The sequence below is a fragment of the Lampropedia cohaerens genome, from assembly GCF_001005215.1.
In the GTDB taxonomy this organism is placed as follows: domain Bacteria; phylum Pseudomonadota; class Gammaproteobacteria; order Burkholderiales; family Burkholderiaceae_C; genus Lampropedia; species Lampropedia cohaerens.
Genome location: NZ_LBNQ01000012.1, coordinates 1 through 115,078 on the forward strand (window position 1 = coordinate 1; position 115,078 = coordinate 115,078).

100 protein-coding genes and 2 pseudogenes (1 of these 102 cut by a window edge) are annotated in these 115,078 nt (G+C 62.7%); 41 read left to right on the forward strand and 61 right to left on the reverse strand.

All coding sequences use genetic code 11. The features are described from left to right. A pseudogene (locus AAV94_RS02415) lies at window positions 1–429 on the forward strand (IS5-like element ISPa35 family transposase); the annotation flags it as partial. A gap of 242 nt (window positions 430–671) precedes the next feature. Then, entirely contained in the window at window positions 672–1,118 is a 447-nt protein-coding gene (locus tag AAV94_RS02420) for an NUDIX hydrolase (protein ID WP_046740838.1), read from the forward strand. A gap of 196 nt (window positions 1,119–1,314) precedes the next feature. On the opposite strand, the gene AAV94_RS02425 is transcribed toward AAV94_RS02420, so the two are convergent. The 8 genes from AAV94_RS02425 to AAV94_RS02455 form a co-directional block, all read right to left on the reverse strand. Next, a complete protein-coding gene (locus AAV94_RS02425; protein WP_046740743.1) occupies window positions 1,315–2,691 on the reverse strand; it encodes a NarK family nitrate/nitrite MFS transporter in 1,377 nt (458 codons plus the stop codon). Continuing rightward, window positions 2,691–3,983: an MFS transporter gene (locus AAV94_RS02430; RefSeq protein ID WP_046740744.1), complete on the reverse strand. Its 1,293-nt coding sequence runs from the start codon at window positions 3,981–3,983 to the stop codon at window positions 2,691–2,693. Before AAV94_RS02430 ends, AAV94_RS02425 begins: the two co-directional genes overlap by 1 nt. Window positions 3,984–4,286: 303 nt before the next feature. Next, window positions 4,287–4,685, reverse strand: a complete 399-nt coding sequence (locus tag AAV94_RS14805; protein ID WP_156167927.1) for a hypothetical protein — start codon at window positions 4,683–4,685, stop codon at window positions 4,287–4,289. Between the two features lie 262 nt (window positions 4,686–4,947). Then, window positions 4,948–5,379: a CopD family copper resistance protein gene (locus tag AAV94_RS02435; RefSeq protein ID WP_046740745.1), complete on the reverse strand. Its 432-nt coding sequence runs from the start codon at window positions 5,377–5,379 to the stop codon at window positions 4,948–4,950. A 27-nt stretch (window positions 5,380–5,406) separates the two neighbouring features. Then, window positions 5,407–6,660 carry an NnrS family protein gene (locus tag AAV94_RS02440; RefSeq protein WP_046740746.1) on the reverse strand — a complete coding sequence of 418 codons (1,254 nt, stop codon included), beginning with the start codon at window positions 6,658–6,660 and terminating at the stop codon, window positions 5,407–5,409. Then, window positions 6,653–7,096: a group III truncated hemoglobin gene (locus AAV94_RS02445; protein ID WP_046740747.1), complete on the reverse strand. Its 444-nt coding sequence runs from the start codon at window positions 7,094–7,096 to the stop codon at window positions 6,653–6,655. Before AAV94_RS02445 ends, AAV94_RS02440 begins: the two co-directional genes overlap by 8 nt. Window positions 7,097–7,102: 6 nt before the next feature. Then, window positions 7,103–8,665 carry a flavodoxin domain-containing protein gene (locus AAV94_RS02450; protein ID WP_046740748.1) on the reverse strand — a complete coding sequence of 521 codons (1,563 nt, stop codon included), beginning with the start codon at window positions 8,663–8,665 and terminating at the stop codon, window positions 7,103–7,105. A gap of 53 nt (window positions 8,666–8,718) precedes the next feature. After that, window positions 8,719–9,144 carry a PAS domain-containing protein gene (locus AAV94_RS02455; RefSeq protein ID WP_046740749.1) on the reverse strand — a complete coding sequence of 142 codons (426 nt, stop codon included), beginning with the start codon at window positions 9,142–9,144 and terminating at the stop codon, window positions 8,719–8,721. Window positions 9,145–9,362: 218 nt separating this feature from the next. Between AAV94_RS02455 and AAV94_RS02460 the strand changes: the two genes are divergently transcribed. Together AAV94_RS02460 and AAV94_RS02465 are read left to right on the forward strand one after the other, a co-directional pair. Beyond that, window positions 9,363–9,827 carry an RrF2 family transcriptional regulator gene (locus AAV94_RS02460; RefSeq protein ID WP_046740750.1) on the forward strand — a complete coding sequence of 155 codons (465 nt, stop codon included), beginning with the start codon at window positions 9,363–9,365 and terminating at the stop codon, window positions 9,825–9,827. A gap of 130 nt (window positions 9,828–9,957) precedes the next feature. Then, window positions 9,958–11,226 (forward strand): MFS transporter, encoded by a 1,269-nt coding sequence (locus tag AAV94_RS02465; protein WP_084824691.1) that lies wholly within the window; start codon window positions 9,958–9,960, stop codon window positions 11,224–11,226. A gap of 49 nt (window positions 11,227–11,275) precedes the next feature. Here AAV94_RS02465 and AAV94_RS02470 read toward each other — a convergent pair whose 3' ends face one another. Next, on the reverse strand, window positions 11,276–11,599 hold the full coding sequence (locus AAV94_RS02470; RefSeq protein ID WP_156167930.1) for a hypothetical protein: 324 nt from the start codon (window positions 11,597–11,599) through the stop codon (window positions 11,276–11,278). A 228-nt stretch (window positions 11,600–11,827) separates the two neighbouring features. Next, a complete protein-coding gene (locus AAV94_RS02475) occupies window positions 11,828–13,165 on the reverse strand; it encodes a nucleoside recognition domain-containing protein (protein WP_046740753.1) in 1,338 nt (445 codons plus the stop codon). Window positions 13,166–13,310: 145 nt separating this feature from the next. On the opposite strand from AAV94_RS02475, the gene rlmD reads away from it, so the two are divergent. After that, the gene (rlmD, locus tag AAV94_RS02480; RefSeq protein ID WP_052754875.1) at window positions 13,311–14,852 is read left to right on the forward strand and encodes a 23S rRNA (uracil(1939)-C(5))-methyltransferase RlmD; all 1,542 of its coding nucleotides are present in this window, start codon (window positions 13,311–13,313) and stop codon (window positions 14,850–14,852) included. Window positions 14,853–14,884: 32 nt separating this feature from the next. Here rlmD and nrdR read toward each other — a convergent pair whose 3' ends face one another. From nrdR to AAV94_RS02495, 3 genes are all read right to left on the reverse strand, one after another. After that, window positions 14,885–15,355, reverse strand: coding sequence for a transcriptional regulator NrdR (gene nrdR, locus AAV94_RS02485; RefSeq protein ID WP_046740755.1), 471 nt, complete (start codon window positions 15,353–15,355; stop codon window positions 14,885–14,887). Between the two features lie 119 nt (window positions 15,356–15,474). Then, window positions 15,475–16,719, reverse strand: coding sequence for a serine hydroxymethyltransferase (glyA, locus tag AAV94_RS02490; RefSeq protein WP_046740756.1), 1,245 nt, complete (start codon window positions 16,717–16,719; stop codon window positions 15,475–15,477). Between the two features lie 320 nt (window positions 16,720–17,039). Then, window positions 17,040–17,891: a transglycosylase SLT domain-containing protein gene (locus AAV94_RS02495; protein WP_052754876.1), complete on the reverse strand. Its 852-nt coding sequence runs from the start codon at window positions 17,889–17,891 to the stop codon at window positions 17,040–17,042. Window positions 17,892–18,538: 647 nt separating this feature from the next. Here AAV94_RS02495 and xth point away from each other — a divergent pair. Continuing rightward, window positions 18,539–19,336, forward strand: a complete 798-nt coding sequence (gene xth, locus AAV94_RS02500; RefSeq protein WP_046740840.1) for an exodeoxyribonuclease III — start codon at window positions 18,539–18,541, stop codon at window positions 19,334–19,336. 54 nt (window positions 19,337–19,390) lie between these two features. On the opposite strand, the gene AAV94_RS02505 is transcribed toward xth, so the two are convergent. Together AAV94_RS02505 and ettA are read right to left on the reverse strand one after the other, a co-directional pair. Beyond that, on the reverse strand, window positions 19,391–21,364 hold the full coding sequence (locus AAV94_RS02505; protein ID WP_046740757.1) for a DUF1631 family protein: 1,974 nt from the start codon (window positions 21,362–21,364) through the stop codon (window positions 19,391–19,393). A 155-nt stretch (window positions 21,365–21,519) separates the two neighbouring features. Further along, window positions 21,520–23,181 (reverse strand): energy-dependent translational throttle protein EttA, encoded by a 1,662-nt coding sequence (gene ettA, locus AAV94_RS02510; RefSeq protein WP_046740758.1) that lies wholly within the window; start codon window positions 23,179–23,181, stop codon window positions 21,520–21,522. Window positions 23,182–23,555: 374 nt separating this feature from the next. Between ettA and AAV94_RS02515 the strand changes: the two genes are divergently transcribed. Continuing rightward, entirely contained in the window at window positions 23,556–25,409 is a 1,854-nt protein-coding gene (locus AAV94_RS02515) for a DEAD/DEAH box helicase (protein WP_046740841.1), read from the forward strand. A gap of 117 nt (window positions 25,410–25,526) precedes the next feature. Here AAV94_RS02515 and AAV94_RS02520 read toward each other — a convergent pair whose 3' ends face one another. Both AAV94_RS02520 and AAV94_RS02525 read right to left on the reverse strand, forming a co-directional pair. Then, window positions 25,527–26,207, reverse strand: coding sequence for a lytic transglycosylase domain-containing protein (locus AAV94_RS02520; protein ID WP_156167933.1), 681 nt, complete (start codon window positions 26,205–26,207; stop codon window positions 25,527–25,529). After that, on the reverse strand, window positions 26,191–27,948 hold the full coding sequence (locus AAV94_RS02525; RefSeq protein ID WP_046740760.1) for a proline--tRNA ligase: 1,758 nt from the start codon (window positions 27,946–27,948) through the stop codon (window positions 26,191–26,193). The genes AAV94_RS02520 and AAV94_RS02525 overlap by 17 nt, the downstream gene beginning before the upstream one ends. A gap of 126 nt (window positions 27,949–28,074) precedes the next feature. Here AAV94_RS02525 and AAV94_RS02530 point away from each other — a divergent pair, with 126 nt between their 5' ends. The 6 genes from AAV94_RS02530 to AAV94_RS02555 all read left to right on the forward strand — a co-directional run bounded on the left by AAV94_RS02530 (window position 28,075) and on the right by AAV94_RS02555 (window position 32,750). Then, window positions 28,075–28,767: an RNA pyrophosphohydrolase gene (locus AAV94_RS02530; RefSeq protein ID WP_046740761.1), complete on the forward strand. Its 693-nt coding sequence runs from the start codon at window positions 28,075–28,077 to the stop codon at window positions 28,765–28,767. Between the two features lie 40 nt (window positions 28,768–28,807). After that, a complete protein-coding gene (locus AAV94_RS02535) occupies window positions 28,808–29,638 on the forward strand; it encodes an ABC transporter permease (protein WP_046740762.1) in 831 nt (276 codons plus the stop codon). Between the two features lie 59 nt (window positions 29,639–29,697). Then, window positions 29,698–30,720, forward strand: a complete 1,023-nt coding sequence (locus tag AAV94_RS02540; protein ID WP_084824692.1) for an MlaD family protein — start codon at window positions 29,698–29,700, stop codon at window positions 30,718–30,720. Between the two features lie 2 nt (window positions 30,721–30,722). Next, window positions 30,723–31,508 (forward strand): hypothetical protein, encoded by a 786-nt coding sequence (locus tag AAV94_RS02545; protein ID WP_052754877.1) that lies wholly within the window; start codon window positions 30,723–30,725, stop codon window positions 31,506–31,508. Beyond that, the gene (dut, locus tag AAV94_RS02550; RefSeq protein ID WP_046740763.1) at window positions 31,498–31,947 is read left to right on the forward strand and encodes a dUTP diphosphatase; all 450 of its coding nucleotides are present in this window, start codon (window positions 31,498–31,500) and stop codon (window positions 31,945–31,947) included. The genes AAV94_RS02545 and dut overlap by 11 nt, the downstream gene beginning before the upstream one ends. A 308-nt stretch (window positions 31,948–32,255) precedes the next feature. Beyond that, window positions 32,256–32,750, forward strand: a complete 495-nt coding sequence (locus AAV94_RS02555; RefSeq protein ID WP_046740764.1) for an outer membrane lipoprotein — start codon at window positions 32,256–32,258, stop codon at window positions 32,748–32,750. Window positions 32,751–32,848: 98 nt separating this feature from the next. On the opposite strand, the gene AAV94_RS02560 is transcribed toward AAV94_RS02555, so the two are convergent. Then, entirely contained in the window at window positions 32,849–33,376 is a 528-nt protein-coding gene (locus tag AAV94_RS02560) for an FKBP-type peptidyl-prolyl cis-trans isomerase (RefSeq protein WP_046740765.1), read from the reverse strand. 58 nt (window positions 33,377–33,434) lie between these two features. On the opposite strand from AAV94_RS02560, the gene AAV94_RS02565 reads away from it, so the two are divergent. Next, window positions 33,435–34,616, forward strand: a complete 1,182-nt coding sequence (locus tag AAV94_RS02565; protein ID WP_046740844.1) for a cupin domain-containing protein — start codon at window positions 33,435–33,437, stop codon at window positions 34,614–34,616. A gap of 490 nt (window positions 34,617–35,106) precedes the next feature. Next, window positions 35,107–35,568: a hypothetical protein gene (locus AAV94_RS02570; RefSeq protein ID WP_046740766.1), complete on the forward strand. Its 462-nt coding sequence runs from the start codon at window positions 35,107–35,109 to the stop codon at window positions 35,566–35,568. Window positions 35,569–36,138: 570 nt separating this feature from the next. On the opposite strand, the gene AAV94_RS02575 is transcribed toward AAV94_RS02570, so the two are convergent. The 6 genes from AAV94_RS02575 to plsY all read right to left on the reverse strand — a co-directional run bounded on the left by AAV94_RS02575 (window position 36,139) and on the right by plsY (window position 41,401). Continuing rightward, window positions 36,139–37,020 (reverse strand): MBL fold metallo-hydrolase, encoded by an 882-nt coding sequence (locus tag AAV94_RS02575; protein ID WP_231731191.1) that lies wholly within the window; start codon window positions 37,018–37,020, stop codon window positions 36,139–36,141. A 13-nt stretch (window positions 37,021–37,033) separates the two neighbouring features. Next, on the reverse strand, window positions 37,034–38,155 hold the full coding sequence (bamC, locus tag AAV94_RS02580) for an outer membrane protein assembly factor BamC (RefSeq protein WP_046740767.1): 1,122 nt from the start codon (window positions 38,153–38,155) through the stop codon (window positions 37,034–37,036). Between the two features lie 55 nt (window positions 38,156–38,210). After that, window positions 38,211–39,110: a 4-hydroxy-tetrahydrodipicolinate synthase gene (gene dapA / locus AAV94_RS02585; RefSeq protein ID WP_046740768.1), complete on the reverse strand. Its 900-nt coding sequence runs from the start codon at window positions 39,108–39,110 to the stop codon at window positions 38,211–38,213. Window positions 39,111–39,210: 100 nt separating this feature from the next. Next, window positions 39,211–39,339, reverse strand: a complete 129-nt coding sequence (locus tag AAV94_RS15270) for a hypothetical protein (protein WP_269430757.1) — start codon at window positions 39,337–39,339, stop codon at window positions 39,211–39,213. Between the two features lie 92 nt (window positions 39,340–39,431). After that, window positions 39,432–40,673 carry an MFS transporter gene (locus AAV94_RS02590; RefSeq protein ID WP_046740769.1) on the reverse strand — a complete coding sequence of 414 codons (1,242 nt, stop codon included), beginning with the start codon at window positions 40,671–40,673 and terminating at the stop codon, window positions 39,432–39,434. 50 nt (window positions 40,674–40,723) lie between these two features. Next, window positions 40,724–41,401 (reverse strand): glycerol-3-phosphate 1-O-acyltransferase PlsY, encoded by a 678-nt coding sequence (gene plsY, locus AAV94_RS02595; protein WP_046740770.1) that lies wholly within the window; start codon window positions 41,399–41,401, stop codon window positions 40,724–40,726. 238 nt (window positions 41,402–41,639) lie between these two features. On the opposite strand from plsY, the gene glmU reads away from it, so the two are divergent. Then, window positions 41,640–43,085 (forward strand): bifunctional UDP-N-acetylglucosamine diphosphorylase/glucosamine-1-phosphate N-acetyltransferase GlmU, encoded by a 1,446-nt coding sequence (gene glmU / locus AAV94_RS02600; RefSeq protein ID WP_046740771.1) that lies wholly within the window; start codon window positions 41,640–41,642, stop codon window positions 43,083–43,085. Window positions 43,086–43,178: 93 nt separating this feature from the next. Here glmU and ppsA read toward each other — a convergent pair whose 3' ends face one another. Then, window positions 43,179–45,575 (reverse strand): phosphoenolpyruvate synthase, encoded by a 2,397-nt coding sequence (gene ppsA / locus AAV94_RS02605; RefSeq protein WP_046740772.1) that lies wholly within the window; start codon window positions 45,573–45,575, stop codon window positions 43,179–43,181. Window positions 45,576–45,947: 372 nt separating this feature from the next. On the opposite strand from ppsA, the gene ppsR reads away from it, so the two are divergent. Continuing rightward, window positions 45,948–46,775, forward strand: a complete 828-nt coding sequence (gene ppsR, locus AAV94_RS02610) for a posphoenolpyruvate synthetase regulatory kinase/phosphorylase PpsR (protein WP_046740773.1) — start codon at window positions 45,948–45,950, stop codon at window positions 46,773–46,775. Window positions 46,776–46,793: 18 nt separating this feature from the next. Here the strand turns inward: ppsR and AAV94_RS02615 are convergent, their stop codons facing one another. Continuing rightward, entirely contained in the window at window positions 46,794–47,789 is a 996-nt protein-coding gene (locus AAV94_RS02615; RefSeq protein WP_046740774.1) for an alpha/beta hydrolase, read from the reverse strand. Between the two features lie 129 nt (window positions 47,790–47,918). Here AAV94_RS02615 and AAV94_RS02620 point away from each other — a divergent pair, with 129 nt between their 5' ends. The 4 genes from AAV94_RS02620 (at window position 47,919) to queC (ending at window position 51,956) form a co-directional block, all read left to right on the forward strand. Then, window positions 47,919–49,085, forward strand: a complete 1,167-nt coding sequence (locus AAV94_RS02620; RefSeq protein ID WP_046740846.1) for an iron-containing alcohol dehydrogenase — start codon at window positions 47,919–47,921, stop codon at window positions 49,083–49,085. Between the two features lie 168 nt (window positions 49,086–49,253). Then, complete coding sequence (locus AAV94_RS02625) at window positions 49,254–50,450, forward strand: MFS transporter (protein WP_046740775.1); 1,197 nt, start codon at window positions 49,254–49,256, stop codon at window positions 50,448–50,450. Window positions 50,451–50,535: 85 nt separating this feature from the next. Then, the gene (locus AAV94_RS02630; RefSeq protein ID WP_046740776.1) at window positions 50,536–51,204 is read left to right on the forward strand and encodes a 7-cyano-7-deazaguanine/7-aminomethyl-7-deazaguanine transporter; all 669 of its coding nucleotides are present in this window, start codon (window positions 50,536–50,538) and stop codon (window positions 51,202–51,204) included. Then, window positions 51,201–51,956 (forward strand): 7-cyano-7-deazaguanine synthase QueC, encoded by a 756-nt coding sequence (gene queC / locus AAV94_RS02635; protein ID WP_046740777.1) that lies wholly within the window; start codon window positions 51,201–51,203, stop codon window positions 51,954–51,956. The genes AAV94_RS02630 and queC overlap by 4 nt, the downstream gene beginning before the upstream one ends. 210 nt (window positions 51,957–52,166) lie before the next feature. Here queC and clpA read toward each other — a convergent pair whose 3' ends face one another. The 3 genes from clpA to dnaQ all read right to left on the reverse strand — a co-directional run bounded on the left by clpA (window position 52,167) and on the right by dnaQ (window position 55,888). Further along, complete coding sequence (gene clpA / locus AAV94_RS02640) at window positions 52,167–54,512, reverse strand: ATP-dependent Clp protease ATP-binding subunit ClpA (RefSeq protein ID WP_046740778.1); 2,346 nt, start codon at window positions 54,510–54,512, stop codon at window positions 52,167–52,169. A 160-nt stretch (window positions 54,513–54,672) separates the two neighbouring features. Further along, complete coding sequence (gene clpS / locus AAV94_RS02645; RefSeq protein ID WP_084824695.1) at window positions 54,673–55,044, reverse strand: ATP-dependent Clp protease adapter ClpS; 372 nt, start codon at window positions 55,042–55,044, stop codon at window positions 54,673–54,675. 130 nt (window positions 55,045–55,174) lie between these two features. Next, window positions 55,175–55,888: a DNA polymerase III subunit epsilon gene (gene dnaQ, locus AAV94_RS02650; protein ID WP_046740780.1), complete on the reverse strand. Its 714-nt coding sequence runs from the start codon at window positions 55,886–55,888 to the stop codon at window positions 55,175–55,177. A gap of 192 nt (window positions 55,889–56,080) precedes the next feature. Here dnaQ and coaBC point away from each other — a divergent pair, with 192 nt between their 5' ends. After that, window positions 56,081–57,391: a bifunctional phosphopantothenoylcysteine decarboxylase/phosphopantothenate--cysteine ligase CoaBC gene (gene coaBC, locus AAV94_RS02655; protein ID WP_084824696.1), complete on the forward strand. Its 1,311-nt coding sequence runs from the start codon at window positions 56,081–56,083 to the stop codon at window positions 57,389–57,391. Between the two features lie 48 nt (window positions 57,392–57,439). Here coaBC and AAV94_RS02660 read toward each other — a convergent pair whose 3' ends face one another. After that, window positions 57,440–57,655, reverse strand: a complete 216-nt coding sequence (locus AAV94_RS02660) for an acyl carrier protein (RefSeq protein ID WP_156167936.1) — start codon at window positions 57,653–57,655, stop codon at window positions 57,440–57,442. 109 nt (window positions 57,656–57,764) lie between these two features. Next, a complete protein-coding gene (locus tag AAV94_RS02665; protein ID WP_197407993.1) occupies window positions 57,765–60,158 on the reverse strand; it encodes a TonB-dependent receptor domain-containing protein in 2,394 nt (797 codons plus the stop codon). 331 nt (window positions 60,159–60,489) lie between these two features. Here AAV94_RS02665 and AAV94_RS02670 point away from each other — a divergent pair, with 331 nt between their 5' ends. Together AAV94_RS02670 and AAV94_RS02675 are read left to right on the forward strand one after the other, a co-directional pair. After that, window positions 60,490–61,818, forward strand: a complete 1,329-nt coding sequence (locus tag AAV94_RS02670; RefSeq protein ID WP_046740848.1) for a putative DNA modification/repair radical SAM protein — start codon at window positions 60,490–60,492, stop codon at window positions 61,816–61,818. Between the two features lie 17 nt (window positions 61,819–61,835). Beyond that, window positions 61,836–62,693, forward strand: coding sequence for a TIGR03915 family putative DNA repair protein (locus AAV94_RS02675; RefSeq protein WP_046740783.1), 858 nt, complete (start codon window positions 61,836–61,838; stop codon window positions 62,691–62,693). A gap of 92 nt (window positions 62,694–62,785) precedes the next feature. Here the strand turns inward: AAV94_RS02675 and AAV94_RS02680 are convergent, their stop codons facing one another. The 15 genes from AAV94_RS02680 to hisB form a co-directional block, all read right to left on the reverse strand. Then, a complete protein-coding gene (locus AAV94_RS02680; RefSeq protein WP_046740784.1) occupies window positions 62,786–63,001 on the reverse strand; it encodes a TOBE domain-containing protein in 216 nt (71 codons plus the stop codon). 63 nt (window positions 63,002–63,064) lie between these two features. After that, window positions 63,065–64,033, reverse strand: a complete 969-nt coding sequence (locus tag AAV94_RS02685; protein ID WP_084824697.1) for an ATP-binding cassette domain-containing protein — start codon at window positions 64,031–64,033, stop codon at window positions 63,065–63,067. Between the two features lie 14 nt (window positions 64,034–64,047). Further along, window positions 64,048–64,923, reverse strand: coding sequence for an aliphatic sulfonate ABC transporter permease SsuC (gene ssuC, locus AAV94_RS02690; RefSeq protein ID WP_084824698.1), 876 nt, complete (start codon window positions 64,921–64,923; stop codon window positions 64,048–64,050). A 110-nt stretch (window positions 64,924–65,033) separates the two neighbouring features. Then, window positions 65,034–66,014, reverse strand: coding sequence for a sulfonate ABC transporter substrate-binding protein (locus tag AAV94_RS02695; RefSeq protein WP_046740785.1), 981 nt, complete (start codon window positions 66,012–66,014; stop codon window positions 65,034–65,036). Between the two features lie 907 nt (window positions 66,015–66,921). Next, entirely contained in the window at window positions 66,922–67,074 is a 153-nt protein-coding gene (ykgO, locus tag AAV94_RS02700) for a type B 50S ribosomal protein L36 (protein ID WP_046740786.1), read from the reverse strand. Window positions 67,075–67,105: 31 nt separating this feature from the next. Then, window positions 67,106–69,232: a TonB-dependent receptor domain-containing protein gene (locus tag AAV94_RS02705; protein WP_084824699.1), complete on the reverse strand. Its 2,127-nt coding sequence runs from the start codon at window positions 69,230–69,232 to the stop codon at window positions 67,106–67,108. An 80-nt stretch (window positions 69,233–69,312) separates the two neighbouring features. Further along, the gene (locus AAV94_RS02710; RefSeq protein WP_156167938.1) at window positions 69,313–70,629 is read right to left on the reverse strand and encodes a hypothetical protein; all 1,317 of its coding nucleotides are present in this window, start codon (window positions 70,627–70,629) and stop codon (window positions 69,313–69,315) included. A 387-nt stretch (window positions 70,630–71,016) separates the two neighbouring features. Further along, a complete protein-coding gene (locus AAV94_RS02715) occupies window positions 71,017–72,852 on the reverse strand; it encodes an ABC transporter ATP-binding protein (RefSeq protein WP_046740852.1) in 1,836 nt (611 codons plus the stop codon). A gap of 191 nt (window positions 72,853–73,043) precedes the next feature. Beyond that, entirely contained in the window at window positions 73,044–73,424 is a 381-nt protein-coding gene (locus tag AAV94_RS02720) for a phosphoribosyl-ATP diphosphatase (RefSeq protein WP_407927302.1), read from the reverse strand. Between the two features lie 2 nt (window positions 73,425–73,426). Beyond that, window positions 73,427–73,828, reverse strand: coding sequence for a phosphoribosyl-AMP cyclohydrolase (hisI, locus tag AAV94_RS02725; protein WP_046740789.1), 402 nt, complete (start codon window positions 73,826–73,828; stop codon window positions 73,427–73,429). Window positions 73,829–73,881: 53 nt separating this feature from the next. After that, entirely contained in the window at window positions 73,882–74,682 is an 801-nt protein-coding gene (gene hisF / locus AAV94_RS02730) for an imidazole glycerol phosphate synthase subunit HisF (RefSeq protein WP_046740790.1), read from the reverse strand. Between the two features lie 21 nt (window positions 74,683–74,703). Beyond that, the gene (locus tag AAV94_RS02735) at window positions 74,704–75,612 is read right to left on the reverse strand and encodes a D-hexose-6-phosphate mutarotase (RefSeq protein WP_084824700.1); all 909 of its coding nucleotides are present in this window, start codon (window positions 75,610–75,612) and stop codon (window positions 74,704–74,706) included. Continuing rightward, window positions 75,612–76,361, reverse strand: a complete 750-nt coding sequence (hisA, locus tag AAV94_RS02740; RefSeq protein ID WP_046740791.1) for a 1-(5-phosphoribosyl)-5-[(5-phosphoribosylamino)methylideneamino]imidazole-4-carboxamide isomerase — start codon at window positions 76,359–76,361, stop codon at window positions 75,612–75,614. The genes AAV94_RS02735 and hisA overlap by 1 nt, the downstream gene beginning before the upstream one ends. Before the next feature lie 24 nt (window positions 76,362–76,385). Next, window positions 76,386–77,048 (reverse strand): imidazole glycerol phosphate synthase subunit HisH, encoded by a 663-nt coding sequence (hisH, locus tag AAV94_RS02745; RefSeq protein WP_046740792.1) that lies wholly within the window; start codon window positions 77,046–77,048, stop codon window positions 76,386–76,388. Window positions 77,049–77,157: 109 nt separating this feature from the next. After that, window positions 77,158–77,790 (reverse strand): imidazoleglycerol-phosphate dehydratase HisB, encoded by a 633-nt coding sequence (gene hisB / locus AAV94_RS02750; RefSeq protein ID WP_046740854.1) that lies wholly within the window; start codon window positions 77,788–77,790, stop codon window positions 77,158–77,160. Between the two features lie 412 nt (window positions 77,791–78,202). On the opposite strand from hisB, the gene AAV94_RS02755 reads away from it, so the two are divergent. From AAV94_RS02755 to purU, 7 genes are all read left to right on the forward strand, one after another. Beyond that, complete coding sequence (locus AAV94_RS02755) at window positions 78,203–79,900, forward strand: hypothetical protein (protein WP_046740793.1); 1,698 nt, start codon at window positions 78,203–78,205, stop codon at window positions 79,898–79,900. Window positions 79,901–79,946: 46 nt separating this feature from the next. Next, entirely contained in the window at window positions 79,947–81,680 is a 1,734-nt protein-coding gene (locus AAV94_RS02760) for a hypothetical protein (protein WP_156167941.1), read from the forward strand. Between the two features lie 205 nt (window positions 81,681–81,885). Then, complete coding sequence (locus AAV94_RS02765) at window positions 81,886–83,118, forward strand: phospholipase A (RefSeq protein ID WP_052754879.1); 1,233 nt, start codon at window positions 81,886–81,888, stop codon at window positions 83,116–83,118. Window positions 83,119–83,249: 131 nt separating this feature from the next. Further along, entirely contained in the window at window positions 83,250–84,041 is a 792-nt protein-coding gene (locus tag AAV94_RS02770) for a DUF3108 domain-containing protein (protein WP_084824701.1), read from the forward strand. A 135-nt stretch (window positions 84,042–84,176) separates the two neighbouring features. Beyond that, a complete protein-coding gene (locus AAV94_RS02775) occupies window positions 84,177–84,464 on the forward strand; it encodes a BTH_I0359 family protein (protein ID WP_046740796.1) in 288 nt (95 codons plus the stop codon). 236 nt (window positions 84,465–84,700) lie between these two features. Continuing rightward, window positions 84,701–86,260, forward strand: a complete 1,560-nt coding sequence (locus AAV94_RS02780; RefSeq protein ID WP_046740797.1) for a phospholipase D family protein — start codon at window positions 84,701–84,703, stop codon at window positions 86,258–86,260. A gap of 41 nt (window positions 86,261–86,301) precedes the next feature. Then, on the forward strand, window positions 86,302–87,159 hold the full coding sequence (gene purU, locus AAV94_RS02785; RefSeq protein WP_046740798.1) for a formyltetrahydrofolate deformylase: 858 nt from the start codon (window positions 86,302–86,304) through the stop codon (window positions 87,157–87,159). A 30-nt stretch (window positions 87,160–87,189) separates the two neighbouring features. Here the strand turns inward: purU and AAV94_RS02790 are convergent, their stop codons facing one another. Continuing rightward, window positions 87,190–88,938 carry a GMC family oxidoreductase gene (locus AAV94_RS02790; protein ID WP_046740799.1) on the reverse strand — a complete coding sequence of 583 codons (1,749 nt, stop codon included), beginning with the start codon at window positions 88,936–88,938 and terminating at the stop codon, window positions 87,190–87,192. A 104-nt stretch (window positions 88,939–89,042) separates the two neighbouring features. Further along, window positions 89,043–90,557, reverse strand: a complete 1,515-nt coding sequence (locus AAV94_RS02795) for a CoA-acylating methylmalonate-semialdehyde dehydrogenase (protein WP_046740800.1) — start codon at window positions 90,555–90,557, stop codon at window positions 89,043–89,045. Between the two features lie 183 nt (window positions 90,558–90,740). Here AAV94_RS02795 and AAV94_RS02800 point away from each other — a divergent pair, with 183 nt between their 5' ends. After that, the gene (locus tag AAV94_RS02800; protein ID WP_084824702.1) at window positions 90,741–91,754 is read left to right on the forward strand and encodes a LysR family transcriptional regulator; all 1,014 of its coding nucleotides are present in this window, start codon (window positions 90,741–90,743) and stop codon (window positions 91,752–91,754) included. A 19-nt stretch (window positions 91,755–91,773) separates the two neighbouring features. Here AAV94_RS02800 and AAV94_RS02805 read toward each other — a convergent pair whose 3' ends face one another. The 4 genes from AAV94_RS02805 to AAV94_RS02820 all read right to left on the reverse strand — a co-directional run bounded on the left by AAV94_RS02805 (window position 91,774) and on the right by AAV94_RS02820 (window position 95,817). After that, entirely contained in the window at window positions 91,774–92,847 is a 1,074-nt protein-coding gene (locus tag AAV94_RS02805; protein WP_046740801.1) for a sulfate/molybdate ABC transporter ATP-binding protein, read from the reverse strand. Between the two features lie 54 nt (window positions 92,848–92,901). Further along, a complete protein-coding gene (cysW, locus tag AAV94_RS02810) occupies window positions 92,902–93,846 on the reverse strand; it encodes a sulfate ABC transporter permease subunit CysW (RefSeq protein ID WP_084824703.1) in 945 nt (314 codons plus the stop codon). Window positions 93,847–93,859: 13 nt separating this feature from the next. Beyond that, window positions 93,860–94,696, reverse strand: coding sequence for a sulfate ABC transporter permease subunit CysT (gene cysT, locus AAV94_RS02815; protein ID WP_046740802.1), 837 nt, complete (start codon window positions 94,694–94,696; stop codon window positions 93,860–93,862). Window positions 94,697–94,797: 101 nt separating this feature from the next. After that, window positions 94,798–95,817: a sulfate ABC transporter substrate-binding protein gene (locus AAV94_RS02820; protein ID WP_046740803.1), complete on the reverse strand. Its 1,020-nt coding sequence runs from the start codon at window positions 95,815–95,817 to the stop codon at window positions 94,798–94,800. 454 nt (window positions 95,818–96,271) lie between these two features. On the opposite strand from AAV94_RS02820, the gene AAV94_RS02825 reads away from it, so the two are divergent. Then, window positions 96,272–96,637, forward strand: a complete 366-nt coding sequence (locus AAV94_RS02825) for a c-type cytochrome (protein WP_046740804.1) — start codon at window positions 96,272–96,274, stop codon at window positions 96,635–96,637. Between the two features lie 254 nt (window positions 96,638–96,891). Here AAV94_RS02825 and AAV94_RS02830 read toward each other — a convergent pair. The 6 genes and pseudogenes from AAV94_RS02830 to AAV94_RS02855 form a co-directional block, all read right to left on the reverse strand. Next, window positions 96,892–97,115, reverse strand: a pseudogene (locus AAV94_RS02830) (CsbD family protein). A gap of 236 nt (window positions 97,116–97,351) precedes the next feature. Beyond that, on the reverse strand, window positions 97,352–98,071 hold the full coding sequence (gene serB, locus AAV94_RS02835) for a phosphoserine phosphatase SerB (RefSeq protein ID WP_046740805.1): 720 nt from the start codon (window positions 98,069–98,071) through the stop codon (window positions 97,352–97,354). A 115-nt stretch (window positions 98,072–98,186) separates the two neighbouring features. Then, window positions 98,187–99,608, reverse strand: coding sequence for an NAD(P)(+) transhydrogenase (Re/Si-specific) subunit beta (locus AAV94_RS02840; RefSeq protein ID WP_046740806.1), 1,422 nt, complete (start codon window positions 99,606–99,608; stop codon window positions 98,187–98,189). Further along, the gene (locus tag AAV94_RS02845; RefSeq protein WP_046740807.1) at window positions 99,605–99,934 is read right to left on the reverse strand and encodes an NAD(P) transhydrogenase subunit alpha; all 330 of its coding nucleotides are present in this window, start codon (window positions 99,932–99,934) and stop codon (window positions 99,605–99,607) included. The genes AAV94_RS02840 and AAV94_RS02845 overlap by 4 nt, the downstream gene beginning before the upstream one ends. Window positions 99,935–99,976: 42 nt before the next feature. Then, a complete protein-coding gene (panD, locus tag AAV94_RS02850; protein ID WP_046740808.1) occupies window positions 99,977–100,345 on the reverse strand; it encodes an aspartate 1-decarboxylase in 369 nt (122 codons plus the stop codon). Then, the gene (locus tag AAV94_RS02855; protein ID WP_046740809.1) at window positions 100,342–101,472 is read right to left on the reverse strand and encodes a Re/Si-specific NAD(P)(+) transhydrogenase subunit alpha; all 1,131 of its coding nucleotides are present in this window, start codon (window positions 101,470–101,472) and stop codon (window positions 100,342–100,344) included. Before AAV94_RS02855 ends, panD begins: the two co-directional genes overlap by 4 nt. A gap of 147 nt (window positions 101,473–101,619) precedes the next feature. Here AAV94_RS02855 and AAV94_RS02860 point away from each other — a divergent pair, with 147 nt between their 5' ends. The 6 genes from AAV94_RS02860 (at window position 101,620) to phbB (ending at window position 108,212) form a co-directional block, all read left to right on the forward strand. Beyond that, window positions 101,620–102,519 carry an NAD(P)-dependent oxidoreductase gene (locus AAV94_RS02860; protein WP_046740858.1) on the forward strand — a complete coding sequence of 300 codons (900 nt, stop codon included), beginning with the start codon at window positions 101,620–101,622 and terminating at the stop codon, window positions 102,517–102,519. Between the two features lie 32 nt (window positions 102,520–102,551). Beyond that, a complete protein-coding gene (locus AAV94_RS02865) occupies window positions 102,552–103,037 on the forward strand; it encodes a thermonuclease family protein (RefSeq protein WP_052754881.1) in 486 nt (161 codons plus the stop codon). 60 nt (window positions 103,038–103,097) lie between these two features. Beyond that, a complete protein-coding gene (gspF, locus tag AAV94_RS02870; protein ID WP_046740810.1) occupies window positions 103,098–104,315 on the forward strand; it encodes a type II secretion system inner membrane protein GspF in 1,218 nt (405 codons plus the stop codon). Window positions 104,316–104,332: 17 nt separating this feature from the next. Continuing rightward, window positions 104,333–105,235 carry a polyphenol oxidase family protein gene (locus AAV94_RS02875; RefSeq protein ID WP_046740811.1) on the forward strand — a complete coding sequence of 301 codons (903 nt, stop codon included), beginning with the start codon at window positions 104,333–104,335 and terminating at the stop codon, window positions 105,233–105,235. 343 nt (window positions 105,236–105,578) lie between these two features. After that, window positions 105,579–107,372 carry a PHA/PHB synthase family protein gene (locus AAV94_RS02880; RefSeq protein WP_084824710.1) on the forward strand — a complete coding sequence of 598 codons (1,794 nt, stop codon included), beginning with the start codon at window positions 105,579–105,581 and terminating at the stop codon, window positions 107,370–107,372. 102 nt (window positions 107,373–107,474) lie between these two features. Next, window positions 107,475–108,212 (forward strand): acetoacetyl-CoA reductase, encoded by a 738-nt coding sequence (phbB, locus tag AAV94_RS02885; protein ID WP_046740812.1) that lies wholly within the window; start codon window positions 107,475–107,477, stop codon window positions 108,210–108,212. 116 nt (window positions 108,213–108,328) lie between these two features. Here the strand turns inward: phbB and adhP are convergent, their stop codons facing one another. Together adhP and exaC are read right to left on the reverse strand one after the other, a co-directional pair. Then, window positions 108,329–109,357 (reverse strand): alcohol dehydrogenase AdhP, encoded by a 1,029-nt coding sequence (gene adhP, locus AAV94_RS02890; protein WP_046740813.1) that lies wholly within the window; start codon window positions 109,355–109,357, stop codon window positions 108,329–108,331. 98 nt (window positions 109,358–109,455) lie between these two features. After that, window positions 109,456–110,985 (reverse strand): acetaldehyde dehydrogenase ExaC, encoded by a 1,530-nt coding sequence (gene exaC, locus AAV94_RS02895; protein WP_046740861.1) that lies wholly within the window; start codon window positions 110,983–110,985, stop codon window positions 109,456–109,458. Between the two features lie 522 nt (window positions 110,986–111,507). On the opposite strand from exaC, the gene AAV94_RS02900 reads away from it, so the two are divergent. Continuing rightward, complete coding sequence (locus AAV94_RS02900) at window positions 111,508–113,541, forward strand: sigma-54-dependent Fis family transcriptional regulator (protein ID WP_046740814.1); 2,034 nt, start codon at window positions 111,508–111,510, stop codon at window positions 113,539–113,541. An 84-nt stretch (window positions 113,542–113,625) separates the two neighbouring features. After that, the gene (gene hemC / locus AAV94_RS02905; protein ID WP_046740815.1) at window positions 113,626–114,561 is read left to right on the forward strand and encodes a hydroxymethylbilane synthase; all 936 of its coding nucleotides are present in this window, start codon (window positions 113,626–113,628) and stop codon (window positions 114,559–114,561) included. 21 nt (window positions 114,562–114,582) lie between these two features. On the opposite strand, the gene AAV94_RS02910 is transcribed toward hemC, so the two are convergent. After that, a protein-coding gene (locus tag AAV94_RS02910; RefSeq protein ID WP_046740816.1) for a pseudouridine synthase crosses the window boundary here: on the reverse strand, window positions 114,583–115,078 show its 3' portion. Its footprint extends 401 nt past the window's final position; only the last 496 of its 897 coding nucleotides appear in the window; its start codon lies beyond the right edge, outside the window; the stop codon is at window positions 114,583–114,585.

Below are 115,078 nucleotides of genomic sequence, written 5' to 3' on the forward strand. Positions count from 1 at the left end.
CGCATCGGCGACGCGCCGATGCTGCCTGAGCTGCTGACGCAGATCCCGGCGACTGAAGCCGTGGCGACGGTGAGCGGCGATGGTGCCTATGACACCAAGGCCTGTCATGCCGCGATTGCGGCACGCGGAGCCGCCGCCGTGATCCCGACCCGCAAGAATGCGCAGACCTGGAAAGGCAGCAGCGCGGGCGTCGAGGCTCGCAACGAAACCTTGCGATCAACCCGGCACCTGGGCCGGACGATCTGGAAGAAATGGAGTGGTTACCACCGGCGCAGCCTGGTGGAAACCAAGATGGGTTGCTTCAAGTTGCTGGGCGAGCGGGTCATGGCCCGAGATTTCGACCGCCAGGTGACGGAGCTTCAGGTGCGCGCGGCGATCCTGAACCAGTTCACGCGCTTGGGCACGCCACACACGATACGTGTGTCCTGAGCAGACTGGGGAAAGGGGTAGCTGCGCTCAGTGGGGCAATTGCGCAACAGCGCCAGTCGCAGAACTGTTTCCACGTCAAAGATCACAGACATCCAATCAAAAGCGGAGATTATCAACATTTCAGGATATATTTTTAATCAAATCCCGTTTCTTCGCAAAGCGCACGACAACAAGCACCCCATCAGCCAATTTTCAAAACACAAAAAAAACACTGCAAGTATCAAGAACCCTCGAGAATGATCATGCACAGCCAAATTAGAAAATCTTCCAGACTAATTATTATTGACAACAAAAATCGGCTGCTTCTTTTCAGATACCGCGATGAACACGAGGGTCCGTTTTGGGCCACAGTGGGAGGAGAGTTGAAGCACGGAGAAAGCTATCTGGACGCCGCGCAGCGGGAGCTATGGGAGGAAACAGGGCTCGTGCAAAAGATCGGCCCTCTTCTGAAGGAAAGAACGGCCATTTATGCAGTAGCTCGCTCTACCCCGGCTCAATGGGAGGAGAAATATTTTCTTGTCAAATGTGAATCCACCCCTGAAATCACAAAAGAACAATGGACAGATGAAGAAAAAACCACCATCCAAGATTGGAAATGGTGGTCATTGAGTGATATGCGCAGCACAGCGCCTGAAGCGTTCAAGCCAGAATGGCTTCCTGAACTATTGGAATCAATTGCAACCAGTTAATGCCACTCTTATAAATTTTTGCACGAAGAGCTTCCCCCATGAGGGGAAAATGGCGAATAACAACGCTCGGCTGAATGATCATTCGGGTGCCAGCGCGCAGCTGCATCACTCTCTTCCAGGGGACAGATAATCAGGAGCGACACACGCTGTAATGGCAGCGGAATGCAAGCGAGCGCATTCCGCCATTCTCAGCTCCTTAGCACGGCACGGGTGCATTGCGGCGCGCATAGTACCACCAAGTCACCAGCACGCACGAGAGGTAGAACACGATAAAGCCGTACAGTGCCGCCTGCACCCCCCCTGTTAACTCAATAGATGTGCCAAAACTGCGCGGAATGAAGAACCCGCCATAGGCACCGATGGCACCGGTAAAACCCAACACAGCGGCTGATTCACGACTGGCTTCAACAACCGCCTGTTTTTGGGCTGCATCGCCTCTCCCAAAGGCCGCACGGGTACGCTCGGTCAGAAATATCACCGGAATCATGCGGAAGGTGGAACCGTTACCTATGCCTGTCAGTGCGAACATGGCAATAAATACGGCGAGAAATCCCATGAAGTTGCCGTCACGGCCTTCACGAGGAAGAAACACGAGCAACGCTAGCACCGCTAGCACCATGCCTATGAAGGTCCAGAGGGTGACACGGGCACCACCAAGCTTATCGGAGACAATCCCGCCAAACGGACGCGTCAATGAACCCACCAACGGCCCCAGAAAAGCATAGGTCAGCGGATTGACGTTCGGAAACAACGCCATGGTCAGCATCGCAAAACCTGCCGAGAAGCCTATGAAAGATCCAAATGTGCCAACGTAGAGCCAACACATCAGCCAGTTGTGCTTGCGCTTGAAGATCACGGCCTGATCTGCAAAGGATGCCTTGGCGTCTGCAATGTCGTTCATGCCAAACCATGCGAGCACCGTCAGCACAACAATCGGAATCACCCAAACGAAGCCAGCGTTCTGCAGCCAGATAGGCGGTGCGCCTTCGGCCTGGTAAGGTGCCCCACCCCAGCTGCCGAACAAGGCAACACCAATCACCAGCGGCACCACGAACTGCGTCAGAGACACCCCAAGGTTGCCAATGCCGGCATTCAATCCGGTAGCCAGACCTTTTTCCGCTTTCGGAAAGAAGAAGCTGATGTTGGCCATACTGGAGCTGAAATTGCCACCGCCAAGTCCGCACAACAGTGCCAAAATCAGCAACGTCGGATAGCCGGTTTGTGGATCGCCAAGTGCAAAACCCATTCCGACCGCCGGAATCAGGAGCAAGGCCGTGGAGATGGCTGTCCAGCGCCGCCCACCGAATACCGGCACCAGAAAGGAATAGAACACACGTAGCGTGGCGCCGGAGAGCGCAGGCAGTGCCGTCAGCCAGAACATTTGGTCCTTGGACAGATTAAAGCCAGCCTTGTTGAGATTGACAACAACGACGCTCCAGAGCATCCAGATGGCAAATGAGAGCATCAGAGCCGGAATGGAAATCAGCAGGTTGCGCCACGCGATGCTGCGCCCTGTTTGCTGCCAGAACTGGGAGTTTTCCGGCTCCCAGCGGGTAAGAACAAAGGGGGTCATTAATAGTCCTTGTGAGAAAGTACGACTGGAGCGTCGCCGGCGCGCGCGGCGACCCTGGAGGGGGATTGGAAGCTGAAGTGCATGAAGATCAGCGATATGCACACCGTTCCATAGAGCAACATGAAGCAGCTCGAGCGCACACCGGTCAGATCCAGCAGCGCACCAAAGAGAATCGGCAAAAAGAAGCCTCCCAACCCGCCAGCGAGCCCCACGATGCCGGAGACGGCACCGATGTTGTCCGGAAAGTCGTCGGCAATGAACTTAAAGACTGAGGCCTTGCCCACTGCCATTGCAATGCCAACAACAAACAGCAGTGCTGTGAACATCCATGCGTTCAGACCAATATGAAACTGCCAGGGACCACTGACGGTTTGCACGGTCAGCGCCGTCTGCGGATAGCTCAGGATGAAAAAGCACACCCAGCACACCCACATCACCCACCAGGTCGTCTGGTAAGCACCATAGCGGTCGGAAATCCATCCACCTACGGCTCGCAATACGCCGCCCGGCAGCGAAAAGCAGGCTGCCAACAGCGCCGCCAGCTCCATGCTGAAACCATATTCGCCGATGAAGTACTTGGTTATCCATAGCGCCAGCGCGACGTAACCGCCAAATACCACGGAGTAATACTGGCAATAGCGCAGCACACGCGGATCCTTGAGCAGTGCCATCTGTTCGCCGAAACTGACATGGGCGGACACCAGATGGCGTGGATCACTGGCAGAGAACAACCAGAACACGATGGCGGTAACCAGCAGCGCAACCGCATACACCTTGGGCACGATCACCCACGCACCGCCTGCCGCAGTGATCAACGTCGGGGCGATGAACTTGGTCAGCGCTGAGCCGGAGTTGCCAGCACCGAAAATCCCCATGGCCAGCCCCTGGCGTTCCTTCGGAAACCAGCGTGCCACATACGGCGTGCCGACCGAGAAGGAGCCGCCCACTAGACCAAGGCACAGACCGAGCACCAGGAAATGCCAGTACGCAGTGGCGTAGGCAAGCAACCAAACCGGCACGACTGACAGCAGCAACACCAGGAAAAACACGATGCGTCCGCCGTAACGGTCCGTCCAGATTCCCAGCGGCACACGCACCAGCGAGCCGGAAAGCACCGGCATCGCCGCGAGCAGGCCGAACTGCGTCTCGGAAAGACCCAGTTGGTTCTTGATCGGAATGCCAAGCACGGCAAACACCATCCAAACCGCAAAGCAAACGGTAAATGCAAAAGTGCTGGAAATCAGCACCGCCGTAGCTGAGTGCCGAATGGCACGGACTTCTTGTTGAGCCATGAAACGCTTTCACGAACTGTCGTAGAGAACGTTCGTGAGCGTAGACCTGCCGCCTGACCCTGCCAATTGCCCGTCAGACCAACCGAACACAGGCAAAGTGACTAGACACAGCGACCGAGTCGTGGCAAGGTATATGACACCGCGAGCCGAAACACGCGCTGCATTTCCTGCTATCGGTGCCCGCTACCGGATGCCGGATCCCTGCCACACGCGATGCGCTTCAATCGCAACCAAAGGGTTAGCCGCCACCACGTTGCATCGGCCAGGCAGTCATCAGACGCCAACTCTCCCGCGAAGAATGCGCTATGCGTTGAAAAACTCGCAATGGCCGCAGCATTTCAGCAGGCTGACTTGACCTGACTCCAGCGTTTTTTCTGCTAGCGGCATGGCAGCAGTTACCTCATACAGAGGCCTGCGCACTGACTGCATGGGATGAATCGGCGAAGCCAGTTCGCCGCGGGCAGTATTCCAGACGCATCGGGCACCATATAAAACATGCGATGCGTTGCCATTGCGTTTGAAAAGGCAGCTGCGCCGTCCTGGTGCGCCGCGCAAAAAGGACAGTGGATGGCGCACAAATTGGCGGACTTGTGACACCGCGTTAGCCCCTACGCAAGCTACATTGACGAGGCAGCGCATCACACTGGCGCCTGACCACACCACCCAGTCCAGCAAAAGGCGCCATGAGGCGGATTCACGCATAAGAATACCCCGCCTGTGCATCGTACAGTCTAGAACCCACAAACCAGATAGTCCCTCACGCCAACGCTCGTCTGAGCTACCTTGGGTGTTTTGGTGGATTCTCGGCGTGTTTTGCCACCAGGCACAATTTGCTGCCGTGCAGCCCGAATTCTGACTCGCGAATCGCCGCAGGAAAAGAACCAAAGCGACGCCAAACACAGTTGGCAACCCCATGCCATCGCACTAACGTCGCCAGCCCTGCGTGCAGGCGCGATTACCACCCTCAGTAAATCATCGCCTTGGCGAGGACAACAATCATCAGCACATGCGCAAACACGCTGTAATGAATACGTCGAGAGCGTGAGCCAGTCATGACTCCGCGCCGACGCCATACCATGGCGGTGACGAAGTGGGCGAATACGCTCAACGCCAGCGCGATCTTGAGCGTGAGTAAGATGCCGAAGCTGCTCTGCCACGGCTGGGCCAGCACTGCGCGATGCTGCCACGCCATGCCAAGACCAGCGCTGTAGAGCACGAGCAACGCCCAGGGCATGATGCGCACGGCGCGATTGCCCAGCGCCCTCTCAACCTGCAGCATGGCTACCCTGGGCACATGACGGCGGATACCTTCCAGCATCACGACCTCGAAGAACACGGTGCCTGCAAACACGATGGCCCCCAGGAGATGCAGCAGTAGCAGTAATCCGTAGTGCATGGTGGATTTCGGTCGTGTCCGCGCGCCTCAGCCCGCTCGCCTAGCCGGTTGTATCGAAACCGGCACCGCCTGCCCCGCGGGACGGTCAATGCGCGGGCGAATCAACATTGGAGCAAAGCGCCACAGATACAGCCCGAACGCGAGTACCCATACGCCTGCCGACGCATGCAGCAAACCAACCTGCCACGGCCCGGACAACGTGACCAGCCATAGCGCCAGCAACCGGCAAGCCCCTGCCAACAACACAAGCAGATAGATCGCAACCATCAAACGGTCAGTGCGCAATGGCCGCCCCAAGTGACCAAGCGCAGTGCGTGTGACCATGCCGATAATCAGCACCGAAAAACCGGCCATGCCAATCACGTGCGCCGGCCAGGCCGCCCAGAAGACCCATTCCATCCGCTGCGCCGCGGCCAGCAAAAGGCCTGTGCCTAATCCAGCATAGCCAAGATACAGAATCCACAACAAGGGTACGGAAGCAACACGCCACGGCTTCCACGCCAGCGTCTGCCACAGTGCGAGGGCGCCGGTAACAGACAGCGCCAGTGCTGCAAGATGCTGCCACTGCATCAGCAGCGCAATGACTGCCACGAAGCCGGAGACCAACTGGACGCGTCCCGTGCTGACATGCATGGGAATCTTCAGGCCCGCAATGGCGCGGCTGGCAAAGAACGGAATCACGCGACGGGACACCAGCACCGCCACCAGTGCCATACACAGCATGCCGATATGCAACCAATGCATCAGCAGCAAATAGTCTCCCCTCCAGCTGGCCCACAAATAGGCTGCATCGGTCACTGCAAGCGCCACCAGTAGCGGAGCCACACCGTAGTTGCGCACGCTACGTGATATGTGGATGACGCGTGCCAAGGCCACAGCTGCGCTCAGGAAAAATAACAGTTCACTAGCAGCGCCAATTGCAAACGCAAGCGTTCCCGGCAACAAAAACCCCAGCCTGGCCATCAGCCAAAGCAGCACCAGTGCGGCCAACGACCTGCCTTGCATAGGGTTGCTGCCAGTCCATGTTGCAGCGGCAGTCAGCAGGAAGCCGACCGCAATCGTTGCAATAAACCCCCACAGCATTTCATGCGCGTGCCAGATCACACCAGCCATGGTGGCAACTAGCCATTGCGGCGCAAAAACCCAGATACCCACAGATAAAGCTGCCCAACCGCAGCCCAGCAAGTACAAAGGACGAAAACCCAGTTCCAGAAAAGCCCGCCACTGCGGCGGCGCTGGCCGCCGCAGTGGCGGCTCGGCGATCTGTAGCAACTCACTCACTTGACACGCCCTCCGCGGTCACCCGCAACGGACTGGCGATGCCGCTGGGGTTGCGATGCATCTGCCAACCCATCCACAAGCTTTGCGCAATGCGCTCTGCCATGGCCACGGCTTGACGTGCCATCCTCTGATTAGGTTGCGCGTTGGCAGTGTCGGCAAACAGTGCTAGCCAGCGCCGGAACAAATCAGCACTCAAATCGGGCAGCGCCGCATGCTTGGGCATAGGGGCACCGCTGAAACGCCCGGTGCGCAGCAGCATGCTTGACCAGAAGTCGCACAGCAACGCCAGGTGGCGGTCCCAATCATCAATGTGTGCATCAAAAATAGGACCCAGCACCTCATCAGCCCGCACACGGGCATAAAAGCCGTGCACGAGCGCCGCGATCTCATCTTCCGTGCACAAAAAAGCAGGCTCAGAGTGATATGTTGTTTCCATGTGCTTTCAGTACAGTTCCAGATGCACACGGCCCTGCTGCTGCAGAGTTTGCCAAGGCCTTTCCTCTGGCTGCTGCGCCTGCGTGCTGGCTCTGCCCAGGACCTTATCGATCGCCCCCGCTACGGCATCCTGAAGATGACGCTTGTTGCCGCAAATATAAAGATGTGCACCTTCCTGTAGCAAACCACGCAGATGATCTGCGTGCTCAGCAATGGCGTGTTGCACATAGTACTTCTCTTCACAGTCACGCGAGAATGCCGTAATCAATCGGCCCAGCACGCCTTCATCCTGAAGCATATGCAGCTCTTGCTTGAACAGGAAATCCCGGTCAGCCGACTTCTCGCCAAAGATCAGACAAGTCTTGCGCTGCTGGCCACTGGCCTGCATCTCGCGCAACAACCCCATCAGCGGCGCAATGCCGGTGCCAGTGCCGATCAGAATCAGCGGCACGCTGGTATCTTTGACAAGATGGAACCCAGGATTGGAGCGGCAGTACACCTGTACTGGCCCTTGATGCTGCAGAAGCCAGTTCGTGGCCATACCACGCCGCCTGCGTCCGCCTCGCGCATAGGCGACTTCACGAATGCACAGATCGATGTGACCGGCCTGCCCATGTGAAGCAATGGAGTACGCACGCGGCAAGGCCGGCGACAACAGCGCTTGCAGCGCCTCCGGCGTCACACACTCAGGCTGGCAGAAGTCCTGCAGTACGTCCAGCAAATCTGCCCCCCAGAGGTAATCGTCCAGCAGCTTCTTCTGGCTGATCTTGAGCATGGCCTTGAGTGGTTCGCTACCGCTCAGGCGCGCCAATTCCCGCAGCACAGGCTTGCTGAGCTGCCGCAGTTCCTTGTGGCGCAGTGGCTCCAGTTGCGGCGAATCCTCCGGCAGCTGCCACCAGTTGGCCAGCCTCGCCAATACAGCCGGCTCGTTTTCCGGCAGCACATACAGCGCGTCGCCCGCGCGCCAAACCATTCCGCTGTCCCTGCAGTCGAGACGCACGTGAAATGCGCCCGGCTCGCTGCTGTTGAGCCTCTTACGCTCCAAAATCGGTGCGGCAAACGCGTTATCCGCTCCATAAGCTTTCACACGCAGCATCAACTCCTGTCCCGCCTGCGCATCGCCCTGCAGCACGCGGTCAAGTACCGTTAGCCATTGCTGAAAAAACTCTGGGTAGCACGCATCAGCGTCAACTCGGTTAATCAATGGACTTGCCTGACGCTGCTGCAGCAGTTCGTCAAGCTGACGGGTGAAGCCGCAAAATTGCGGATAGCCGGTATCGCCGAGCCCGAAGATCGCATACCGCAGCCCCGCCAGCGAATCGGTCTGGCATATCTGCGCAAGGAAGCGCTCGGCATTGCCAGGCGGCTCGCCGTCGCCGAATGAGCTGGAGATGATCACCAAAGGCTGCTGTCCCTGCAAAGCCTCGGTGGAAACGTCATTGAGCGGGAGCACTCGTGGTGCAAATGGCACCAAAGCCGGCTCGCTCGCTAGGCGCTGTGCCAGCGCCCGGGCGTTACCGGATTCGGAGCCATAGCCGATCAGAATACGATGTCGGACGCTGGTATCCATGACACTATCCGTAGTCGTTGCAAACAAGTCTGTAGCGAAGCGCCCCGCCCCGCTCACTTGTCGTAATACGCGTCGTACTGCTCCTTGGCGAACTCGACCGCGTCGAAGTTATCCATCAAATCGTTAACGACACGGCGGATGCTGATGTAGGAGTCAATTTGGCCATTGGCGTCATACAGCGGCTGCACCGTGGTATCCACGACATACAGCACGCCGCCCTTGCCCAGGTTCGGCACGATCCCCGTCCAGATCTTGCCCGCCTTGATGGTGTCCCACATGTCCTTGTAGACCGCCTTGGGCACTGCGGGGTGACGCACGATGCTGTGAGGCTGGCCCAGCAGCTCCTCACGGCTAAAACCCGTGAGCTTGCAGAACAGATCGTTGGCGTAGGTGATGACACCCTGCAGGTCGGTCGTCGAGATCACGGCCACGTTCTCCAGTGCGGCCAACAGGCGGTCTTTGTCGAGGGTGTTGCTCATAGCATTTCCTTTACTGCGTAGGGTTGAGACAGATCGCTATCCGGTGCGGCCCACCGCCGCTGCCAACGATCACAAGGTTGCAATGCAGCATCCTTAAGATGTATTTTATATGAATCTTTTTGATATTTCAGTATTTACTGAAAATTAATTCACTGTCAAGTGGCCGGACTTCTGCGATCATTGATGATCAGCTGTGCCGGACGCTGCAGCCCGCCCCGATGAAACTTACGCTCAAGACCGACTTCGCCTTTCGCACCCTGCTGTATCTGGGCCGGCAACAGACACTGGTGTCCATTGCGGAGGTGGCCAGCTACCATGGCATTTCCAGGAATCACCTTGTCAAGGTCGTGCATGAACTGGGGCAGCACGGCTTCATCGAAACCGTCCGTGGCAAACATGGCGGCATTCGGCTGGCCGAGAAAGCGTGGCACAGCACGGCCGGAGACGTCGTTCGGGCAATGGAGGAAGATCTTGCACTGGTCGTCTGTTTCGAGCCGCTGCGCCCGCAAGCGCCCGCCACCACACACGCTACGGGCACATGCCGTTATGCAGACCAATGCGGCTTGCAGCACACGCTGGCACAGGCGCTTGATGCCTTCATGCGGGAACTTGATCGCACACCCCTGGCTCGCTTGTTACGGCCCGTGCATCAGGCAGGCGAGCATCGCATTACCGGTCCCTGACAGTCCGTTCACGATCATGTACCTGCCGCGTGTTCGGCAGGCCAGTCGGAGCACCACCACGCGAAAGTGTTCTGGGCAGCGGATGCCAGCGCTATAATTGAGAATTATTCTCAAGAATAACCTCCAATTCATGTCCTCTGATGCCCTTGCCACGCGTGCAGCACCCTGTCGGGACGCGACGCCGACACGCTGGTCGGTGATTGCCCTTTGCACCGTCATCATGCTGGTCGAAGGCTTTGATTTACTGATCTATAGCAATGCCATCCCCTCTTTGCTGACTGACGCGACGCTGGGCATCGACCGCGCCCAGGCCGGCAGCATCGGCAGCATGATTTTTCTTGGCATGCTGGTCGGTGGCGTACTGGCTGGACGCATCACGCAGTCGCTTGGCCTGTCCCGTGCCATCGGCCTGGGCTTTGCCTTCTTCACGGTCGCGACGGCGCTGATTGCCTGGGCTGGCGCGGGGTGGCACATCGGCGCTCTGCGCCTGCTCGCTGGGCTGGGCCTTGGGGTGGTTCTGCCAGCCGGTCTTTCATTCGCGCGCAAACACAGCAGCCACCGCCATGGCGCGCTGGCCATCAGCATCGTCATGGCAGGCATTCCACTGGGCGGCATGCTGGCGGCAGTGGTCTCGCACCAGATCATTCCACACTGGGGCTGGCGACCGCTGTTCATTGCAGCAGGGCTGCTTGGCACAGGGGTACTGGTGGTCATGGCGCCACTGGTAGGCCGTATCGAGCGTGAGGTACCTTCGTCTGGCCCAGCAACCGTGGTTGCGGGCGATTGGCGGCGCATTCTGCGCGGGCCTGCCGCTGCTGTACTGGCACTGGGCGCCGCGGCAACTCTGGCGGATCTGCTGACGTGGTACGGCGTGGCGGTATGGCTGACGCAGTTGATGCGCGAGTTCGACGTGCCCTTCAGCGGCGCAATGCAGATGATGTTCACGCTCAACATTGGCGCCATCGCGGGCTCACTGTGCACCGCCGGCATTGCAATGCGACTGGGCACCCGGCCAATCGCCATTGCCGCCAGCGCGCTGGCCGCGGCCTGTCTCCTGGCCGTCGCATCACGCCAGCTATCCGGCGCCGCGCTGTTTGCCGCCATCGCCGTGCTGGGCATGAGTGCCATCAGCGCACAGAATCTCGTCAATGCGCTGGTGGCCGATGCCTTTCCCGTACATTACCGCGCCGCAGCCATCGGCATCACGCTGGGGCTAGGGCGGCTGGGGGCCGTGATCGCGCCTGCGCTGGGTGGCTTCATTCTGGCAGCTGGTCTGGGCCCACAGGCTGTGCTGCAGGCATTTGCAGCATCCGCCATCATTGGCGCGCTGGTACTACTGGCCTTTACGCCTGCGCTTTCGCAACGCACGCAGCAAATGCTGGCGCAGCATCAGGCCTAGCGCTCCGCCCGCACCGTCAACAGCGCGCAATGGTGCTTTTGCACCAAGCTCAGCAGACTTCAAAATCAAAATTCAGGAACACCGCATCAGGCATACATTCAGCGGCAGCGAATTCCGCTTCACGTGTTGCGGCCAGGTACGCCTTGGCATCTGCCTCATCGGCCGGTGAGCGGGAGGCACCGTCATAGAGCGCCACGGCACATCTTTCCCACGCCCTGAAATGTCGCGCAATGGCGGCATCATCGCCAAGCCGGGTGCGCAGTGTCTCGATATAGGTACGGCGTGCAGCATCCAACTCTCCTGGCCGGATGCCATCGCCCGTGATGGTCAGTCTGTAAGGCATGCTTTTCCTCAGCGCAGAGACCGCCAGCATCAAGCGATGGCCCTGATCCGGGACGCTCGGACTGGCACGCCGAGCATAGCCGGTGGGGGCTGATCGCGAAGACTGCGACAATTGCAGGCTTATCGGCAACATTGGGGGGTTCCCCTCCGCGCCCTGCAAATCGTCAACAGCGCCATCGACATCCAACGCCCGTTGGCCAGATGACAAGCAGTTGCGAGGAGCCTGATCCTCGCCGCTGGGGCTGTGCCCCCGGCGTCCCTACGTCGCAAAAAGATAGCGGCAAATGGCTACCGATGCGATGACGGCCACCACATCCGCGATCAGGGCGGCAATCAGCGTATGGCGGATGCGCCGCACCTGTACTGCACCGAAGTAGACGGCCAGCACGTAGAAAGTCGTCTCGGAAGAGCCCATGATGGTCGAAACGAGGTAGCCGACATAACTGTCCGGTCCGATCGCCGGGTCGGTAAGGATTGCCGACATCACCCCGTAGGCTCCCGACCCGGACAGGGGGCGCAGCAGTGCCATCGGCAAAGCCTCTGCCGGCAGACCCAGCGGCGCGGTAAACATCGCGAGTGCTCCGACGATCACATCCAGCGCCCCGCTGCTGCGCAGCATGCCCACCGCCACCAGAATTGCCACCAGATACGGCAGGATGCGCAGGGCCACGTCGAACCCATCCTTGGCGCCTTCCACAAACGCTTCATACACCCGCACCCCGCGCCACCATCCAAAAAGCAGAAATCCGGCCATCATCAGCGGCACGATCCACGGCGAAATTGTCCGCCCCCACCAGATGGTGGCGGGAACGGCCAGCACCAGACATGCCAGTGCGGTCACGCTCACCCACAGCGGGTACGCTTCGCCGCCCTCGCCTGCTTCTGCGTTCGGCGAAGCTGCTCCATCTGGCGCCATGAATGGCTCCACCCACGGCCGCGGCAGCGCCAGTTCCTGCGCGGTCGACTGCCCCACTGGAAAGTAGCGCTGCAGCAGCAAGACGGCTGCGACAGCGGCTACCGTGGAAGTAATGGTGGCAAACAGTGTCGTGGGCAGGATGCCAGCCGGATCCATCGACCCTGCAGAAGCGCGAATGGCAATCACCTTGGCTGGCAGCAGCGTAATGCCCGAGGTATTGATGGCCAGAAACATCGCCATGGCGTTGGTGGCAGTGCCCGGCCGCGGATTCAGCGCATCCAGCGCCTGCATGGCCCGGATGCCAAACGGTGTAGCGGCATTGCCCAACCCCAGGGCGTTGGCAGACATATTCAGGATCATCGCGCCCATGGCTGGATGGTTGGCCGGCACCTGAGGAAACAGCCGCACCATCAACGGGCGAATCAGCTTGGCGATGATCACCAGCATGCCCCCCTGCTCCGCCACCTTCATCAGGCCCAGAAACAGCGCCATCACGCCAACCAGGCCTATGGCCAGTTCCACGGCACCCGTTGCTGAAGCGACCATGCCAGCGGAAAGCTGTTCCATCGGACTGGCCAGCGCTGCATCCGCCTGGCCCGCTGGTGGCCCTTGCCAGAGCAACTGACGCCAGCCTGCGGCGGCAAGCGCAATGAGAACGATGGCAAGAAAAACGGCATTCATGGAGCTTCAGGTGTTTAGCGGTGTGCGTGCATTCGCGCAATGTACGCCAACCTGATGCGTCGCACTTCAAAGCTGTCCGGCTTCTCCCCAACGAACACGCCCCACTACAATGACGCCCCCAATCCCGTCTGCCCCACGAAGCGCCATGCCAGAAAATGCCCTGACCGACTCCCAGCCTGCCGCTGAACGGCCGGCTGATCTTGCCAGTTACCCTGCCAACGCGCTGCTGATCGATGCGCTCGACATGGAGGCGCAAGGCGTGGCGCACCGCAGCGACGGCAAGGTCGTCTTCGTCGAAGGGGCGCTGGCGGGCGAAGTCGTTACGGCCACAACCACACGGCGCAAGAACAACTGGGAAAAGGCCACGCTGGATGCGGTACTGCACGAGTCGTCCCAGCGTGTGCAGCCGCATTGCCCGCACTTTGGCCTGCATCAGGGTGCATGCGGAGGCTGCAAAATGCAGCACCTCAATCCCATGGCACAGCTGGCTGTCAAACAGCGCGTGCTGGAGGATAACCTGTGGCATCTCGGCAAGGTGCGCGCCGAGCGCATCCTGCGGCCCATTCAGGGGCCGGACTGGGGCTACCGCTGGCGCGCCAGGCTGTCAGTGCGTTACGTGGCCAAGAAAGGCGTGGTGCTGGTGGGCTTTCATGAGCGCAAGAGCCGCTACATCGCCGACATGCAAGTCTGCCCCATCCTGCCTGAGCGGGTGAGCGACTTGCTCCTGCCGCTGCGTGCGCTGATCGCCAGCCTGCAGGCGCGCGAGAGCTGCCCGCAAATCGAGGTCGCCTGCGGTGACGCAGTGACCGCATTGGTACTGCGCCATCTGCAGCCGCTGAGCGATGCTGACATCGCGCAGCTGCGGACATTCGCGCGGGAGCACCCGCATGTGCAATGGTGGCTGCAGCCCAAGGGGCCCGACACCGTGCACCCGCTTGATGCGCCGCAGCCGGAGCGCGCGCTCAGCTACAACATGCCTGAATTCGGCCTGCGCATGCCGTTCAAACCCACGGACTTCACGCAGGTCAATCCCTACATCAACCGTGTGTTGGTGGCGCGGGCGCTGCGTTTATTGCAGGTGCAGTCGCACGAGCGCGTCATCGACTGGTTCTGCGGATTGGGCAATTTCAGTCTGCCGCTCGCCACATGCGCCCGCGAGGTGCTGGGCATCGAGGGCAGCGATGCGCTGGTCGAGCGCGCCACCGACAACTGGCGCGCCAACAGCCTCGCGCGCACGCAGCGCGGCGAGCCGCCCCTGGCTCCAACACGCTTTGTTGCACGCAACCTGTTCGAGATGACGCCAGCGCTGCTGCAAGCCGATGGTCAGGCCGACAAGTGGCTGGTCGATCCGCCTCGCGAAGGTGCCTTTGCGCTGAGCAAGGCACTGGCTGACATCCACCAGGCCCGCCTGGCCGCTGGCAAGCCTGCTGCTGCAGTTGGCAACGATACAGCAACCGACTCCGCTGAAGACGAACGCGTGCCCGCATTTGCGGATAACACGAGCTGGCAGCCGCCAACGCGTATCGTCTACGTCAGCTGTAACCCGGCCACACTGGCGCGCGATGCTGGCCTGCTGGTGCACCAGGCGGGCTATCGCTGCACGGCAGCGGGCGTGGTGAACATGTTTCCCCATACCGCGCACGTCGAAAGCATTGCCGTCTTCGAGCGTTGCGTTACCAGTCAATGAGAATCTGCGCGGACTAACGCGGACTGGTGCGGTCAGCCTCGCCCGTTGCCGTCCTTGCCGGCGGCCTGTTCGATCAGGCGCTTGAAGGCATCGAGATCGCCAACGCTGCGATAGACACTGCCATAACGGATGAAGGCGACCTGATCGAGCTGGCGTAGCTCGCGCATCACCGCTTCTCCAATGCGGCGCGACTCCACTTCGCGGGCTCCCGAGGCACGCAAATCGATGGCGATACGTGCCAGCGCATCATCCACGTCCTGCGTCTTGACCGGGCGCTTGCGCAACGCCACAGTAATGGATTCGCGCAACTTGCGCGCATCAAACTCGACCCGCCTGCCGTCACTTTTGACCACCATCGGCATCGCCAGCTCGGCACGCTCATAGGTCGTGAAGCGTCGCCCGCACCCCCCACACCGGCGCCTGCGCCGGATCGAAGTGTCATCGTCGGACAGGCGCGTCTCCACAACCTGGGAGGTTTCATGGCCGCAGAAGGGACATTTCATGGCAAAAAAATGCGCGTGCGCTGCAAATGGACGAAAAAACCGCGCCAACTGGCGCGGTCTTCACTGCGAATGCCACGGCATCATCAGACGTACGATGCATGCATGGCATAGCACGAAAATCAGCCGTAAACCGGGAAGGCGCTGGTGAGCTCATGCACCTTCTCGCGGATCTTGGCAAGATGGCCAGCGTCGTTGGGGTTGTCCAGCACATCGGCCACCAGATTGGCTGTACGGAATGCCTCTTCCTCCTTGAAGCCACGCGAGGTGATGGCGGGAGTACCGATACGAATCCCGCTCGTGACCATAGGCTTTTCCGGATCGTTCGGAATGGCATTCTTGTTGACCGTGATATTGGCCTCGCCCAGTGCGCGTTCGGCGTCCTTGCCGGTGATGTTCTTGGCGCGCAGGTCCACCAGCGCCAGGTGGCTCTGCGTGCGGCCGCTGACGATGCGCAGATCGCGCTCGGCCAGCACGTTCGCCATGATGTTGGCGTTGGTCAATACCTGCTGCTGGTACACCTTGAACGATGGCTGCAGGGCTTCCTGGAATGCCACCGCCTTGGCCGCGATGACATGCATTAGCGGGCCGCCCTGCAGCCCCGGGAACACGGCGCTGTTGATGGCCTTCTCATACTCTTTCTTGCACAGGATGATCCCGCCGCGCGGGCCGCGCAGGCTTTTGTGCGTGGTGGAGGTCACCACGTCCGCATGGGGCACCGGGTTGGGGTACAGGCCTGCGGCCACCAGCCCAGCGTAGTGCGCCATGTCGACCATGAAGATTGCATCCACTGCGCGCGCCACCTTGGCGAACCGTTCGAAGTCAATGCGCAGGCTATACGCCGACGCGCCGGCAATGATGAGCTTGGGCTTGTGCTCAAGCGCGAGGCGCTCCATCTCGTCATAGTCGATCTCCTCTTCCGCATTGAGGCCATAGGAGACGACGTTGAACCACTTGCCGCTCATGTTCAGCGGCATACCATGCGTGAGGTGACCGCCTTCGGCCAGGCTCAGGCCCATGATGGTGTCGCCCGGCTGCAAAAAGGCCAGGAACACCGCCTGGTTGGCCGATGCCCCGCAGTGCGGCTGCACGTTGGCCGCCTCGGCGCCAAACAGCTTCTTCACGCGGTTGATGGCCAGCTCCTCGACGATGTCGACGAACTCGCAGCCACCGTAGTAGCGCTTGCCAGGATAGCCCTCCGCATACTTGTTGGTCAGCTGCGTACCTTGCGCCCACATCACTGCCGGAGACGCGTAGTTTTCGCTGGCAATCAGCTCGATGTGGTCTTCCTGCCGCTGGTTTTCCTTCTCAATGGCTGCAAACAGCTCGGGGTCGACCTGGTCAACCAGCAAATCACGTTGAAACATGGTGTGAACTATCCTTGACAACAACAAAGGCTGCCATCGCGATGGCAGCCGCTTTTTGCATCACGCAGGCCCTGCCGGGGTGTCATCCCCAAGCTGCCTCTCTGACGCGATGCCGACCGAATGCACCTGCTGCACGCTCAGCCAAGCAGGACATTTTAACGAAGATAGGAGATGGCAGCCTCATTGGGCCGCTTGTGCTTGAGCATGTCGCGGCCACTGTGCGCAAAAGCACCCAATGATTTGTCTATACAACACGCTCTCCGACGAGGGCGAGACTAGGACATCCGTACACCGCAAGGGCCAACGCTGGCAGTGGGAATTCAGTGCACGTTGCGCGGGATAGCAGCCGCAGCCTGCAACTCCCCTTCCTGGGTCACGAGGCGCGCCACCGCGTTGGCGCCGTCCTGCGTCGCGCGCAGGCGCTCGCGCGCCGCATGTGCGACCAGAAACTCATCGGGCAGGACGTCCTTGGCGTTCTCGGCCGCCCGCTGGATGCGAGCATACTCAGCCAGCACCTTCTTGGCATAGCCGCCGTCGCTGGGCAGATTAGCCGCACCGACGTAGCACACCAAGCCGCGCTGGACGTCGCCAAAGCGCTCAATGCAGTCTTCCAGAATCAGGCTGCCAACCTGCATGTTGGTGGTCGGATCCAACGCCGCCAACGGCCCGCCGAAATGCGAGAACTTGTCGGCATGTACCCGCGTCATAACTTGCATCAGGCCTTGCGCCCCCACAGGGCTTTGCGCATAAGGATTAAAGCGCGACTCAATGGCCGCCACCGCAAGAATCAGCTTGGGGTCGAGCCCACGCTGCGCCCCCACGTCATAGGCCTGGGCAACCAGCGCACCCATGGGCTCTGCGGCAACTCGGTATTTGCGCCCAAGCCAGTAGGCCACCGCGGCCTGTTCAATGGGCAGGTCCAACAGATCGACCGCGCTGACGCGGTCGACCGCCTGCGGATCCACCTCCATCTCCAGCGCAGCAATCTTGCGTGAGTGCAACTGCTCATACAGCCACTGCTCGGCAGCGCTCACCATCCCCGGATAGGTCACTGCCACCATGGCAAACCCCACCACTACCACACCAATCATGACCAGCAACTGTGTGGCGGTGCGATGCACGCCAGCAGTCACAACCCGGACCACCTGACCGGCATACTTCATCAGGGACATATTCAGGACTCTCCAACATATGGCCTCACCAACTAGCCACAGGTCTATTCATGACGGGAAGCGATGTATCCCGAGCGGGCATACGCCACCCTCGAAAAGGCAACAACGTTGGTGAATGCAGCGCGCGTCGCCTTGACAGGGGTCAAACCGCGGCACGACGGACCGGCCTCCAGCAGGAGCACCGGTAATTCAATACAGGATCGACCGTGCCCATCCAATGAGACACGGACAGATGCGCCGACAGACATCTGCGATGGCGCTACGACCCGGAATCGCTGCAACTGAGCTTCCCGACATCGACCTGCATACAACAGCAGGGCCGGATACACCAGCCCTCGGATGGACGCAATTCTGGCCCCCCGCCGTCTGACGTCAACAGCGTGTGTGCGCAGAAATGTAATAAAAAGTACGAATGGCTTCCACATCAGCGAGTTTTAATTTTTCGTAACCCAAGCCACTCCAACGACTTCCATCACGTTCTTGCGTGATTTTCACGGTGTTACATTTTGGGAGGCGACATCATGTGCGTGGATGAAAACCCACAACGGCCCGAGCGTGCCGGAGCGGTGTAAACCCCTTTTCCGTCGTGTCCGCTGGCTATACTGCAGGCCACCACATCATCGATTGACCGTCCTTGCCCCATGCCATTGACCCTTGCCAGCTGGAATGTGAACTCACTCAACGTCCGTCTACAGCAGGTGCAGCGATGGCTGGAAGAGGTGCCGGTAGATGTGCTGGGCATGCAGGAGCTGAAGTTGGTCGACGAGCGCTTTCCGCACGAGGCATTCCGCAGCCTGAACTATTACTGTGCCAGCCATGGCCAGGCGACCTACAACGGCGTGGCCATTGCCGCCAAAATGCCGCTTGAGGAGGTCGTGCGCAACATTCCGGGCTTTGACGATCCGCAGGCGCGCGTCATTGCCGCGACCATTCCGACTGCGTTGGGGCCGGTGCGCGTGGTCAACGCCTATTTCGTCAACGGCCAGGCGCCGGGCAGCGACAAGTTTGCCTACAAGCTGCAGTGGCTTGCACAGCTGCAAAGCTACGTGGCAGCGCAATTGCGGCAGTATCCGCAGCTGGTATTGATGGGCGATTTCAACATCACCGCCAGTGATGCCGACTCCTGGGATCCGGAAGGGCTGCGCGGCACGATCCATCACACACCCGAGGAACGCGCCGCCTTCCAGGCGCTGCTCGAACTGGGCCTGACCGATGCATTTCGTGCTTTCGAGCAGCCGCCCAAGACCTTCTCATGGTGGGACTACCGCATGTTGGGTTTTCAGAAAAACCGTGGCCTGCGTATCGACTACGTACTCATCAGCGAGGCATTGCGCCCGCACCTGCGCCGCGCCTGGATTGATCGTGCGCCGCGCAAGTGGCAAAAGCCCAGTGACCATGCGCCGGTCCTGGTCGAGCTTGCGCTGCCCGCAGACCCGGCGGACTGAAAGTCCTGCATGGCGTGTTGATGATCTTGTGGTGCGCATTGTGACGCCATCGCGTCATTCGACGCATTTCAGTTGCGCGTTGTTAACGAGCTGCTGCACGCGCCGAAGCGTCAACGTCTGGTTCTGACCATCGCTGGATGTGAACATGAACATGGATTTGTCCGGGCTGGCCCAGGACAGCTGGGTTCGCTGCGGCATGTCGGCGCCACCCAGCAGGTACCAGCGCCCGACCTCCAGCTTCGGCAAGGCATCGCCTGTGTATCGCTGCACCCCACCCTGCCGGCCTTCCGGCACCGTCACATCGACCGTGAGATGCGGCACTTGCAGCGGTGCCGGCTGATGCCCTGCGTCCAACGAGGATGCAGCCTGTACACCGTCAGTGCCGCCGCGCCCATCGGCCATTGCCTGCTGCAGCGCCTGGCGGTGCAATTCCTTGAGTTTGCTCACCGCAGACTCTACCTTCCCACGCGGGATGCCTGCCTCCGCCAGTCCCTTTGCAATCACGCCATGCATCGCCTTGATGGCTCGCAACCGCTGCGCATCCTGCCCGAGGCTGCCAGCCTGCACGCTGAGCAGCAACAACGGTACGAGCTGCAGATAGCCCTGTGGATCCTCCGCAATCAGCGCATCCACCGAGTTAAAGGCGTGTTCCGTGGCATGCGCATGCCGCAGCAGCGACCTCGCGACCACCCTTGCCCAGGGGCCCGCCACAAACGTCTGCACCCGCGGATGGGCAGCCGCATAGGCAGGTTCCGCATGAATATGCGCCGTGACGGCCGCCAGCAGGTCTGCCGGCGCGATCGTGTCACGCGCCCTGACTGGGGAGGGTGAAAACGACGCATACGCGGTACGCAGCAGGGTCAGCCCCTGCTCGAAAGGTCGCACATCCGCTGCGTCGCCACCTGCCACATCGCGCACCACCTGCCTGATTCCCGCTATCAAGGCCTGGGCCTGTGGCGCAGGCAGGGTCTGGGCCCGCGTCGCACAGTCAACCAGTGCCGCGAGAAACTGACGAGCAGGATGCGCCGCCTGCCGCAGGAATGCCGGATCACTTTGCACCAGCTGACGCAATGCTGGCTGCATCAGGGCCAACACTTCTTTGAGCGGCGAGGCCTTTTCGACGACCTTGGCTGTCCGCACCAGCAGCGTCTGCAGACTGATGGTTTCCGTCGCAGGCGGCAGGGCTAGCGCCCGAGCCGCGGCAGGTGCGCCGGCATGTTGCGCAACATCGGCACCAGGTTCGGCAATGCGATAGCCCGGCGCATCGGCTCCCAACGCCACCAACAATGCATCACGGGTGAGAATCTGCTCGGCCTGTACGCCCGCCTCGGCGCCCAGCAATGCCATATGGCCGAATCCGGTGGTCAATCCACCAAAGCCGGTCTGACGCTTGGGGACAGCAGCAACGCCCGCCTCCGACAATTGCTGCACGATGAATCCATAGCTGCGCACCAGCGCCGGGGCCAATGCCGCCGCAAACGTCTTGAGAAACAACACATTGACGACCTCTGCCACACCGGTCGCCGACTGGTACACGAGCTGCTGCGCAGCCAGCAAATAGTTATCAGGCCGCAGGGGATTGCGGCTGCGCCTGCTGTACGCATACCCGCGCGCTCCGCTGATCAGGCCATCAAGCTGCGCCAGCGGCCTTTCCACCGCGGCCTCCAGCGTACGGCATGCATGCATGATTTCCGACTTGGCCTGGATCGACAGCTCCTCACTATAGCCAAAATCGCCAAGTCCGGAAGCCAGTCCGTCATCCTGCGTGCAGGGATCAAAAGCCACCATCTCCGCAAAGGCCTCAAGCAAATAGGCGGGGTAGCGACGCACCCAGTCATCATGGTGCTGGTCAAGCATCCGCAGCGCCTGCTGCGCGGGTGTCGCCTCGGCTGCGACTGCCACATCCTGGCGCTGCGCCAGTCGCACGCCGGTATCGCGCAGGGCGCGACGCGCCAGCGCACCACCTTCGCGCAGCGCCGCCACCACCGCCTGCTGGAAGTGCTGCCAATTGCTGTCCGCATCATCCATCCCTGCTCCTCCTGCGCCAGACGTGCTCGGGCATGCCTGACGAACACGACGCGCGTCACAGCAAAGCGTTGCACGTCGCCTGCTTTGGCGCTCTCTCTCTCGCCTCGGCAGAATGACTTGATGCCCGCCCGGCCAGTGTGCTGGCCGTGGACAGGTTACTTCAAGGCCTTGAAACGCATACGTTTCGGCTGCGCCGCCTCCTCTCCCAGGCGCTTGCGCTTGTCGGCCTCATATTCTTGATAGTTGCCGTCAAAGAACACCCACTGGCTGTCGCCTTCCGCCGCCAGAATGTGGGTGGCGATGCGGTCCAGGAACCAACGGTCATGGCTGATCACCAGCACCGTGCCGGCGTATTCCAGCAAGGCATCTTCCAGCGCTCGAAGCGTCTCGACGTCCAGATCGTTGGACGGCTCATCGAGCAGCAGCACATTACCCCCCTGGAGCAAGGTCTTGGCCAAGTGTAACCGCCCACGCTCACCGCCCGAGAGGTTGCCCACCTTCTTCTGCTGGTCGGAGCCGTTGAAGTTGAACCGTCCCGCGTAGGCGCGGCTGGCCATCTGGAACTTGCCGACAGTGATGATGTCCAGTCCGCCGGAAATGTCCTCCCAGACGGTCTTGTCGTTGTCCAGCGTGTCACGGCTCTGGTCGACATAGGCGAGCTTGACGGTCGAGCCGATAACGACCTCGCCGGAATCGGGCTGTTCCCGGCCTGCGATCAGCTTGAACAGCGTCGACTTGCCCGCACCGTTGGGCCCGATGATGCCGACAATCGCTCCGGCCGGGACATTGAAGCTCAGGTTGTCGATCAGCAGGCGGTCGTTGAACGACTTGCTGACGTTCTTGAATTCGATCACCTGCGTGCCCAGCCGCTCGGCCACGGGAATGAAGATCTCCTGCGTCTCGTTGCGGCGCTGGTATTCGTAGTCGGACAGCTCCTCAAAGCGCGCGATGCGGGCCTTGCTCTTGGCCTGGCGCCCCTTGGCATTCTGGCGCACCCAGTCCAGCTCCTTCTTCAGGGCCTTGGCGCGAGCTTCCTCGCCCTTTTGCTCGGCCTCCAGCCGCGCCTGTTTCTGCAACAGCCATTCACTGTAGTTCCCCTTGTAGGGAATGCCATGCCCACGATCGAGCTCCAGAATCCACTCGGCGGCATTGTCCAGAAAGTAGCGGTCGTGGGTGATGGCCACCACCGTGCCGGGGTAGCGCTGCAGGAACTGCTCCAGCCAGTCAACGCTCTCGGCATCCAAGTGGTTGGTCGGCTCATCCAGCAGCAGCATGTCCGGCTTGGACAGCAGCAGCCGGCACAGCGCCACGCGCCGCTTCTCTCCGCCAGAGAGGTTGCCGATCTTCGCATCCCAGGGCGGCAGGCGCAGCGCGTCAGCGGCAATTTCCAGCTGATGCTCGGAATCGGTGCCGGCTGTGGCAATGATGGCCTCCAGCCGCGCCTGCTCGGCCGCGAGCGCATCGAAGTCTGCATCGGGTTCGGCGTAGGCGGCATACACCTTGTCCAGCGCCTCGCGCGCAGCGAACACCTCCCCCATCGCCTCCTCGACACTCTCGCGCACCGTGTGCTCCGGGTTGAGCTCTGGCTCCTGAGGCAGGTAACCGATCTTGAGGCCTGGCATGGCAATGGCCTCACCCTCGATTTCCTTGTCGATACCCGCCATGATCTTGAGCAGGCTGGACTTGCCGGAACCGTTAAGACCCAGCACGCCAATCTTGGCGCCGGGGAAAAAGCTCAGCGAGATATCCTTGAGAATCTGCCGCTTGGGAGGAACCGTCTTACTGACGCGGTTCATCGAATACACATACTGAGCCATTGATTACCCTAGACCTCTCGATTAAAAAAATAGTGGGCAAGCGCCTTCTTCGCGCAGTTCCCGTTCGACAACAAGGACATGTTCGCAGCCAGCTGCCGCTGCAACACGAGAAAGCGTTCCTGCCGCTGCCGCCGTGAAAAACGTCACCGCAACGCCACAGGAAGAAAGATTACGCACGCGCGGGCAAACTTATGCGAAAATGCACTCAGTTTCGGTTTTCAGTCAACCGGAATCTGAGATTTCGTAGCGTTGCAACCGGCGTCAGCGCCGCACAATTCTAATCAACAACGCTTACCGCCCGGCACTGAACGGCCATTGCAACCGCCGTGGGCAGAAACTTTGAAATCGGCACCACCCGGTGCGCACATACCATCGTGACATTTGAATCCCTGAACCTGTCGGCCGACATCGTGGCGGCCGTCACAGAGCTGGGCTACACACAGCCCACCCCCATCCAGCAACAGTCCATTCCCTTTATCCTGCAAGGGCATGACCTGCTGGCTGGCGCGCAGACCGGAACCGGCAAGACCGCCGCGTTTGCGCTGCCCCTGCTGCAGCGCCTGAGCGAGCAGCACGCCGAGGGGCCTCGCCACATCCGCGCACTGATTCTCACGCCTACGCGTGAGCTGGCCGCGCAGATCGACGAGAACATCCGCGCCTACGCAAAGAACATCTCCGTGCAGTCCACCGTCATCTTTGGCGGTGTCGGCATGAACCCGCAGATCAACCGCATCGCCAAGGGCGTGGACATTCTGGTGGCCACGCCGGGACGCCTGTTGGACCTGCATGGACAGGGCCACGTGGACCTGAGCCATGTGGAGTACCTGGTGCTCGACGAAGCCGACCGCATGCTCGACATGGGCTTTATCCATGACGTGCGCAAGGTGCTGGCCGTGCTGCCCGAGGAAAAGCAGTCACTGCTGTTTTCCGCAACCTTCAGCGACGAGATCAAGCAGCTGGCCAACGGCCTGCTGAAAAATCCCCAGCACATCCAGGTCACACCGCCCAATACCACCGTCCAGCGCATCAGCCAGGTGATCTGCCCGGTTGGCCGCCAGCAGAAGAAGGCGGCATTGCTGCACATCATCACCTCACGCAACTGGAACCAGGTGCTGGTGTTCACCCGCACCAAGTTCGGTGCCAACCATGTTGCCGAGTTCCTCAACAAGAACGGCGTATCGGCGATGGCGCTGCATGGCAACAAGAGCCAATCGGCACGCACCCAGGCGCTGTCGCGCTTCAAGTCCGGCGATCTGCGCGTGCTGGTGGCCACCGACATCGCCGCACGTGGCATCGACATCGACGAGCTGCCACATGTCGTCAACTATGAAATCCCCAATGTCCCGGAGGACTACGTGCACCGCATTGGCCGCACGGGTCGAGCCGGCAACGAGGGCCATGCCGTGAACCTCGTCTGCCTGGACGAGGAAGGCTTCATGATGGAGATCGAACGCTTCACCAAGCAGGAAATCCCGGTGGAGCTCATGCCCGAGTTCGGCCCCGCCGAGGGCGAGGTCGCCGAGCCCATCGCCATGGGTCGCCAGACCTTGTGGGGCGGCGCAGGCAAGCCGCCCAGCCGTGAAGTCATGGCGGCGGCGGCCAAGGCGGCACGCCGGGAGATGATGGAGCGCGTCAACGCCAAGAAGGGCCCCAAGCCCGGCCATCGTGGACGCCCTGCTGCCGAACAAACGGATGATGGCGAGAGCGAGACTGACCAGCGCCCCATGGACGCCTCGGCGGAAGGCCATGCGGACGCCGGCAAGCCGTTCAAGCGTCGCAACCGGTTCCGCGCTGGCCGCGGCGCACGCCCGCCCCGTGCGGACAATCCGGCGCAGACCGATGGACCGCAGGCGCGTGATGGCCAGCGCGCCAAGCCGCAAGGTGCACGCAGCGGTGGTACTGGCAAGCCGCAGAATCGTCAGGCAGGCGGGCGCGGCAAACATGGCGGCAGCGGTGATGGCGAGGCCTCCCGCAGCCGGGATCCGATCTTACGCGCCGACGCACATCTTGTGACGCAGACCGGCATTTCGCTGGCGCCTGCAGTCCGTGGCGATGGTGGTCGCCAGCCCGACCCGATGCGCACCTCGGTCGACAGCATGGCACAGCGCAAGCGCAACAGCTATAGCGGCAATCGCTCGGGCGGTGGCAACCGCGGCGGCAAGGGCGCAGGCATTTCCCCGCTGCAGCATAGTGGCCTGGCATTAAGCGGTGGCCGCCGCAGGCCCTGACCACATTCCGCTGAACATGTCCATGCTTGCTGCATTGGACAGACGTTGCGCGCAGCCAGGACCGCAGAGGCCGAGATGGCGCCGCAGCAGCGGCGCTGCGCCTAGCGGCAGGCCATTTCAGGCCGTCGCGTCGCTTGCCACTTCGGCTTCAGGCGGTCCAGGGTCTTCATACACCCAATGCCGCCGCGCAGCGAAAACCGCGTTCGGATAGGTTGCCCGGCCACGGCTGCCGTTATAGCGGCCCAGCGCCATGAAAAGATCCCCCTTTTCGATGTCCAGGTAGTGGCGCAGGATGACGTTGCCATAGCGCAGGTTGGTCTGCATGTGGAACAGCTTGGCCGGATCGCCATCGCCGATGACGCGCGTCCAAAATGGCATGACCTGCATGTAGCCACGCGCGCCCGCTGAAGAGATCGCGTGCCGCCTGAAACCGCTTTCAACCTGAATCAACCCCAACACCAGTGCCGTATCCAGACCGGCACGGCGGCTCTCGTACCAGACGGTTTGCAGAAACTCACGCCGCTCCTGCAGGTTGGGAATGCGCCGTGCCAGCTTGTGACTGGTAGCCATCAGCCAACGCAGATAGGCCATGCGCGAGGCGGTATCCGTAAAGACCGGTTCTGGAGGCTGCGCATTGGCAATGGCCGATTGCAGCGCCAGCCGCACGGCGTCGGCCAGCGGCTCCTCCAGCTGCTGGGCATGTGCCGCCGTACCGAGTCCGGCAGCGCCCAACGCAGCCAAGCCAGCCAGAAGTGCGCGCCGGCGACTGTGATTCAGCCGATCACGGAACAAGCCCATAGACATTCTGCTCGGCCAGGTAGCTGACCAGCTGGTCGACCGCCACCTTGGTGGGCTCGGTCTGCCTGCGATGCTGGTACTCCACCTGCCCTTCCTTGAGGCCACGCTCGGAAATCACCACGCGATGCGGCACGCCGATGAGCTCCCAGTCGGCAAACATGGCGCCCGGGCGTTCGCCACGGTCATCCAGGATGACGTCGACCCCCTTGGCGGCCAGCTCGTCGTGCAATTGCATGGCCTTGGCACGCACCGCATCGCTGCGATCAAGCCCGATCGGGCAAATTACCAGCGTAAATGGCGCAATTGCATCGGGCCAGATGATGCCGCGTTCATCATGATTTTGCTCAATGGCAGCGGCAGGAAGGCGTGTGACGCCGATGCCATAGCATCCCATCTCGAACCAGGTCGGCTTGCCGTTCTCGTCCAGGAAGGTGGCGTTCATTGCCTTGCTGTACTTGGTGCCGAGATAGAAAACGTGGCCAAGCTCAATGCCGCGCTCGATGGCCAGCACGCCCTTGCCGTCCGGCGAGAGGTCGCCTGCGACGACATTGCGGATGTCAGCCACCAGCGCGGGCTCCGGCAGATCGCGGCCCCAGTTGACGCCAGTGTAGTGAAAGTCCTCGGCGTTAGCCCCGCAGATGAAGTCCGCCATGACCGCCACTTCGCGATCAGCCACGACCTTGACATCCGCACGCACGCCAATCGGGCCCAAATATCCGGGCTTGCTGCCAAAGGCCGCCACGATCTCGCCTTCGCTGGCAAAGCGAAAGCCATTTTCCATGCCGGGCAGCTTGCCGACCTTGACTTCGTTCATCGCGTGATCGCCGCGCAGCAGCAGCAGCCACAGCTGGGTGGCCACCACCACGCCCTGCGCATCAAGCTCCTCGGTGGCCAGCACGATGGATTTCACGGTGGAGGTCAAGGGCACTTGCAGCAGCTGGGCTACGTCCTCACAGGTGCTTTTCCCTGGCGTCGGCGTCTTGACAAGCGGCTGCGTCGGTGCAGGCCGTGGTGCTCGCGGCGCAAGGGCCTCGGCCTTCTCAATGTTGGCCGCATAGTCGCTGTCCGGACAGTAGATGATGGCGTCCTCGCCCGTGGCGGCAATGACCTGGAATTCCTCGCTCAGATCCCCCCCGATGGCTCCGCTGTCAGCGGCCACCGCACGGTATCGCAGGCCGAAACGATCGAAGATCGCGCGGTAGGCCTGGCGCATCGTCTGGTAGCTCGCCTGGGCGCCCGCAACATCCTTGTCGAAGCTGTAGGCATCCTTCATGATGAACTCGCGCCCGCGCATCAGGCCAAAGCGCGGGCGACGCTCATCACGGAACTTGGTCTGGATCTGGTAGAAGTTGACCGGCAACTGCTTATAACTGCGCAGTTCGCTGCGTGCGATGTCGGTGACGACCTCCTCGCTGGTGGGCTGCACGACGAAGTCGCGCCCATGCCGGTCCTGCAGGCGCAACAGCTCCGGGCCCATGCCGGCAAAACGGCCTGTCTCCTGCCAGAACTCGGCAGGCTGAATCATCGGCATGGTCAGCTCGATGGCGCCAGCGCGGTTCATCTCCTCACGGATGATCGCCTCGACCTTGTGCAGCACGCGCAGTCCCATCGGCATGTAGGTATAGATGCCCGCACTGACGCGGCGGATCAGCCCGGCACGCATCATCAGCTTGTGGCTGACGACTTCGGCGTCGGCGGGAGCTTCCTTGTAAGTCGAGATAAAGAATTGCGAGGCTTTCATGGCAGCACCAATGGCACGCAAGTGCGCGCCAGAACAAGGGTTTCGGGGAATTTCCAGGGAAAGCGCCCATTGGCCCAACCGGCGGTTGGCGGCATAATAGGGGCAGTTTGAAATAAGGGTGCAATTATGCTTGACAGGGAAGGTTTCAGGCCCAATGTCGGCATCATATTGCTCAACCAGCGCAATCAGGTTTTCTGGGGCAAGCGGATCAGGTCACACAGCTGGCAGTTCCCGCAAGGCGGTATTGATCGCGGCGAAAAGCCCGAGCAGGCCATGTACCGCGAGCTGCATGAGGAAGTCGGCCTGCAACCGCATCATGTTCGCATCGTTGCCCGTACCCGCGACTGGTTGCGCTATGAGGTGCCGGACCGCTTCATCCGCCGGGATGCGCGCGGTCATTACCGTGGGCAAAAGCAGATTTGGTACTTGCTGCAGCTGCTGGGCAATGACTGGGATTTGAATCTGCGCGCTACCGATCACCCCGAGTTCGATGCCTGGCGCTGGAATGACTACTGGGTGCCACTTGAGGTGGTGGTCGAGTTCAAGCGCGGTGTCTACGAATCCGCATTGACGGAGCTGGCGCGCTATCTGCCCAAAGGCGAGTCGCGCAATCGTTACCTGCGTGCCGGTGCGCGCAGCGCCAGCAATCGGGCAGCTGGCAGCAATGGCGGTGCGCCTGCTTATGGTGCCGAACGCGGCACTGGCGCGCCGCGCAGCGGCGCCTCACGCCTGTCCAGCTTGCTGGTATCTGCCAGCGCGCCGCTGCCGCCCGGCGCGAGCTTTGATCCGGATCCGTCCGCGCCGCGACGCCATGGTTGATCCCGCAACAGGCAGCGCTCACGGCATGGAAGACGCCTGAATGAGCGCCCGCCCGCCCGCCCTCCCCGCGCCGGAGGCACCGCCGGCTGCGCTGCGCACGGCGCTGACCTGGTATCACCACGTGCACGAGTGGTGGTTGCTGTGGTGGAACATGCTGTACCTAGGATGTGCATTGCTCATCCTGGCATGCTCGCCGCACAGCCACCTGCCGCGCACATGGCTGGCCGTTGCGTCCCACGTGTATGTGCGCCTGCGGTGGTCGCTGCTCGCATTTGTCCTCATCGCCGCCATCGTCGGCGCGGTGCTGACGCAAATTGTGCTGCAGGCGCTGGCTGGGTTCAGCCTGGCGCATTGGGCGCCCAGCTTGCTGATACGCATCTTGCTGGCAGAGATCGTGCCATTTGCTGCGGCCATTACCGTTACGATCCGGCTGACCATTCCCCTGGGCAACGAGCTTGCGGCATTGCGTCGCGAGCACCATTTCTCTCGGCTTGCGCGCGCCAACGTGGATGCGTTGCAGGTCGAGGTGCTGCCGCGCCTGCTGATGGGCCTGTATGGCGCCATCATGTTCTGCGTGCTTGCAGGCGCTGCCGTGCTAGCCATGATTTACGTCGGCATATACGGTTACACGACAGCCGGCATCACGGTGTTCACACACGCCTTCGGGCAGACCATGACACCGTTTTTCGCCTCCGTGCTGCTGGCCAAGGCCATCGCATTCAGCTACGTCATCGCGCTTGCACCGCTGACGACAGCGTTCATCCATCCTCGGTACGGGCTGCGACGCGACTCTGAACTGGCGACGCTGGCGCGAGTGTTGACGCTGCTGACGTTAATGGAAGTGTTATCCTTGGTCGCGAACTACTACTGACACGGCCAGCCACGTGCGCCCTGCTTTGCAGGCATGTGGCTTTCTCCTCTATCCGATCCATGCGTCAAGAACCTGCCGATCACAGCGCTGCAGCGGAGCGTGCGGCGGCAGCCTCTTCCTCGCTGGGCATTGGCGACCTGCCGCCGTCGCGCCTGCTGCACGTCAAGGCCATGGCGCTGATGCTGCTGACGGTCGTATTGACCATTGGTGCGGTGCTGTATGTGTTCTACGCACGTGGTGCCTTTGAGGACAAGCAGGAACTGGTGCTGATTGCCGAAGACTCCGAAGGCATCGCCATCGGCATGGATCTGACCTTCTCGGGCTTTCCCATCGGGAGCGTACGGCGCATCGAGCTGGCAGACGATGGCTCCGTGCGCATTCACGTTGACCTGCTCGCTAGGCAGGCGCACCGGCTGCGCGAGTCCAGCATTTTCACCATGGTGCGCAATATCCTCGGTGCCACCAGCCTGAAGGCCTACACCAGCGAATGGGATGACCCGCCGCTGCCCGACGGTGCCGAACGCGTCGTGCTGTTCGGCGACGCGTCCGCAGAGATCCCGCAGCTGATGGCATCGGCGCGCAGCCTGCTCAACAACCTCACAGATTTGACCTCGGGCAGCTCGGATCTGGCTCAGTCGCTGCAGCAGCTCAATGCGTTGGGCAGCCGCCTCGGCGAGGCCGCAACCGACGGTGGCGCACTCAGGCTGCTGCTTGGCGAAGGCCCCGAACTGGCCGCGGTCCAGTCCGCCCTGCGTAGGACGGATACCTTGCTGCGCACGCTCAACACCCTTGCGCGCAATGCCGACCATCAGGTGTTCAGCCAGAGCGGACTGATGGGCGACGCACAGGCCTCCTTGCGTGCGCTCACGCAGCTGTTGCACGATACGCGCCAGAGCCTGCAGCAGGTCGATGCAATCCTGCGCGATGCGAAGACAATCAGTGGCAATGTGAGTGAATCCACGCAAGATCTCGCACAGCTGCGCACTACGGTAGAGCGTAATCTGCGCCAGCTCGACACCATCATGGACCAGCTGCAAAACACTTGGCCCTTCACCCAAGATCACCGCCTGACACTGCCGTGACCATGCGCGTTCACGCTCCCTTCCTGACCGGCCTGTTTGAAGCCAGCAAGCAGGCCACTGGCGCCGTTCTGCTAGTGTGCATTGCCCTGATGCTCCTGGTCGTGGGCGGCTGCGCCAGCAAGCCCGCAACGCCGCAATGGCAGACCCGCACGGCATCGGCCATGGCATTGAGCGAGGCAGCCTATCTGGACGGACAGGAGCGCATCGCGCAGCAAAGTTTGCAACAGGCGCGCGAGGAGGTATCACGCACAGCCTCGGTGGTCGAGCTTGCCAGGCTGGAATTGCGCCAGTGCGCACTGCAGATCGCCAGCCTGGACTGGCAGCCGTGCTCGGCCTATCTGACGCTGCCGCAGGATGGCGTGACGCCGCAGCTGCAGGCCTACCATCGCTATCTCGGCGGCGCCATGCTCGATACAGCCGAGCGGGCGCTGCTGCCGCCTGCGCAGCGCCAAGTCGCGACTATCGTCGAGACCTCAGACGCCGCCCTGCAAGCGCTGCGCGCCATCGACGAGCCACTCTCGCGCCTGCTAGGTGTAGCGGTACTGATGCGCCGCAGCGGTGCGCCAGATCCTGCGTTGATTGCGCTGGCCGTGGAGACCGCCTCCCACGAGGGTTGGCGTCGTCCCCTGCTGGCCTGGCTGCTGCTTCAACAGCGGCAAGCCACTATTGCGGGGGATAGCGCACTGGCCAATGAAGCTGCATCTCGCATTCATATTCTGCAAAGCGGGGGCTGCTGCATGCCAGCGCCATCGCTTGCCCTCCCCACCGACACATCTCATGTACATTGATATTCGCATCCTCGACACGCGCCTGAACGATGACCTGCCAAGCTACGCCACGCCAGGCAGCGCCGGCCTGGACCTGCGCGCCAGCCTTCAGGAGCCGCTCACGCTCGCACCCGGCGCGCCGGCCACACTTGTCGGCACAGGCATTGCGATCTACCTGCGCGACCCGGGCTACGCTGCGCTGGTGCTGCCCCGCTCCGGCCTGGGGCACAAGAAAGGACTGGTACTGGGCAATCTGGTTGGCCTGATCGACAGCGATTACCAGGGTGAGCTGATGGTCAGTGCCTGGAACCGGGGCCACGACACCATCGTGATCGAACCGCTTGAGCGCATTGCCCAGCTGGTCATCGTTCCTGTCGTTCAGGCGCGCTTTAACATCGTCGAGCAATTCGAGGCCTCCGCGCGGGGCACGGGTGGATACGGCTCGACAGGCACCCGGTAAAAACCTGTTCAGCGGCTTCTTGCCACGTCCCGACGGTGCGAACACGTCAACCACAGGCCCGAACTTGCGTTCTTGTCCTGCAATCGATGCGGGCACAGCGCAGATAATGCGCCAATGCGCTACGGCAGTGGCGCCGTCGTCGTTGCGCGGTTGCTTTACGCAGATTTACACCGCGTGCACGCAAGTGCACCCCGCCGGTACTACCATGCGCAACGACCGCTCGGGCCTGCCAAGTGCGACGCATCAGCGCTGTGAACATCCCGATCGCACCGGCGCCTCAGCGCCATTCTGACCATAAGGAGAGTCTCATGACCATCATCCGCACCACCGTTCTCGCTGGCAGCACCGCCCTCGCGCTGATGCTCGCCGGATGCCAGAGCACCCCGCTCTATCCGGATCAACGCAGTGGTCAGGTCGCAGTGCAGCCCACCCGCGCTCCGGCCAATGTGACCGAGTACGGCTACGTCACCGATATCCAGCCCCTACAGCAGCTCGACAGTGGCTCCAGTGGAGCCGGCATTTTGCTTGGCGCTGTCGTCGGGGGGCTGCTTGGCAATCAGGTCGGCGGCGGCTCCGGGCGCACGGCTGCAACCATTGCTGGTTCCGTCGGCGGCGCGTTGGCCGGCAACACCATTGAAGGCCGGATGAACACGGGTGGCCAGCAAGGCTATGCGCAGGGCTATCGCATCACCATCCGCGTGGACAATGGCCAGTACCGCGTCTATGACGTCCCGCATCCGGGCAACCTGCAGATCAATAGTCGCGTGCAGGTACGCAATGGTGAAATCGCTCCGGTGAACTGAGCATAGTGCCGCGTTCGCGGCCTTTCCCCCGGCAATCGAAGCACGTGCTCCATGCAAAAGGCGACCAAAGGTCGCCTTTTGCAGATTGGCGGCTAGACTCAGTGCACGGTTGTCGGCCCAGCCGGGCCTTCAGGAATCGTGCGGAAAAAGCCCACCCCGGCTGACCTGCGACGCTGCTCCTCGGGCGTGCTCGGACGGACCTTGCGAATCTTCATGTCCAGCTGCAGCGCAATGCCCGCCAGCGGGTGATTGCCGTCCAGCACGACATGCTCCGGATAGATCTCCGTCACTGTCAGCAACAGGTCGCGCCCGATCTGGCTGCGCGCGCCCTTGGGCAAGGCGCTGCTCTCAATCACCATGCCCTCTTCCAGGCCTTGCTGGAACAGTGCGCGCGATTCAAGAAACACCAGTTGTTCGTCATAGTCACCAAAGCCGTGCTCCGGCTCCAGGTACAGCTGCACGCCATCTCCAGCACGCTTGCCCAACAAGGCTTGTTCGATGCTCGGCAGCAGATCGTCGCCGCCCACATAGAATTCAATCGGCTCGTCCAGCTGATCGAGCAGTTCGCCCAGGCTGTCCTTCATGGTCCAGGTCAGGGCCACCACGGTTTTCTTCATCACTTCCATAGCGCGGATTGTCGCAGGTTTGCCCCTGGTCAACCGTGCACACTTCCGATTGACAATGATTGATATCAACTCACCGCTGCAACTGCTGGGCGGCCTTAGCCCCGCACAGTTCATGCGCAAGCACTGGCAGCGCAAGCCACTGCTGGTGCGCCAGGCCCTGCCCGCGGCGCAGGCCGCCCCCGTCCGCGCGCAGACACTGTTCACGTTGGCGGCGCAGGAGGACGTACAGACGCGGCTTATCCGCCAGCACACGCATGGCTGGACGCTCGAACACGGTCCCTTCAAGCGCAGGCAGCTGCCTGCTCTGAAGCAACCGGGCTGGACGCTGCTGGTGCAAGGCGTTGACCTAGCGGACGATGCCGCACATGCCCTGCTGCAGCGCTTCGCCTTCATTCCACAGGCACGACTGGATGATCTGATGATCAGCTACGCCAGCGACCGCGGCGGCGTGGGCCCGCACTTTGACAGCTATGATGTCTTTCTGCTGCAGGCGCACGGCAAACGGCGCTGGCGCATCGGCCGCCAGCGGGACCTGAGCCTGCAACCGGATGTGCCGCTACGCATTCTGCAGCACTTCGAGCCCGAGTACGAGTGGGTACTGGAGCCTGGCGACATGCTGTATTTGCCGCCGCGCTATGCCCACGATGGCATCGCCGAAGGCAACGACTGCATGACCTGCTCCATCGGCTTTCGCGCTCCCGCGCGCGAAGAGCTCGCAAGCACCCTGCTCGAACGTCTGGCAGAACCGGACTGGACGGAGGACACCGATGGAGCACTCGCACAGCGCTCCCCGCATGCCGCCAGCCTTTACAAGGATACCGGTCAATCCGCCACACAGCAATCGGCGGCCATTCCGCAAGCACTGCAGGCATTTGCGCGCGAGGCCATCGAACAGCGCCTGCGCCGTCCGCACGCGATCGAGCAGTTGCTGGGGGAATACCTCAGTGAACCCAAGCCGGATGTCGTCTTTGGCGATGAGGACGAAGGCGGCGATCTGTGGGAACACCTGCACGATGATGCCCGCCAGGTGATGCCAAGCCGAAGAACACGCATGCTCTACGACGATCGCTTCTTCTACATCAACGGCGAAAGCTACCGCATGGGTGGCAGGGATGCGCGTCTGCTGCGCCAGCTTGCCGACCAGCGAAGCCTGCGTGCGCGCGACATCCGGCGCCTGTCGGCACAGGCTCAGCAGACACTGCAGGAGTGGCATGAACAGGGCTGGATCCTCGTGCGCTGAGGCCAGTAGCAACAATCCGGCGGAGAAGGCCGCCCGGCCTCCGCTGCCAAGACCTGCCTGCGCGCCATTGCATCAGCAGAGTGCAAGGGGGCAGCGCAACGTGCTGCTGGCAGACCATCCTCGCAGCATGCGCTTCCAATATGGCCCGCAGGCAAGCTGGAATGACGTAGGGCAATGCCTAGCGGATTGTTCTTTGGTTGACGATCAGTGCATACGTTGCGTTGTCCACCAAAAAACGCAGAGGCAACGTGCCAACCGCAAGTCGGGTTGGCTGTCCGGTAGGAATTTGCATCACCAAGATGCGGGCGGGCTTGGATAGCAACGCCCCTGCCTTCAATGCGTGGTTGACCCAGCGACAGTGCATCGTCCTGTCAACGCTTGCGCAGCAGAGGCGTTAGAGATGGGAGCTTTGGAAAGCCACCGGGGCTTGCCCCGGCGTTTTTCAGCCAATTCTCTGATCCCATTCAACCTGAAGCGTGAAAGGAATAGCATGAAACTGCATTACATTGCCTCGGCCCTGCTGGTCTCTGGTCTGCTCGCCGCATGCGATCGCTCCGAACCTCCTGCGCCCGCCACGCCAGCACCGGCTCCGGCACCTGCCACCACCGAGCCGAATGCCGCTGAGCGTGCGCTGGAAGATGCCTCCGAAGCCGCAGGCGAGGCAGCGCAGAGTGCCCGCGAGGCCGCTGGCGCTGCCGCCGCAAGCACTTCAGAGGCAGCCAAGGACGCCGCCGAAGGCGCTGCTGAACTTGCAAACGATGCCGCTGCGGCAACGCGCGAAGGCTTCAATGAAGCAGGGAAGGCTGCTGAGGATGCCCGCGAATCAGCAGAAGAAGCACTGAAAAAGGCCAATGCGGCCGCGCAAGCTGCCACCAACCACGCTGCAGAGCAGCCTGCGGCAGGAGAAAGCGCAGCCAGCTCCACCGCAAACCCGCCCGCTGCGGGTAACTAAGGCACTATCGGTAGTGGCCATGGCTTCTTAAGGCCTGTTTACCGATCTTTTCATGCATTGCGTTGCTCCGCCGGAGGATTCGGTGCAAGGCACAAATTAGGCCGAACACCACCCGGCGGATATGCGCATCGCCGCGCCGCGCTGCTGGCAGCGCGGCGACTCCCCTGCGTGGAGAAAGCGCAATAGCAGGCGTTGTCCGCGGTGCCAAATCATTCCGTCTCGGCGATGCTTGGTGGCCTGACCGCCCTGCGCATGAAAGAATTGCCAGCAGAGGTTGTTCGCACCTGCTCCGGCAGGCGCTGTCATTGCACAGTAGGCCTCATGTGGCCCGCTCCGTACGCACCGCGTACCGGCAGGAACAGTCACCGAACAATGCGCACCATAAGCAGCCCGTGCGCAGCGAACACCACCATCGCACAGAACACCGCATACAGATGCGGGCACCGTTTTGCTTCAATCGTTGTCCAGCAACGCAGGGAACAAGTCAGACGGACCGTATGCGATGCCACTCGGCAGGCCTCGTCGGCTCTCTTGCCTTCTCCAAAGGCACAAAAAGGGTTTGAACAGGTTCTAAGCCGCAGCCTGGGTCGATTCGGCAACTATAGCGCACGCATGCTGCATCGCAGGTTCGGCAGACCCGCTCAGTTGCACCCATGCACAGCCTTCATCCTGACTGGCAATGTGCACGCCGATGGGCGCATGACCAATGACCTCGGCAATCCATTCCGCCGCCAGATCGGGACGATTGTTCTGACGGCTCAAATGGCCTGCGACAACATGCCGCAGATTTTCACCCGCCATCTGTCCAAGCAACTCGGCCGCTGCCTCGTTGGACAGATGCCCTTGCCGACCCGCAATGCGGCGCTTTAGAAACGCCGGATAACGGGAAGCTGCCAGCATGTGTGGCTCGTGATTAAACTCCAGCAGCACGGCCTGACAGTCACTGACGTGAGCGCGCACGTGGCCGGTGACATGTCCCAGATCGGTCAGCAGCGCAAGGCTGCAGCCGCCTTGTGTGATGCGCAGCTGCAGCGGCTCGCGCGCATCATGCGGAACCGTAAACGGCACGACCTGCATCGCACCCCATGCAAACGCCTGGCCATCACGCACGATGTGCAGCTCGTTGCTGCAGGCCTGCGGTGCACCGGCTGCCAACCAGGTGCCATAACTGGTCCAGAGTGGGATATGCCATTTGGCGGCGAGCTCGAAGCACGCTCCGACATGGTCGGAATGTTCGTGGGTGACGAAAATGGCATGCAGGTCCTCCGGGGCAAGACCGTCACAGGCCAGCCGCTCGCGCAACTGCCGCAGATTCAGTCCGCAGTCGATCAGTGCTCTGAAGCACCTAGCGTCACCGCTGCCACGATGGCCTTCTACCAGCGTCGCATTGGCGGAGCTGCCGCTGGCGAGACTGCGAAAACGCAATACGGTATCGGCCTCGGACTGCTGCACGAGCGTGTGCACCTCAAAGCGTGTCTTCGTGCAGCAGGCGGATGATGGTCTGCGCCTCCGATGCCGGTGCTGGCTGCCCAGCCTCATTCTGCACGGTCACGTGCGACAGATCGCCCTGGCTCTGCACGACGATGCGGTAGCGCACCGGTGGCGGCGCCGACGAGGCACGCCCCAGCACACGCCCAAAAAATCCTGGCTGCTCGCGCTCGGCTTCTGGCGAGATGTAGCGCACAAAGTACACGCCCTGCGAGCGATCGCGGTCTTCCACGGTGAAGCCGCTGCGATCCAGTGCGGTACCCACCCGCCGCCATGCCCTGTCAAAGGCATCAGGCAACTCCAGTGCCGGCACGCCCGCCAGGTCAACCACACGCGAGGTCGGCTGCGCCACACTGGCCGCAGGTGCTGCCGAGGTCTGCTGACCGGCCACGATTGCCTGCGACTGCTCCTCCGACACGCCCAACTGCACCAGCAGGCGGCGCAGGAATTCCGTCTCCAGCTCCGGATCCGAGTCGCGCGGCACCCAGGTCGTGGAACCACTCTGGCGATCGGTCACCTCCTCGATCATCCCGCGATGGGTAATGTAGATATCGGTGCCGCCATCGGCACGGCGCTCCATACGGGTGCGGAACTTGTCACGCTCGCCGGTGGAATACAGCGAGTCCAGCACCCGGCCAAGGGTGTTGCGGATGAAATCCTGTGGCAGCTTGGCACGGTTTTCCGCCCAGTCGGTTTCCATGATACCCAGCGCGGGCTGATCCATCGTCAACGTGAAACCGTTGTCCAGCCAGAACTGGCGAACCGGATCCCACAATACATCGGGGGTGCGGGCCACGCTCAGCCAACGCAGGTCACCATCGCGATGCAAGGTCACGTCCGCCACACTGTCGGTAGCGACACGATCGCCCTCGCCCTGGCGAATCTGGCTGGCCAGCAACGCATTGGCCGACACCGCTCCGCCGGGTACGACGTAGCGGGAGTCGGGCGTCAACTGCGTCAGATCGGGTGGCACGGCCAGCGACGTGCCGCGCTGCGCGCTGCGGTAGTCGATACCCTCGCCATTGATGGACGAGCACGCCGTCAGCAGACACGTCGTGGCCACCATGGAGACTTTGAACGCGGAGGACTTGAGATTCATAGCATTATTAGGTCGTTCGAATCGATCGTGACTGCAGCAGCACACAGATGCGGCATCACGCCAACAGGCCGGTTTCGCGCAGAGCCGCTTCCAGCGGCTCCTGCGCCCAAGCGGACAGCGGAGTCATGGGCAGGCGCAAGGTCGGACCACACAAGCCCAAACGGTGCATGGCCCACTTGACGGGAATAGGATTGGCCTCGCTAAACAAGGCCTTGTGCAGCGGCAACAGCCGCTGCTGGATGGCATTGGCCCGCGCCACGTCACCGTTGATCGCAGCATGGCACAACGCATGGACCAATGCAGGCGCCACGTTGGCGGTGACACTGATGTTGCCATGACCGCCACACAGCATCAGCGCCACCGCAGTCAAGTCGTCTCCGGAATACACCGCAAACCCGGGTGGCACGTCGCGGATCAGCCACTGCGCGCGGGCCAGATCGCCCGTGGCTTCCTTGATTCCGACGATGCTGGGAATCTGTGCCAGTCGCAACACCGTCTCATGCGCCAGATCGGCCACGGAGCGCCCCGGCACGTTATACAGGTACATCGGCAGCTCAGGCGTCGCCTCGGCAATCGTGCGAAAGTGTTGATACTGCCCTTCCTGTGTGGGTTTGTTGTAATAGGGCACAACCTGCAGCTGACTGCTTGCTCCAACCTTCTGTGCGTACTGCGCCAGCGAAATGGCCTCGGCAGTCGAGTTGGCGCCGCAGCCCGCCATTACCGGCACACGCCCTGCCGCGTGCTCCACGGTCACGCGAATGACCTCGTGGTGTTCGTCGTACGTCAGCGTTGGGGACTCACCAGTCGTTCCCACGACACTGATGCAATCCGTGCCCTGCGCGATGTGCCAATCCACCAGTTTTCGCAACCCGTCATAGTCGACGCTTGCGTCCTCATTCAGTGGAGTTACCAGGGCAACAATGCTGCCTTTCAGGGCAATGGAAGTCGAGGTCATGAATAGTCAGACTCAGCTGCAATTATCACAAAAGCTTGTCATTCTAGTGCAGCCGCCAGCGCATCGGGCTTGACCACGAAGGCGGCCCAGCCAATAGACGTCAAAAGCACGCCCAGAGCTGCTCGGCCAGCTGCACCATCAGCGCTGGCCGCCAGTACAGCATAAAGGTGCCAGCCAGCACAACCGCCACCGCCAGTACAGAGACAGTGGCGTACAGTCTCCTACGCATTCGATACGGCATGGGCACCCCCTACGATAAGTCAGCCGTGCCATCCGCGCTGTCAGACAGCATGGGCAATGTCCGGCCAGCGCTGCACCCCATCACACCGGCTGCGCGCGCAGGCGCTCGACCGGTCGCTCGTCAATGGGAACATTCACCGCGGCTGCCAGCAAACCCAGTGCAATGGCAATGTACCAGACGATATCGTAACTGCCCGTGCGGTCATACAGAAAACCACCCAGCCAGACGCCGAGAAAGCTGCCAATCTGATGGCTGAAGAAAACCACCCCGCCAAGCATGGAGAGATGGCGTACACCGAACATCTGCGCCACCGTCGCGTTGGTTGGCGGCACAGTGGACAGCCACAATGCGCCGATGACTGCCGAGAACACGTAGACGCTCCATGCCGACAGTGGCGCCAGCAGGAATACTGCAATCGCCACCACCCGGCCCAAATAAATGCCGATCAGGATCTTGCGTCGCGCCACGGTCTGCCCGAGCCAGCCAGACACATAGGTGCCCAGCACATTGAACAGGCCAATCAGCGCCAGCGCATGGGTTGCCACCTGCGCTGGCAACTGGTGGTCGCGCAGATAGCTGGGCATGTGCACCCCGATGAAAACGACCTGGAAGCCACAGACGAAATAGCCTGCCGTCAACAGCAGAAAACTCCGGTGCGACAAGGCCTCTTGCAACGCGTGGCCAATCCCCTGTGAGGACACGATGCCTTGGTGCATGGCGGCCTTGCCTGCGTTGTGCGGCTCACGCAGCCCAAAGGCCAGAGGCACTATCGCCAGTATCAGCACCGCCAACACCATCAGGGCAGCCTGCCAGCCCAGCGCGCCAATGAGGACGCCTTCCAGCGGCAACATCAGGAACTGGCCGAACGAGCCCGCTGCGGCGGTCACGCCCATCGCCCAGGAACGTTTCCCGACGGGGATCTGTCGGCCAATCACACCATACACCACCGCATAAGTGGTGCCCGCCTGCGCCAGACCCAGCAGGACACCGGCCGACAGCGCAAAGGCCAGTGGCGTTGCTGCAACCGCCATGCCGACCAGCCCTGCGCCATAGCACACGGCACCTGCGAGCAGCACCCGAAAAGCGCCGAAGCGGTCGGCCGCCATGCCGACAAAAATGCCAAATATGCCCCAGGCCAGGTTCTGGATTGCCAGCGCGATGGAAAACGCATTGCGGCTCCATCCCATTTCGCTAGTCACCGGCAGCAGCCACAGGCCAAACCCATGACGCACCCCCATCGACAGCGTCACAATCAGTGCACCGCACGCGAGCACCTGTGCCAAAGGCAGACGCTGTTTGGAAAAGCTGGGGTCAACGGCCATGGCGGATTGCTGCGATGCGAAAAGAGTTCAGCTTTCAAGCAAGCTGGCGTTCAAGCCTTGCGTCGACGTGCGCGCGATTTGCCCGCAGGCTTTGGCGCTGCACGCCCACTTGCGCCAAGACGCGGCTCCGTGCCTGCAAGCAGCCGGGAAATGTTCGGCGCATGTCGATAGATCAGCACGACAGACATCAGTCCCGTAAACAGCAGCACCGGGCGGTCATAAACCCAGACGGAACCACCACCAAGCAGATAGATCACGGGTGCTGCCACCGCCGCCACCAGAGACGCCAGCGACGACATGCGCCAAACCCCCACAGCCAGCAGCCAAACCACTAGCACCGCCAGTCCCAGCCAAGGCTGGATGCCCAGCAGCACGCCCAGCGCGGTCGCCACACCCTTGCCGCCCTTGAAACGCAGGAATACCGAAAACACATGCCCGAGAAATGCCGCAAACCCGACTGCAGCCTGCGCCCCTTCGTAAAGGCCGTAAGCAGCGCCGTACCAGCCCACCAACGCCACCGGCAGCCAGCCCTTGGCCGCATCCAGCACCAGCGTCAGCACGGCGGCCGCCTTGCTGCCCGAGCGCAGCACATTCGTGGCCCCGGGATTGCCGCTGCCAAAACTGCGCGGATCCTGCAAGCCCATGATGCGGCTGACCACCACGGCAAAAGGCACGGACCCCAGCAGATAGGCACCTGCCAACACCGGTATCAATATCCATGCCTCCATGCGCCGTTCTCCGTAACAAGAAAATCACCGTCCCCGGCCAGTGCGTTGTTGCGCGCCATGCCTCAAGATGCCGATTATCGCCCGAGGACATGTGTCCACGGCACGTGTTTTTACTGTATAAGTACCGCACAGCGCTTACTGCATCCGTGACGAATGCTTTCGCATCGATAATGTACGGTGCTTTTTTGCCACGTGCCACACGAGCGGCATGCGGTGAGCCTTCCTTGCCAATTGTTCCATGACTGCTTCCTCGCCTTTGAGCATCGTTGTTCTCGCCGCCGGAAAAGGCACGCGAATGAAAAGCCGCCTTCCCAAGGTGCTGCAGCCCCTGGGTGGGCGACCCATGCTGGCCCACGTGCTGCATACCGCTGGCGCGCTGTGTGCCGAGCGCTTGGTGCTTGTGTCCGGCCATGGCGGGGATTGGGTGCGCCAGTTTGCCGATCAGCATGCTCCGGCGCTGCTGCCCAACACGCAACTGATCCATGCCGAGCAGCCACAGCAGCTGGGCACAGGCCACGCCGTTCAGCAGGCTGGCGCCCATCTGCCCGACCGCGGCACCGTGCTGATCCTGCTCGGCGACGTGCCCTTGGTCGACGCTGAAACGCTGCAGCAAGTCGTGGCGTGTTGCAGTGATTCGCAGATTGGCCTGCTCACCGCAGAACTGGTCGAACCCCATGGCTACGGCCGCATCGCACGCGATGCGCAAGGGCGCGTTCAGGCCATCGTCGAGCACAAGGACGCGAATGCCCAGCAGCGCGCCATCCGTGAGATCAATTCGGGCATCATGGCGCTGCCAGCCCATCGCCTCAAGGCCTGGCTGAATCGGCTGGACAATGACAATGCCCAGGGCGAGTACTATCTGACCGACGTCATCGCCATGGCGGTTGCCGATCAGGTCGCGGTGCAGGCGCATTGCCTGCCCGTGCACCAATCGTGGCAGGTCGGCGGCATCAACAGCCCGGCCCAGCTTGCCGAGGCAGAGCGCAGGTATCAGCGCCTGCAGGCCGAGGCCGCCATGGACGCTGGTGTGCGCCTGGTTGATCCAGCGCGCTTTGAGCTGCGCGCCGCCCCCGGCAGTGCGCTGCCTGGCGCACTCACGTGCGAGAGTGATGTGGAGATCGACATCGGCTGCATCTTCGCAGGCGACGTGCGCATTGGCAGCGGCAGCCGCATCGGTGCATACTGCCACATCAGCCAGGCCGACCTTGGTGCCGACTGCGAAGTGCTGCCCTACTCCCATATCGATGGTGAGGCTGCGGGCGTTGTCGTCGGCAACGGCGCACGCATCGGACCTTTTGCCCGTCTGCGTCCTGGCGCCCGGCTGGCCGAGGATGTGCACATCGGCAACTTCGTGGAGGTGAAGAACTCCACGCTGGCGCGCGGCGCCAAGGCCAACCATCTGGCCTACCTGGGTGATGCTGCCGTGGGCGAGCGCGTGAACTATGGGGCCGGCGCCATCACCGCCAATTACGACGGCGCCAACAAACACCGCACCATCATTGAGGCCGATGTGCACATCGGCAGCAACAGCGTACTGGTTGCGCCCCTGACCATTGGCGCCGGCGCCACCGTCGGCGCGGGCTCGACCCTCTCACGTGATGTGCCCGCGCACGCCCTGGCCGTCACCCGCGCCAACGCCAGCGTCGTGCCGGACTGGCAGCGTCCCGCGAAGAAGAAGGACTGAGCAAGCCTCCTCGCAGGCGCCACAGACGGCGGCTGCATAAAAAAACATCCGCCTCGCGGGCGGATGTTCTTCAGGGCATGTCGCTCGCGGGCATCACGCCTTGGCAGCCAACTGCTGCCAGGTCGCCACCACGCTGTCCGGGTTGAGCGAGATCGACGAGATGCCTTCGTCGGCCAGCCACTGGGCGAAGTCCGGGTGATCGCTCGGCCCCTGACCACAGATGCCCACGTATTTGCCCTGTGCCCGGCAGGCCTTGATGGCGCGCGAGAGCATGAACTGCAGCGCCGGGTCACGCTCGTCGAAGTCCGCCGCGAGCAGATCCAGGCCGGAATCGCGGTCCAGCCCCAGCGTAAGCTGCGTCAGGTCATTGGAGCCGATGGAAAAGCCGTCGAAATACTCCAGGAACTGATCGGCCAGAATCGCGTTGCTGGGCACTTCACACATCATGATCAGACGCAGGCCATTCTCGCCGCGCTTGAGGCCATTCTTGGCGAGCAGCTCCTCCACCGCCTGGGCCTGCTTGAGCGTACGCACGAACGGCACCATGATCTCGACGTTGGTCAGCCCCATGTCCTCACGCACGCGCTTGAGCGCCGCGCATTCCATCTCGAACGCTTCGCGGAACTCCTCGCTGATGTAGCGGGTCGCGCCGCGAAAGCCCAGCATCGGATTTTCTTCCTCGGGCTCGTAACGGCTGCCGCCGATGAGCTTGCGGTACTCGTTGCTCTTGAAGTCCGACAGGCGCACGATGACGGGCTTCGGATAGAACGCCGCGGCAATCGTCGCTACGCCCTCGGCCACCTTGTCGACGTAGAACGCACGCGGCGAGGCATGGCCGCGCGCCACCGACTCCACCGCCTTTTTCAGATCGGCATCGACGTTCGGATAGTCAAGGATCGCCTTGGGATGCACGCCGATGTTGTTGTTGATGATGAACTCCAGCCGCGCCAGGCCAACGCCCTCGTTGGGCAGCTGCGCAAAATCGAAGGCCAGCTGGGGGTTACCGACGTTCATCATGATCTTTGTGCCGATCTTGGGCATCTCGCCGCGCTGCACCTCGGTAACCTCGGTTTCCAACAATCCGTCGTAGATCTTGCCGGTATCGCCCTCGGCGCAGCTGACGGTCACCAGCACGCCATCCTTGAGCTTGTCGGTGGCATCCCCGCAGCCGACAACGGCGGGAATACCCAGCTCCCGCGCAATGATGGCAGCATGACAGGTCCGCCCGCCGCGATTGGTGACGATGGCGCTGGCGCGCTTCATCACCGGCTCCCAGTTCGGGTCCGTCATGTCGGTGACCAGCACGTCGCCGGGCTGCACCTTGTCCATCTCCGCAATGTCGTTGACCAGACGCACCGGCCCGGTGCCGATCTTCTGGCCGATGGCGCGCCCCTCAGCCAGCACATTGCCGGTACCCAACAGCTTGAAGCGCTGCTCCGCCTTGCCTTTCTGCTGGCTTTTGACCGTCTCGGGACGCGCTTGCAGGATGTAGAGCTTGCCATCGGTGCCGTCGCGGCCCCACTCGATGTCCATCGGACGACCGTAGTGCTCTTCGATGATGAGCGCGTAACGTGCCAGTTCGGCCACGTCTTCATCCGAGAGGGAGTAGCGGTTGCGCAGCTCGGCAGGCACATCAACGGTCTTCACCAGCTTGCCGGTCGCGGCCTTTTCCTCAGGCGAGGTAAAGACCATCTGGATCAGCTTGGAGCCCAGGTTGCGACGGATCACCGCCTGCTTGCCCGCCTTCAGGCTGGGCTTGTGCACGTAGAACTCATCGGGGTTGACCGCGCCTTGCACCACCGTCTCGCCCAGGCCGTAGCTGGAGGTGATGAACACCACATCCTCGAAGCCCGACTCCGTATCGATCGTGAACATCACGCCGGCAGCGCCCGTGTCCGAGCGCACCATGCGCTGCACCCCGACCGACAGCGCCACCACGTCGTGCGCAAAGCCCTTATGCACACGGTAACTAATGGCCCGGTCGTTATAGAGCGAGGCAAAGACTTCCTTGGCCTTATGTAGCACGTCCTCAATGCCGACGACGTTCAGGAAGGTCTCCTGCTGTCCGGCAAACGAGGCATCGGGGAGATCTTCAGCCGTCGCGGAAGAACGCACCGCAAACGACGCCTGGTCATTGCCCTCACTCAGCACCGCGAATGCATCGCGGATCGCTTTTTCCAGTGCAGGAGGAAACGGCTGGTTCTCGACCATCTGGCGGATTTCTGCACCCGCCTCGGCCAGCGCCCGCACATCGTCCACGTCCAGGCTCGCAAGACGCGCACTGATCTTGTCTGCCAGGCCATCATGCTTGAGGAACTCACGGAAGGCATGTGCCGTGGTGGCAAAACCAGTGGGTACACGCACGCCTTGGGGCAGCTGCGAGATCATTTCGCCGAGCGAGGCGTTCTTGCCACCTACGACCTCGACGTCGCTCATTCTCAGGTTTTCAAACGGTACGACCAGGGCGGTCGCCTCGAAGCGATCAGACATGGGAAGACTCCAGAAGTAAGAAAACGGTGGCAAGGCCGGCGCAATGAAGCCCCTGTTAGGGGCTTGAGGCCGACCGACTCCCTGCCCCGACGCCGGGCCAGTGCGCGCTTTGCTTGTTCTGGAATGGACGCAGCCAGCAGCATGGACAAGGAGGTAAATGCAATCAGCGAAGGCGCAGCAGGCGCAAGACAATCCCCATCGCCCGCGGGTCGCGACAGCCAAAAGGAGGCAGCAACACTGCCGCACATGGACCATCGCACAAAATTTGACGCGTATTGTAGGCGCATTGATAGTGTTGCGCAGCCTGTGCGGCGCCTGGCTGCACAGCCACTATGATGGCTGCCTGTCTGTCCAACCCACCCATTGCTGACCATGTCCAACCGCACTGTCTACTTCGTGTCCGACGGCACCGGCATCACTGCCGAGGCGTTCGGCAATGCCATTCTTGCGCAGTTCGACCTCCACGCGCGCAAGGTGCGCCTGCCGTTCGTGGATACCGTGGACAAGGCCCATCAAGCGATTCGCCAGATCAACCACAGCTACGAGCTGGAAAAGAAAAAGCCGATCGTATTCACCACGCTGGTCAATCCGGAAGTCCAGGGCGTCTTCAGCGAACACTGCAAGGGGCTGGTGATGGATATGTTTGGCAGCTTCGTCAGACCGCTGGAGGTGGAGTTGGGCGCGAAGTCGCATCACCGGGTCGGACGTTTCACTGACATCAGCAAGAGCAAGGAATACTCGGACCGCATGGAGGCCATCAACTACACGCTGGCGCACGACGATGGACAATCCAACACGGATCTGGCCAGCGCCGACGTCATCCTGATCGGCGTCAGCCGCAGCGGCAAGACCCCCACCAGCCTCTACCTGGCCATGCAGTATGGCCTGAAGGTCGCCAACTACCCGCTCATTCCTGACGATTTCGAGCGCCAGCAGCTGCCGCCTGCCTTGCTGCCACTGAAGAAGAAGTTATTTGGCTTGACCATCAACCCAGAACGCCTGTCTGAGATTCGCAATGAACGCCGCCCCGGCTCGCGCTATGCCAGCCTGGAGAATTGCCGCATGGAAGTCAGCGAAGCCGAGAGCATGATGCGCCGGGCGGGCGTGCAATGGCTGTCGACGACCACCAAGTCCATTGAGGAAATCTCCACCACCATCTTGCAGGTCATCAAGCCCACCAACGGCGTCGGTCGCTTGTAAGAGCCTGTTTGCGATTTTTTATGCGCCGCGCAGCGCCTGTCGCAGGAAATCGGCAATCGCATGGTGCGCCGCCAGCGCTTCGGGCAGAGCGCGGCCCATCTTGAGGAACTCGTGGCTGACGCCCCTGAACAGCTCCAGCGTCACTGGCACGCCCGCCATGCGCAGGCGGTCGGCATAGGCGATGCCTTCATCCACCAGCGGATCGCACTCGGCCAGCACCACCAGCGCGGGGGCTACGCCATCGAGCTCCGGTGCGAGCAGCGGCGCAAATCGCCAGTCCTCGCGGTGATGCCGGTCAATGTAATTGTCGAAGAACCAGGTAATCGTCGCTTCGTTCAGCACCGGCCCGCTCGCAAAGCGGCGGTGTGACGGGGTATCCTGATGCGCCGTCGTACCCGGATAAATCAGGCATTGCCCGGCAAGCGGCTGTCCGGCATCGCGCGCCTGCAAGGCCAGCACGGCCGCCAGTGTGCCTCCAGCGCTGTCGCCGGCGACCGCCAGCTGGTCGCCATTGAGTTGCCAGTCCGCGCCATGCCGACGCAGGAACGTGAAGGCATCCCAGACATCATGAACAGCCGTCGGGAAACGCTGCTCAGGCGCCAGCCGGTAGGCCAGTGAGACCACGGCCACCCCGGCCAGCAGGGCCATCCTGGCACACAGCACGTCATGCGTGTCGATGCCACCAATTGTGAAGCCGCCGCCGTGCAGGTAAAGAACGGCTGGCAACAAGGCATCCTGTTCCGTCGACGACAGCCGATCGGACAGCGCAGGCTTATAAATACGCACGGGAAGCTGCGCGCCATCACGCGCGGCGAGGGTGCCATCCACCCTGTGCACAGCCTGCGGCGGCAGATCGGCCTCAAGCACCTGCGCCCCCTGGCGGTAGATTTCACGCGCCCGCTGCACGCCCAGCGTGTGCAGCGGTGCAAGCGCCTTGCGGGCCATGCCGGCCACGACTTGTTGCATCGCGGGAGTGAGCATGGCCCACCAAGGCTGCTGAGTTGGATCGGTCATGGCACGATTGTCGCCCTGATGGCTGCAGCGCTGCAACGTGTGGAGAACACCGTCAACCGCTTGCGAGCAGGCGCACGCTCCCTTGTCCGCCGTATCGAAACACATCCATTCAACCGCAAGGAGACACGCATGGCCCTCATCCAGTACATCACGCGCATTCAGTTCGATGACGGCGCGCTGGCGCTGCTGGCCGAGGAATGCGCGCATGCCGGCATCACTAGGCCGCTGATCGTCACGGATGCAGGCGTGCGCGCCGCCGGCATCATCGATAGCGTGTGCGAACAGTTGCAGCCCCATATGCCCGTCCACGTATTCGATGCCACCCCCTCCAACCCCACCGAGGCAGCCGTGCGTGCCGCCACCGCGTTGTATCGGCAAAATCATTGTGATGGGCTCATTGCCGTCGGCGGCGGCTCGGCCATCGATTGCGCCAAGGGCGTGGCCATCGCCACCACGCATGCAGGGCCGCTGGCGCAGTACGCCACCATCGAAGGTGGCTCGCCACGCATTCGCGCCGATGTGGCGCCGCTGATTGCCGTACCTACTACCAGCGGCACCGGCAGCGAAGTCGCGCGCGGCGCGATTCTGATCGTCGACGACGGGCGCAAACTCGGATTTCACGCATGGCATCTGGTGCCACGCGCTGCCATTTGTGATCCGCAGCTGACCCTGGCGCTGCCCCCTCTGCTGACGGCCGCCACGGGTATGGACGCCATCGCCCACTGCATGGAAACCTTCATGGCAGCAGCCTTCAACCCACCGGCCGATGGCATCGCACTGGATGGACTCGAGCGCGGCTGGAGCCACATCGTCACGGCCACGCACGATGGCGGCAATCGCACTGCACGCCGGAATCTGATGGCTGCCAGCATGCAGGGCGCGCTGGCATTCCAGAAGGGATTAGGTTGTGTGCACTCGCTCAGTCACAGCCTGGGCGGACTCAATCCTCGACTGCACCACGGCACGCTGAATGCCCTGCTGTTGCCGGCGGTGCTGCGCTTCAATGCCAAGGCGGACAACATCGTGGCGGAGCACAGAATGCAGCGCATGGCCCGCGCCATGGCTCTGAGCGTGCCAATGCAGGCGGACGCTTCGACAGCGGCGGATGCGCTTTCCTGCGCCATCATCGAGCGTAACCGTGAACTGGGACTGCCCTCCGGCCTGGCAGCGTTAGGCGTGCGTCAGTCTGATTTCGACGCCATCATCACGCATGCCATGCGTGACCACTGCCACGCCACCAATCCGCGGCTGGCCAGTGCTGCTGACTACCGGGAGATGCTCCAAGCTTCCCTGTGATCGCGCCTTCACGCGCTGCACGGTACGACAGGCCGGGCGATAATTGACCTTTCCATCGTTTGAAGGCCGTGTGCTGCCAGCCGAAGCGGGGCGCGCTCGCTACGTTGACGCGTGTCAGCGCCATCGCGTCGCACTCGCAAGCATCCGGCGCTGCCGCCTGCCCTTTCCATGGCATCCACTCCTACAGTTGCCAGCGGCATCCGTCGTGGCACCTCCGCCTACTGGCGCGCATCGCTGGCACTGTTCTGCGCTGGCTATGCAACTTTTTCCTTGCTCTACTGCGTGCAGCCACTGCTGCCGGCGCTGGCGCGCGAGTTCCAGATCAGCGCTGCAACCAGCAGTCTGTCGCTTTCAGTCAGCACGCTTGCGCTCGCGTTTGGCCTGTTGCCTGCAGGGGCACTGGCCGAAGTCGTCAACCGTAAACGCATGATGACCATCGCGCTGGCGGTGGCCAGCGCGGCCGCGCTGCTTGGTGCATTTGCCTCGCACTGGACGCTGCTGGTGGCCACGCGGCTGGCCCTGGGGCTGGCGCTCAGCGGTCTGCCCGCGCTGGCAATGGCTTACGTCAGCGAAGAATTCGAGCGCTCCACGCTGGCTGCCGCCATGGGCCTGTACATCAGCGGCACCGTGCTCGGAGGCATGCTGGGCCGCACGGTAACAGGCTTTCTTGCGGACGGCCTGGGCTGGCGCTGGGCGCTCGGAGGCATGGGAGTTCTGGCGGTATTGGCGCTGGCGCTGTTTGTCTGGCTGCTGCCGCCAGCGCGCGCCTTCCAGGCCGAAGCGCCCCAACTGCGCCATTTAATGGCCAATTTCGCAGAGCATCTGCGCAATCCGCTGCTGCGCATCCTGTACGTGCTGGGCTTTCTGCTGATGGGCTGCTTTGTGGCGCTGTTCAACTACGTGGGGTTTCGATTGGAGGGCCCCCCATTCTTCCTGAGCGCCAGCCAGGCCGGCCTGCTGTTTCTCACCTATCTGGGCGGCGTCGCATCGGCGCGCATGGCAGCACCACTGCGCGGGCGCTTTGGCGAGCGTGCGGCACTGTCAGGCGCCGTCGCGACCATGTTGCTCGGCTTGCTCCTGTGTGCCGCCTCCAGCATCTGGGTGCTCACCGTCGGCGTTGGCGTGTTTGCCCTCGCATTCTTTGCCGCCCACTCGATGATCAGCGCGCAAGTTGGTGCCACCGCCAGCCATGCCAAGGCGCAGGCCTCCTCGTTGTACCTGAGCTGCTACTACCTGGGATCGAGCCTGATCGGTTCCGGCGCCGGACTGCTTTGGCAGCATGGCGGCTGGACGGGCCTGTTGATAGCACTGGGATTTCTGCTGCTTTGTGCGTTGACTATGGCACGCCATATCGTGCGGCACTGAGTGCCCGTTGCTACAATCTGCGGCTTTCGCGTCGCGCGAATCGCCGCATGGGTTCCCTCACCCCCATTCATCAAAAAGGTTTGTCATGCCATCCGCTCAGCTGCCACGCGCTCGCGTGCCGTTCTACCTTGCCGTTCTGGTGGGGTTTCACATCTTCATCATCATCGCCAGCAACTATCTGGTGCAGCTTCCCATCAACCTGCTGGGCTTTCACAGCACCTGGGGAGCGTTCAGCTTTCCGTTTATTTTCCTGGCCACGGATCTGACCGTTCGGCTGATCGGCAAGCCCGAGGCACGGCGAGTGATCGCACGCGTGATGCTGCCGGCGCTGGTGGCCTCCTACGTCGTCTCGGTGCTGTTTCACGAGGGGCGCTTCAACGGCCTTGCCTCCCTGACTGAGTTCAACGGCTTCGTGTTCCGCATCGCGCTGGCCAGCTTTGCCGCGTATGCGCTGGGCCAGTTGCTCGACATCCAGGTATTCGACCGCATCCGCCGCAGTGCAAGCGCCTGGTGGCTGGCGCCGGCTGCATCCTCCGTGGTGGGGCAAGCCATGGACACTGCCGCCTTCTTTGCCATCGCCTTTTGGCACAGCAGCGACCCCTTCATGGCAGCCAACTGGGTGGAGATTGCCGTGGTCGACTACGTCATCAAGCTGGTGGTCAGCCTGGTGCTCTTCGTGCCGGCCTACGGCGTGCTGCTGGCCGCCGTGGTGCGCATGCTGCAGCGTGAGCAGGCTGCAGCTGCCGCCGCATGAGTGCCACCGCCGATAGCGCGCAGCCCCAGCGCGCGCTGGTACTGCTCTCAGGCGGGCAGGATTCGGCCACGACATTGGCGTGGGCGCTGGCGCGTTTTGCGCACGTTGAAACCATCGGCTTTGACTACGGCCAGCGCCATCATGTTGAGCTGGCGTGCCGGCAGCGGTTGCGCGATGGCATGCGCGCCCTCTCGCCCGCCTGGAGCCAGACACTGGGTGAGGACCATCTGCTGCATGTGGATGTGCTCAAGCAGCTGGGCACTACCGCGATGACCGACGATGTTGCCATCACGCTGCAGGACGACGGACTGCCCAATACATTCGTGCCCGGACGCAACCTGCTGTTCTTCACGCTGGCGGCAGCGCTGGCATACCGGCGCGGGCTGACCGTACTGGTCGGAGGCATGTCGCAGACCGATTTCTCTGGTTATCCGGATTGCCGCGACAACACGCTCAAGGCCCTGCAGGTGGCCCTCTCCCTGGGGGTTGACCGCCCGCTGGTGCTTGCCACGCCACTGATGTGGCGCGACAAGGCTGCGACCTGGGAACTGGCGCACGCACTGGGCGGCAAGCCACTGGTGGAACTGATCCGCACCGAGTCCCACACCTGCTACCTGGGCTCGCGCGAGCACCTTCACGACTGGGGCTACGGCTGCGGAGCCTGCCCTGCCTGCGTGCTACGCGCGCAGGGCTTTGCGCGCTGGCGCACCCACTGCGCGCTGCAGGCCACCGAAACCGCTGGCAACGCATAAAGCACGTACAATACTAGACTTGTCTGCGCAGACAAGTCGAAGCTCACGTCGACGCGTCAGCCACCAGGACGAGAAAAACAAAGGTGGCTGTAGGCTATCGACCTACCGTAAAACGGTGACCGCGTAAGAGTCGCCGTCCAATTACAAGAAAGCCACCTCTTTGTCAGGTGGCTTTTTCATGCGCGCGCACGCCCTTGGCATGCATCGCGCTCAGTCGGCGGCGGCCTCTTCCTCTTCGGGGCGCGGCTTGGCCTCCTTCTTCAGCGAGGAGATCTCCAGATCGATCTCCTCCTTCTGGCCGCCCTTGCCATCGTCGACCTTCTTGATGCCGATAACCACGCGTCCGCCGTCGGCCAGCCGCCCGAAAAGCAGCTCGTCGGCCAGGGACTTGCGAATCGTGTCCTGAATCAGCCGCTGCATCGGGCGCGCGCCCATCAGCGGATCAAAGCCCTTCTTGGCCAGGAACTTGCGCAAGTCATCTGTGAAGGTGACTTCCACCTTCTTCTCGGCCAGCTGGCTTTCGAGCTGCAGCAGGAACTTGTCAACCACGCGCAGAATGATCTGCTCGTCCAGCGGCTTGAAGCTGACGATGGCGTCGAGCCGGTTGCGGAACTCGGGCGTGAACATGCGCTTGAGGTCGGCCATTTCATCGCCAGCCTGGCGCGCATTGGTAAAGCCGATGGTGGCCTTGTTCATGGTCTCGGCACCCGCATTCGTCGTCATGATGATGATGACGTTGCGGAAGTCGGCCTTGCGCCCGTTGTTGTCGGTCAGCGTGCCATGGTCCATCACCTGCAGCAGGATGTTGTAGATCGCCGGATGGGCCTTCTCGATTTCATCAAGCAGCAGCACCGCGTGCGGCTTCTTGGTGATGGCCTCGGTCAGCAGGCCGCCCTGGTCGAAGCCAACGTAGCCCGGCGGCGCACCGATCAAGCGACTGACTGCATGCGGCTCCATGTACTCCGACATGTCGAAGCGGATCAGCTCGATGCCCAAAATATAGGCGAGCTGGCGCGCAGCCTCGGTCTTACCCACTCCCGTGGGTCCCGAGAACAGGAAGGCGCCGATCGGCTTATCCGGCTTGCCCAGGCCCGAACGCGACATCTTGATCGCGCTAGCCAGCGCTTCGAGCGCCGCATCCTGCCCGAACACCACGCTCTTGAGGTCGCGCTCCAACGTCTTGAGCTTGCTGCGGTCGTCCTGCGACACCGCGGCTGGCGGAATCCGCGCGATCTTGGCCACGATGTCCTCGATGTCACCCTTGCTGATGGTTTTCTTGCGCTTGGAAGGCGCCAGAATGCGCTGGGCGGCACCGGCCTCGTCGATCACGTCAATGGCCTTGTCGGGCAGCTGACGGTCGTTGATGTAGCGCGCCGACAGCTCGGCTGCGGCCTGCAGGGCGGCGTTGGCGTACTTGACGCTGTGATGCTCCTCAAAGCGCGACTTGAGCCCCTTGAGAATATCCACGGTCTCGGCCACCGTCGGCTCGACCACGTCGATCTTCTGGAAGCGCCGCGACAGCGCCGCATCCTTCTCGAAAATGCCACGGTACTCGGTGAAGGTGGTCGCACCGATGCACTTGAGCTGACCGCTCGACAGCGCCGGCTTGAGCAGGTTGGATGCATCGAGCGTGCCGCCAGAGGCCGCACCGGCGCCGATCAGCGTGTGGATCTCATCGATGAACAGGATGGCGTCAGGCTTTTCGCGCAGATTCTTCAGCACGCCCTTGAGGCGCTGCTCGAAGTCGCCACGGTACTTGGTGCCAGCCAGCAACGCGCCCATGTCCAGCGAATAGACGGTCGCGTTCTCCAGCACCTCCGGCACGTCCTTTTGCGTGATGCGCCACGCCAGACCTTCGGCGATCGCGGTCTTGCCCACGCCAGCCTCACCGACCAGCAAGGGATTGTTCTTGCGCCGACGGCACAGCACCTGAATAGTGCGCTCGACCTCGTGCTGACGGCCGATGAGCGGATCGATCCGACCCTCGGCGGCAGCCTGGTTGAGGTTGATGGTGAACTGCTCCAGCGGGCTGGCCTTCTCGGCGCGCTCCTGACCTTGCGCCTGGCCTTCCTCCTGCTCCGCGGCCGCCTCGCCAGTGGCAGCCTTGTCAGCCCCTTCGCCCTTGCGGATGCCATGGGCAATGTAGTTCACGACATCCAGCCGCGTGATGCCCTGCTGGTGCAGGAAATACACGGCATGCGAATCCTTCTCGCCAAAGATGGCCACCAGCACGTTGGCACCAACGACTTCCTTCTTGCCATTGCCGGTGGACTGCACGTGCATGATGGCGCGCTGCACGACGCGCTGAAAGCCCAGCGTCGGCTGCGTGTCGACCTCGTCTTCACCGGCCACCTGGGGCATGTTGTCCTTGATGAACGTGGTCAGCGCCGCGCGCAGCTCGTCCATGTTGGCGTTGCAGGCACGCAGCACCTCGGACGCGCTGGGGTTGTCGAGCAATGCCAGCAGCAGGTGCTCGACCGTAATGAATTCATGGCGCTGCTGGCGCGCCTCCACGAAAGCCATGTGCAAGCTGACTTCCAGTTCTTGAGCAATCATTGATGAACTCCTTGTGCTTGCCAAAAATTTCAGTTGCAGTGCAATTGGGGGTGCATTAGAAATAATCAATAGAGCGCTGACAGTTCATGAATATGCTCAATGTGCTCAATGCATATTGCACAGCAACATGGAGCCATCGTGAACCATTTGACGCCCATCGTCAATCGGCCAGCGGTTCGGCCACACACTGCAGCGGGTGACCGGCCTCGGCCGCAGCGTCCATCACAAGCGCGACCTTGGTCTCTGCGATCTCGCGTGGATAGACGCCGCACACCCCGCGTCCTTCGAGATGAATCTTGAGCATGATCTGCGTGGCAGCATCGCGGTTCTTCCCAAAAAACTGCTGCAACACCGCAATCACGAATTCCATCGGCGTAAAGTCGTCGTTGAGCATCACCACCTGGCACATCGGTGGCGGCTTGGGCTTTTGCCGCTGGCGCTCGGCAACGACTGTTTCTTCCTCCTGCAGAGGCAGCACCTGCGGCGGCCCCGGAGGCCTGATCGGTGAACTGGACGCAAAAATGGCATGCATGCGGGCAATTCTAGGCTGAATCGGCCCTCAGGGCGAAGCCCTGCTGTCAGTCATGTAATTGCCGAACGCCAGCGCGATAGGCTATTCGCCCAAACGTTGCAGCGTAAAAAAGGAAAATCCCAACTGGCGCTCAAGCCTGCACGGTCCGCCACACGGTGTTGCCGCCGCTTTCCTTGTCGATGCCGGCCAGTACCTGTTCATGCGCGGCCAGCTCATCGGCAGACGCTGTGATGACCTTCAGTCGCAGGCCGTCCAGACAGACACTTGGCCCGGCACTGACGCTCTGCTCGTCGCTGCCATCAGTGCCCTCTTCCGCGATCAGCGCGTTCTGCCCACGCGTAAGCGCCAGGTACACCTGTGCAAGCAGCTCCGAGTCCAGCAGTGCGCCATGCAGCGTGCGGTTGGACTTGTCGATGCCAAAGCGGTCGCACAGCGCGTCCAGCGAATTGCGCTTGCCGGGAAACGCCTCGCGCGCCAGCAACAGGCTGTCGGTGATGCCCTGTACATGCGTGGCCAGCGCGCCGTACCCTGCCAGCCTCAGCTCGTTGTCCAGGAAGGCCACGTCGAACGGCGCATTGTGGATGATGATCTCCGCCCCCTTCAGAAAGGCCAGGATCTCCGCCACGGACTCCTGGAACGTCGGCTTGTCCGCCAGGAACTCGCGTGTGATGCCATGAACCTTCAGCGCATCCGGATGGCTGTCACGATCGACCTTGAAGTAGCAGTGCAGATGCCGGCCACTCAGCTGGCGGTTGACCAATTCCACGCAGCCAAGTTCGATGACGCGATCGCCCTCTGTGACCGACAGGCCGGTGGTTTCGGTATCCAGGATGATCTGACGCATGAGAACAGGCGCGTTGCGCAGGTTGAACGTTGCAAACCCTAAAGCCTAGCACGGCTGGCGCCAGTGTGTGCGCAGCCGTCCCCGATCTTTTCCGCTAGACTGGCCGCGCTGATTCTCCCCCCACCGCAGTGCCAAGGTCCTAGAGTGCGCTGCCCGGCGGGCCCTTGCGATTGCCGTGAACGCCAGTCCTGCATGACTCACCCCTCCTCGCCCCCTTACCCGATCACCTATCCCGCAGCCCTGTCCCATGACGAGGCCGCGGAGGCGCAACCCGACCCGGCGCTGCACGCCACGCAACTGGCAGGCAAGCACATCCTGCTGGGTCTGACCGGCGGCATTGCCTGCTACAAGTCGGCACAACTGTGCCGCCTGCTCGTCAGGGCTGGCGCGACGGTGCAGGTCGTCATGACCGAGGCGGCCTGCCAGTTCATCACGCCAATCACGATGCAGGCCCTCTCCGGCCGCCCCGTCTATCTGTCGCAATGGGACAGCCGTGCCGACAACAACATGCTGCACATCAACCTCAGCCGTGACGCCGATGCACTACTGCTGGCGCCCTGCAGTGCTGACTTTCTGGCGCGCCTGGCACAGGGCCGCTGTGACGAACTGCTCAGCCTGCTGTGCCTTGCCCGGCCGGCCGAACGGGTGCCGCTGCTGATCGCTCCGGCCATGAACCGCGAGATGTGGCTGCACCCGGCGACCCTGCGCAACATGCAGACTGTGCAGGGCGACGGCGCCATCGTGCTGGGCGTGGGAAATGGTCCACAGGCATGCGGCGAAACAGGCGATGGCCGCATGCTCGAGCCCTGGCAGATCATGCACGATATGACCAGATACTTCACGCCGCAGATCCTAGCCGGCAAGCGTGTGCTGATTACTGCGGGGCCCACGTTCGAGGCGATCGATCCGGTGCGCGGCATTACCAACCGCTCCAGCGGGAAGATGGGCTATGCCATTGCCCAAGCCGCGCAGCAAGCCGGCGCGGAAGTCACCTTGGTCAGCGGCCCGGTAGCCCTGCCGACGCCACGCGGCGTGCAGCGCGTGGACGTGCAATCGGCGCGCGACATGCTCGCTGCCGCGGAGGCGGCCGCCCAGCATGCCGATCTGTTCATTGCGACAGCGGCAGTGGCCGACTGGCGCCCGGCCAACGCGGCCGCGCAGAAGATCAAGAAACAGGCAAGCGCAACAACTCCGCAGCTGGAATTTGTGGAGAACCCGGACATTCTGGCCACCATCGCCGCCACGCCTCGCGCGCGCAGCGGCCAGCTCTACTGCGTGGGCTTTGCGGCAGAGAGCGACAATCTGGTGGAATATGCCAGCGCCAAGCGAAAACGCAAGGGCATTCCTCTACTGGTAGGCAACATTGGCCCCAACACCTTTGGCCGCGATGACAACGAGCTAACGCTGTTCGACGACCAGGGCCACAAACGCCTGCCACGCGCCAGCAAGGCAGAGCTGGCCCGTCAGCTATTGCGGGAAATCGTCCAGCGCCTGCCTGGATGACCCCTCGGACGGCGGCGGACACGCGGTGCACTGAAAAGACATAGCCGGTTACGCGGCGCTGCGTACCAGGCGCAGGTAGTCGCCCACGGTGCGGCATTGGCTGGCCAGCTGCGTGCCGATATTGATGTTGAGCACCATGCAGGTCTCGTCGTTGATGCGGCAGACCTGTCCCCAATCGCGCAGGGGCAGATCCACGTCCACATCCTCCGCATGCACTCCCAGCACCTCGGCGACGATTCGCAGGACTTGTTGGTCAACTTTCATGCGCACATTGTGCATCGGATCGAGATCACGCGACTGCGGCAGGCTGCAGTTGGTGCGGCGCGTGGCGCAGGCGGTTTCACCGCCATCGCCAGCCGCAAGCGCTGCACGCTCAGAAGCGCGCGTTGACGCTGATCCAGAAGCTGCGTGCCTTGTCCTTGTTGTTGTAATCGTCCAGATAACTGGGCTGCCAGCCATTGATGCAGCTGCTTCCGGATGTGCAGTTCACGAACTCCGTCTGATAGGTCGTGAAATCCTTGTCCAGCAGGTTGTTGATGCGCGCGTTGATGGTGAAGTTGTCGTTCAGGGCGTAGCTGGCACCCAGATGGAAGACCTCATAGTCCTTGTAGTACGCATCCCGGTCATTGATCTGGCCACGGTAGCGCTTGGAACGCGCCTCCATCGTCAGGAAAACGTTGAGCCGATCCATTGCCTGCCAGTCCAGCGTCGTGTTGAGCATGTGCTTGGCCACATTGCCCATCGGGCGGCCCTTTTCGGCACCGCTTTTCTGCTCGCTGTCCGTATAGGTGTAGTTGCCTCGCAGCATCCACTGGGGCGTGATCTGCCAGCGCCCGGCCACTTCCAGGCCCTGGATGACCACCTTGTCGATGTTGGTCGTGCGCGACGACGATGTGTAACCGAGATCGGCGTACTCGCCGCTGCTTGAGCAGGCCAGCGGAGTGCCCGCACCACACGGCTGGCTGGCAATCTTGTCCTTGAAATCATTGCGGAACACGGTGGCATTGAAGGCATGTCCGCGCGGGTGGTTCCAGTAGACCGCCAGCTCGGTGTTGCGGCTGGTCTCGGGCTTGAGATCCGGATTGCCGAACATGGGAGAGGTTCCCTGCCCGCCAAAGCCTCGGATACCGTCGTACAGGTCAGTGGTCTTCGGGGTCTTGTAGCCGGTGCTGACGCCGCCCTTGACCGTCCATTCGGACGTCCACGCGTAGACGCCATACAGACGCGGCGAGATGCGATTGCCAAAGATTTTGTGGTCGTCGTAGCGTACGCCACCGGTCAGGGTAAACTTCTCGGTGGGCATCCAGTTGTCCTCGGCAAACAGGGACCACATCTTGTGCTCCTGGGCCTGTCCGGGCGTGCCGGATTCCATACCGAAGACACCGTCGCGCAGCTCACCGTCGATGTATTGCCCCCCCACCACGAGCAGATGGTCTCCCGCCAGGCCGCTCAGCGGGATGTCGAGCTTCGCATCAAGCGTGTATTGGTTACTCTGCAACGTACGTTTGGGGCGCGGCAGGAATTGCGCCTCGGCCGCTGCCCGGCGCTGCGCCTCACTCATGCCTGCGTAGGCACCCGTGCCATCAATCATCTCCAGCAGGCGCCTGCGCTCGTCCACGGTAAATGGCAGGGTACGGCCGTTGTTGTCCGTCTCCACATAGGACAGCGACACCTGGCTATTGCCAAAGCCCCACTTGCCCTCATGCGACAGCGCCCACGCATCCCGCGTGAACTCCTGCTCGTCGACATATCCGACGCGGGGATTGGCGCGGCGGCTCCAGGTGCCACCGTTACTCGCACAGGCGTTAGCGTTGTTGCCCGTAGCACCGACGCAGACGTTGCCTGCCGCCCAGATGGTATCAATGCTGTCGCGCGTGCCCAACGGATAGCTGGTACGCCCGGTCAGCGGATCGGTCACCGGCGTGTTGTCGTAGACCTGCCTGGAGGTGTCGTAATCGAACGTGAAGCGGTGATCCGCACTGGGGGTCAGGTACAAGCTCAGACCCAACGCCTTGTTGGTGTTGTCAACCGTCTTGCCACCGCCACCAAAGCCCAGGCTACGCGGATGCAGCGTTCCGTCCGGTGCGACGGCCGCGGCATACGTCGGCGACGAGGCATCGCGGTCATAGCGGCTGCCGCGCAGGCTGATGCCCAGCAGCCCCGCAACGATCGGCCCGCGCAGGTTGAAGTCTGCCGTCGTGTCGTCGCCGAAGTCGCTGTCGGACTGGAACGTCCTGCCGACCGTTGCCGAGCCGCTCCAGCGCGTGATGTCCTTCTTGGTGATGATGTTGATCACCCCGCCCAGTGCATCAGCGCCGTAGAGCGTCGAGGCCGGCCCGCGGATGACCTCGATGCGCTCAATGGCATCCAGCGGGGGGATATGGTTGAACTGGTTGCCACCAAAGCCATTGGGATAGATGTCGCCATGATTGTTCTGGCGCTTGCCATCGATAAGGATCAGGGTGTAATCGGCGCCCATGCCCCGGATACTGATGGTGCGCTGTCCGGTCTTGTCGGAGGTTTCCCCCACATCCACCCCTTCCAGGTCCCGCACGGCATCAACCAGGCTCGTGTAGGGCCGCTTGCTCAACTCCTCCTGTGTGATGACAGAGATACTCGCGGGCGCGTCGGTAAGCTTCTGCTCGAAACCGGCGGCAGAGATCACCACCTCCCCCAGTACGGACGCCGTCTGCGCCGTCGATTCGGTCTGTGCAAAGCCGGAAGCGCTCAGCAGCGCAAGGGAAAGGGCAATCGGACTGCGCTTCAAGCACGGACTGTTGGTAGATATCAAGGCCATAACTCCAGAAGAAATGCCGAGGCGCCTGCCTTGCAGCCTACGGCGAATGAGAACGAGCAACGCCGTCGAATTTTCGTTAAAAAATTTCTTAATAATAATTATTCTTATTTTTAGTGTTGTTATTTATATTGTCTGACGCGATTTATGCTAAGAATCTCCCGGAGATGCCCCTGAGCAGCGGTACGGCCCTCGCGGCGGCAACGGCAAAGCTGACTGTTTCCGGTGTGAGAGACACTGGCGCAGACGCGGCATTGCCTGACGTATGGGCACTCATCGCAAGCATGGTGTATATTTTTACACCATGGATCTTCACCGCAAGCTCTTCATCCTCGCCGACGCAGCCAAGTACGATGCCAGCTGCTCTTCCAGCGGCGCACGTGGCCGCGACTCACGCGGCGGCAAAGGGATGGGCTCCACCGAGGGGATGGGCATCTGCCATAGCTACACGCCAGACGGCCGCTGCATTTCCCTGCTGAAGGTGCTGCTGACCAATTTCTGCATCTACGACTGCCTCTACTGCATCAACCGCAAGAGCTCCAATGTCCAGCGGGCGCGCTTTTCCGTGCAGGAAGTGGTGGACCTGACGCTGGACTTCTATCGGCGCAACTGCATTGAAGGGCTGTTCCTCTCCAGCGGCATCATCCGCTCGCCCGACTACACGATGGAACAGCTGGTGCGGGTGGCACGTTGCTTGCGCGAGGCGCATGACTTTCGCGGCTACATTCATCTCAAGACCATTCCCGATGCTGCACCGGAGCTGATCGAGCAGGCGGGCCGGTACGCAGATCGCCTGAGCATCAATGTGGAGCTGCCCACGGTGCAGGGCCTGCAACAGCTCGCTCCAGAAAAGAAGGCCGAGACGATCCGCCATGCCATGGGCTTCGTGGCAGGCAGGCTGGCCGCCAGACGCAGCGATGTCGTCGGTGCCAGACCCGTTTCGCTCGGCGTGGGCCAAACGGCCACCAGGGCGCGCCCTCCGCGCTTCTCGCCGGCAGGCCAAACGACGCAGATGATCGTCGGTGCCGACCGCGCCAGCGACGCCGACATTCTTGCCGCCAGCAGCGTGCTGTATGGTGATTTCGGCCTGCGACGCGTGTATTACTCCGCCTTCAGCCCCATTCCCGACGCCGCCCAGGCCCTCCCCGCCATCGCGCCGCCGCTGGTGCGGGAGCATCGTCTCTACCAGGCCGACTGGCTGGTGCGCTTTTACGGTTTCAGGCATGGAGAGATTACCCAGGGCCTGCCGCAGGGCATGCTTGATCTCGAGCTGGACCCCAAACTCGCCTGGGCGCTGGCCAACCGCCAGTCCTTTCCGGTGGTGCTGGATCGCGCGCCACGTGAAATGCTGCTGCGCGTGCCGGGCCTGGGCGTGAAGTCGGTACAGCTGCTGCTCAAGACGCGGCGCGTGCGCAGCATCCGCCTGGAGGACCTGGAACGCCTGCGTGTGCCTCTGGCCAAGGTGTTGCCCTTCGTCGAGCTGACCGGCCATCATCCTGGCGCCACGCTGGAGGACGCACACCTGCGCCAGCGTCTGCTCGCGCATGGTCAGCACAGCGCATTTTTGAAGCAATCGGCCCTGCAGCCTGCACGCACGCAGCCACAAGGGGCCGCACAGCTTGCGTTGTTTTAGTACCTGTTTGGTCCCCCATGCATTCTCGACCCGCGATGGCCATTACCTTGCAGTCCGCCTGGGACTGGGAGGGTTTTCGCCACAGTGCGTGCCTGCTGCTGCGCCATGGCGTGGCCCCGCACCAGGTGTCATGGCAGTGGCTCGACACACCTGCTGCTGCACCACAGGCGGATCTTTTCGCTGATGGCGGCGCACCATGCGCGGTGTCCGTAGCGGCGCTAGAGCACTGGCTGCAGCAGCATGCCGCAGAGTCTGTGGGCATCGCTGTGCCGCGCCTGCGCGCGCAGCAAATCCAGATTTGCCAAAGCGCCGCACTGCACTGCAGCAGTCAGCGCTACCTGCAGATCTATCGCTGGCTCTATCGCATCGCCCACGCCCCATCACTTCGCGATGACCCGCTGGATGTCGATGCGCACGCCATTGCACAGATGGCCAAGGCAGTCGGCCGGGAAATCCACAAGATGCGCGCCTTTGTGCGGTTTCGCCCCATGGCGGATGCCGATGGCCTCACGCACCATGTTGCATGGTTTGAACCTGAGCACTTTGTCATCGTCGCCAACGCGCCATTCTTCATTCGCCGCTTTGCCAATATGCGCTGGAGCATTCTCAGTCCGCAGGCCTGCTTGCATTGGGACCTGCAACAACTATTCGTCGGCGCGGGTGCCGATCCCAGCCAGCGCCCTCCACCCGACGCTGGCGAAGACCTGTGGTTGACCTACTACGCCACGACCTTCAATCCCGCCCGCCTCAAGACCGGCGCGATGCTGCGCGAAATGCCGCGCAAATACTGGCGCAATCTGCCGGAGGCCAGACTAATCAGCCCGCTGATTGCGCAGGCCGGGCCACGCAGCGCCAGAATGCTCGAAGGTTCCTGACCAGCGGGTTACGGTCGTTTCCCGCGTTGCTCGGACTGGCCTGGGGCGCGTTAGCGCTGTAACGTCCCACTGGGCTACCAGTCTGTTCGGCGTCACAGCTTGGCGATGGAGACTTCCGTCGACTTGACCAGCGCCACCACCTCAGAACCTACCTGCAGGCCCAGCTCATCGACTGAGCGCGTGGTGATCACCGAGGTGACGATGCCCGATGGGGTTTGCACGTCGATCTCCGAGAGGACATCGCCGCGCAGAATTTCCTTGATCCGGCCCTTGAACTGGTTGCGCACGTTAATGGCTTGAATGGTCATGCTTGTTCTCCTTGGCTAAGCAATGCCTGTACCGCACAGGCGTGGATGTGAGAGGCAATGGCGCTAAATCGCAAAATGCCAGGAGCCTGCGCGTGTCGGCACAGGCGGCGGCGCTTGCTCTGCAACCGGGGCAGTCGCGAGCACGCGGTCGAGGATGCGTTTTTCCAGAGCGGCGAACGCCGCGCTGCCCCGCTGCCTCGGGCGGGGCAAGTCGATGTGCGCATCAAGGGCGATGGCGCCGTCCTCAATCAGCAACACCCTATCGGCCAGCGCCACGGCTTCCTGCACGTCATGGGTGACCAGCAAGGCCGTAAAGCGCTGCTCCTGCCACAGCGCTTCAATCAAGGCGTGCATCTCAATGCGCGTGAGTGCATCCAGCGCGCCCAACGGCTCATCGAGCAGCAGCAACCGCGGCTGATGCACCAGCGCTCGCGCCAGCGAGACACGTTGACGTTGCCCTCCCGAAAGGTTGCTGGGCCATTCGCTGGCGCGCTCGGCCAGTCCGACCTTCGCCAACACCTCAGTGGCGGCGGCGCGGCGCTGCCTGGGTAGTCCCAGTGCGACATTGTCCAGCACGGATTTCCAGGGCAGCAGCCGCGCATCCTGGAACATCATGCGCGTGTGTCCGTTCAGTCCGGCACTGTCGTGTGCGCCGCGCTGCAGATTCCCCTGGCTCGGCTCCTCAAGGCCTGCGACCAGCCTCAGTAGCGTGCTCTTGCCGCAACCACTGCGCCCCACGATGGCCACGAACTCCCCAGGCTGGATCGACAGGTCGATCGGGCGCAGCACTTGGCGTGTTCCAAAGCGCTTGCTCACGCCGCGCAGCTCCACCCCCAGCCCTGCGGCATTGGCAGCGGCAGGCGGGCAACTTGCGTGAACCTGCGCCGGCCGTTGTTCGCCGACCTTGAGAAGAAAGGTAGGGACCCCCTCCAGTGCCGCGAACAGACGCACGGCATCGTCGCTGTCGTAACCGGCTTTCCCGCTACCTGCCGCGGTGCCGAAACTGGCTGCAAGCCTTTGCCATCGCTTCATCACGGTTCTCTTTCTCAACGGTAGTTGGGGTTCCAGCGCAGCAAGTGTTTCTCCAGCCAGCGTGCCAGCCAGTCAGCAAGCTTGCCCAGCAGTGCATAAAGCAAAATGCCTACCAGCACCACATCTGTTTGTAGGAATTCACGCGCATTCATGGTCAGGTAGCCGATACCGGATTGCGACGAGATGGTCTCTGCGACGATAAGAATCACCCACATCAGCCCCAGCGCAAAACGCAGCCCCACCAGAATCGAGGCCAGCGCCCCCGGCAGCACGATCTGCCAGTACAACTGCCAGCGATTGAGCCCGTAGGCCCGCCCCATCTCCACCAGCGCCGGGTCGACACTCTTGATGCCGTGGTAGGTGTTGATGTAGATCGGAAAAAACACCGCCAGCGCGATCAGAAAGAGCTTGGCCGCCTCATCGATGCCAAACCACAGGATCACCAGCGGAATCGTGGCCAGCGCAGGAATGTTGCGCACCATTTGAATGGTGGAGTCGAGCAGCTGATCGAACAGCCGCACCGAGCCGTTGAGGAGCCCCAGCACCAGTCCCAGACCTCCGCCAATGGCCAGCCCCAGCAAGGCGCGCTGGGTGCTGACGGCCACATGCGTCCACAGCTCGCCCGATACCGCCAGCGCCCAGAACGCCGCAAACACTGCCGATGGCGCAGGCAGCACCCGCGCCGAGAGCCAGCCCAGCTCGGCAGCCAGCTGCCACACGAGCAGCAGCAGTACGGGCACGATCCACGGCAGCAGCGTCTGCCCGCCAGCATGGCGCAGTCGTGCCCCCAGCGCCAGCAGCTGGGCCCCCAACGCGCGCTCGGGTGGGGCGTTCACGCTCGCCGCAGTGGGCAAGGCGGAAGTGGAAATTTCCTGAATATCCGCACGCATGGATCTCTCCTTTACCCGCGCAATGCGCCGCAGACGCCGGGGCCTGCCGCGCGTGCCTCAAACCAGACAACAGCCATGATGGACTCCTCGATCACCCACACGCAAGGCCATCACGCCGCGTTGCCACGCACATTGACCGGCTTGGGAATCAGCCTGAGGGAGGCGAACGTGTCGGCGATCTCTTGCTGCTCGTCAAGCACCTCCTCGCTGATGGGCAGCACGCCGAACGTGTTGCGCTGCAGATAGCGCAGCACCACCGCATTGGGCAGACCGAGAATCTGCGCCAGCTCCTCTGCGGCGGCCTCGCGATGCTGGCTGACCCACTGATCCAGCGTATTGAGCGAGTCGATGGCCGCGGCGATGATGTCCCCGTTTTGCTCAACGAATGCGCGGCAGGAAAAGTAGAAGTTACGGTTGTTCACCACGCCGGTGGCATCGGCAATCTGGCGCGCACCCAGACTGACCTCGGCGGCGGCCAGGAAGGGGTCCCAGATCAACCAGCCATCCACCGCGCCGCGCTCGAAGGCCGCACGCGCGTCCGCCGGAGGCAGGAATACCGACGACACGTCGGAGTATTTCAAGCCGTGCTTTTCCAGCGGCTTGACGAGAAAGAAGTGCACGTTCGAGCCTTTGTTGTACGCCAGTCGCTTGCCCTTGAGATCGGCCACCGACTGGATCGGCGAGTCGGCAGGCACGATCAGCGCCTCCAGCCGCGGCCGCGGGGGGCTCGAAGCGACATAGGCCAACGGCGCGCCAGCTGCCTGCGCGAAGATCGGCGGTGCCTCGCCCACATCGCCGAAGTCGATGGCGCCGACATTCAGCGCCTCCAGCTGTACGGGACCGGCATTGAACTCGGTCCATGTCACGCGCGCGCCCAGCTCTGCCAGCCGCTGCTCCAGCGTCCCGCGCGCCTTGAGCAAGCTCAGCAGCCCCTTCTGGTGGCCAATGCGCAGCAGCCGCTGCCCGGAAGGGCCGGCGTTGGACTGGCTCGCTGCCAGCGTCGGTACTGTTGCTGCCAGCGCCGCAAGCGCAATGGTTCCAAGCGCCTGACGGCGTGTTGCGGTGCGCGACAGTTGTGATGCATCGGACATGGTGTTTCTCTCTCCCAATTGAAAACAGCAAACAAGGCGTGCGCACGTTGAGGCTTGACGCCTCGTCCGACCTCGACGTGTGCAGGAACGATGGAAAGCAAGCGCCCGGTCAGGGCTGCCGCAGATCAGCACGCAAAGCGTGAAGGGTGCAAAGGAATGCCATGCGGGCCATTTGCCTTGCCTGGCGCAGCGTTGGAACATGGCGCCAACGCCTGGTGCGGCAACTTCACTGGCGTCAACCGCCACGCGACTGCAGTCGTCCTGAGTAGCCGCAATGCAGCCGCATTGCGAGCAACCGTCTGGCCGGGGTAAAACAGGGATTTGGAGATCATGGCAAGGGACTCTGTAATAAGGGTTTTTGATGGAGAGGGATGTTCTTGGCAACCTCGAACCCCTTCCCCTGCCATCCACCCCGCAGCCTTACCCATGTGATTGCTGCCTGCGCAATGACGCCGCAGGCTGGCCGCAACAGGCAGGCGTAACGCGCTGGACACGATGCCCGCGTCGCCTGGGCGCGCATCAGGTGAAAAACCATCTGCATGCCAGTCATGCAGTGATCTTCCAGAATGGGAGTCGAAGGGCGTCGTATCCATGCACGCCATTGTCTGAAGATCAGATAAAAACTAAAACTACTTAATTTTTACTTGCAAATAATTAAATCAATATATCAATGCCATTCGATGGTGGCAGGTCAGCAGTCCATCCAGCAAGCGTACTGCTTTGGCTGGCAGGCGGTGCATAGATCCTGCCTCCGCCCGTCGCCACGGCATGCAACGGTGCGCCGCGCAACGCGCAGACCGTTTCCGGCGCACGCGGCCGCAAAGCGGCCCGTGAACGCGCCCGTGCCGGTGGCGCATTCACAGGCCCACCCGGCTTTTCCGCCGGGATCCGCAGAGCATGCGGCGTGTCAACGCCCTTTGCGTCTGTTCTTGGCGCCGCCTTGGCGTGCCTTGAGGCGGGGGTTGGACTTGCAGATGACATAAATGCGCCCGCGGCGGCGCACGACTTGGCAGTCGCGGCTGCGCTGCTTGGCTTCCTTTAGTGAGGACAGGACTTGCATGGTTGGAAAAACTCCAGTGAGGGTTGATGGATCAGAAATCCAGCCGCGCGCCAACCTGCAAGGTGCGGCCACGCAGCGGTGAGGCCTGCTTGACAAACGAGCTGTGGTTGAAGGCCAGCTTGTCCAGCGCATTGTTCAAGCGCGCAAACAGGGTGTAGTGCTGCTGCGCACCCAGCGCGCCCTGCCACTGCACGTGCAGGTTCAGCATGTCATAGGCGCCGGTGCGGGTTTCGTAGTCGGCAATGCGGTTTTGCGCAAAGCTGCGGTACCACTCGCCCCCTACGCGCCAGCCTGCCAGACGCCAGCTGGCATCGACGCCCAGCCGGTGCGAAGGCACGCGAGGCACATTGCCGCCGCCGCTGAAGCGGGCACGCACCGCATCGCCAAACATGCCGACCTGCCACTGGCTGCCCAGCTGCTGATCCAGCCGCGCCTCCAGTCCCTTGAAGGTGGCGTCACGCTGGCGGTAGTCGATCAGCCGAAAGTCCTCGTACCGGTCCACGGTGCTGGCATAGATGTAGTTATCGATGCGGTTGTAGAACGCCGACAGCGCAAAGCGCGTGGCGCCAGCGGTCTTGCGCAGCGTGACATCCAGGTTGTGGGAGCGCTCGGCGCGCAGCTCAGGATTGCCGCGCTCCCATGTGTTGGAAGCCAGGTGAATGCCATCGGAAAACAGCTCCTCGGCCGTCGGCGCGCGCTGCGAGCGCGAGAGGCTAACGGCCACCGCATAGCCGGGCGTGAATGCCCAGTTGGCACCAGCCGATAGTGAGCCCATGTGGTGCTTGACGGTGCCGTAGCGGTGCGTGCCGTTGAGCTGTGCACTTTGCCACTCATAACGGCCACCCAGTTCAAAGCGCCAGTTGCCCACGCTGTATTCCTCCAGGGCAAACAATGCCCGGTTGCGCGTGTCGGTCGGCTCGACATAGGCCTCGCTGCCCGTCGCGCTGAATTCACGGCGGGTGTGCTGCACACCGATGATGCCGCGCAGACTGCCCGCGCCAATGGCAATGCGCTGGTGCTCCAGATCCAGGCGGGCGTCGTGTGCGCGGTTCTTGAAGGTCGTGCCAATGGCGCCGTGATCGATCTCGTCATGGCGATAGTCCGTCAGCCCAACCCGCAGGCGCGCGCGCGCCACACCTGGGACGGGATCCCGAAGTTCGCCGCGCAGATCCCAGCGTTCGGTGTCCATATCCACCAGCGCGATGTGTTCGCCATCACCATGATCGTGATCGTGATCGTGACCACCATGACCATGACCGCCGCAGTGCAATGCATCGCCATGCAGATGGCAGTCCTCATATTCGTGACTGTGGCCCGGCAATCCATATTTGCTGCGCAGCCGGCTGTAGGCCAGCCCCAGATAGCCTCGTTCATGGATGAAAGAGCCGCCCACGCTGCCATACCAGGTGTGGTTGTCCGAGCCGGGCACCCGGCTGGCACTCCAGCCGCTGCCAGCACGGTATTCGCCGGCAGAGCGCTTGAGCCCTTCGACGTGCAGCGCAAATGGCCCATGGCCGCCTGTCAACGAGAACAGACCACTGCCCTCATCAGCACCCGTGTCGCGGCGCAGTTCGATGCTGCTTTCATAGCCGCGCTCGGGCACGGCCGTAGGCACACGGCCATCGCGCACATTGACAACCCCTCCCGTGATGCCGCCGCCGTAGAGCAGCGTCGCGGGTCCACGCAGGATCTCGATGTCGGTCGCCAGCGCGGGTTCGACCCCGACGGCATGGTCGGGACTGGAGGTGGAGGCGTCCTGCACCTCGCTGCCATCGGAGAGGATGCGCACGCGCGCCCCGTCGGCGCCGCGAATGACAGGGCGCCCCGCCCCCGCACCATAGTTGTTGTTGCGCACACCCGGCAGCCCTTCCAGGGTTTCGCCCAGCGTCGCCGCACTGCGCTGACGCAGGGCCTCGCTGTCCAGGTATTCAACCGGCACCGTCGCGGCCTCCAGCGGAATGTCCAATGTGCTGCCCAGCACATGCACTTCCGGCAAGACGGCAGCCGGCGCTGCGGGTGCGTCAGCACGCGGTAGCGGCGCAGTCTGGCCAATCACGGAAAGCGGCATCAGCGTGCACAGTCCGGCAAGGGACAGTCGCCAAGACAAGGGATTGCTGCCAACAGCTGATGCCGGCAAACCAAGGGATTTCTTTGTCATGATTCAAAAAGACAGGCAATGACATAGCCGCAGCAGTCCAACCGGAATGCCGGGCCGAAAGGGAAAATGCAAGCGTGTTATCAATGCTCGTGCTCGGCAATGCCTAGCCAGACGAGACCGGTCGGACTGAAGTTGAGCGGAATGTCGCAATGCAGCTCAGCGACGGCCAGATCCAGCGTGCATAGCCGATTTGCCTGCGGATCGCTAAGCCAGGCTCTGTCCTCCGCCGCGCTGATAGCGATCGCAGGGAAAGGCGCCTCCTGGGGCATGGCAGCAATCGCCGAAGGGATTACCACCTTTGCACGCCAGTCGTGCGTATCAAGAATGCGCAAGGTCCCGAGTGCATCCAGCACCAGCAGGTGCTCTCCGGCCGCGTCCATGGCCTGCGCACGGATGGTGGCAGGTTGCGAGTCCGACCAGCCGATGGGCAAGACGGTGCCAGCAGCTGGATTGATCTCGAACAACTGGTCCGGACCGGCCAGGCCCACGAAGCGTTCATCGTGCGTGCTGCCTATGATCGAACCTATGCGCGCACTGCCGCTCAGCCCAGGCGGGTTGGGCAACTTGCTGGCCGTGAACACGCCCGGCTCCTCACGCACGATCAGAACGCCATCGCTGCAGCCAAACACCGTGTAATGGATGCTCGTGCCACCGCCATGCAGCCCCGGACACAGTGCCTCGTCAAAAGTCTTTTCAAGATGGAAATGATCGCCATGCCGGTGGTAGAGCGCCACCCGGTCAGGCAGTCCTCGCGCATCCGGGGCGCGCCAGCTCGCCAGCAAATGGTCGCCACGGGGCACGGCCAAGCCATGATGCGCAGTATCCAGCCGCTGCTCCGCCAACACCAGGCCTGCTTGGCCCGCGTCAATGCTGGCATCGCTGACCAACGCGATGGCGGCGTTCTCGCCAGACTGGGCATCACCATCAAAAAACACGGCAGCCTCGCGCGCATGTGCCACGTAGTGGGTCGGTGCCGGGCCTGTCAGTCGCGACGCCAGCAGCGTAGGATTCTCTGCATAGGGATGCTGGTGATCGCCATGGTCCTCCTGCCACAGTCCCCCGTCGACAAACTGCACCTGATTCCTGGTGCGCTGCACCAGCAACGCATAGCGATGATCCGGGCTGGCGTGGACGGCTGATGGCACATCGTCCACGTTGAAACTCTGCAGTAGGCGTGCATGCTCCAGATCCAGCACATGCACCTGCGCCACACCCGCCTGCGCCACAACCAGCCGCCCTGCCACAGGCTCGTGGTCATGGTCGTGGCCGTGGTCATCGTCAGTAGCAGGCGGAGGCTGCACGATGTCGACGTCACTGCTGCCTCCTCCGCATGCAGCCAGCGTTGCCACGCACGCCAACGTCACCGCACGCATGAGCCATTTTTGATTCAGAAACACCACTTCTCCTCCTTGGTTGGAACACCTGCTCGCCAGCACGAGCAGCAAGACCAGATTATAATGATATTTCGTTATCGTTTTATAGAAGAGCGGAAGGAAGATTCGTGCCCCATTTCCTACGTCAGGTGTGCGGAGACGGCCTGTGGCGTCAAAGGCTCCAAACGACTGCCAGTGCCCATCGCGCCGCGTTCCCGGTACAGGCGCGGCGACCGGCCCGGCTGGCAGATGCGGCCGGCCCCGGAGCAACATCTCGGCGCCTGCTGGCAACGCTGTCGTTGCCATGCCTGATCGACAGGCGCTGCGCAAGCGCCACATCGCGCGCAGCGGCACATACAGAAATCGTGGCCAGCCCGTCACTCCTGCAGGTGGCGCACGCAGCCTACCCGCTCAGCCCAGTTCCTGCCCGAGGAATCCGCCGCTCTGGCGTTGCCACAGCCGGGCATACATGCCCCCTCGTGCCAGCAATTCAGCATGGCTGCCTTCCTCGACGATGCGTCCTTGCTCCATCACGATCAGGCGATCCATCGCGGCAATGGTCGAGAGGCGGTGGGCAATCGCAATGACGGTCTTGCCTTGCATGATCTCGTTGAGGCTTTCCTGGATGGCGGCCTCCACTTCCGAGTCCAACGCGCTGGTGGCCTCGTCCAACAGCAAAATGGGCGCATTCTTGAGCAGTACGCGCGCAATGGCAATGCGTTGACGCTGCCCTCCTGACAGCTTGATGCCACGTTCCCCGACCATGGTGTCATAACCGGTGCGGCCCTGCGGATCAGACAGCCTGGCAATGAACGCATCCGCCTGCGCCCGCCGCGCCGCGTCAAACACCTCCTGCTCGCTGGCATCAGGGCGCCCATAGGCGATGTTGTCGCGGATCGAGCGATGCAAAAGTGACGTATCCTGTGTGACCAAGCCGATCGCAGCGCGCAGACTGTCCTGTGTGACCCGTGAGATGTCCTGCCCGTCAATCAGGATGCGGCCGCTGTCCACATCATAGAAGCGCAGCAACAAACTCAGCAATGTGCTCTTGCCGGCACCGGAGCGGCCCACCAGCCCGATCTTCTCGCCCGGCCGCACAGTCAGCGACAGCCCATCGAAGACCTGCCGGTCTCCTCCATAGTTGAACGAAACGTTCTCGAACACCACTTCGCCCCGCGTGACCTGCAGAGGCTTGGCATCCGGTGCATCGACCACCTGCGCAGACTTGGTCAGCGTGGCGATACCGTCCTGCACTGTGCCGATGTTCTCGAACAGGCCGGCCATCTGCCACATGATCCAGTGCGACATGCCGTTGACGCGCAACGCCATGGCGGTAACGGCGGCAACCGCGCCGACGCCCACCATCCCTTCGTGCCACAGCACCAAGGCATAGCCCCCTGCGGCAAGAATCAGACTGACGACCAACGTTTGATTGACGACTTCGAAAAGGCTGATCAACCGCATCTGGCGATAGCCGGTGCGCTGGAAGTCGACCATCGCCGCGCGTGCGAAATGGGCCTCGCGCCGGGTATGGGAAAACAGCTTGACAGTCTGAATGTTGGAGTAGGCATCCGTGATCCGCCCAGTCATCGATGACCGCGCGTGCGCCTGTTCCTGGCCAATCTTCCCGAGTCTGGGCACGAAATACGCCAACGCCGCGCCGAACAGCGCGATCCAGGCGATAAAGGGCAGCATCAGCCGCCAGTCGAAGCTGCCCACCAACGCAACAATCGTGATGAAATAGACGCCGATGCCGAGCACGATTTCGACGAAGGTCATCAGCACCTCCCGTACGGCCAGGGCTGTCTGCATCACCTTGGCCGTGACGCGACCGGCAAACTCGTCGGCAAAAAAACCCAGACTCTGGCGCAGCATCATGCGGTGAAAATTCCACCGCAGGCGCAAGGGCAGATTGATGGCCAGCGTCTGGTGCTGCAGCATGGTGCGCAGCGCCACCAGCACGATGCTGAGCACCATCACCACGGCAATGCCTGTCAACACGCGTCGCTGCTCTTCACTTGCAGCGACGCCGCTTTGCCAGCCATCCAGCAAGTCCACAACCTGCCCGAGAAAAGCAAACAGCCAAGCCTCGTAGATCGAAACGCTGGCGCTGAGCAGCGCCAGCAGCAGCACATACCCTCTCGCGCCCTTGGTGCACGCCCACACGAATGCAACAACGCCTTTAGGCAGTTGCTGTGGCTCGGGAGCCGGAAACGGATTAAGCAGACCTTCAAACCAGCGCAGCACAGGCATCCCCCGATACACGAAACCACCTATTATGAAGTGGCCGCGCCAATGCGCACGTCATCATTGACAGCGCCGCCTACCAAGGGCTGCCAAACCGGTAATTCAACAAGCGCAGTGGCAGAAACGGCGGCACCGCTGCCTGCTGGCACCCTCTTTCTGATGCGGGTTCGTCACCGCGCAGCGTAGGCGCTTCAACCGGCCGGACGCGATGCCTTCTCGACCAGCCCGCCAATTCCCTCGCGCCGCCGCAGCTCTGTCACCACATCCAGGCCGCTGCGATCAACATGTGCCAGCGCCACCAAGGTGTGAAACCACAGATCCGCCACCTCGTACACCAGCGCGTCGGTGGACTTGCGACCCGCCTGCACGTCCTTGGCGGCCATGACAACCTCAGCGGCTTCCTCCCCGATTTTCTTCAGAAATGCATCGGGCGCCTTGTCCGCGGCCAACAGGCGCGCCACGTAACTGCTGGCCGGATCGCCGCCGTTGGCCGGCTTGCGCGACTCGAAGACTTGCTGCAGATGGGCAAACAGCGCATCGGCGCTGCCCATGCCGTCGCTGGAGGAGGTCATGCTCATTTCTCGTAGATATGGCTCGGGTCCTTGAGCACGGGCGCAACGATTTTCCATTGGCCTTCCTCAAGTTGTTGGAAAAAGCAGCTATGCCTGCCGGTATGGCAGGCAATGCCTGGCTGATGCCCTTGCTGCGTGATGGTCAACAACACCACGTCATTGTCACAGTCGAGCCGGATCGCGTGCACCGTCTGGAAATGACCGGACTCCTCGCCCTTGTGCCACAGCCTGCCGCGCGAGCGGCTGTAATAAACGGCCTGGCCCGTTTGTGCCGTCAGCCGCAGCGCCTCCCGGTTCATCCAGGCAAACATCAGCACATCCCCGCTGCCCTGCTCCTGGGCAATCACCGGCACCAGCCCCTGCGCATCCCAGCACACAGCATCGAGCCACTGCTCGGAATGCACATCAGTCGTTATGTCGTTCACGTTGTGTCCTTCTCGTCTGCACCGCGTCAGAGTCAGATTCTGACGGCAATGCCGCGCTCTGCCATGTATGCCTTGGCCTGCGCGATGGTGAACGTGCCAAAGTGGAAGATGCTGGCTGCCAGTACCGCATCCGCGCCGCCCTCGGTAATGCCATCGGCCAGATGGGCCAGCGTGCCCACGCCGCCGGAGGCAATGACTGGAATCGGCACCGCGTCGCTGACCGCCCGTGTCAGCGCCAGATCGAAACCGCTTTGGGTGCCATCCTTGTCCATGCTGGTCAGCAGCAGCTCACCTGCACCGCGGCGCGCCATATCCTGGGCCCATTGCAGCGCGTCAAGGCCGGTGTCCCGGCGCCCGCCGTGGCTGTAGACGTTCCAGCCCGGCCCCAGCGGCTGGCCGTCGGGACCGCGCTGCTGTTCTGCCTCGGCACTACGGCGCTTGGCATCGATGGCCACGACGATGCACTGCGAGCCGTACTTCTGCGCGGCCTCATCGATCACATCGGGACGGGCGATTGCCGCCGAGTTGAAGCTGACCTTGTCCGCGCCAGCGTTGAGCAGGCGACGCACATCGGCGACGCTGCGCACGCCGCCGCCGACGGTCAGCGGAATGAAGACCTGGGAAGCCACGGCCTCGATGATCGGCAAAATGAGATCGCGCCCATCACTGGTGGCGGTGATGTCCAGAAAGGTCAGCTCGTCTGCGCCCTGTTCGTTATAACGTGCCGCAATCTCGACAGGATCACCGGCATCGCGCAGCGCAACAAAGTTCACACCCTTGACAACGCGCCCGCCCGTGACGTCCAGACAGGGAATGATCCGTTTGGCCAGCATAGTCTTGTCCACTCTTTTTCTTCACGCGGCGGCGCCATTGCCCGCCCGCTGCCAGTGCAAGGTCTGCCAACCTTCCCAGCATTCGCCAGGCGCCAGCACCACAGCCTGATCGACGCAGGCCGCTTCCACGCACAGCATGCGCTGCCAGCCCTCGGGCGGCAAGTCATCCGCCGCACGGTCCGGGCCGGGATTCCACACCACCGTTTGCGGACAGCTGCTACTCTGTTCAATCGCAAGCTGCCTATGTGGATGGGCCGCATGGCTGTTGGCCAGTACCAGTGGCTGCCCCCCTGATTGGTAGACGCAGTCGATGTGCGTACTCACCAACGGCTCAGCCTGGGCCTGCCCATGTACATTGCTGACCGCATCCCAGAAACGCGCGCCTCGCAGGCCGCAAAGCCGTGCCTGGAAGATGTCATCCACCGCCAGATAGGTATGCAGCGCTGCAGTGAAGGACCAGGACGCGGTGTCGACATTTTCCACCTGCAACGCCATACGCAGCTGGTCGGGCGCCAGTTGCACCGTCAGCTCCAGATCGAAGGCATGGGGCCAGAAGGCACGGCTGACAGGCCCGTCCGCCAGCTGCAACACCAGCTGCTGCGAGTCGGCCAGCACATGCGCCTTCAGCCGCCACGGCAGGTTGCGGGCAAAGCCATGGTGCATTAACGGACCACGCTGGCTGAACTGCGGAAAGCACACCGGCACGCCGCCACGCACGGCATTCTGGCCATCCAGCTGGGCGCGCGAACTCAAGTAGAGATGCTCGGCGCCATCACCCGTCCGCCAGGAAACAAGCTGTCCTCCGTGCATCAACACCGTTGCGCGATCACCGGCTGGCCCCACCAGCGTCAGCGCTGGCAGGCCATGCAACAGATGCGCATGCAGCCCCGGTGCCTCCAGCGCAGCCGGCTGCACAGTCGACGCATCCATCACGCCTGATCACCCAGCAGCGCGTCGGCGCGCGCCTGCGCACTGGCGAAGTCGAGATCGCCGGTATAGATCGCGCGACCGCAGATCACGCCCTCAATGCCTTCGTCGGCCACGGCAACGAGCTTTTCGATGTCCGTGATGTCCTTGAGGCCGCCACTGGCAATGACCGGGATGTCCACCGACTGCGCCAGCCGCACGGTCGCGTCGACGTTGATGCCGCTGAGCATGCCGTCACGGCCGATATCGGTGTAGATGATGGACTCGACACCGTAGTCCTCGAACTTGCGTGCCAGATCGACCACGTCGGCTCCCGTGATCTTGCTCCAGCCATCGGTCGCAACCTTGCCATCCTTGGCGTCCAGCCCGACGATGATGTGCCCGCCGAACGCGCTGCAGGCGTCGCGCAGAAAGCCCGGATTCTTGACCGCGGCCGTTCCGATGATGACGTATTCAATGCCGGCGTCGATGTACTGCTCGATGGTGTCCAGATCCCGGATGCCCCCCCCCAACTGCACGGGAATCTCTTCATCCACTTCCTTGAGGATGGCCTTGATGGCAGCGAGGTTCTTGGGCTTGCCAGCGAATGCACCATTGAGGTCGACCAGATGCAGGCGGCGCGCGCCCGCATCGAGCCAGCGCCTGGCGACCAGCTGGGGCTGCTCGCCGAAAGTGGTCGATTGGTCCATGTCGCCTTGCACAAGGCGCACGCAGTGTCCGTCTTTGAGGTCGATGGCGGGAATCAGCAGCATGGTAGGTCGTGGAGGGGAAAAGTCTCAGGGTTGCCAGAACAGAAAGTTGCGGTACAGGGCAATGCCCTGATCGGCGCTTTTCTCGGGATGGAACTGGGTGGCAAACAGGTTGTCGCGCGCAATCGCGGCGGCAAACAGGCCGCCGTAATCGGCCTGACCAGCGCAGTGTGCGTCGTCGCGCAACTGCGCGTAGTAGCTGTGCACGAAGTAATACCAGCTACCATCGGCAATGCCTGCCCACATGGGATGTGCTGGTCGGCCCTGCGGGCGCGTGACGCGGTTCCAGCCCATCTGCGGAATCTTGTAGCGGCTGCCATCGGGTTGGCGCCGCCCCTCCAGCCGAAAACGTTGCACCCGGCCCGGAATCAGCCCCAGCGATGGCGTGTCGCCTTCCTCGCTGTGGTCGAGCAGCATCTGCATGCCCACACACACGCCAAACAGGGGCTTGCTCTCTGCTGCGCGCAGCACCGGTTCCAGCAGGCCGGATTCGCGCAACTCCCGCATGCAGTCGGCCATGGCGCCCTGACCCGGCAAGATGATGCGATGGGCCGACCGGATGACGGCCGCGTCCTGCGTGAGCACCACCTGCCAGTCGGTATCTGCCGCGGCGTGGCGCGCCGCCTGCCAGACCGAGCGCAGATTGCCCGAGCCGTAGTCGACCACCGCCAAAATCGGACTGTTCGTCATGAATCAAAAGAGAAGCTGGTGGAGGAAAACGCGCGCCGCCCGGCAATACCCGGAGGATGCGATGCGGACAGCCCGCTGCGGCCCCATGCCACCTCCGAATATCCACCCGTCAGAGCACGCCCTTGGTCGAAGGAATCACCCCGGCCATGCGCGCGTCGCGCTCAAGCGCCTGGCGCAGCGCCCGGCCGAAAGCCTTGAACGCCGTCTCTGCCTGGTGGTGTGCGTTGATGCCCTTGAGGTTGTCGATGTGCACCGTCGCCAACGCATGGTTGGCAAAGCCCTGGAAAAACTCGCAGGTCAGCTGGGTGTCGAACTGCCCGATCATTGCCGCAGTGAAGGGAATGTCAAAGTACAGCCCCGGCCGCCCGGACAGATCAATCACCGCCCGGCTGAGCGCCTCGTCCAGCGGCACGTACGCATAGCCATAGCGGCGCAGGCCCTTCTTGTCGCCAACTGCCTGCGCCAGCGCCTGCCCCAGGGTGATGCCGACATCCTCGACCGTATGGTGCCCGTCAATGTGCAGATCACCCTCGCAATGCACATCCAGATCGATCAGGCCATGGCGGGCGATCTGATCGAGCATGTGGTCAAAAAAGCCGATGCCCGTGTGCAGATTGCTGACGCCGCTGCCGTCGAGATTGACGCGCACATGGATGCGCGTCTCGGCGGTATGCCGGTTCACCTCGGCGATGCGATCGGCGAAATCGTGGCCGGGCGTGGGGACAAGTGCGGAGGATGTCATGCGTGCGGAAAATTCATCAACCATCAGACCAACACTGTCGATCCGCCGTGATACTGCGCACTATTGTATGCCGTATGCCGCAGCAAAAGCGGTAACACCCCAAGGTGGCGGCGCGCCACACGCCCGACGGCCGCCACACAACTTCGGCGCGACAGCCCACTGATTCAGTATGATGGCGTCAGTGCGCACCGGAGCAGTGCAAGCTGGGATGTGCGCAGACCGCAGGCGGAGGGGCCTGCAGCATCGTTGCACGTCAACCGGCAGGCCAGATCAGATTGAGAAAAACACCTACTTCCGCATTTGCCGGGCCGAAAAAGAATGGAGCGGTTCAGCGCATGCTGCGAGCGGCACTACGTGCGCAGCAGCAGTCATCCGTTTCCACTCCGCCCTATTTCCTTGCCTGTTCCCATTCATGAAGAAAACCGCCATCGCACTCGCCCTGACCGCCGCGCTCGCAGCCTGCTCACAGAAAGAGGCTGCACAGGAGGGCATTCCCCTGGCCTTTGCGCCTGCCGACACCGCATTCGTCTATGGCAATCTGGAACCCGCGCCGGAGTCCTTCGTGCGCGCCCGCGCAGCCTGGGTGGAGCAATTCAAATCGGCAGCGCTGCAGTCACTGCAACGTGCCCAGCAGAGCCTGGCCGCGCAGGGTGAGAACGCTGCCCGCGATGCCTTGCTCACCCTGGTGGGCGAACGTCTGCAGGAGCCGCAAACGCTGGCAAGCATGGGATTGGCCTTCAATGGCCTGATGGCCGCCTATGAAGTGAATGGGTCGCCAGTGCTGCGGCTGCAGTTGAGCGATGCAGACCAGTTCCGCGCGTTCATCGATACGCTGCAGACGCGCACTGGCCAGACCATTGCACAGGACTCGGTCGGCGACCAGCCCTTCTGGTACCTGCCGCTGCAGGCGACAGGCGGCAGCACCACGGACGAAGCGGTCGGATCTGCGCGCCTGATCGCTGCCATCGTGGGCGAGCACCTGGTGGTGGCGCTACAGCCCCACACGCAGGCCGAGACGTTGGCCGCGCTACTGGGGGTGGAGAAACCGGCCCAATCCATCATCAGCACCGGAGCACTGACCAAGGTCCACGAAATCTACGGCTACCAGCCCTATGGCGGCAGCCTGCTGGTGGACACCCAGCGCGCACTGACGACGTGGCTGAACCTGGCAGCGCCTGATACGCAGGACGCGCAAGCAAGTGTCGTTTGCCAGGGGGAACTGCAATCGCTGGCGGCCAAGGCGCCCCGTCTCGTGGCCGGTACGCTGCAAGCCAGCGACAGCCGCTACACGGCCGCTGCGCAGCTGGAGCTCGCATCGGATCTCGCTGCCCAGCTGGCGCCGATAACCGCCCCCGTTCCCGGGCTGGGCAGTGCAACCAGTGGTATTGAAATGGGGCTAGGCATCCATCTCGATCAGCTGGCAGGGTTTCTACAGAAGCAGGCGAACGCGGTTAGCGCCACGCCCTACCGCTGCGAGCAGCTGCAGCCACTCAACGAGGCCATTGCGCAGGTTGGCCAGGCACTGCCCAGCCTGTTTGCCACAGCCGGATTCTTCAGCGGCATTCGCGTGCATCTGGATGCCATCGACACCGAGACCCGTCAGCTGAGCGGCACGCTGCTGATCGCCTCGCGCAACCCCATGGCGCTGGTGGGGCTGGCGCAAAGCATGTTGCCGGAGCTGGCCTCTGCAGGCATTGCCCCTGATGGCAAGGCGCGCCCGCTGCAATCGCCTACGGCCGCCATGCTCGGTGCAGATGCACCATTGTGGATTGCCAGCAGCGACAAGGCCCTGGCCATCGGCATCGGCGCGGACCAGCAGAAAGCCGTTGAAGACGCCCTTGCGGCCAAGGCGAGCGAGCCCGCTCCGCTGCAGTACTACGGTGCCGATGGTGTCAATGCCGCCCGGCTGATGCAGCAGGCCGTCGCCAACATGGAGACCGCGTCGCCGGCATCCATCGCCGGCGGTGATCCGCAACAACAGCTGCGCTACGTGCTGGAGCCGCTGCTGCTTGCCGGCGCACGCATGTATGAAGACGTGGCCTTCACCCGCCTGCAATACGTGCTTGACGGACAGGGGCTGCAGGTTCAGCAGGACGTGCAGTTCAAGTGAGCCCAAAGGGCGCGCGCAGCCGACCATCAATCAACAAGGAGAAAACATGACCAAGAACCTCGTCCTCGGCACTGCGGTGGCGTTACTCATCGCAGGCTGCGCCGGCACCGGCGGCTTCGGCCAGCGCGACATTCCCCTGGCGTTCGCACCCGCGGATACCGCATTTGCATTCGGCAATCTCAAGCAGGCGCCCAAGGATTACCAGGCGCTCAACACACGCTGGGTCAGTCAGCTCGGCGGTGCACTGCGCGACAGCCTGGAGCGCGCCAGACGCGTCGCCGCAGAGCGCATCGAGGATCCCCAGGCAAAGCAACGCGCCGATGCCGTGCTGGCGCTGTTTCAGGAACGCGTCGGGCAACCTGGTGGTCTGGCCAGTATGGGGCTGGACGAAAATGGCCTGTTCGCGTTCTACGAGGTCAATGCCGTGCCAGTGCTGCGCCTTGAGTTAGCCGATCCTGACAAGTTCTCCGCCTTCATTGAAGAAGTGCAGCAGCGCGCCGGACTGCCCCTGCCGCAAGAAGAGATCGATGGTCAAAAGTACTGGTATTTCGACACGGCCGAGGCAGAGGCCCCCGAGTCCCAGGCCCCCCGGTTGATCTCGGCGATCGTGGGCAAGCACTTGGTGCTTACGCTGGACGTCCGCAGCGATCAGGCCCCGCTGACTGCAGCGTTGGGCCTGCAGCGGCCCGAGCAGTCGGTCGTCAGCGAAGGCGTCATCACCAACCTCAACAAGCAGTATGGCTACCTCGCTGGCGGCGCTAGCGGATTTGTCGATGTCAAGCGCGTGCTGGCCGATGTGATCGGTGAGGAAGGCAAGGACACCTGGCTGTCCACCAAACTGGCACAAAAGCCCGACTGGCATGTCGATGCAAGCTGCCGCAGCGAACTGCAGGCACTGGCTGACAAGGCGCCGCGCTTCGTGGCAGGCGCCACCGCGCTGAGCAGCAAGCAGGCTGACATCCACACCCTCTGGGAAGTCGAGCCGACCCTGGCGTCCGATCTCGTGCAACTGGCCGCGCCTGTGCCGGCACTGGGTACGGAGCGTGGCCAGTTCGTGTTCGGTGCGGGCCTCAACCTGTCCTCGGCCGCTGCATTGCTGCAAAAGCAATTTGCTGCCGTCAATGCCGCACCGTTCCAGTGTGCCTACCTGCAAGGCCTCAATGAAATGGCCAGCAATTCCGCCGAGGCCATTGGCATCATGTATGCCGCCTCCAGCTGGATCAACGGTTTCCGCCTGGAGCTGTCGAACATCGACATCGAGAACGCACAGGGGGCGGGCACCTTGCTGGTGGCCTCGCCCAATCCAATGGCCCTGATTGGCATGGTGCAGACCTTCGTGCCAGAAGTGGCCACGCTGGGCCTGGCGCCTGGCGGTGAGCCCAAGCAGTTGGATACGGCCATGGCGCAACTGTTTCTGGGTGAGGAGCAGACCGTCTGGGCAGCCGTCAGCGACAAGGCCCTGGGCGTTGCCGTCGGCGAGGAAAACCGGCAGGCGCTGCAGACTGCCATCAACGCGCCAGCGGCAGAGGTGCCTCCGCTCCTTTATCTGGGCGTAGCCGGTTCCGTCTATGCCGACCTGATGCAGGATCTCGACAAGGAAGACCTGGAGGCCTTCAGCGACAGCGAATTCGAAGCCCTGTTCAATTACATCACATGGCCATTGAACATGGCAGCAGCCGAGTTGTACCGTGAAATGGATTACATTGAAGTACAGACGACCCTGACTGCCCGCGGTGTTGAGACCACCCAATCCATCGCGCTGAAGCCCCCCGCCCACTGAAGAGGCTTTGCCACTCGCCAAGTCGGGTGGATACTTTCGGCCAAGGCCGCAGCGCATGCTGCGGCCTTTCTCGCTTATGCGGTGAAACCACCCCGGCCAGACCATGGGGCAATAACTGACAACGGCGCGTTTGCATGTACGCTATGGTTGGCAGCACTTCGGTGCCCTCCCACCATTGAAACCCTTTGCTCACCTTGTGTGATCCATGCCTTGTTCTTCTGCCTCCGCCCGGTACAAGTTGCACCCGCTATCTCTGCATCTGGTAGGTTCTGCAGCGCTCGGCGCAGCGTTGTTCAGCCTGACGACGGACGCCACTGCCGAAGTCCCCAGCGCCGATGCCGGCTGGCAGGCCTGCGTCCGCCTGGAGGGCAATGACAGCGAGCGCCTGGCCTGTTTCGACCGTTGGGCCTCCGCGCAACGATGGCAGCAGGTGCAGCAGGCCAGCACGGATGGCGTTGGCGTCGCACCCATCCATGCGCAGCCGCAGGGCACGACCCCTGCATCGGGCGCCGAACAGGCCGTCGTTCAGGCCCCTGCCGGCCTGGCCACAACGCTTGCTGCGGTCAGTGCCGAAGGCTGCCGTGACCGCGCGCTGGACAGTACCTCCCGATACTGGGAGCTCACCAGTGACACCGATTGTGGCAACTTCCGCCTGCGCGGCTACCGCCCGCAGACGATTGCCGTTTCGATCGGCGACCGCATCAACCGCCAGCCCTACTCGCCTTCGCCGCTCAACGGGCTGGCCAGCTATCAGCCCTATCAGCATGAGGAAGCCAATATCCAGCTGTCAGTGCGCACCAAACTGGCCAGCAATCTGCTCACGCGGGGCCACCCGAGCAAACGCGATTCCTTGTGGTTTGGCTACACACTCAACGCCAGCTGGCAGGTGTTCAACGCCGGTATCTCGCGCCCTTTCCGCAACACCGACCATCAGCCGGAGATCATGTACGTCTATCCGCTGGAGTGGCAGCTCCCTGGTGACGTGCGGCTGCGCTATGCGGGATTGGGTCTCAACCACCAGTCCAACGGTCGCAGCAATCCGCTGTCGCGCAGCTGGAACCGGTACTACGCCATGCTTGGCGCAGACATCGGCACGCGGTGGTTCGTACAGGGGCGCTTCTGGCAGCGCGTCAGCGAAGATGTTGAAGATGACGACAATCCCCGCATCGAGCGCTTGATCGGCCGTGCCGAGCTGCTGAGCAACTGGACCCTCGACGATCGCAACAGCCTGGCGCTGACGCTGCGCCACTCCCTGCAGGGAGGACGGGGCGGCTCCGCCAGGCTGGAGTGGTACCACGCACTGGGCGAAGGCTTTGCTGGCGGCAGAAGCAATCTGCATCTTTACACCGGCATATTCCACGGTTACGGCGACAGCACGCTGGATTACAACTTCAAGCGTACGGTGTTGACGGTTGGGCTCAGTCTGCTGGATTTCTGAGAGCCTGCTTGACACTCCAACGACGGAACTCGACACACGTTTTCAGCTCGCTGAATGGAGGTTTCGCACCACCATACGCGCAAAAACATCCCACACAGGCTTGCGCATACTTGTGCATCAAAAAGGACGCCATGGCCCATATTCTCTCGCCAATGCACGCGCTGACGCGCCGCAGCCTCCATCCCTTTGTAACTGTCGGCCTGCTGTGTATGCTGGTATGGCAAACTGCGCTTGCCACCACGCCGGCACCGGTGATTCCGTTGCCAGCAGCGATTGCCGTGCCCGCACCCGCCAAGATGGACTTCGAGGTAAAGGGAAAAATCTCGGGGTTCGGCTACAGCGCAAAAGCGGAACTACTGTGGCACCATGATGGTGCACATTACGCTGCGCGCCAGGCAATCCGCGCCCCCATCGTGGGGACGCGCTGGCAAACCAGTGAGGGGCGCATCGCAGCGACCCATCTGGCGCCACAAAAATTCGTGGATTCTTCGCGTAAGCGCCGCAACATCGACTTCAACCCCGATCAGGGCACAGCCAGCGCCACCGAGTCGGGCGCGCCGCTGGTGGCGCCGGCCGGATCGCAGGATCGCCTGAGTGTGTTCTTCCAGCTTGCCGCAACAGTCGCGGCCGACCCCTCGGTTCGTGCGGTGGGCCGGCAGATCCCGATCTGGACGGTGGCTACCAACCGGCAGGAATTCTGGGTCTTCGAGGTACAGGAGATCGCGCCGATCGCTTTGCCGGCTGGCGAACTGCCGGCCATCCAGCTCCAGCGCATGCCGCGCAAGCCCGATGACCAGTTGGCCGAAATCTGGCTGTCTCCCGAGACAGGCTATCTACCCGTGCGCATCCATTTCGAGGACGATGGCGATGTCGTCGACTTGCGTCTGATCCGCTATACACCGCAGGACAGCAGCGGCGATTGATCGCAGGAGCCGAAACGTTGGCACTTTTCATGCATACTGCATGCGCATTTCCGAGCAACCTGCGACGCCCCTGACTTGAAAGCCTGCGATACGCCCCCAACCATGTGGCATGAACCTATCTCTGTGGAGGATTCCATGAATACTCTTTATGACTCGGAGGCCTTTTCCGTCGTCCACATGCAACAGGATGTGCCCCATGCGCACGCGGATTCCGCCGTGCAAGGCGTCCACGCGCTGGTGCGCCACGGGTTCGAGATCGTCGACAAGCGCTCGGGGCGTGAGGTGTATCTGGACGGCAGCTGGGCCGAGGTCTTTCACGCGCAGATCCAGGAGTGGCAACGCAACACGCCCACGCAGGAAGAGGTGGAAGACACCCTTGACAGCTACACCGGCCTAGCCCAGCACCCGGTGTTGATCCACTGAATGCCGCAGGCGCAGGCGCCTTGCCTACACTGCTTGCTTCGCTTTCGTAAGCGGCGGGCCATTGGCCCGCTTTTGCGTGCCGCGTGCATGCGGCGCGCCTTGCGGCGGTGCTTGCGTGTCTCGCAGCGGCCTACAATGCGCAGGCCCCTCGGAGAGGGCGAAGGCGACGCCCTGCCCTGATCCGCGCGATCACTGGTCACGACAGGACCACTCCCTTCTCCCAACGCCCTCGTCGCATGCGCAAACACCTTCTTCTCACCATCGCGTGGCTGCTCGTCGTGCTGGCGGTTTTGGCCATTAGTGGCCTTTTGCTTGCCGAGCACCTGACACCGAGAGCCAGCGGCGCACCCAGTCATGTCCTGGCCGTCACGCCCGGTGAGACCGCCATCGATCGTGAGGTTGAACCACTGCTGGATCAGCGTCCGCCAGGCCAAAGTGGTGCACTGATGCTCACCGAAGGCCTGGACGCTTTTGCCGCACGCGCCATGTCGGCACGGCAGGCCGGGCGCAGCATCGACGTGCAGTACTACATCTGGAAGGACGACATCACCGGCCACCTGCTGCTCAAGGCACTGTGGGAAGCGGCCGAACGGGGCGTGCGCGTGCGCATGCTGCTCGATGACATCACCATGGCCGGCAAGGATCCGGCGCTGCTGGCCATGAGCCAGCATCCCCGCATCGAAGTGCGCCTGTACAACCCGTTTCGCAACCGCGATGGTGTCGGGCGTCTGCTGGAGATGATCCAGCGCGCCTGGAGCATCAACCATCGCATGCACAACAAGGCCTGGATTGTCGACAACCGCATGGCCATCGTGGGCGGTCGCAATATCGGCGTCGAGTATTTCGATGCCGCCGCCGACACCAACTTCCGTGATCTCGACCTGCTGCTGTTTGGTCCGGTCACCGACCAGGCCAGCGCCATCTTCGACCGGTTCTGGAACAGCCAGGCCGCCATTCCGGTCGATGCGCTCAGCAGCAAGCAGGCACCGGCGCTGGCGGAGGTGATGGCGAGCATCCGCCAGGAGGCACGCAGCGATCAGGCACGCCAGTATTTACAGCGCGTCAGCCAGTCCCCGGCACTGATCCGCTACTTCGCCAGGACACTCACGCCATTCTGGAGCGCGCATTTCCAGATCCTGTCTGACCCACCTCTCAAGCACGCTGATGGCGACCGCACACAATGGCTCTACCGCCATGTCATGCAGGATCTCGCCTCGGCCACGGAAAGCGCCTACATCATCTCGCCGTATTTCGTGCCCGACCACGACAGCATGCAGCAGTTGTTTTCCACGCTGACGGCAAACGGCGCGGACGTGGGCATCATCACCAACTCCCTGGCTGCCAACGACGTGCTGGCCGTGCACAGTGGCTATATGCAATACCGCAGGCAACTGCTGGAAAAAGGCTTCTCGCTGTATGAGATTCGCGCTGTCCCAGGCAGCGAAAGCTCCCTGTTTGGCAGCAGCGGCGCAAGTCTGCATACCAAGGCCTACCTCCTTGATGGCTCGCGCGGCTTCATTGGCTCGTTCAACATGGACTCGCGTTCGATCAACCTCAACACCGAGATGGGTGTGGCCTTTGACAACCCAGGGCTGTACGCCGCGCTGCTCGAGGAATACCGCCTGCTGACCAGCCCCGCCTACAGCTATGCGGTGCGTCTGGATGGCGAAGGCAACATCCGCTGGCACGAGCGTGGCGATCCTCCGATTGTTCACACCCAGGAGCCACTGAGCAGCTGGCGCCAGCGCGCGCTCGTGCGCGTGCTCAGCTGGCTGCCCATCAAGTCCCAGCTGTGACGGCGCACGCACACGGATTTGGTGCGAAAATCGCGCTCCTTATGTCTGATGCAACACCTGCCTACATTCTTACCCTCTCCTGCCCGGACCGTAAAGGTCTGGTGCATGCCGTCTCCGGCTTTCTGCTCGACAAGGGCGCCAACATCGACGAAGCGGCCCAGTTCAACGACCAGAGCACCGGCCTGTTCTTCATGCGGGTGCGCTTTTCCGTCGAAGGGCAGAGCCTGGAGGAGCTGCAGCAAAGCCTGGCCGCATTCGCGCCGGCGTTCGAGATGGCCTGGAAACTCCACGATGCGCGCAAACCCGTGCCGACCGTGGTGTTCGTCAGTCGCGAAGGCCACTGCCTCAACGACCTGCTGTTTCGCTGGAAGAGCGGTCTGCTGCCGATCGACATCCGCGCCATCATCAGCAACCACCGCGACTTCTACCAGCTTGCGGCCAGCTACAACGTGCCCTTCCACCACGTACCGGTGACGGCCGATACCAAGGCTGCGGCAGAGGCTCGCCAGTACGAGATCATCCAGAACGAGAAGGCCGAACTGGTCGTGCTGGCCCGCTACATGCAGATTCTCTCGGACGACTTGAGCGCCAAGCTCAGCGGCCGGGCCATCAACATCCACCACAGCTTCCTGCCGAGCTTCAAGGGCGCGCGGCCCTACTACCAGGCGCATGAGCGCGGCGTCAAGCTGATCGGCGCCACGGCTCACTATGTCACGGCCGATCTGGACGAGGGCCCAATCATCGAGCAGGACGTCGCTCGCGCCTCCCACACCGATTCGGTGGAGGACCTCACTGCGCGCGGGCGCGACACCGAAAGCCAGGTGCTGGCACGCGCCGTCAAGTGGCACAGCGAGCACCGCATCCTGATCAACGGCAGCAAGACCGTCGTGTTTCTCTGACGCGGTTCGCCGCCATGGAGGCCGTTCTGTTCACCACCTCCATGCGGCCTGCAGGATATCGGCGGCGGCCTTCTCGGCAATCATCAGCGTCGGGCTGTTGGTATTGCCGCTGGTGATGGTGGGCATCACGCTGGCGTCGACCACACGCAGCCCGGCGATGCGCCCGCCCCGGCCATCCCGTACGCGCAGTCGGCTGTCAACGACGGCCTGCGCATCCGCATCACCGCCCATCTTGCAGGTGCCCACCGGATGGAAGATGGTAGTGGCGATGTCACCGGCCAGCCGGGCCAGCTCCTCATCACTTTGGTATTGCAGGCCGGGCTTCCACTCGACCGGGCGGAACCCCGCCAGCGCCGGCTGCGCGACGATGCGGCGCGTCACCCGCAGGCTGTCGGCCGCCACCTGGCGATCTTCAGGCGTCTGCAGGTAGTTCGGCGCGATTGCTGGTGCCACCTGAAAATCCGGCGACTGGATACGCACGCTGCCACGTGACGTGGGGTTGAGATTGCAGACGCTGGCAGTGAAAGCATCGAACGCGTGCAGCGGCTCGCCAAAGGCATCCAAACTGAGCGGCTGCACGTGATACTGGATGTTGGGGTATGGCTGGCTGGCATCCGAGCGTGTGAAAGCGCCCAGCTGGGACGGCGCCATGCTCATCGGGCCACTGCGCCTGAGAAGGTACTCCAGCCCGATCATGCCTTTGCCCCACAGCCTGCCTGCCACGGTATTGAGCGTGCGCGCGCCTTCGACGCGATAGACCGAGCGAATCTGCAGGTGGTCCTGCAGGTTCTCCCCAACGCCCGGCAGATCGGCCTGCACGCCAATGCCGTGGCGTTGCAGCAGCGCCCCGTCGCCAATGCCAGACAGCTGCAGGATCTGGGGTGAGCCAATGCTTCCCGCACTGAGCACCACTTCGCAGCGCACCTGTACCGTCATGCACTCTCGGTCATGAAAGACCTGCACGCCAGTGCAGCGCAAACTGCCGTCTGCTTGCCGCTCCAGCGCCAATTTCCGTACTTGTGCGCCCGTCCAAAGTGTGAAATTGGGCCTGCGCGCAATCGGCCGCAGAAACGCCTTGGCCGTGTTCCAGCGCCAGCCCGATTTCTGGTTCACCTCGAAATAGCTGACGCCTTCATTGTCCCCTTGATTGAAGTCTTCTGTGGCGGGAATACCGGCCTGCTCGCAGGCGTGGGCGAAGGCTTCCAGGATGGGCCAGCGCAGTCGCTGCCTTTCAACCCGCCATTCGCGCCCCGTGCCCGCTGGGGCATCCGGCGGATTGCGCGCGCCACTGTGAAAGCGGGCAAATGTGCGCTGCTGCTCCGCCGACGCAAATGGCGGCGCATCTGCATCGAGCCGATAGTGGTCCTCATGGCGCATGAAGTAAGGCAGCACATGCTGCCAACTCCACGACGCGTCGCCAGTCAGCTGTGCCCAATGGTCGTAGTCCCGCGCCTGACCACGCATGTAGATCATGCCATTGATGCTGGAGCAACCTCCCAGGACCTTGCCGCGCGGATAGCGCAGGGTCCGGCCATTGAGGCCCGGTGCTGGTTCAGTGCAATACAGCCAGTCGGTACGCGGGTTACCGATGCAGTACAAGTAGCCGACGGGAATGTGGATCCAATGGTAGTTGTCCCGTCCGCCCGCCTCGATCAGCAGCACGCGATGGGCCGGATTGCTGCTGAGCCGGTTGGCCAGCAGCGCCCCGGCCGAGCCCGCTCCGATGACGATGTAATCAAACTGCAGTGGCGCTGCGGCCGCTGTGCCCGCCTGGTACATGGTTGTCTCCTGTCGTTGTTCTCATCGCTGTCATCGCGCACGATCCACGCATGTGCGCGGCCTTCTGACCCTATTGCCCTGCGGCGATGGCAGGGCATTGGCACTCACTTGCTGGTCGGCATCGCGAATTCTGCACCCTTGGCGGTTGCCTGTGGCCAGCGCTGCATGATGCTCTTTTGTCGCGTATAGAAGCGCACGCCCTCCTCGCCGTAGGCATGCATGTCGCCAAACAGGCTTTTCTTCCAGCCGCCAAAGCCGTGCCAGGCCATCGGCACCGGAATCGGCACGTTGATGCCAACCATGCCGACTTCAATGCGGCGTCCGAACTCGCGTGCGATATGGCCATCGCGCGTGTAGCAGGACACGCCATTGCCGAACGCGTGGGCGTTGATGATGTCCACGGCCTCGCCAAAATCCTTCACGCGCACGCAGGCCAGCACCGGGCCGAAAATCTCTTCCTTGTAGATGCGCATGTCGGTGGTGACATGGTCAAACAGCGTGCCACCGAGCCAGAAGCCACCGCTGCAGCCCTCGCCGGCGCGGCTGCCGTCGAAGTTGCGGCCATCCACCAACAGCTGGGCGCCTTCCTGGACGCCCTGCTCGATGTAACCAGTGATGCGCTCAAGCGCTGCACGGGTGACGATCGGGCCCATCTCCGCTTCCAGATTGTCGCCCTTGAGCACCTTCAACGCCTTGGTACGCGCGATCAACTTGGGCAGCACTTTCTCTGCTGTACCCTCGCCCACGAACACGGCCACGCTGACAGCCATGCAGCGCTCGCCCGCTGAGCCGTAGGCAGCGCCGATCAAGGCGTCGACGACCTGGTCCATGTCCGCATCGGGCATCACCACCAGATGGTTTTTGGCGCCGCCGAGCGCCTGCACGCGCTTGCCGTGGTGCGCGCCGGTCTCGTAGACGTAATTGGCAATCGGTGTCGATCCCACGAAGGACAGCGCCTTGACATCCGGATGCTCCAGCAAAGCATCGACCGCCACTTTGTCACCCTGCACCACGTTGAACACGCCATCGGGCAGCCCCGCCCGCTGGAGTAATTCGGCAAGAAACAGACTGGGGCTGGGATCGGTCGGACTGGGCTTGAGCACAAAGGTATTGCCGCAGGCCAGCGCCACCGGAAACATCCACATCGGCACCATCACTGGAAAGTTGAACGGCGTGATACCGGCAACCACCCCCAGCGGCTGCCGCAGCGTCCAGTTGTCAATGTTGGTGGAAACCTGTTCGGTATAGCCACTCTTGAGCAGCTGGGGAATGCCGCAGGCGAACTCGACGATCTCGATGCCGCGCGTGACCTCACCCTGCGCATCGGTAAAGACCTTGCCGTGTTCGGCCGTGATCATGCGCGCCAGATCATCGCGGTGCGCATTGAGCAGCTCCAGGAACTTGAACAGAATGCGTGCACGTCGCAGCGCCGGCAGTGCGGCCCAAGCCGGAAAGGCAGCCCTGGCAGCGGCGACCGCAGCATCCACGTCCGCCACACTGGCAAACTGGACCTCTGCCGTCACGGCACCGGTCGCGGGATTGGTGACCACCTGGCTTTTGCCACTGCTGGCAGCCTGGCGCTGACCAGCGATCCAGTGGGCGATGGTTGTCGGATTCATCAAATGCACTCCTGCTCGGTTGAAGACGTGCGGCAAGCCCCTGGAACCCGTTCGTCGTTCGCAGCGTACGAAGGTGGCGTACGGAAGGATCGCGGACAGGTTCGCAGGGCATACAGCGCTGGGGCCAGTCTAGGAACATGCGCAAGGTTTGAAAAGCCAAAAACTTCGACTACATTGTTTGTCATGCCAAACAATGAATCCAGGCCAGACACAGCCAATGCCCTTTCCGGCGACGCCCGAACCCAGCACCTTTTCAATGACCTGCACCTGCTGACCATCATTGGCCGCACGCGCAGCTATACAGAGGCGGCGCGCCAGCTCGGCCTGTCCAAGGCCACTGTCAGTCAGCACATCAGTGCGCTGGAGCGCACCGCGGGCGTACCACTGGTGCAACGCTCGACCCGCGCAGTGGTGCTGACCGCCGCGGGCGAGCAGCTGGTGGCAGAGACAGGGCCGGCATTCGCCCGCATTGCGCACAGCTTTGCTGCAGTGCGTGATCTGGCCGAGACGCCGCGCGGCGTGGTGCGCATCACCACACCAGTGGCGCTGGGACGCCAACATCTGATGCCTGCCCTCGCCCAGTTTCTGCAGCGATTTCCCGGCATCCACGTCGAACTGGACCTCAATGACCGCCTGACCAATCTGGTGCAGGAAGGCTTCGATCTGGCCATCCGGCACAGCGCCGCACCGCCGGACAATCTGGTTGCCTGGGAGCTGTGTGGCAGCCGCAGCCTGCTGGTGGCCAGCCGCGCCTACCTGACGCGCTACGGCACGCCGCGCATGCCACAGGAACTGGCGCAGCACGCCTGCCTGCTGTACCTGCGCGGACGCAGCACCCCGCAAAGCTGGACGCTCACACGCACCGGCCGCGAGCCGGTCACCGTGCCCATCCAGGGTCCAGTCAAGGCCAACAACAGCGAGGTCCTGCGGCAGGCAGCCCAGGCGGGCCTGGGCATCGCGCTGTTGCCGGACTTCAGTGCCATCACCGGAACGCCGACGGTCAACGATCCGCAGGCGCTATTGCCCGTGTTGCCACGCTGGCAAGTGCAGGGCTATTTTGGCGAGAGGATCTATGCGCTGCGCCCCTGGGCTCCCAGCGTGCCGCGCGCCGTGCAGGCACTAATCAGCCACCTGCGAGAAGTCTTTCGCCATGGCTTCGCTGCGCAGCCGCCGCAGCCAGAGCAGCACGGCACATGAGAAGATCGTGAACAGGTTCTTACGCCGCCACCGCCTCGTCGTCAAGGAAGACGCGCGCGTTGACAGGCCGGATCCAGGCGCTGCCCCCTTGCTGCAACGTCAGGGCAAGGTAGTGCCGCTTGGACAGTTCCGCATGCACCACCTCGTCACTGGCCTCGGTGCGCAGCTCCAGCCGCACGCGCGGTCCGACCACCGCCACGCGTTCGATGCGTGCGGGCAGCGCCCCATCGGCAGGTACATTGAACACCTCGATGTCGTGCGGACGGATGTAGGCGATGGCAGGGCTGTCCTTCTGGCCCGCATACTCCGGCGTGCGCAGGCGCAAGCTGCCGATGTCGGCATAGCCGTCACGGATGCGGGCACGGAACAGGTTGACGTTACCGAGAAAGTCGTACACGAAGGGATTGGCTGGCTGGTCGTACAGCGTCTGCGGATCGCCGTCCTGCTCAACGCGCCCCTTGTTCATTACGACCACGCGATCGGAGACTTCCAATGCCTCCTCCTGATCATGCGTAACAAACAGGCTGGTGACGTGGATCTCATCATGCAGACGGCGCAGCCAGGCGCGCAACTCGGCGCGGACCTTGGCGTCCAGCGCGCCAAACGGTTCATCCAGCAGTAGCACGCGGGGCTCGACGGCCAGCGCCCGCGCCAGCGCGATGCGCTGACGCTGACCGCCGGAGAGCTGCGAAGGCATGCGATCGGCCGTCCAGTGCAGCTGCACCATCTCCAGCAGATGCATCACGCGCCGCCGAATTTCCTGCTTGCTGGGCCGTGTCGCGCGCGGCCGTACCGTCAGGCCATAAGCAACGTTGTCGAATACCGTCATGTGCTTGAACAGTGCGTAATGCTGAAACACGAAGCCGACGCCCCGACTGCTGACGTGCTGGTCAGTCACATCCTGCCCGTGAAAGCGGATGGTTCCGCTGTCGGGCTGCTCCAGCCCTGCGATGATGCGCAGCAGCGTGGTCTTGCCCGAGCCCGATGGCCCCAGCAGCGCTGTCAACTCCCCCTCGTTGAACTGCAGGCTGACATTGTCGACGGCGACGAAATCGCCGAAACGCTTGTTGACGTGTTGTACTTCGATGCTCATGGCAGTACCTTGAGTGAATTTCGGATTCGGATAAGTCCGGCGATCTCGCCTGCCTCATTCATGAACGTGATGGCGCGCATCCATCCATTCGACCAGGCTCTTGAGCGCAATCGTCAGCAACGCCAGTCCGGTCAGCAGTGAGGAAACCGCAAACGCCGCCGTGAACATGTACTCGTTGTAGAGCACCTCGATGTGCAGCGGCATGGTGTTGGTCTCGCCCCGCACCCGCCCGGAGACGACGGCCACCGCACCGAACTCGCCCAGTGCCCGGGCGTTGCAGAGGATCACGCCGTAGATCAGTCCCCACTTGATGTTGGGCAGCGTCACGCGCAGGAACGTGCGCCAGCCATTGGCTCCCAGTGTCAGTGACGCTTCCTCCTCCTCCTTGCCCTGCTGCTGCATCAGCGGAATCAGCTCGCGTGCAATGAACGGCATGGTTCCGAACAGAATGACGATGACGATGGCAGGCACGGCAAAGATGATGCGGATGTCATGCTCGGACAGCCACGGCCCGAGCCAACCCTGCGAGCCGAACAGGATCACGAAGATCAGCCCGACCACGACTGGTGAGATCGCAAACGGCATGTCGATGATGGAGATCAGCACCGACTTGCCGCGGAACTCGAACTTGGCAATCGCCCAGGCCGCCGCAACGCCGAAGATGGTGTTGACGGGCACTACGATCAGCACGACAAAAAGCGACAGACGAATGGCTGCCAGCGAATCAGGCTCCTTGATCGCCTCCCACCAGACGCGCAGTCCCTGCTCGAACGCCCCGTAAATCACCACGACCAACGGCAGCACCAGCATCAGCGTGAGGAAAGTGAGCGCTATGCCGATCAGCGTCCAACGCAACCACGCCGGCTCCTCGTTGGCGCGGCGCCACACGCCGGACTTGGCGCGGCGGCGCGCCGCGGCTCCCGCCCGCAGACGCGTGTCATCTGCCAAGCTGGCGATCGCCAGCAGCTCTGGCTTTGCAGAGGATGTTGTTTCCGTCATTGCACTGACTCCTTCACTGGCTGCGACGCGAAGTCCACCACTGCAGCCCATTGATGGCCAGCAACAGCAAAAATGCCGCCAGCAGCAGCACCGTGCCGATTGCGGCTGCGCCCTGGTAGTCGTATTGCTCGGTCTTCTGCACGATCAGCAAGGGCGCGATCTCGGTGCGATAGGGCAAGTTGCCGGAGATGAAGACCACCGAGCCATATTCGCCCAGCGCGCGCGCAAAGGCCAGCGCATAGCCGGTCAGCAACGCTGGCAGCAGTGCGGGCAGCACGACTCGCCGCAGTGTCGTCAGGCGCGAGGCACCCAGGCTGGCAGACGCTTCCTCCCGCTCGGCGTCCAGATCCTCCAGTACGGGCTGGACCGTACGCACCACGAATGGCAGGCCGATGTAGGTGAGCGCAACGATCACACCCAACTGGGTGTAGGCGATGCGAATGCCATGGACCTCCAGATACTGGCCGACCCAACCGGTGGACGCATACAGCGTCACCAGCGCAATGCCGGCCACGGCCGTGGGCAACGCAAATGGCAGATCAACCAGTGCGTCGATGAACTTGCGGCCCGGAAAGTGATAGCGCACCAGCACCCACGCCACGAGTCCGCCGAACACCAGATTGATGGTGGCGCCGATCAGTGACGCACCAATCGACAGCTTGTAGGACGCCACCACCTGCGGATGGCTGATGGCGCTCCAAAAGTCCTCCCAGCTCATCGTGGACGTGTAGAGCAGCAGTCCACCGACGGGGATCATGAAAATGAAAGTCAGATAGAGCAGCGTGAATCCCATCGTCAACCCAAATCCAGGGATGACGGGTCGCTTGGCGCGAACAGCAGCGGATGGCATGGCTTGAGAATGGTTCTGTGGGAACTCGTGCGATCAGGGAGCGGCCGCCCGAAAGGGGCAATGCCCGCTAGGCGGGCATTGCCTCGCTCACTCCTGGCGCATCAGCGCTTGGCCAGCGCCTCAAGGATGGAATCGAACCTGCCGCCGTCATTGAAGTGCTCGGCCTGGGCCTTGCCCCAGCCACCGAACACTTCATCGATCGTGAACAGCTCAAGCTGGGGGAACTGCTCGGCAAACTCTTTGGCCACTTCAGGATCGGTCGGCCGGTAATAGTGCTTGCCGGCGATGCGCTGGCCCTCCTTGCTATAGAGGTACTCCAGATACGCCTCGGCGACTGCGCGGGTGCCGCGCTGATCCACCACCTTGTCCACCACCGTCACGGGTGGTTCGGCCAGGATGCTCACCGACGGCACGACGATCTCATACTGCCCCTTGCCCAGCTGCTCGACCGAAAGAATCGCCTCGTTCTCCCATGCAATGAACACGTCGCCAAGGCGACGCTGCACAAAGGTGTTGGTCGCGCCCCGCGCACCGGAGTCCAACACCGGTACATTCTGGAACAGGCGTTCGACGAAGGCATAGGCCTTGTCCTGGTCGCCGTCATTCTTCTTGAGCGCGTAGCCCCAGGCGGCAAGATAGTTCCAGCGTGCGCCACCGGACGTCTTCGGGTTGGGGGTGATGACCTCGACATCGTCGCGCACCAGATCGTCCCAGTCCTGAATGTTCTTGGGATTGCCCTTGCGCACCAGCAGCACGATGGTCGAGGTGTAGGGTGAGCTGTTGGACGGCAGGCGCGACTGCCAGTTCTCGGGAATGAGCTGCGCGCGCTGGCGCAGCGCATCCACATCGTAGGCCAGTGCCAGCGTGACCACGTCGGCGGGTTGTCCATCGATCACGTTACGTGCCTGCGAACCGGATCCGCCATGCGACTGACGTACCACGACATCCTGGCCACTCTCCTGCTTCCAGTGCTTGGCAAAAGCGGCGTTGTACTCGCGGTAGAACTCCCGAGTGGGATCGTAGGAGACGTTCAGGATCTCGACGGTCTGTGCCAGCGCGGCGCCGGCCATCGTGAGGGCGGCCATTGCGCCGATCAACGTGTTGCGAACGAAATGCTTCATGGGGTTTCTCTGAAGATGGAATGCGGGTGTCAGCCTCCGGATGCGGGCGTGCATGCCGCACCGTGGCGCATGATTAGGGGGCCTGGAACAGCTGGACCGAGCGTCAACACCTTTGCATGTCATCCCTTTTGTGCGTTTGTCTGCCGGCCCGCCGACACCAGCGCCCGGGTGAAAAAATGGCAACCGCTCATCCGGTCGAACCAATGAGACGCAATGGTAGAGACAGTTTTATATTCAAATAAATACTATTTTTGAATTTACTAATTTCATTAAGACATATTGAACCTGCTGCCGAGGCAGGATCGCCCCGCTCCGAGAGCGGCGCGATGCACCGGTGCACTGCGCCGCTCCGCACCCGGTAGGTGCACTGCGCCAGTCAGGAAAGGCTGTCCGCGCCGCCGCATCTGCTGGCGCTGTGCTAGGCTGGCGGGCTGTTTGTTTCGTCGTCTACAGGATGTTCGTGTTTCGTCTTTACCGCCAACCGGCATTCCATTGCCTTACTGCCGTGCTGCAGGCCAGCGTACTGCTTGGTCTGCTGGCGGCAGGTGCACCGTTACATGCCGATGAGCAGCTTGCCCGTGCCAATGCCTGCGTTGCCTGCCATCAGGTTGATCGCAAAGTCGTCGGGCCCGCCTTCCGCGAGGTGGCCAGGCGCCGCGCGGGGGAGGCCGATGCCGAGGATGTGCTGGTCGACCACATTCGCCATGGCAGCAAGGGCGTCTACGGCCCTGTGCCGATGCCGCCCAATACCCGCGTCAGCGAAGCCGATGCGCGGGCGTTGGCCCGGTGGATTCTCGGACTGCAGCCGCCGTCGCAGTAAGAACCTGTTTACGGTCTTTTCACGCACCGCGTCGCCTCACCAGGCGATGCAATGCAAGGCGCAAACCACAGTCGGACTGGAGGCCCGGCGAGGATTGGCAACGCCGCGGCGTGCCTCTGGCGAGGCAACCCGACGGGCAGCCAGGCAAAGTACCACCGGCCAAAAGGCCCGGCAGATGCGGGCATCAACCGGGCCTTTCAGCGGGAGTTAGACGCTGGCCGCGCCGCCTTCACTGGCCGGCGGCGCTGGGGCAATCAGTCATCGAAGCGGTAGTCGGGATTCTGACGCTGCCATTCTTCCAGCTGCTTTTCGGCTTCCTCCCCCGGGCCAGCCCTTCCTTTTTCTGCAGCGCGCCAAGGAATTGCTCCTTCTTGCCGGCAATCACATCGAGGTCGTCGTCGGTGAGCTTGCCCCACTTCTCCTGAATCTTGCCCTTGAACTGACGCCAAGTGCCTTCGATTTGGTCCTTGTTGGTCATGCTTGTTGCTCCTTGCGCGAGTGATAGAGGGTTATTGGCCGCAACGGCTCAAGAGCACAGACACTGCGCCCAAGCCGTCCCGATCAATAGTCCCGACTCTAGGCAAGACAGAGGAGCGACGCCTACGTTGCCCGAAAAATTGATAACAGCTACCCCGACTCTAGGCAAGACAGAGGAGCGACCGTTGTAGCCCGAGGTGGGCAGCCCCTGTCGGACACCACCCATCGCGCAAGAAATCAGGAAGCAGGTCTCGTCACTTCCAGCAGGCGATCCAGCCCGCCCTGATTGATCGCCACCTTGGCCACCGAGCGCACGCGCGGCTTGGCGTGGAAGGCAACCGACAGGCCAACGGCCTGCATCAGAGGAATGTCGTTGGCGCCATCGCCCACCGCAATGACCTGCGTGGGCGAAATGCCCATCAGCGATGCGAGGTCCAACACCGCCTTGCGCTTTTCCTCCCCGTCGCAGATGTCGCCCCAGGATTGGTCCAGCAGTCGCCCCGTCAGCGCGCCGTCCTGGACTTCCAGCAGATTGGCACGCGAAAAATCCAGCCCAAGCCGAGCCTTGATCCGGTCGGTGAAGAAGGTAAAGCCGCCGGAGACCAGAATGGTCTTCAACCCCGCCTGCTTGCAGGCAGCAACCAGCCTTTCGGCACCCTCGGTCAGCCGCACACGGTCGTTGTAGACCGCTTCCAACTGCTCCAACCGCACCCCTTTGAGCAGGGCCACGCGCTGGCGCAGGCTTTCCTTGTAGTCCGTAATGACGCCCTGCATGGCCGCTTCGGTGATCGCCGCCACCTCGGCTTTCTTACCTACCACGTCGGCAATCTCGTCCACGCACTCGGAGGTCACCAGCGTCGAATCCATGTCAAAGGCGATCAGCCGGAAATCACCCAAAGAAAGCGGTGGATCAATGCCCTGCACTTCCAGGCCCGGGGCCCATTCCTGTTTGCTCATGTGTATTTGCTTGACTGACAAAGGTAACACGCGCACCAACGCAGGCGCTGCGCCGCTTGCATTGGCACGTGCTGCGTAGACGGTACGCATTATGCGGCAGCGCCCCGCCGTGGCGTTACTCGATGGCCTTGGTGATGTCTTCCACCACTTTCTTGGCATCGCCAAAGACCATCATGGTCTTGTCCATGTAGAACAGCGCGTTGTCCAGGCCCGCGTAGCCGGCGGCCATGGAGCGCTTGTTGACGATGACCGTCTTGGCCTTGTAGGCCTCGAGAATCGGCATGCCATAGATCGGACTGCCCTTGGTGTGCGCAGCCGGGTTGACCACGTCGTTGGCGCCCAGCACGATGGCCACGTCGACCTGGCCGAACTCGCCATTGATGTCCTCCATCTCGAAGACCTGGTCGTACGGAACCTCGGCCTCGGCCAGCAGCACGTTCATGTGCCCAGGCATGCGTCCAGCGACGGGATGGATGGCGTACCTGACCGTGATGCCCTTCTCGGTGAGCTTGGCCGCGAGCTCCTTGACCGCATGCTGCGCGCGCGCCACTGCCAGACCATAGCCGGGCACGATGACTACGCTGTCGGCATTGCCCAGCAGGAATGCCGCATCGTCGGCGCTGCCACTCTTGACGTTGCGCTGCTCGCCACCTGCCGCGCCACCCGCAGCAGCGTCGCCGCCGAAGCCGCCGAGAATGACGTTGAAGAAGCTGCGGTTCATGGCCTTGCACATGATGTAGCTCAAAATCGCCCCCGAGCTGCCCACCAGCGAGCCGGCAATGATGAGCATGGCGTTATTGAGCGAGAAGCCGATACCGGCGGCGGCCCAGCCGGAGTAGCTGTTGAGCATCGAGACCACCACTGGCATGTCGGCACCGCCAATGGGGATGATCAGCAGTACACCGAGCGCAAAGCCCAGCGCAATGACCAGCACGATATCGATCCAGCTTTGCGAGTGCCAGAAGCCGAATACGAAGAACGCCGCCAGCAGGCCCAGCAGCAGATTCAGCCAGTGCTGCCCTTTGAACTGCACCGGCTTGCCCTGAAACAGCCGGAACTTGTATTTGCCCGAGAGTTTGCCGAAGGCAATCACCGAGCCCGTGAAGGTGATGGCACCAATGAACGCGCCCAGCGCCAGCTCGATGCGGTTGCCACCGGGAATGGGCTGGCCGTGCGCGGCAATGCCAAAGGCCCAGGGCTCGGCCACCGCGGCCACGGCAATGAACACCGCTGCCAGCCCGATCATGCTGTGCATGAAGGCCACCAGCTCCGGCATCTTGGTCATCTCGACGCGATTGGCCATCACCGCGCCGACCGAGCCGCCAACCAGCAAGCCCAGCAGCACCCAACCAAGGCCCATGACGCCACCCGCGAGCTCGACGATCAATGCGGAGGTAGTGACGACGGCAATCGTCATGCCCGCCATGCCGAAGACATTGCCGCGGATGGATGTCGTCGGGTGCGACAGCCCCTTGAGCGCCTGGATGAAACAGACGCTGGCCACCAGGTAAAGCAGTGTGACGAGATTCATGCTCATGCCGACTTCTCCTCACCCGCTTTGGTGGGCGCCTTGCGCTCTTTCTTCTTGAACATCTCCAGCATCCGGCGCGTGACCAGAAAGCCGCCAAAGACGTTGACGGCCGCCAGCGCCACGGCCAGCACGCCCATGGTCTTGCCAAGCGGCGTCTCCGTCAGCGCCGCTGCCAGCATGGCGCCGACGATGACGATGGCGGAAATGGCATTGGTCACCGCCATCAGCGGCGTATGCAGCGCAGGCGTGACGTTCCAGACCACGTGGTAGCCCACATAGATGGCCAGCACGAAGATGATCAGATTGGTGACGATGTGCGATACGGCATCCATATCTCTTTCCTTGAGTGATTGACGGGGTGAACGAAGCGCAGCTCAGCCGTGGGCCGGCTTGATGGCCTCGATACGGTTGCCCTCGCCCAGCAGCACGATTCGCGGCTGATGGTGGGCAATGGCCTCCTCGGGCATCGGCGCGTAGGTGCAAATGATCAGCAGGTCACCCACATGCGCGCGCCGGGCCGCCGCGCCGTTGAGCGAGATCGTGCCCGAGCCCCGCGGGGCCTTGATGATGTAGGTGGAAAAGCGCTCGCCGTTATTGACGTTGTAGAGCTCGATCTTCTCGAACTCCCGCATGTCGGCGGCATCCAGCAGGTCTTCGTCGATGCCGCAGGAGCCTTCGTAATGCAGATCCGCCTCGGTGACGGTGGCGCGGTGCAGCTTCGCGCGCAGCATGACGCGGCTCATGCCCTGACCACCTTGCCGTCGCGCGTCATCAGGCAGGCGGCGACGATGTCATCCGCCAGATCGATCTTCAGCCCCTCATCCTTGGACAGGATCAGCTTCAGGAAGTCCAGCACGTTGCGCGCATACAGCTGCGAGGCATCGGCCGGCACCAGCGCCGGCAGGTTGGTCTCGCCAATCAGGGTCACGCCGTGCTTGACGACGGTCTTGCCGGCCTGCGTCAACGGGCAGTTGCCGCCCACGCCATCGGCACCGCGGCCGGCGGCAATGTCGACGATGACCGAACCCGGCTTCATGGCCTGAACCATCGCCTCGGTCACCAGCGTCGGTGCGGCGCGTCCTGGAATGAGCGCGGTGGTGATGACGACATCGGCGGCGGCCACGCGCTTGGCCACTTCGACCTGCTGGCGCTCCAACCAGCTGGGCGGCATGGGGCGGGCATAGCCCCCCACGCCCTCGGCCGCTTCCCGCTCCTCGGCAGTCTCGTAGGGCACATCGATGAACTTGGCGCCCAACGACTCGACCTGCTCCTTCACACTCGGGCGCACGTCGCTGGCCTCGATGGTGGCGCCCAGGCGCTTGGCAGTCGCAATCGCCTGCAGCCCGGCCACGCCGACACCCAGCACCACCACCTTGGCCGCCTTCACGGTACCGGCCGCCGTCATCAGCATCGGGAAAAAGCGCGGATAGGCGTTGGCAGCCATGATCACTGCCTTGTAGCCGGCGATGTTGGCCTGCGAGGACAGCACATCCAGGCTTTGCGCCCGGGTGGTGCGCGGCGCAGCCTCAAGCGCGAATGCCGTCAGTCCGGCGCTGGCCAGCCGCTGCAGCCCTTCGGCATCGAAGGGATCAAGCATGCCCACCAGCACCGCGCCAGGCGTATAGTCAGCCAGTTCGTCGTGCTGCGGCGCACGCACCTTAAGCACCAGTTCCGCCGCCGCGGCCGTGCGTGCGTCGACGATTTCAGCGCCGGCTGCACGATAGGCGTCATCCGTCTGGGCCGAAGCCTGACCCGCACCGCTTTGCACCTGGACGGCATGGCCCTGGGCCACCAGCTTTCTGACCGTTTCCGCCGTGGCCGCAACCCTGGTCTCACCTGCCGCCGTCTCCGACGGGACGCCAATGCGCATGTCTGTCCCCCTGCCTAGTTGAAAAGAGCGTGGCAATATAGCGCATCGGTATGCTGACGCGACCTGGTTTGCACACTTGACCATATCTTCCGTAGGACACCGCCTGCTCGCCTCGCCCATTCGCACATGGCACAGGCATACATACGCATGACGCAAGAACATTCCTCCAAACCCGCCATCGCCTTTCTCGGCACGGGCCTGATGGGCCTGCCCATGGCCACACGCCTGCTGGACGCAGGCTTTCCACTGCACGTCTGGAACCGCACCGCCGCCAAGGCCGCCCCACTGGCGCAGCTGGGCGCGCACCTGCATGCCAGTGCTGCCGAGGCTGCGCACCATGCTGCCATCACCATCTCCATGCTGGAAAACGGCGATGTCGTACGCAAGGTTCTGGAGGACCAGGGTGTTGCCGCCGCAATGCCCGCCGACAGCCTGTTCATCGACATGGCATCCATCCAACCCGAGCAAGCCCGTGCGCATGCACAGCTGCTGCAGGCGCGCGGCATCCGCACGCTGGACGCCCCCGTCTCCGGTGGCACCGTGGGCGCGGAAGCCGGCACCCTGGCCATCATGGTGGGCGGTGACGCCGCGGACTTTGCGGCCGCTTCCGCCATCTTCGCAGCGCTGGGTCGCGCCACCCATGTCGGCGGCCATGGCACCGGGCAGCTGACCAAGCTGATCAACCAGATGATTGTGGGCGTGACCATCGGCGCCGTGGCCGAGGGGCTGCTGCTGGCCAGGAAGGGCGGCGCCGACCCGGCCAAGGTGCGCGAGGCCATCAGTGGCGGCTTTGCCGACAGTCGCATCCTGCTGCTGCATGGCGAGCGCATGGTGGCGCAGGACTTCGCGCCGCGCGCACGCATGACGGTGCAGCTCAAGGACCTGCGCAATGCACTGGCCACCAGTGCGCAGCTGGACTTCGAGCCCCCCATCACCCGGTTGCTGCACGCATTGTTTGAGGATGCGTGCCGCGAAGGTTTTGCCGACCTCGACCACAGCGCACTGTATCTGGCACTGGCACAACGCAATGGCATGAAACAGCCATGAGCGTGGCATGGCGACACGGGGCATGCTGCGCAATGCTTGCCTTGCTGGCCCTGACGGCCGGCTGTACCTCCGCCGCACCACGCGGACAGTCCCACACACAGGTGTGCACAGTCACCCGTGTCTCTGACGGCGACTCGCTGCGGGCACTCTGCCCGGGGCTCGGTGGCGTCACCCGCATCCGCCTGCGTGGCATTGATGCGCCGGAACTGCGCCAGCGTTATGGCCAGCAGGCACGCCAGGCGGTGCTTGCGCTGTGCCAAAAGCAGGCCATCCGCATCCCCGCCAGGCCAGCACGGGACCGCTACCAGCGCGTGCTTGCCGATGTGCACTGTGGCGGCGTGGACGTCAGCCTGCGGCTGGTGCAAAGCGGACTGGCCTGGGTGTACCGGCCAACCGCCGCGGAGTATCCCCGGCTGGTCCAGGCCGAACGGCGGGCGCAGCGCGCTCGCCTGGGTCTTTGGGGCGACGCACATCCGGTCGCGCCCTGGACGTGGCGCAGGCAGCACGCTAACCGGTAGCTGTCATCGTCATGACCCGTTGGTTCATGCACAATCGGCGCAGTTTTTCCATCCTGCAGCATGCCCGCCTATTCCTTCGATGCCATTGACGCTCTCGGCCAGCCCCGCAAGGGCACCATCGACGCCGACTCCGCCCGCGCTGCCCGCACCCAGTTGCGTGCGCAGGGCCTGGTGCCCCTGGCCGTCGATCCCGTTCAGGGCGGCAAGGATGCCGCGGCAGGTTCAGGCAGCTTCCAGCGCCGCGCCTTCAATGCCACCACACTGACGATCTGGACGCGCCAGCTCGCCGGACTGGTGACCTCGGGGCTCACCCTTGAGCGCGCCCTGGCCATGCTGGCGGAGGAAGCCGAGGACGTACGCCAGCAGCATCTGGTGGCCAGCCTGCGCGCCGAAATCAATGGCGGCAGCACCTTTGCGCGCGCGCTGTCCGCGTGGCCGCGCGAGTTTTCCGAGGTATATGTGGCCGTGGTCGGCGCCGGCGAGCAAAGTGGCGAGCTGGGCAATGTGCTGGAGCGCCTAGCCGATGAGCTGGAGAACCAGCAGGCCCTGCGCGCGCAAATCGTCGGCGCGGCGCTCTATCCGGCCATCGTCACGGTCGTGGGCATTGCCATCGTGGGCTTTCTACTCAGTTATGTCGTTCCGCAAGTGGCCAGTGTGTTCGCCGGCGACAACCGCAGCCTGCCGCTACTGACGGAAGTCCTGCTCGCCATCAGCGATGCGCTGCGCGCGCATGGCCTGTGGCTGCTGCTGACCGTGGCATTCGCGTGCGTGCTGGTGCGCTGGGCACTGCGCCGCCCGGCCCAGCGCGAGAAGTTCGACGCGCTGTGGCTCAGGCTGCCGGTCATCGGCAAGCTCACCGCCCAGTTCAACGCGGCGCGCTTTGCCTCCACGCTGGCGATGCTGAGTGCCGCTGGTGTGCCCATCCTCAAGGGGCTGCAGGCAGCGGCAGAGACGGTCGGCAACCGCTCGATGCGCCGTGATGCGATGGACGCGCTCGTGCTGGTGCGCGAGGGCGCGCCGCTAGGTGCAGCGCTGGCACAAAAAAAACGCTTTCCCGCCCTGCTGGCCATGTTTGCACGCCTTGGCGAGCAGACGGGCGAGCTTCCACTGATGCTCGAACGCGCCGCCAAACAGCTGCAGAATGAGGTGCAGCGGCGCGCCGTGCGTCTGGCCACCATGCTGGAGCCGCTGCTCATCGTCGCCATGGGCGTGGCTGTCTTGATCATCGTGCTCGCGGTGCTCATGCCCATCATCGAAATGAACACCTGGGTGCAATAGCCATAGCCGCGCGCGCCATGTCAGATCCTTCTCTGCAACCGATTGCCAATGCGCAGGTCATTGTCCCCGATTGGCCGGCGCCGGCGCACGTGCAGGCCCTGTTCACGACCCGCACGGGCGGCTGCAGCGCAGCGCCCTGGGATAGCTGGAACCTCGGCAGCCATGTTGGCGATGACAGGCAAGCCGTCATGGCCAATCGCGCGCGCCTGCACATGGCGGTCCAGGCCCTTGGCGGTGGCGCCCATCCTGTCCGCCTGACCTTTCTGACGCAGGTGCATGGCAACCATGTCGTGCATCTTCCGCTGGCGCCCTTGGATCTGCCCCATGGCCCGAGCACCGATGGCCCGCCGGCCGACGCCGCGATCACGACAAGCGCAGGCACCGCATGCACGATTCTCGTGGCCGACTGCCTGCCCGTACTGTTCACGCATCGCCACTACCCCATTGTGGCCGCGGCCCACGCCGGCTGGCGCGGCCTGGCCGGCACGCAGGGTCACGGCATTCTTGAAGCGACACTCCAGCAGCTGGCCCTGCTCGCGCGCCTGCTGGCCGGCGCGCCGCACATGCCACTGAGCGCGGTAGCGCGCGATGTGCTCGTCTGGCTGGGGCCGTGCATCGGTCCCGCTGCGTTTGAAGTGGGCGATGACGTACGTGAGGCCTTCGTGCGCCCGCATCCCGCCGACGCCGCCGTGGCAGCGTGCTTTTCTCCAGCCGGGCCGGGCAAGTGGCACGCCAGCCTGCCCGCGCTGGCGCGCCTGCGCCTACATGCAGCAGGCGTGCCACACCAGGCCATGCATGGCAATGACGGCCAGCCCGCGTGGTGCACCCATGCGCAGGCGCAGCACTTCTTCTCCCACCGCCGGGATGCGGCGGCGCTTGGCGCAACCGGGCGCATGGCCGCATGCATCTGGCTGACATAGGCCAGACGCCATGACCCCCTTCGCAGGGTCTGAGAGCCTGTTTGCGATGTTCTTATGCGCCGCAGGTGCGGATAAACCCTGTGCTACCAAAGTGGAGCGGGTTTGCCCAGTTGAAGCCGCCCCGATGGACCATCTATGATGGTTGCGTAAATCGAGAAAAATGGCGCCGTAGCCAGCACTGACGTCAAGCCTGGCGCTTGAATCCTGCGCACTGGTGTCAGGCATGCCTGACGTACATGCGTGCCGCTGGCATACTGCTTAGGACCCATGCGGCGGCAAACAGAACAGGCAAGGCCTTGCGCCCCGGCGGCGACCCCGAGGATTGGATGAGGAGACATTGGCCATGAGCAGCACCCCGAACCAAGGCGCAGGCACGCACGTCGATTACTGGCAGCAGCTGCACACGCTGCAGCAGCAGGCGCTGCAAGGCTGGGGGCAACTGGGGCAGCAGGGCCTGCACGGCAAGCAGCAGGATGCCGCCGGTGCTGGCGCGAGCCCCCCCTTTTCCTTCTTTGCCGAACTGGCGCAAAGTCATGCCGCCAGCCCCGACACGCCGCGTTTGCACATCGATGCGGAGAAACTGCAGGCGCTGCAAGCACAATACCTGGAGCAGATCGGGCAGCTCGCCCGCAGTGAGCTCCACGAGCTGGCCGAGATGCTGCGCACCGATCGGCGCTTTGCCAGTCCCGCATGGCTGGAGAGCAAACCCGCTGCCATGACGGCTGCGCTCTACAAGATCCATGGCGCGCTGCTGCACAGGCTGGTGGCCATCACCGAAACCGACGACAAGACCCGCGCTCGCCTGCAGTTTGCGGTGGACCAGTGGCTGGCCGCCACTGCGCCGAGCAATTTCCTGGCGCTCAACCCCGAAGCGCAGCTGCAAGCCATCGCCTCCAAGGGCCAAAGCATTTCCAAAGGCCTGCTCAACCTGTGGCAGGACGTCCGGCGCGGCTATCTCTCCATGACCGACGAGGCACAGTTCGAAGTGGGCCGCAACCTCGCCGTCACGCCCGGGTCAGTGGTCTACCAGAACGCGCTGTTTCAGCTCATCGAGTACAAGCCGAGCACTCCAAAGGTGTACGAGCGACCGCTGCTGCTGGTCCCCCCCTGCATCAACAAGTACTACATCCTGGACCTGCAGCCCGGCAACTCGCTGATTGAATACGCCGTTGCGCAAGGCCATCGCACCTTTGTCATCAGCTGGCGCAACCCGGACCGGTCAATGGATACCTGCACCTGGGATGACTACATCGAGCACGCGGCCATCGAGGCCATTGGCGTGGTACAGGACATCACTCGCGCCGCCACCATCAACACACTGGGCTTCTGCGTTGGCGGCACAATTCTCACCACCGCCCTCGCCGTGCTGGCCGCGCGCGGCGCCCATCCGGTCGAAAGCGCCACGTTACTGACTACGCTGGTTGACTTCTCCGAGACGGGTATTCTCGACATCTTCATCGACGAGAACCTGGTGCGCTTTCGCGAACTGCAAATGGGCCAGAAAGGACTGTTGCCAGGCCATGACCTGGCAACGACCTTCCGTTTCCTGCGCCCCAACGAACTGGTGTGGAACTATGTCGTTGGCAACTACCTCAAGGGCGAAACGCCAGCGCCATTCGACCTGCTGTACTGGAACAGCGACGGCACCAACCTGCCCGGCCCCTTTTACACGTGGTACCTGCGCAATACCTACCTCGAAAACAACCTAGTCAAGCCGGGACACGCCACCGTCTGCGGCGTACCGGTGGACTTTCGCCAGGTGCACACGCCAATGTACATCTACGGCTCGCGGGAGGACCACATCGTGCCAATTCGCGCAGCCTACGCAAGCACGCGCGTTTTTCCAGGTGACAAGCAATTCGTCATGGGTGCATCCGGACACATTGCCGGAGTGATCAACCCTCCGGCGCGCGGCAAGCGCCATTACTGGAAGAGCAGCGTCAGCCCCCTGCCCGGGGATTGGGAACGCTGGGTCGAGACGGCCGAGCAAGTCCCCGGGAGCTGGTGGCCGCACTGGGCCGAATGGCTGGCGAGCCATGCCGGCAAACAGGTTCCAGCCCCCAAGCGCCCCGGGCGAGGCGCTGCTTACAAAGAGATCGAGCCGGCACCGGGCAGCTATGTCCGCCAGCGCGCTTGAGTTGAATCATCCGATCATCGCCCCACCAGTCAGCCAGACGGTTGAGCCGGGCACAGTCTTTGCATCCAGCTTTCTGTAAAAAACATTCAAGGAGCACATCGCATGAATCAGAAGGTCGCCTACGTTACCGGAGGAATGGGCGGAATCGGCACCGCCATTTGCCAACGCCTGTACAAGGAAGGATTCAAGGTGATTGCCGGCTGCGGCCCCAAGCGGGATTACCAGTCCTGGCTTGACGAACAAAAGGCTGCCGGCTACATCTTTCACGCATCGGTCGGCAATGTCGCAAACTGGGATTCCACCGTAGAAGCCTTCTCCAAGGCCAAGGCCGAACACGGCAGCATTGATGTACTGGTCAACAATGCCGGCATCACGCGCGACAGGATGTTCGTGAAGATGACGCCCGATGACTGGAATGCCGTCATCGAAACCAACCTCAATTCCATGTTCAATGTCACCAAGCAGGTGGTCGGGGACATGGTAGAGAAAGGTTGGGGCCGCATCGTCAACATCAGCTCCGTCAATGGCGCCAAGGGCCAGGCCGGCCAGACCAACTACTCAGCCGCCAAGGCCGGGATGCACGGCTTTACGATGGCGCTGGCACAGGAGCTGGCCAGCAAGGGGGTAACCGTCAACACCGTCAGCCCCGGCTACATTGGCACTGACATGGTCAAGGCCATCCGCGAGGACGTGCTGGAGAAGATCGTCGCCACCATTCCCGTGCGACGCCTGGGCGAGCCCGGCGAGATCGCCTCCATCATCGCATGGCTGGTGTCGGAAGACGGTGGCTACTCCACCGGCGCGGACTTTCCCGTCAACGGCGGCCTGCACATGCACTGAAAACAATGGCTGGCAGGACGCTGCCTGCCAGCCAGATGAAGATGGAAAGGCACCTGCTGATGCGCTATCGGTAGCGCGCCGCATCAACGCGCAGCGCACCATCAGGTTGCCTGACCTCAGGCAGCGATGTCCAGCACAATACGTCCGTCGATCTTCCCTTTGTGCATGCGGTCGAAGATATCGTTGATGGCCTCCAACTTCTCGGCCTTGACGGTAGCCTTGACCTTGCCCTGCGCGGCGAAATCGAGTGATTCCTGTAGATCCAGGCGCGTGCCGACAATCGAGCCCTTGATGGTGATGCCCTTGAGCACGGTGGAGAAGATCGGCAGCGGGAAGCTGCCGGGCGGCAGGCCATTGAGCGAGATGGTGCCGCCACGGCGCACCGCCCCGATCGCCTGCTCAAAGGCTTTTTCCGAGACAGCGGTGACGAGAATGCCATGTGCGCCGCCAATCTCCTTTTGGAGGAACTCAGCGGGATCGGTGGTGCGCGCATTGACGACCACGGTGGCGCCCAGCGCCTTGGCCAACGTCAGCTTGCTATCTTCCACGTCGATGGCGGCAACGTTGTAGCCCATGGCCTTGGCATACTGCACGGCCAGGTGGCCAAGACCGCCAATACCAGAGATTGCCACCCAGTCCCCTGCCTTGGCGCCCAGTACCTTCAAGCCCTTGTACACCGTCACGCCAGCGCACAGGATGGGTGCCACTTCAATGGAGTCCAGCCCGTTGGGCACGTGTCCGACGTAGTTGGGATCGGCCAGCGCGTATTCGGCAAAGCCACCGTTGACGGAATAACCGGTGTTTTCCTGCTTCTCGCAAAGCGTCTCCCACCCGCCCAGGCAGTGGACGCAGTAGCCGCAAGCGGTGTGCAGCCACGGAATGCCGACACGGTCGCCTTCCTTGACATGTTTGACGTTCTTGCCCACTGCCACGACATGACCAACTCCTTCATGGCCGGGAATGAATGGGGGGTTGGGTTTGACTGGCCAGTCACCATCAGCGGCGTGCAGGTCGGTATGACACACGCCGGAAGCGGCGATTTTCACCAGTACCTGATCGTCATTGGGGGTAGGCACCGGCACTTCCTCGATCTGCAGCGGCTTGCCGAACTCGCGCACTACGGCAGCTTTCATGGTCTTGCTCATGAGACGTTCTCCTTTACAGGTTGAGAAGCGGTTAACAGTTGTATCGTGCGCAACGGCGGCCGGACCGCCGCTGCCGCGCCCGCTGGCGCACCGTGCGCTCAGAAGAATCCGAGCTTGTCAGGGCTGTAACTCACCAGCATGCACTTGGTCTGCTGGTAGTTGGCCAGTGCCATCTTGTGGGTCTCGCGGCCAATGCCCGACTGCTTGTAGCCACCAAATGCGGCATGCGCCGGATAGGCGTGATAGCAGTTGGTCCACACGCGGCCAGCCTGAATGGCCCGCCCGGCCTTATAGGCTGTCGTGCCGTTACGCGTCCAAACGCCAGCGCCCAGTCCAAAAACGGTGTCATTGGCAACGGCCACTGCCTCGTCCAGGTCCTTGAAGGTCGTCAGCGCCGCAACGGGGCCGAAGATTTCTTCCTGGAAGATACGCATCTTGTTGTTGCCCTGCAGTATCGTGGGCTTGATGTAGTAGCCACCTTCGAGCTCGTCGCCCAGCGCATTGCGCTCACCACCGATGATGGCCTGGGCGCCCTCCTGCCTGCCGATGTCGATATAGCTGAGAATCTTCTCCATCTGCACCTTGGAAACCTGCGCACCGACCATTGTCGAGGTATCCAGCGGATGGCCCGTCTTGATCCTGGCTACGCGCTCCTTGGCCTTCTCGATGAACGCTTCGGCGATCGACTCCTGCACCAGAATGCGTGATGGGCAGGTACAGATCTCGCCCTGGTTCAGCGCGAACATCGCCAGCCCTTCCAGCGCCTTGTCAAGAAAGGCATCATCCTTGTCCATCACATCCGCGAAGAAGATGTTGGGGCTCTTGCCGCCAAGCTCGACGGTGGACGGAATCAGATTGTCCGCGGCGGCATGCAGGATGCGCTGGCCCACCGGGGTGGAGCCGGTGAAGGCAATCTTTGCGATGCGCTTGCTGGTTGCCAGTGCTTCGCCAGCCTCCTTGCCGAAGCCATTGACGATGTTGACCACACCCGGGGGAATCAGATCGCCAATCGTCTCCATCAATACCAGAATGGAGGCCGGCGTCTGTTCCGCCGGCTTCATCACCACCGAGCACCCGGCGGCCAGCGCCGGCGCCAGCTTCCAGGCGGCCATCAGCAATGGGAAGTTCCAGGGGATGATCTGGCCCACGACACCGATCGGCTCCTTGAAGTGGTAGGCCACGGTGTTCTCGTCGATCTCCGAGATCGCTCCCTCCTCGGCCCGCAGGCAGCCGGCAAAGTAGCGGAAGTGGTCTACCGCCAGCGGCAGGTCGGCGGCCAGCGTCTCCCGCAGGGGCTTGCCGTTGTCGATGGTCTCGGCCACCGCCAGCAGCTGCAGGTTCTGCTCGATGCGATCGGCAATCTTCAGCAGCAGGTTGGAGCGCTCGGTCGGCGAAGTCTTGCCCCATTTGACCTGGGCGGCATGGGCCGCATCCAGCGCGCGGTCGACGTCTTCGGCATCGGACTGCGCGACCTTGGTAAAGGGCTTGCCGGTAATGGGAGAAATGTTCTCGAAATAGCGCCCGGCCGATGGCGCCACCCATTTACCGCCGATGTAGTTGTCGTACTGCGCCTTGTAGGGAAAGCGCAGATCAAGGTTGAAGCGCTTGAGCTCAAAGGGGTCTGCCATGTATGCCTCCATATGTTGAAGTTATGACGATCAAGGCCGTGGTCACACAAACCCAGCCGATCCTTACGCGCACGCCGACGGCGTACCGCGTCAATACACTTTATACAAAATTCGCGCCAACTGGCATATACACACAAACATATGATTTATAACGATTTTTGTGCATTGCAACACCAACTCTCCAGGTTGCTGTGTCGCAGTTTGAGACACTGTCACCCCTGCGTTTTCATGACAACCGCAACAGTCGCGCAAACCCGCACAGCGTGGCGTTTGCGCGATTCCTATAATGGGTCCGTCAGGCCGCTCACTGCCGTTGCACGGGTGGACCTGAGACCCAACGAGGCGGCTTGACAGGCGCGCAGAAAGCCTGCATGCCAGTGCCTGCGCCCACGCGATAGGCAGCTGGCCGGCATCGCCGCAACAGCTTTGCGGGATACGCACGCGGGAGAGGGTCACCCTGCCAGGCGGGCACCGGTGTGCACAACGGCAAGCGCGTGTCCCCCTTCATGGCAAGGAGACAGCATGAGGCAGGAAGTACAGGAACTCCTGAGTGCACGCAGCGCGCTCTGCGCGGCGGGGCGCCCCGCGCTGGACGCGCGCCTGGCCGATTCCTGGCAGCGCAGCGTTGACGCAGGCCTTCACCCGCGTGACATGCGCGAAATACCTGAGCCCCTCACTGGCAGTGCCTTTCGGCAGTTGCTCGACTGCAATGGCGACCTGCTCGCACACGCCCGGCCCGTGATGGACTTCGTGTACGGACAGATTCGCGGCAGCCAGTGCATGGTCGTTCTCTCCGACGCCCACAGCCTGCTGCTGCACACGCAAGGAGATCGTACCTTCCTCAACAAGGCACAGCGCGTGGCCCTGATGCCGGGAGCCGACTGGCATGAGCGCCGCCGCGGCACGAACGCCATCGGCACCGCAGTGGCCGATCGCGCACCGGTGCGGGTGCGAGGCAGCGAGCACTTCATGGAACAAAACGGCTTCCTGCACTGCTCTGCCGCCCCCATCTTTACCGCACAGGGCGACGTGGCTGGCGTCGTTGACATTTCCGGCGCGCCGATTGCCTCGCACCGCCATACACTGGCGCTGGCGGGTATGGCCGCGCGCATGATTGAGAACAGCTGGCTGAAGTCCAGCTATCCGCAACATGCCCGCATCCACCTGCATCCCCAGCCGCAGGGACTGGATACACCGGCCGAAGGGATTGTCATCATGTCCGGCGACGGCGTGCTCGTCGGCGCCAACCAGGCAGCCATGCAGCTGCTGCGCCTTGCCAGCGGCGACTTCTTCCAGCTGAGACTCGACAGCCGCCTGCGCGAGCGCCTGCTGAAATTGCTCGCAGAATCGAACCGCGGCATCCGCAGCCTGCGCCTGCCTGGCGCTGGCAAGCTCTACCTGCGCATCCACTACGCGACCGCCGCGCCACTGTGGCAGCGCGCCACAGACCATCGGCTTTCGGCCGCACCGCACCCCACCGCCGCGCCTGTGCAGGCCAGCGACTCCGCCCCATCAGGCGAGACGGCCCAGGATGCGCTGGCCGCTACCGATACCGGCGACCAACGCTGGCGCACTGCCACCGACAAAGTGCGCCGCATTTTGAGGCACGACATTCCACTGCTGATCCAGGGTGAGTCCGGTGTGGGCAAGGAAGTGCTGGCACGCGCCGCGCACGCCAGTGGTCCGCGGCAGGGCAAACCATTCGTGGCCATCAACTGCGCAGCCATCCCCGAATCGCTGATCGAGGCCGAGCTGTTCGGCTACGCACCGGGCGCCTATACCGGTGCCCTGCGCGGCGGCAGCCCCGGGCGCATCCGTGAAGCGCATGGTGGTACGCTGTTTCTCGACGAAATCGGCGACATGCCATTGCTGCTGCAGTCGCGCCTGTTGCGCGTGCTGCAGCAGCGCCAAGTCACGCCGTTGGGCGGCGCGCCCGTGCAAGTCGATTTCGCGCTGATCTGCGCCAGCCATTGCGCGCTGGCGCAGGCGGTGGAGCAAGGGCGCTTTCGCGCAGACCTCTACTACCGCATCAATGGCTTTGCCGTGCATCTGCCGCCATTGCGAGAGCGACAGGATTTCGATGCGCTGATTGGCCGCATTCTGCGTGACTGCGCTACCGAGGATCTGCACGTAGCCCCCGATGTGATGGCAGCCATGCGACGCTACCACTGGCCCGGCAACCTGCGCCAGCTCGCCAGCGTACTGAAGACGGCCTGCGCCCTGCGCGAACCCCATGAGCAACAGCTGAGCTGGCACCATCTGGCCGATGACATCAGCGCCACGCTGCAAAGTCTGCCCCCTGCCGCCCCGGCGGTCCCGGCGGCACTGCCTGCCCGCACCGCACAGGCAGACGACATGGCCGGTGCACTGCAACGCCGCAAACTGGCTGCCATTGCACGCGCTGTCCAGGAAGCGGGCGGCAACATCAGCCGAGCGGCTCGCGCACTGGGCGTGAGTCGGCAGACCATCTATCGGCATTTGCGCGACGCGCAATGGCGCCATGCTGGTGATGTCGCCGCATCCAAGCTCGGTCCACCACATGACGGCGCGTGCTAGCATCTGCGGTTTCGTTCAAGGCGTTCGGTTCGCTCCTGCACCACGCGATCATGCGGCACGGGCCGGTTACCCAGCTTCTCTGCCATGTCCAACAATGCTTCCCCACTTGCGCTGACCATTGCTACCCGTGAAAGCCGCCTAGCGCTGTGGCAAGCCACGCATGTGCAGACGCTGCTGCTGCAGCGCGGCCATCGCGTGCAGCTGCTGGGGATGACAACCCGCGGCGACCAGATCCTCGATCGCAGTCTCAGCAAAGTCGGCGGCAAGGGTCTGTTTGTCAAGGAGCTGGAAGCGGCCCTGCTTGAAGGCCGTGCACAGCTGGCGGTGCACTCGCTCAAGGACGTGCCCATGGACCTGCCTGCGGGATTCACACTCGCCTGCGTGCTGCCGCGCGGCAATCCGTGCGATGCCTTCGTCTCGCCCCGCTATGCCAGCCTGGACGCCCTGCCGCACGGCGCCTGCGTGGGCACCTCCAGCCTGCGTCGCCAGGTACTGCTGCACCACCTGCGCCCGGACCTGCGCATCAAGCCGCTGCGGGGCAACCTCGACACGCGCCTGCGCAAACTCGATGAAGGTCAGTTTGATGCCATCGTGCTGGCCGCAACCGGTCTGGAACGCCTGGGATTGCAGGCGCGGATTCGTCACATCTTCACGCCTGAACAGATGCTGCCAGCAGCAGGCCAAGGGGCACTCGGCGTCGAGGTGCGCAGCGATGACGCCCAGTTGATCGCTGCGCTGCAGCCGCTGGCCGACGCACCCACATGGCTGGCCACAGCCGCCGAGCGCGCCGTCAGCCGCGGGCTTGGCGGCAGCTGCTCAGTGCCGCTGGCAGCCCACGCAGTGTGGGCCGAGGGCGGCACAAGCGACCAGCTCTGGCTGCGTGCTGCCTGGGGCGATGTGCATGGCAGGCAACCGTTGGTGCAGGCGCAGGCCCGCGCGCAGGTCACCAGCACGGCACAGGCGGAGGCGCTGGGCGAACAGGTCGTTGCGCAGCTGCGCAGCGCAGGCGCCGCAGCCTGACCCCGCTGCGCCCGACGCGCTTCACGCCGCCTCGGGCGGCGGCCACTGCAGCTGGCGCCTGCTCTCGAATACGCGCAGCGCTCCGGTCAACGGATCGTTGAACGCGATGCGTCGCGCCAGCAGTTGCAGTGGCCGGCTGAAGTCGCCTTCGGGCGGATCGTTAATGGCCGGATAGAACGCATCGTGGCGGATCGGCACGCCCAGCGCAGCCATGTGCACACGCAACTGGTGCTTGCGCCCGCTTTCCGGTCGCAGTCGGTACAGTGCCCATGCACCATGCCGCGCGATGACCTCCATCGAGGTCTGGCTATTGGGCTCGCCAGGCACCTCCATCATCGTGAAAAAGCGCGGCCCGCCCGGCTCCAGCCGGCTGCGATGCACCACTGGCGTGGCAAAGCGCACATGCCAGCGCGCCACCGCCTCATAGACCTTGTCTACTTGGCGGTTGCGAAACAGGCTATGGTAGGCATCACGCAGCGCCGGATCGGCGCAGAACAGCACCACTCCGGCAGTGTCC

Excerpts from the sequence above, each read along its gene's own strand:
- AAV94_RS02420 (WP_046740838.1), top strand. The coding sequence starts at position 672 with ATGCACAGCCAAATTAGAAAATCTTCCAGACTAATTATTATTGACAAC.
- AAV94_RS02425 (WP_046740743.1), bottom strand. The coding sequence starts at position 2,691 with ATGACCCCCTTTGTTCTTACCCGCTGGGAGCCGGAAAACTCCCAGTTC.
- AAV94_RS02430 (WP_046740744.1), bottom strand. The coding sequence starts at position 3,983 with ATGGCTCAACAAGAAGTCCGTGCCATTCGGCACTCAGCTACGGCGGTG.
- AAV94_RS14805 (WP_156167927.1), bottom strand. The coding sequence starts at position 4,685 with ATGCGTGAATCCGCCTCATGGCGCCTTTTGCTGGACTGGGTGGTGTGG.
- AAV94_RS02435 (WP_046740745.1), bottom strand. The coding sequence starts at position 5,379 with ATGCACTACGGATTACTGCTACTGCTGCATCTCCTGGGGGCCATCGTG.
- AAV94_RS02445 (WP_046740747.1), bottom strand. The coding sequence starts at position 7,096 with ATGGAAACAACATATCACTCTGAGCCTGCTTTTTTGTGCACGGAAGAT.
- AAV94_RS02450 (WP_046740748.1), bottom strand. The coding sequence starts at position 8,665 with ATGGATACCAGCGTCCGACATCGTATTCTGATCGGCTATGGCTCCGAA.
- AAV94_RS02455 (WP_046740749.1), bottom strand. The coding sequence starts at position 9,144 with ATGAGCAACACCCTCGACAAAGACCGCCTGTTGGCCGCACTGGAGAAC.
- AAV94_RS02460 (WP_046740750.1), top strand. The coding sequence starts at position 9,363 with ATGAAACTTACGCTCAAGACCGACTTCGCCTTTCGCACCCTGCTGTAT.
- AAV94_RS02465 (WP_084824691.1), top strand. The coding sequence starts at position 9,958 with ATGTCCTCTGATGCCCTTGCCACGCGTGCAGCACCCTGTCGGGACGCG.
- AAV94_RS02470 (WP_156167930.1), bottom strand. The coding sequence starts at position 11,599 with ATGCTGGCGGTCTCTGCGCTGAGGAAAAGCATGCCTTACAGACTGACC.
- AAV94_RS02475 (WP_046740753.1), bottom strand. The coding sequence starts at position 13,165 with ATGAATGCCGTTTTTCTTGCCATCGTTCTCATTGCGCTTGCCGCCGCA.
- rlmD (WP_052754875.1), top strand. The coding sequence starts at position 13,311 with ATGCCAGAAAATGCCCTGACCGACTCCCAGCCTGCCGCTGAACGGCCG.
- nrdR (WP_046740755.1), bottom strand. The coding sequence starts at position 15,355 with ATGAAATGTCCCTTCTGCGGCCATGAAACCTCCCAGGTTGTGGAGACG.
- glyA (WP_046740756.1), bottom strand. The coding sequence starts at position 16,719 with ATGTTTCAACGTGATTTGCTGGTTGACCAGGTCGACCCCGAGCTGTTT.
- AAV94_RS02495 (WP_052754876.1), bottom strand. The coding sequence starts at position 17,891 with ATGTCCCTGATGAAGTATGCCGGTCAGGTGGTCCGGGTTGTGACTGCT.
- AAV94_RS02505 (WP_046740757.1), bottom strand. The coding sequence starts at position 21,364 with ATGGATGATGCGGACAGCAATTGGCAGCACTTCCAGCAGGCGGTGGTG.
- ettA (WP_046740758.1), bottom strand. The coding sequence starts at position 23,181 with ATGGCTCAGTATGTGTATTCGATGAACCGCGTCAGTAAGACGGTTCCT.
- AAV94_RS02520 (WP_156167933.1), bottom strand. The coding sequence starts at position 26,207 with ATGGGCTTGTTCCGTGATCGGCTGAATCACAGTCGCCGGCGCGCACTT.
- AAV94_RS02525 (WP_046740760.1), bottom strand. The coding sequence starts at position 27,948 with ATGAAAGCCTCGCAATTCTTTATCTCGACTTACAAGGAAGCTCCCGCC.
- AAV94_RS02530 (WP_046740761.1), top strand. The coding sequence starts at position 28,075 with ATGCTTGACAGGGAAGGTTTCAGGCCCAATGTCGGCATCATATTGCTC.
- AAV94_RS02535 (WP_046740762.1), top strand. The coding sequence starts at position 28,808 with ATGAGCGCCCGCCCGCCCGCCCTCCCCGCGCCGGAGGCACCGCCGGCT.
- AAV94_RS02540 (WP_084824692.1), top strand. The coding sequence starts at position 29,698 with ATGCGTCAAGAACCTGCCGATCACAGCGCTGCAGCGGAGCGTGCGGCG.
- AAV94_RS02545 (WP_052754877.1), top strand. The coding sequence starts at position 30,723 with ATGCGCGTTCACGCTCCCTTCCTGACCGGCCTGTTTGAAGCCAGCAAG.
- dut (WP_046740763.1), top strand. The coding sequence starts at position 31,498 with ATGTACATTGATATTCGCATCCTCGACACGCGCCTGAACGATGACCTG.
- AAV94_RS02555 (WP_046740764.1), top strand. The coding sequence starts at position 32,256 with ATGACCATCATCCGCACCACCGTTCTCGCTGGCAGCACCGCCCTCGCG.
- AAV94_RS02560 (WP_046740765.1), bottom strand. The coding sequence starts at position 33,376 with ATGGAAGTGATGAAGAAAACCGTGGTGGCCCTGACCTGGACCATGAAG.
- AAV94_RS02570 (WP_046740766.1), top strand. The coding sequence starts at position 35,107 with ATGAAACTGCATTACATTGCCTCGGCCCTGCTGGTCTCTGGTCTGCTC.
- bamC (WP_046740767.1), bottom strand. The coding sequence starts at position 38,155 with ATGAATCTCAAGTCCTCCGCGTTCAAAGTCTCCATGGTGGCCACGACG.
- dapA (WP_046740768.1), bottom strand. The coding sequence starts at position 39,110 with ATGACCTCGACTTCCATTGCCCTGAAAGGCAGCATTGTTGCCCTGGTA.
- AAV94_RS15270 (WP_269430757.1), bottom strand. The coding sequence starts at position 39,339 with ATGCGTAGGAGACTGTACGCCACTGTCTCTGTACTGGCGGTGGCGGTT.
- AAV94_RS02590 (WP_046740769.1), bottom strand. The coding sequence starts at position 40,673 with ATGGCCGTTGACCCCAGCTTTTCCAAACAGCGTCTGCCTTTGGCACAG.
- plsY (WP_046740770.1), bottom strand. The coding sequence starts at position 41,401 with ATGGAGGCATGGATATTGATACCGGTGTTGGCAGGTGCCTATCTGCTG.
- glmU (WP_046740771.1), top strand. The coding sequence starts at position 41,640 with ATGACTGCTTCCTCGCCTTTGAGCATCGTTGTTCTCGCCGCCGGAAAA.
- ppsA (WP_046740772.1), bottom strand. The coding sequence starts at position 45,575 with ATGTCTGATCGCTTCGAGGCGACCGCCCTGGTCGTACCGTTTGAAAAC.
- ppsR (WP_046740773.1), top strand. The coding sequence starts at position 45,948 with ATGTCCAACCGCACTGTCTACTTCGTGTCCGACGGCACCGGCATCACT.
- AAV94_RS02615 (WP_046740774.1), bottom strand. The coding sequence starts at position 47,789 with ATGACCGATCCAACTCAGCAGCCTTGGTGGGCCATGCTCACTCCCGCG.
- AAV94_RS02620 (WP_046740846.1), top strand. The coding sequence starts at position 47,919 with ATGGCCCTCATCCAGTACATCACGCGCATTCAGTTCGATGACGGCGCG.
- AAV94_RS02625 (WP_046740775.1), top strand. The coding sequence starts at position 49,254 with ATGGCATCCACTCCTACAGTTGCCAGCGGCATCCGTCGTGGCACCTCC.
- AAV94_RS02630 (WP_046740776.1), top strand. The coding sequence starts at position 50,536 with ATGCCATCCGCTCAGCTGCCACGCGCTCGCGTGCCGTTCTACCTTGCC.
- queC (WP_046740777.1), top strand. The coding sequence starts at position 51,201 with ATGAGTGCCACCGCCGATAGCGCGCAGCCCCAGCGCGCGCTGGTACTG.
- clpA (WP_046740778.1), bottom strand. The coding sequence starts at position 54,512 with ATGATTGCTCAAGAACTGGAAGTCAGCTTGCACATGGCTTTCGTGGAG.
- clpS (WP_084824695.1), bottom strand. The coding sequence starts at position 55,044 with ATGCATGCCATTTTTGCGTCCAGTTCACCGATCAGGCCTCCGGGGCCG.
- dnaQ (WP_046740780.1), bottom strand. The coding sequence starts at position 55,888 with ATGCGTCAGATCATCCTGGATACCGAAACCACCGGCCTGTCGGTCACA.
- coaBC (WP_084824696.1), top strand. The coding sequence starts at position 56,081 with ATGACTCACCCCTCCTCGCCCCCTTACCCGATCACCTATCCCGCAGCC.
- AAV94_RS02660 (WP_156167936.1), bottom strand. The coding sequence starts at position 57,655 with ATGAAAGTTGACCAACAAGTCCTGCGAATCGTCGCCGAGGTGCTGGGA.
- AAV94_RS02670 (WP_046740848.1), top strand. The coding sequence starts at position 60,490 with ATGGATCTTCACCGCAAGCTCTTCATCCTCGCCGACGCAGCCAAGTAC.
- AAV94_RS02675 (WP_046740783.1), top strand. The coding sequence starts at position 61,836 with ATGCATTCTCGACCCGCGATGGCCATTACCTTGCAGTCCGCCTGGGAC.
- AAV94_RS02680 (WP_046740784.1), bottom strand. The coding sequence starts at position 63,001 with ATGACCATTCAAGCCATTAACGTGCGCAACCAGTTCAAGGGCCGGATC.
- AAV94_RS02685 (WP_084824697.1), bottom strand. The coding sequence starts at position 64,033 with ATGAAGCGATGGCAAAGGCTTGCAGCCAGTTTCGGCACCGCGGCAGGT.
- ssuC (WP_084824698.1), bottom strand. The coding sequence starts at position 64,923 with ATGCGTGCGGATATTCAGGAAATTTCCACTTCCGCCTTGCCCACTGCG.
- AAV94_RS02695 (WP_046740785.1), bottom strand. The coding sequence starts at position 66,014 with ATGTCCGATGCATCACAACTGTCGCGCACCGCAACACGCCGTCAGGCG.
- ykgO (WP_046740786.1), bottom strand. The coding sequence starts at position 67,074 with ATGCAAGTCCTGTCCTCACTAAAGGAAGCCAAGCAGCGCAGCCGCGAC.
- AAV94_RS02705 (WP_084824699.1), bottom strand. The coding sequence starts at position 69,232 with ATGACAAAGAAATCCCTTGGTTTGCCGGCATCAGCTGTTGGCAGCAAT.
- AAV94_RS02720 (WP_407927302.1), bottom strand. The coding sequence starts at position 73,424 with ATGACCTCCTCCAGCGACGGCATGGGCAGCGCCGATGCGCTGTTTGCC.
- hisF (WP_046740790.1), bottom strand. The coding sequence starts at position 74,682 with ATGCTGGCCAAACGGATCATTCCCTGTCTGGACGTCACGGGCGGGCGC.
- AAV94_RS02735 (WP_084824700.1), bottom strand. The coding sequence starts at position 75,612 with ATGGATGCGTCGACTGTGCAGCCGGCTGCGCTGGAGGCACCGGGGCTG.
- hisA (WP_046740791.1), bottom strand. The coding sequence starts at position 76,361 with ATGCTGCTGATTCCCGCCATCGACCTCAAAGACGGACACTGCGTGCGC.
- hisH (WP_046740792.1), bottom strand. The coding sequence starts at position 77,048 with ATGACGAACAGTCCGATTTTGGCGGTGGTCGACTACGGCTCGGGCAAT.
- hisB (WP_046740854.1), bottom strand. The coding sequence starts at position 77,790 with ATGACATCCTCCGCACTTGTCCCCACGCCCGGCCACGATTTCGCCGAT.
- AAV94_RS02755 (WP_046740793.1), top strand. The coding sequence starts at position 78,203 with ATGAAGAAAACCGCCATCGCACTCGCCCTGACCGCCGCGCTCGCAGCC.
- AAV94_RS02760 (WP_156167941.1), top strand. The coding sequence starts at position 79,947 with ATGACCAAGAACCTCGTCCTCGGCACTGCGGTGGCGTTACTCATCGCA.
- AAV94_RS02765 (WP_052754879.1), top strand. The coding sequence starts at position 81,886 with ATGCCTTGTTCTTCTGCCTCCGCCCGGTACAAGTTGCACCCGCTATCT.
- AAV94_RS02770 (WP_084824701.1), top strand. The coding sequence starts at position 83,250 with ATGGCCCATATTCTCTCGCCAATGCACGCGCTGACGCGCCGCAGCCTC.
- AAV94_RS02775 (WP_046740796.1), top strand. The coding sequence starts at position 84,177 with ATGAATACTCTTTATGACTCGGAGGCCTTTTCCGTCGTCCACATGCAA.
- AAV94_RS02780 (WP_046740797.1), top strand. The coding sequence starts at position 84,701 with ATGCGCAAACACCTTCTTCTCACCATCGCGTGGCTGCTCGTCGTGCTG.
- purU (WP_046740798.1), top strand. The coding sequence starts at position 86,302 with ATGTCTGATGCAACACCTGCCTACATTCTTACCCTCTCCTGCCCGGAC.
- AAV94_RS02790 (WP_046740799.1), bottom strand. The coding sequence starts at position 88,938 with ATGTACCAGGCGGGCACAGCGGCCGCAGCGCCACTGCAGTTTGATTAC.
- AAV94_RS02795 (WP_046740800.1), bottom strand. The coding sequence starts at position 90,557 with ATGAATCCGACAACCATCGCCCACTGGATCGCTGGTCAGCGCCAGGCT.
- AAV94_RS02800 (WP_084824702.1), top strand. The coding sequence starts at position 90,741 with ATGCCAAACAATGAATCCAGGCCAGACACAGCCAATGCCCTTTCCGGC.
- AAV94_RS02805 (WP_046740801.1), bottom strand. The coding sequence starts at position 92,847 with ATGAGCATCGAAGTACAACACGTCAACAAGCGTTTCGGCGATTTCGTC.
- cysW (WP_084824703.1), bottom strand. The coding sequence starts at position 93,846 with ATGACGGAAACAACATCCTCTGCAAAGCCAGAGCTGCTGGCGATCGCC.
- cysT (WP_046740802.1), bottom strand. The coding sequence starts at position 94,696 with ATGCCATCCGCTGCTGTTCGCGCCAAGCGACCCGTCATCCCTGGATTT.
- AAV94_RS02820 (WP_046740803.1), bottom strand. The coding sequence starts at position 95,817 with ATGAAGCATTTCGTTCGCAACACGTTGATCGGCGCAATGGCCGCCCTC.
- AAV94_RS02825 (WP_046740804.1), top strand. The coding sequence starts at position 96,272 with ATGTTCGTGTTTCGTCTTTACCGCCAACCGGCATTCCATTGCCTTACT.
- serB (WP_046740805.1), bottom strand. The coding sequence starts at position 98,071 with ATGAGCAAACAGGAATGGGCCCCGGGCCTGGAAGTGCAGGGCATTGAT.
- AAV94_RS02840 (WP_046740806.1), bottom strand. The coding sequence starts at position 99,608 with ATGAGCATGAATCTCGTCACACTGCTTTACCTGGTGGCCAGCGTCTGT.
- AAV94_RS02845 (WP_046740807.1), bottom strand. The coding sequence starts at position 99,934 with ATGGATGCCGTATCGCACATCGTCACCAATCTGATCATCTTCGTGCTG.
- panD (WP_046740808.1), bottom strand. The coding sequence starts at position 100,345 with ATGAGCCGCGTCATGCTGCGCGCGAAGCTGCACCGCGCCACCGTCACC.
- AAV94_RS02855 (WP_046740809.1), bottom strand. The coding sequence starts at position 101,472 with ATGCGCATTGGCGTCCCGTCGGAGACGGCGGCAGGTGAGACCAGGGTT.
- AAV94_RS02860 (WP_046740858.1), top strand. The coding sequence starts at position 101,620 with ATGACGCAAGAACATTCCTCCAAACCCGCCATCGCCTTTCTCGGCACG.
- AAV94_RS02865 (WP_052754881.1), top strand. The coding sequence starts at position 102,552 with ATGCTTGCCTTGCTGGCCCTGACGGCCGGCTGTACCTCCGCCGCACCA.
- gspF (WP_046740810.1), top strand. The coding sequence starts at position 103,098 with ATGCCCGCCTATTCCTTCGATGCCATTGACGCTCTCGGCCAGCCCCGC.
- AAV94_RS02875 (WP_046740811.1), top strand. The coding sequence starts at position 104,333 with ATGTCAGATCCTTCTCTGCAACCGATTGCCAATGCGCAGGTCATTGTC.
- AAV94_RS02880 (WP_084824710.1), top strand. The coding sequence starts at position 105,579 with ATGAGCAGCACCCCGAACCAAGGCGCAGGCACGCACGTCGATTACTGG.
- phbB (WP_046740812.1), top strand. The coding sequence starts at position 107,475 with ATGAATCAGAAGGTCGCCTACGTTACCGGAGGAATGGGCGGAATCGGC.
- adhP (WP_046740813.1), bottom strand. The coding sequence starts at position 109,357 with ATGAGCAAGACCATGAAAGCTGCCGTAGTGCGCGAGTTCGGCAAGCCG.
- exaC (WP_046740861.1), bottom strand. The coding sequence starts at position 110,985 with ATGGCAGACCCCTTTGAGCTCAAGCGCTTCAACCTTGATCTGCGCTTT.
- AAV94_RS02900 (WP_046740814.1), top strand. The coding sequence starts at position 111,508 with ATGAGGCAGGAAGTACAGGAACTCCTGAGTGCACGCAGCGCGCTCTGC.
- hemC (WP_046740815.1), top strand. The coding sequence starts at position 113,626 with ATGTCCAACAATGCTTCCCCACTTGCGCTGACCATTGCTACCCGTGAA.